Source organism: Acerihabitans sp. TG2, assembly GCF_035013185.1.
Lineage (GTDB): Bacteria > Pseudomonadota > Gammaproteobacteria > Enterobacterales > Enterobacteriaceae > Acerihabitans.
Window position 1 is genome coordinate 114,804 of sequence record NZ_JAYGJO010000005.1, and the last position, 115,343, is coordinate 230,146.

Annotated in this window: 89 protein-coding genes and 4 pseudogenes (2 of these 93 cut by a window edge); 42 read left to right on the forward strand and 51 right to left on the reverse strand. The window is 49.0% G+C overall.

The genetic code is table 11. The annotated features are described in order from the left end of the window. A protein-coding gene (locus tag SJI19_RS06355) for a nitrate- and nitrite sensing domain-containing protein (RefSeq protein ID WP_323477427.1) crosses the window boundary here: on the forward strand, positions 1 to 1,272 show its 3' portion. 12 nt of this gene lie to the left of the window's left edge; only the last 1,272 of its 1,284 coding nucleotides appear in the window; its start codon lies off the left edge, out of view; its stop codon occupies positions 1,270 to 1,272. A 324-nt stretch (positions 1,273 to 1,596) separates the two neighbouring features. Continuing rightward, positions 1,597 to 4,515, forward strand: a pseudogene (nirB, locus tag SJI19_RS06360) (nitrite reductase large subunit NirB); the annotation flags it as partial. Positions 4,516 to 4,568: 53 nt separating this feature from the next. Here the strand turns inward: nirB and narL are convergent. Together narL and narX are read right to left on the reverse strand one after the other, a co-directional pair. Beyond that, on the reverse strand, positions 4,569 to 5,219 hold the full coding sequence (gene narL / locus SJI19_RS06365; protein WP_323477428.1) for a two-component system response regulator NarL: 651 nt from the start codon (positions 5,217 to 5,219) through the stop codon (positions 4,569 to 4,571). 18 nt (positions 5,220 to 5,237) lie between these two features. After that, positions 5,238 to 6,992, reverse strand: coding sequence for a nitrate/nitrite two-component system sensor histidine kinase NarX (gene narX, locus SJI19_RS06370; protein WP_323477538.1), 1,755 nt, complete (start codon positions 6,990 to 6,992; stop codon positions 5,238 to 5,240). 406 nt (positions 6,993 to 7,398) lie between these two features. Here narX and SJI19_RS06375 point away from each other — a divergent pair, with 406 nt between their 5' ends. The 5 genes from SJI19_RS06375 to narI all read left to right on the forward strand — a co-directional run bounded on the left by SJI19_RS06375 (position 7,399) and on the right by narI (position 15,650). Then, positions 7,399 to 8,817 (forward strand): NarK family nitrate/nitrite MFS transporter, encoded by a 1,419-nt coding sequence (locus tag SJI19_RS06375; protein ID WP_323477429.1) that lies wholly within the window; start codon positions 7,399 to 7,401, stop codon positions 8,815 to 8,817. 72 nt (positions 8,818 to 8,889) lie between these two features. Beyond that, positions 8,890 to 12,669 carry a nitrate reductase subunit alpha gene (locus SJI19_RS06380; RefSeq protein WP_323477430.1) on the forward strand — a complete coding sequence of 1,260 codons (3,780 nt, stop codon included), beginning with the start codon at positions 8,890 to 8,892 and terminating at the stop codon, positions 12,667 to 12,669. Then, positions 12,666 to 14,210, forward strand: a complete 1,545-nt coding sequence (gene narH / locus SJI19_RS06385; RefSeq protein WP_323477431.1) for a nitrate reductase subunit beta — start codon at positions 12,666 to 12,668, stop codon at positions 14,208 to 14,210. Before SJI19_RS06380 ends, narH begins: the two co-directional genes overlap by 4 nt. Continuing rightward, entirely contained in the window at positions 14,203 to 14,970 is a 768-nt protein-coding gene (gene narJ, locus SJI19_RS06390) for a nitrate reductase molybdenum cofactor assembly chaperone (protein ID WP_323477432.1), read from the forward strand. Before narH ends, narJ begins: the two co-directional genes overlap by 8 nt. 2 nt (positions 14,971 to 14,972) lie before the next feature. After that, on the forward strand, positions 14,973 to 15,650 hold the full coding sequence (narI, locus tag SJI19_RS06395) for a respiratory nitrate reductase subunit gamma (RefSeq protein ID WP_323477433.1): 678 nt from the start codon (positions 14,973 to 14,975) through the stop codon (positions 15,648 to 15,650). Positions 15,651 to 15,748: 98 nt separating this feature from the next. Here the strand turns inward: narI and SJI19_RS06400 are convergent, their stop codons facing one another. The 15 genes and pseudogenes from SJI19_RS06400 to SJI19_RS06470 all read right to left on the reverse strand — a co-directional run bounded on the left by SJI19_RS06400 (position 15,749) and on the right by SJI19_RS06470 (position 35,560). Then, positions 15,749 to 16,717, reverse strand: a complete 969-nt coding sequence (locus SJI19_RS06400) for a hypothetical protein (RefSeq protein WP_416347514.1) — start codon at positions 16,715 to 16,717, stop codon at positions 15,749 to 15,751. A gap of 231 nt (positions 16,718 to 16,948) precedes the next feature. Further along, positions 16,949 to 17,536 carry a hypothetical protein gene (locus SJI19_RS06405; protein WP_323477434.1) on the reverse strand — a complete coding sequence of 196 codons (588 nt, stop codon included), beginning with the start codon at positions 17,534 to 17,536 and terminating at the stop codon, positions 16,949 to 16,951. 489 nt (positions 17,537 to 18,025) lie between these two features. Next, positions 18,026 to 18,493, reverse strand: a pseudogene (locus SJI19_RS06410) (DUF3304 domain-containing protein); the annotation flags it as partial. Between the two features lie 20 nt (positions 18,494 to 18,513). Continuing rightward, entirely contained in the window at positions 18,514 to 19,026 is a 513-nt protein-coding gene (locus SJI19_RS06415; RefSeq protein ID WP_323477435.1) for a hypothetical protein, read from the reverse strand. A gap of 64 nt (positions 19,027 to 19,090) precedes the next feature. Beyond that, entirely contained in the window at positions 19,091 to 20,197 is a 1,107-nt protein-coding gene (locus tag SJI19_RS06420) for an Imm72 family immunity protein (RefSeq protein WP_323477436.1), read from the reverse strand. Then, positions 20,187 to 21,749 (reverse strand): hypothetical protein, encoded by a 1,563-nt coding sequence (locus SJI19_RS06425; RefSeq protein ID WP_323477437.1) that lies wholly within the window; start codon positions 21,747 to 21,749, stop codon positions 20,187 to 20,189. The genes SJI19_RS06420 and SJI19_RS06425 overlap by 11 nt, the downstream gene beginning before the upstream one ends. Continuing rightward, entirely contained in the window at positions 21,746 to 24,298 is a 2,553-nt protein-coding gene (locus SJI19_RS06430; protein WP_323477438.1) for a type VI secretion system tip protein VgrG, read from the reverse strand. Before SJI19_RS06430 ends, SJI19_RS06425 begins: the two co-directional genes overlap by 4 nt. Positions 24,299 to 24,302: 4 nt before the next feature. After that, the gene (tssJ, locus tag SJI19_RS06435; protein WP_323477439.1) at positions 24,303 to 24,827 is read right to left on the reverse strand and encodes a type VI secretion system lipoprotein TssJ; all 525 of its coding nucleotides are present in this window, start codon (positions 24,825 to 24,827) and stop codon (positions 24,303 to 24,305) included. Between the two features lie 37 nt (positions 24,828 to 24,864). Then, on the reverse strand, positions 24,865 to 25,947 hold the full coding sequence (tssG, locus tag SJI19_RS06440) for a type VI secretion system baseplate subunit TssG (RefSeq protein ID WP_323477440.1): 1,083 nt from the start codon (positions 25,945 to 25,947) through the stop codon (positions 24,865 to 24,867). Beyond that, on the reverse strand, positions 25,911 to 27,680 hold the full coding sequence (tssF, locus tag SJI19_RS06445) for a type VI secretion system baseplate subunit TssF (RefSeq protein ID WP_323477441.1): 1,770 nt from the start codon (positions 27,678 to 27,680) through the stop codon (positions 25,911 to 25,913). Before tssF ends, tssG begins: the two co-directional genes overlap by 37 nt. 75 nt (positions 27,681 to 27,755) lie before the next feature. After that, positions 27,756 to 31,139, reverse strand: a complete 3,384-nt coding sequence (locus SJI19_RS06450) for an ImcF-related family protein (RefSeq protein ID WP_323477442.1) — start codon at positions 31,137 to 31,139, stop codon at positions 27,756 to 27,758. Between the two features lie 7 nt (positions 31,140 to 31,146). Continuing rightward, positions 31,147 to 32,325: a hypothetical protein gene (locus tag SJI19_RS06455; protein WP_323477443.1), complete on the reverse strand. Its 1,179-nt coding sequence runs from the start codon at positions 32,323 to 32,325 to the stop codon at positions 31,147 to 31,149. After that, entirely contained in the window at positions 32,309 to 32,704 is a 396-nt protein-coding gene (locus tag SJI19_RS06460; protein WP_323477444.1) for a hypothetical protein, read from the reverse strand. The genes SJI19_RS06455 and SJI19_RS06460 overlap by 17 nt, the downstream gene beginning before the upstream one ends. Before the next feature lie 1,236 nt (positions 32,705 to 33,940). Continuing rightward, complete coding sequence (locus SJI19_RS06465; RefSeq protein ID WP_323477445.1) at positions 33,941 to 34,432, reverse strand: hypothetical protein; 492 nt, start codon at positions 34,430 to 34,432, stop codon at positions 33,941 to 33,943. Positions 34,433 to 35,086: 654 nt separating this feature from the next. After that, positions 35,087 to 35,560 (reverse strand): lysozyme inhibitor LprI family protein, encoded by a 474-nt coding sequence (locus SJI19_RS06470; RefSeq protein WP_323477446.1) that lies wholly within the window; start codon positions 35,558 to 35,560, stop codon positions 35,087 to 35,089. Between the two features lie 123 nt (positions 35,561 to 35,683). Here SJI19_RS06470 and SJI19_RS06475 point away from each other — a divergent pair, with 123 nt between their 5' ends. After that, positions 35,684 to 36,109 carry a hypothetical protein gene (locus tag SJI19_RS06475; RefSeq protein WP_323477447.1) on the forward strand — a complete coding sequence of 142 codons (426 nt, stop codon included), beginning with the start codon at positions 35,684 to 35,686 and terminating at the stop codon, positions 36,107 to 36,109. A gap of 94 nt (positions 36,110 to 36,203) precedes the next feature. Here SJI19_RS06475 and SJI19_RS06480 read toward each other — a convergent pair whose 3' ends face one another. The 15 genes from SJI19_RS06480 to SJI19_RS06545 all read right to left on the reverse strand — a co-directional run bounded on the left by SJI19_RS06480 (position 36,204) and on the right by SJI19_RS06545 (position 55,452). Beyond that, positions 36,204 to 36,557 (reverse strand): hypothetical protein, encoded by a 354-nt coding sequence (locus SJI19_RS06480; RefSeq protein ID WP_323477448.1) that lies wholly within the window; start codon positions 36,555 to 36,557, stop codon positions 36,204 to 36,206. Positions 36,558 to 36,757: 200 nt separating this feature from the next. Next, on the reverse strand, positions 36,758 to 36,958 hold the full coding sequence (locus tag SJI19_RS24785) for a hypothetical protein (protein WP_416347518.1): 201 nt from the start codon (positions 36,956 to 36,958) through the stop codon (positions 36,758 to 36,760). 228 nt (positions 36,959 to 37,186) lie between these two features. Next, entirely contained in the window at positions 37,187 to 37,909 is a 723-nt protein-coding gene (locus tag SJI19_RS06485; protein WP_323477449.1) for a hypothetical protein, read from the reverse strand. A gap of 35 nt (positions 37,910 to 37,944) precedes the next feature. Continuing rightward, a complete protein-coding gene (locus SJI19_RS06490) occupies positions 37,945 to 39,198 on the reverse strand; it encodes a glycoside hydrolase family 19 protein (RefSeq protein ID WP_323477450.1) in 1,254 nt (417 codons plus the stop codon). Between the two features lie 264 nt (positions 39,199 to 39,462). Next, complete coding sequence (locus SJI19_RS06495) at positions 39,463 to 40,407, reverse strand: hypothetical protein (RefSeq protein ID WP_323477451.1); 945 nt, start codon at positions 40,405 to 40,407, stop codon at positions 39,463 to 39,465. Between the two features lies 1 nt (position 40,408). Continuing rightward, a complete protein-coding gene (locus tag SJI19_RS06500; RefSeq protein WP_323477452.1) occupies positions 40,409 to 42,718 on the reverse strand; it encodes a hypothetical protein in 2,310 nt (769 codons plus the stop codon). A gap of 11 nt (positions 42,719 to 42,729) precedes the next feature. After that, positions 42,730 to 45,087: a type VI secretion system tip protein VgrG gene (locus SJI19_RS06505; protein ID WP_323477453.1), complete on the reverse strand. Its 2,358-nt coding sequence runs from the start codon at positions 45,085 to 45,087 to the stop codon at positions 42,730 to 42,732. Next, positions 45,080 to 47,746: a type VI secretion system ATPase TssH gene (gene tssH / locus SJI19_RS06510; protein ID WP_323477454.1), complete on the reverse strand. Its 2,667-nt coding sequence runs from the start codon at positions 47,744 to 47,746 to the stop codon at positions 45,080 to 45,082. Before tssH ends, SJI19_RS06505 begins: the two co-directional genes overlap by 8 nt. A 169-nt stretch (positions 47,747 to 47,915) precedes the next feature. Next, complete coding sequence (locus tag SJI19_RS06515) at positions 47,916 to 48,407, reverse strand: Hcp family type VI secretion system effector (RefSeq protein WP_323477455.1); 492 nt, start codon at positions 48,405 to 48,407, stop codon at positions 47,916 to 47,918. A 32-nt stretch (positions 48,408 to 48,439) separates the two neighbouring features. Further along, positions 48,440 to 50,200 carry an OmpA family protein gene (locus SJI19_RS06520; protein WP_323477456.1) on the reverse strand — a complete coding sequence of 587 codons (1,761 nt, stop codon included), beginning with the start codon at positions 50,198 to 50,200 and terminating at the stop codon, positions 48,440 to 48,442. Beyond that, positions 50,200 to 50,889: a type VI secretion system protein TssL, short form gene (gene tssL, locus SJI19_RS06525; RefSeq protein ID WP_323477457.1), complete on the reverse strand. Its 690-nt coding sequence runs from the start codon at positions 50,887 to 50,889 to the stop codon at positions 50,200 to 50,202. The genes SJI19_RS06520 and tssL overlap by 1 nt, the downstream gene beginning before the upstream one ends. Further along, entirely contained in the window at positions 50,886 to 52,235 is a 1,350-nt protein-coding gene (gene tssK / locus SJI19_RS06530) for a type VI secretion system baseplate subunit TssK (RefSeq protein ID WP_323477458.1), read from the reverse strand. Before tssK ends, tssL begins: the two co-directional genes overlap by 4 nt. 11 nt (positions 52,236 to 52,246) lie before the next feature. Continuing rightward, positions 52,247 to 53,794, reverse strand: coding sequence for a type VI secretion system contractile sheath large subunit (tssC, locus tag SJI19_RS06535; RefSeq protein WP_323477459.1), 1,548 nt, complete (start codon positions 53,792 to 53,794; stop codon positions 52,247 to 52,249). A gap of 30 nt (positions 53,795 to 53,824) precedes the next feature. After that, positions 53,825 to 54,322, reverse strand: a complete 498-nt coding sequence (tssB, locus tag SJI19_RS06540) for a type VI secretion system contractile sheath small subunit (RefSeq protein WP_323477460.1) — start codon at positions 54,320 to 54,322, stop codon at positions 53,825 to 53,827. 944 nt (positions 54,323 to 55,266) lie between these two features. Continuing rightward, complete coding sequence (locus tag SJI19_RS06545; RefSeq protein ID WP_323477461.1) at positions 55,267 to 55,452, reverse strand: hypothetical protein; 186 nt, start codon at positions 55,450 to 55,452, stop codon at positions 55,267 to 55,269. A 201-nt stretch (positions 55,453 to 55,653) separates the two neighbouring features. On the opposite strand from SJI19_RS06545, the gene SJI19_RS06550 reads away from it, so the two are divergent. Beyond that, positions 55,654 to 57,309 (forward strand): methyl-accepting chemotaxis protein, encoded by a 1,656-nt coding sequence (locus SJI19_RS06550; RefSeq protein WP_323477462.1) that lies wholly within the window; start codon positions 55,654 to 55,656, stop codon positions 57,307 to 57,309. Between the two features lie 74 nt (positions 57,310 to 57,383). Here SJI19_RS06550 and SJI19_RS24790 read toward each other — a convergent pair. Next, positions 57,384 to 57,665: pseudogene (locus SJI19_RS24790) on the reverse strand (DinB family protein); the annotation flags it as partial. Positions 57,666 to 57,821: 156 nt separating this feature from the next. After that, positions 57,822 to 59,897, reverse strand: coding sequence for an alpha-amylase (locus tag SJI19_RS06555; RefSeq protein ID WP_323477463.1), 2,076 nt, complete (start codon positions 59,895 to 59,897; stop codon positions 57,822 to 57,824). Between the two features lie 359 nt (positions 59,898 to 60,256). On the opposite strand from SJI19_RS06555, the gene SJI19_RS06560 reads away from it, so the two are divergent. From SJI19_RS06560 to SJI19_RS06625, 14 genes are all read left to right on the forward strand, one after another. Beyond that, positions 60,257 to 61,375, forward strand: a complete 1,119-nt coding sequence (locus SJI19_RS06560) for a 1-propanol dehydrogenase PduQ (RefSeq protein ID WP_323477464.1) — start codon at positions 60,257 to 60,259, stop codon at positions 61,373 to 61,375. A 144-nt stretch (positions 61,376 to 61,519) separates the two neighbouring features. After that, positions 61,520 to 62,191: a phosphate propanoyltransferase gene (pduL, locus tag SJI19_RS06565; RefSeq protein ID WP_323477465.1), complete on the forward strand. Its 672-nt coding sequence runs from the start codon at positions 61,520 to 61,522 to the stop codon at positions 62,189 to 62,191. Between the two features lie 10 nt (positions 62,192 to 62,201). Next, entirely contained in the window at positions 62,202 to 63,020 is an 819-nt protein-coding gene (gene eutJ / locus SJI19_RS06570) for an ethanolamine utilization protein EutJ (protein WP_323477466.1), read from the forward strand. A 13-nt stretch (positions 63,021 to 63,033) separates the two neighbouring features. Beyond that, positions 63,034 to 63,822, forward strand: a complete 789-nt coding sequence (locus SJI19_RS06575; protein WP_323477467.1) for a hypothetical protein — start codon at positions 63,034 to 63,036, stop codon at positions 63,820 to 63,822. Positions 63,823 to 63,831: 9 nt separating this feature from the next. Continuing rightward, entirely contained in the window at positions 63,832 to 64,104 is a 273-nt protein-coding gene (locus SJI19_RS06580) for a EutN/CcmL family microcompartment protein (RefSeq protein WP_323477468.1), read from the forward strand. Positions 64,105 to 64,145: 41 nt separating this feature from the next. Then, positions 64,146 to 64,655, forward strand: a complete 510-nt coding sequence (locus tag SJI19_RS06585) for a GlcG/HbpS family heme-binding protein (protein ID WP_323477469.1) — start codon at positions 64,146 to 64,148, stop codon at positions 64,653 to 64,655. 44 nt (positions 64,656 to 64,699) lie between these two features. Next, complete coding sequence (gene tdcD, locus SJI19_RS06590) at positions 64,700 to 65,899, forward strand: propionate kinase (protein ID WP_323477470.1); 1,200 nt, start codon at positions 64,700 to 64,702, stop codon at positions 65,897 to 65,899. A 321-nt stretch (positions 65,900 to 66,220) separates the two neighbouring features. After that, a complete protein-coding gene (grpH, locus tag SJI19_RS06595; protein WP_323477471.1) occupies positions 66,221 to 66,502 on the forward strand; it encodes a propanediol utilization system shell hexameric protein GrpH in 282 nt (93 codons plus the stop codon). Between the two features lie 24 nt (positions 66,503 to 66,526). Next, positions 66,527 to 67,309, forward strand: coding sequence for a propanediol utilization microcompartment protein PduB (gene pduB, locus SJI19_RS06600; protein WP_323477472.1), 783 nt, complete (start codon positions 66,527 to 66,529; stop codon positions 67,307 to 67,309). Between the two features lie 51 nt (positions 67,310 to 67,360). Then, positions 67,361 to 68,956 (forward strand): aldehyde dehydrogenase family protein, encoded by a 1,596-nt coding sequence (locus SJI19_RS06605; RefSeq protein ID WP_323477473.1) that lies wholly within the window; start codon positions 67,361 to 67,363, stop codon positions 68,954 to 68,956. A gap of 24 nt (positions 68,957 to 68,980) precedes the next feature. After that, positions 68,981 to 69,280 (forward strand): BMC domain-containing protein, encoded by a 300-nt coding sequence (locus SJI19_RS06610; RefSeq protein WP_323477474.1) that lies wholly within the window; start codon positions 68,981 to 68,983, stop codon positions 69,278 to 69,280. Between the two features lie 131 nt (positions 69,281 to 69,411). Further along, positions 69,412 to 71,961 (forward strand): glycyl radical diol dehydratase GrpM, encoded by a 2,550-nt coding sequence (grpM, locus tag SJI19_RS06615; protein WP_323477475.1) that lies wholly within the window; start codon positions 69,412 to 69,414, stop codon positions 71,959 to 71,961. A gap of 170 nt (positions 71,962 to 72,131) precedes the next feature. Beyond that, the gene (locus SJI19_RS06620) at positions 72,132 to 73,049 is read left to right on the forward strand and encodes a glycyl-radical enzyme activating protein (protein ID WP_323477476.1); all 918 of its coding nucleotides are present in this window, start codon (positions 72,132 to 72,134) and stop codon (positions 73,047 to 73,049) included. A gap of 166 nt (positions 73,050 to 73,215) precedes the next feature. Continuing rightward, positions 73,216 to 74,052: an MIP/aquaporin family protein gene (locus tag SJI19_RS06625; RefSeq protein WP_323477477.1), complete on the forward strand. Its 837-nt coding sequence runs from the start codon at positions 73,216 to 73,218 to the stop codon at positions 74,050 to 74,052. A gap of 344 nt (positions 74,053 to 74,396) precedes the next feature. On the opposite strand, the gene SJI19_RS06630 is transcribed toward SJI19_RS06625, so the two are convergent. The 5 genes from SJI19_RS06630 to SJI19_RS06650 all read right to left on the reverse strand — a co-directional run bounded on the left by SJI19_RS06630 (position 74,397) and on the right by SJI19_RS06650 (position 79,713). Next, entirely contained in the window at positions 74,397 to 75,155 is a 759-nt protein-coding gene (locus SJI19_RS06630) for a BMC domain-containing protein (RefSeq protein WP_323477478.1), read from the reverse strand. Positions 75,156 to 75,236: 81 nt separating this feature from the next. Beyond that, the gene (gene metK / locus SJI19_RS06635; protein WP_416347519.1) at positions 75,237 to 76,334 is read right to left on the reverse strand and encodes a methionine adenosyltransferase; all 1,098 of its coding nucleotides are present in this window, start codon (positions 76,332 to 76,334) and stop codon (positions 75,237 to 75,239) included. Positions 76,335 to 76,534: 200 nt separating this feature from the next. Further along, positions 76,535 to 77,581: a response regulator transcription factor gene (locus tag SJI19_RS06640; protein ID WP_323477480.1), complete on the reverse strand. Its 1,047-nt coding sequence runs from the start codon at positions 77,579 to 77,581 to the stop codon at positions 76,535 to 76,537. Positions 77,582 to 77,584: 3 nt separating this feature from the next. Continuing rightward, positions 77,585 to 78,829 carry a PocR ligand-binding domain-containing protein gene (locus SJI19_RS06645; protein WP_323477481.1) on the reverse strand — a complete coding sequence of 415 codons (1,245 nt, stop codon included), beginning with the start codon at positions 78,827 to 78,829 and terminating at the stop codon, positions 77,585 to 77,587. A 524-nt stretch (positions 78,830 to 79,353) separates the two neighbouring features. After that, positions 79,354 to 79,713, reverse strand: coding sequence for a DUF305 domain-containing protein (locus tag SJI19_RS06650; RefSeq protein ID WP_323477482.1), 360 nt, complete (start codon positions 79,711 to 79,713; stop codon positions 79,354 to 79,356). Positions 79,714 to 80,162: 449 nt separating this feature from the next. Here SJI19_RS06650 and SJI19_RS06655 point away from each other — a divergent pair, with 449 nt between their 5' ends. Further along, positions 80,163 to 80,984: an alpha/beta hydrolase gene (locus SJI19_RS06655; protein ID WP_323477540.1), complete on the forward strand. Its 822-nt coding sequence runs from the start codon at positions 80,163 to 80,165 to the stop codon at positions 80,982 to 80,984. Between the two features lie 143 nt (positions 80,985 to 81,127). On the opposite strand, the gene SJI19_RS06660 is transcribed toward SJI19_RS06655, so the two are convergent. After that, positions 81,128 to 81,253, reverse strand: a complete 126-nt coding sequence (locus SJI19_RS06660) for a hypothetical protein (protein WP_323477483.1) — start codon at positions 81,251 to 81,253, stop codon at positions 81,128 to 81,130. Between the two features lie 283 nt (positions 81,254 to 81,536). On the opposite strand from SJI19_RS06660, the gene SJI19_RS06665 reads away from it, so the two are divergent. Beyond that, positions 81,537 to 82,634 carry an MBL fold metallo-hydrolase gene (locus tag SJI19_RS06665; protein ID WP_416347520.1) on the forward strand — a complete coding sequence of 366 codons (1,098 nt, stop codon included), beginning with the start codon at positions 81,537 to 81,539 and terminating at the stop codon, positions 82,632 to 82,634. Here SJI19_RS06665 and SJI19_RS06670 read toward each other — a convergent pair. Next, positions 82,603 to 82,872, reverse strand: a complete 270-nt coding sequence (locus tag SJI19_RS06670; protein WP_323477485.1) for a hypothetical protein — start codon at positions 82,870 to 82,872, stop codon at positions 82,603 to 82,605. The genes SJI19_RS06665 and SJI19_RS06670 overlap by 32 nt on opposite strands. Before the next feature lie 42 nt (positions 82,873 to 82,914). Between SJI19_RS06670 and SJI19_RS06675 the strand changes: the two genes are divergently transcribed. The 7 genes from SJI19_RS06675 (at position 82,915) to SJI19_RS06705 (ending at position 90,402) form a co-directional block, all read left to right on the forward strand. Then, positions 82,915 to 83,478 (forward strand): PTS transporter subunit EIIC, encoded by a 564-nt coding sequence (locus SJI19_RS06675; protein WP_323477541.1) that lies wholly within the window; start codon positions 82,915 to 82,917, stop codon positions 83,476 to 83,478. 475 nt (positions 83,479 to 83,953) lie between these two features. Continuing rightward, positions 83,954 to 85,276: a 6-phospho-beta-glucosidase gene (locus SJI19_RS06680; protein WP_323477486.1), complete on the forward strand. Its 1,323-nt coding sequence runs from the start codon at positions 83,954 to 83,956 to the stop codon at positions 85,274 to 85,276. A 334-nt stretch (positions 85,277 to 85,610) separates the two neighbouring features. Next, a complete protein-coding gene (gene celB, locus SJI19_RS06685; RefSeq protein WP_323477487.1) occupies positions 85,611 to 86,954 on the forward strand; it encodes a PTS cellobiose transporter subunit IIC in 1,344 nt (447 codons plus the stop codon). Between the two features lie 26 nt (positions 86,955 to 86,980). Further along, positions 86,981 to 87,286: a PTS sugar transporter subunit IIB gene (locus SJI19_RS06690; RefSeq protein WP_323477488.1), complete on the forward strand. Its 306-nt coding sequence runs from the start codon at positions 86,981 to 86,983 to the stop codon at positions 87,284 to 87,286. A 220-nt stretch (positions 87,287 to 87,506) separates the two neighbouring features. After that, a complete protein-coding gene (locus tag SJI19_RS06695) occupies positions 87,507 to 88,679 on the forward strand; it encodes a mandelate racemase/muconate lactonizing enzyme family protein (RefSeq protein WP_323477489.1) in 1,173 nt (390 codons plus the stop codon). Positions 88,680 to 88,832: 153 nt separating this feature from the next. Continuing rightward, entirely contained in the window at positions 88,833 to 89,153 is a 321-nt protein-coding gene (locus SJI19_RS06700) for a PTS lactose/cellobiose transporter subunit IIA (RefSeq protein WP_323477542.1), read from the forward strand. A 319-nt stretch (positions 89,154 to 89,472) separates the two neighbouring features. Next, on the forward strand, positions 89,473 to 90,402 hold the full coding sequence (locus SJI19_RS06705) for a LysR substrate-binding domain-containing protein (RefSeq protein ID WP_323477490.1): 930 nt from the start codon (positions 89,473 to 89,475) through the stop codon (positions 90,400 to 90,402). Positions 90,403 to 90,569: 167 nt separating this feature from the next. Here the strand turns inward: SJI19_RS06705 and SJI19_RS06710 are convergent, their stop codons facing one another. The 3 genes from SJI19_RS06710 to SJI19_RS06720 are packed head-to-tail and all read right to left on the reverse strand — an operon-like array spanning position 90,570 to position 96,340. Beyond that, positions 90,570 to 92,006, reverse strand: coding sequence for an efflux transporter outer membrane subunit (locus SJI19_RS06710; protein WP_323477491.1), 1,437 nt, complete (start codon positions 92,004 to 92,006; stop codon positions 90,570 to 90,572). After that, the gene (locus SJI19_RS06715; protein WP_323477492.1) at positions 91,993 to 95,163 is read right to left on the reverse strand and encodes an efflux RND transporter permease subunit; all 3,171 of its coding nucleotides are present in this window, start codon (positions 95,161 to 95,163) and stop codon (positions 91,993 to 91,995) included. Before SJI19_RS06715 ends, SJI19_RS06710 begins: the two co-directional genes overlap by 14 nt. A gap of 1 nt (position 95,164) precedes the next feature. Next, positions 95,165 to 96,340: an efflux RND transporter periplasmic adaptor subunit gene (locus tag SJI19_RS06720; protein ID WP_323477493.1), complete on the reverse strand. Its 1,176-nt coding sequence runs from the start codon at positions 96,338 to 96,340 to the stop codon at positions 95,165 to 95,167. A 101-nt stretch (positions 96,341 to 96,441) separates the two neighbouring features. Here SJI19_RS06720 and SJI19_RS06725 point away from each other — a divergent pair, with 101 nt between their 5' ends. Beyond that, positions 96,442 to 97,053, forward strand: a complete 612-nt coding sequence (locus tag SJI19_RS06725) for a helix-turn-helix domain-containing protein (protein WP_323477494.1) — start codon at positions 96,442 to 96,444, stop codon at positions 97,051 to 97,053. 245 nt (positions 97,054 to 97,298) lie between these two features. Here SJI19_RS06725 and SJI19_RS06730 read toward each other — a convergent pair whose 3' ends face one another. Next, positions 97,299 to 98,051: a MipA/OmpV family protein gene (locus SJI19_RS06730; RefSeq protein WP_323477495.1), complete on the reverse strand. Its 753-nt coding sequence runs from the start codon at positions 98,049 to 98,051 to the stop codon at positions 97,299 to 97,301. A gap of 588 nt (positions 98,052 to 98,639) precedes the next feature. Here SJI19_RS06730 and SJI19_RS06735 point away from each other — a divergent pair. Beyond that, entirely contained in the window at positions 98,640 to 99,251 is a 612-nt protein-coding gene (locus SJI19_RS06735; protein WP_323477496.1) for a TetR/AcrR family transcriptional regulator, read from the forward strand. Positions 99,252 to 99,918: 667 nt separating this feature from the next. Then, positions 99,919 to 100,398, forward strand: coding sequence for a hypothetical protein (locus SJI19_RS06740; RefSeq protein WP_323477543.1), 480 nt, complete (start codon positions 99,919 to 99,921; stop codon positions 100,396 to 100,398). Between the two features lie 532 nt (positions 100,399 to 100,930). On the opposite strand, the gene SJI19_RS06745 is transcribed toward SJI19_RS06740, so the two are convergent. Beyond that, the gene (locus tag SJI19_RS06745) at positions 100,931 to 102,481 is read right to left on the reverse strand and encodes a methyl-accepting chemotaxis protein (protein ID WP_323477497.1); all 1,551 of its coding nucleotides are present in this window, start codon (positions 102,479 to 102,481) and stop codon (positions 100,931 to 100,933) included. Positions 102,482 to 103,129: 648 nt separating this feature from the next. Between SJI19_RS06745 and SJI19_RS06750 the strand changes: the two genes are divergently transcribed. Next, a complete protein-coding gene (locus tag SJI19_RS06750; protein WP_323477498.1) occupies positions 103,130 to 104,032 on the forward strand; it encodes a hypothetical protein in 903 nt (300 codons plus the stop codon). Here the strand turns inward: SJI19_RS06750 and SJI19_RS06755 are convergent. Beyond that, positions 104,001 to 104,897 (reverse strand): AraC family transcriptional regulator, encoded by an 897-nt coding sequence (locus tag SJI19_RS06755; RefSeq protein ID WP_323477499.1) that lies wholly within the window; start codon positions 104,895 to 104,897, stop codon positions 104,001 to 104,003. The two genes, SJI19_RS06750 and SJI19_RS06755, sit on opposite strands and share 32 nt — an antisense overlap. 125 nt (positions 104,898 to 105,022) lie before the next feature. On the opposite strand from SJI19_RS06755, the gene SJI19_RS06760 reads away from it, so the two are divergent. Both SJI19_RS06760 and SJI19_RS06765 read left to right on the forward strand, forming a co-directional pair. Further along, entirely contained in the window at positions 105,023 to 105,919 is an 897-nt protein-coding gene (locus SJI19_RS06760) for an SDR family oxidoreductase (protein ID WP_323477500.1), read from the forward strand. 175 nt (positions 105,920 to 106,094) lie between these two features. Next, the gene (locus SJI19_RS06765; RefSeq protein ID WP_323477501.1) at positions 106,095 to 107,333 is read left to right on the forward strand and encodes a DUF1835 domain-containing protein; all 1,239 of its coding nucleotides are present in this window, start codon (positions 106,095 to 106,097) and stop codon (positions 107,331 to 107,333) included. Between the two features lie 256 nt (positions 107,334 to 107,589). On the opposite strand, the gene SJI19_RS06770 is transcribed toward SJI19_RS06765, so the two are convergent. Further along, the gene (locus SJI19_RS06770; protein WP_323477502.1) at positions 107,590 to 108,234 is read right to left on the reverse strand and encodes a TetR/AcrR family transcriptional regulator; all 645 of its coding nucleotides are present in this window, start codon (positions 108,232 to 108,234) and stop codon (positions 107,590 to 107,592) included. 56 nt (positions 108,235 to 108,290) lie between these two features. On the opposite strand from SJI19_RS06770, the gene SJI19_RS06775 reads away from it, so the two are divergent. Then, a complete protein-coding gene (locus SJI19_RS06775) occupies positions 108,291 to 109,037 on the forward strand; it encodes an SDR family oxidoreductase (RefSeq protein WP_323477503.1) in 747 nt (248 codons plus the stop codon). Positions 109,038 to 109,141: 104 nt separating this feature from the next. Here SJI19_RS06775 and SJI19_RS06780 read toward each other — a convergent pair. Both SJI19_RS06780 and SJI19_RS06785 read right to left on the reverse strand, forming a co-directional pair. Beyond that, positions 109,142 to 109,363, reverse strand: a pseudogene (locus SJI19_RS06780) (DDE-type integrase/transposase/recombinase); the annotation flags it as partial. Positions 109,364 to 109,435: 72 nt separating this feature from the next. Beyond that, positions 109,436 to 110,896: a diguanylate cyclase gene (locus SJI19_RS06785; RefSeq protein WP_416347515.1), complete on the reverse strand. Its 1,461-nt coding sequence runs from the start codon at positions 110,894 to 110,896 to the stop codon at positions 109,436 to 109,438. 714 nt (positions 110,897 to 111,610) lie between these two features. Between SJI19_RS06785 and SJI19_RS06790 the strand changes: the two genes are divergently transcribed. Next, entirely contained in the window at positions 111,611 to 111,874 is a 264-nt protein-coding gene (locus tag SJI19_RS06790) for a hypothetical protein (RefSeq protein WP_323477505.1), read from the forward strand. A 142-nt stretch (positions 111,875 to 112,016) separates the two neighbouring features. On the opposite strand, the gene SJI19_RS06795 is transcribed toward SJI19_RS06790, so the two are convergent. Continuing rightward, a complete protein-coding gene (locus SJI19_RS06795) occupies positions 112,017 to 112,712 on the reverse strand; it encodes a phosphoribosyltransferase (protein WP_323477506.1) in 696 nt (231 codons plus the stop codon). A 210-nt stretch (positions 112,713 to 112,922) separates the two neighbouring features. On the opposite strand from SJI19_RS06795, the gene SJI19_RS06800 reads away from it, so the two are divergent. Together SJI19_RS06800 and SJI19_RS06805 are read left to right on the forward strand one after the other, a co-directional pair. Next, positions 112,923 to 113,336 (forward strand): hypothetical protein, encoded by a 414-nt coding sequence (locus tag SJI19_RS06800; RefSeq protein ID WP_323477507.1) that lies wholly within the window; start codon positions 112,923 to 112,925, stop codon positions 113,334 to 113,336. A 283-nt stretch (positions 113,337 to 113,619) separates the two neighbouring features. Then, positions 113,620 to 115,343, forward strand: partial view of a TonB-dependent siderophore receptor gene (locus tag SJI19_RS06805; protein ID WP_323477508.1) — the 5' portion only. The gene runs 355 nt beyond the window's last position; only the first 1,724 of its 2,079 coding nucleotides appear in the window; the start codon lies at positions 113,620 to 113,622; its stop codon lies off the right edge, out of view.

A 115,343-nucleotide genomic window follows, 5' to 3' on the forward strand; every position in this document is an offset into this window, starting at 1 on the left:
TCCTCTACAGCCATTCATTTTCTTCTCGCCTCGCGCCAGTGCGAACTCAATAATCTGCATTACCTGCTGAAAAGCGGCGAGCTGGTAGGCAAAATAAGTCAGTTGGTACATATGTTGCAATGTGAGCGCGGCGCGTCCAATCTCTATCTCTGCTCAACGGGAAACCGTTTTGCTGATGAGTTGACCCGGCGGGTGAACGCAGTGGATATCGCCCAACGTCCGGTGATGGACGCTCTGATACAGCTTGAGAAAACGGCTGCCGCCTTGCCGCAGTCCTCGCGGCTGTTCAGCCGGATGGCCAGCACCGTCTACGCCCTGAGTGTATTGTCACCGCTGCGCCGGAAAATCCACGAGCGTTCTCTGCCACAACCGGGGATGACGGCTTTTTTCAACGATATTATCCGTCATTTGTTGGCGCTGGTGTCTGAATTGACGGATACCGCCGCTGAACCGACGATAACACGCGCGCTGATAGCCATGCTCAGTTTTATGCAAGGCAAAGAATTTGCCGGTCAGGAGCGGGCGTTGGGCTCGGCCGCTTTTGCTGCGGGGTATTTTGACGATGGCATGCGCCGGCAAATGGTGGAACTCATCGACAGCCAGGAACGCTGTTTTGAGCGGTTTCTTGACTTCACTGATGAGATGAGCCGCAGACGCTGGTCAGATCAGGCTGCTGATAGCGAGTTCGAACGCTTCAGGCGCATCGCGTGCACCCGCACCGTGGCGAGTATCTCAGCGCAAGAGGAAGGACAGCGCTGGTTTACCTTGGCGAGTCGGCGTCTTGACGGAATGAAACAGGTTGAGGAAGGGCTGGAGCAATTGTTGCTGGCGCGGTGTCAGGAATGCATTGACGCGGCCGAACTGGCCGGAAATGACCAGCAGGCGGATATCGAAACATTCATGAGCCGCCAAGATGAACAACCGCCAGACTATGCGGTATTTGTCACCGGCAATGGAAGCTGTTTGCCAGCGAATGGTTGGTTGCACGGAGATGGGCTGCCCCCGCAGTTGGGGCGTTCATTGCTGGTGCTGATCCAGCAGCAAGATCGTCGTCTGCAGTCCATGGATCAGGAGCTTGCCGTCCTGCGGGTTACCCTGAATGAGCGCAGGCAAATTGAACGGGCGAAAGGTTTATTGATGCAACACAGGGGATTGAGTGAGCAAGAGGCTTATACTACTCTACGAGGGATGGCGATGAGCCAGAATAAAAAACTCATCGACATTGCCACTGCGATGCTGACTATCGCTGATATATTGCCGAGTCATCCCTGAGTGACGGGTGTTGCAAATTAATCTGGATTGTTTCAACGCATTGGTGGCGTGAGGCGGGGTTGATACGCATAACAACCTGGTAAAAAGGCATTCGTGATGAGCGGTGTGATTTCTTCACCGGCGAATCGGCCGTATTACTGTTAGATAAAACGTTATATACATTCTGTTCCGTGGGCCAATGAGGGTCGGTGGGACACAAACGGACAAAGGCGTCCATAGGTATACGATTATTCGTATATTTGTGGGCGCTTTTTGTTTTTCAGGGGGCTGCAGCCCGGTTATTTTCTCGGCGATAGCCTGTGGCCACCCGTCGCAAAGGATGATGTCATGAAAAAACCGGTATTAATTGTTATTGGCCACGGCATGGTGGGTCATCATTTTCTGGAAAGGCTGGTGGAGCATGGCCTACATCAGCAATATCGCATTGTGGTCTTCGGCGAGGAGCGGTATCCGGCCTATGATCGAGTGCACTTGTCGGAGTATTTTGCCGGACGTAGCGCCGAATCCTTGTCGTTGGTGACGCCTGGTTTTTTTGTGGACAATGGCATTGAGCTACGCAGTGCAAGCACTATTATCGGTATCGATCGCGCGCGCCATTGCGTGGTTGATAGCCAGGGTAAAGACCTTTCCTACGACAAGTTGGTTATCGCCACCGGTTCTTATGCTTTTGTCCCACCCATCACCGGCAGCGAGCGCGAAGGTTGTCTGGTTTACCGTACACTGGATGATTTGGATGCCATTGCCGCGAGGGCGCGTCGTTCGGAAATTGGCGTGGTCATCGGTGGCGGTTTGCTGGGACTGGAGGCTGCCAATGCTCTCAGACAACTGGGATTGGAAACCCATGTGGTGGAATTTGCGCCGCGCCTGATGGCGGTGCAACTGGATGAAGGCGGCGCTGAGATGCTGCGGCGCAAAATTGAAGCGCTGGGGGTCCTTGTGCATACCGGCAAGGATACCCGGGAAATCACGGTGGGTAATCATGGCCGCTTGCGGCTTTGCTTTGCCGGGGGCGATACGTTGGATACCGATCTGGTATTATTTTCCGCCGGTATCCGGCCACGGGATCAACTCGCCAGGGAGTGCGGCCTGAAAATCGGTGTCCGGGGTGGCATTGTCATTGATGGCCAGACCCTTAGCTCCGATCCGGATATTTTCGCCATTGGCGAATGTGCTGCATGGCAGGGGCGTAACTTCGGCCTGGTAGCGCCGGGATACCAGATGGCGCGAATCACCGCTGCAGTATTGGCAAAACAGGACGCGGTTTTTCTCGGTGCAGATATGAGCACCAAGCTGAAACTGCTGGGGGTGGACATGGCTTCGGTGGGGGATTCCCTTGCCCGCACGCCGGGCAGCCAATCTTACCAGTGGACCGATGGTCCGGCAGATGTATACAAAAAGATAGTTGTCTCCGCCGACGGTAAACATTTGTTGGGGGCAGTACTGGTAGGCGACAGCAGTGAGTACCTTACCCTGCTGCAAATGACCCTCAATCACATGGCATTGCCGCCCCATCCGGAAAGCCTGATACTGCCGGCTGGCGATGGCGATGGCGCCAAAGCGCTTGGCGTAGCGGGACTGCCTAACCAGGCGCAGATTTGTTCCTGCCATGATGTCAGCAAGGGCGATATCTGCACAGCGGTAAAGGACGGTTGCTTGGATATCGGTGCCATAAAGGCTCGCACCAAGGCTGGCACCGGCTGCGGCGGATGTGTTCCGCTGGTGAAGCAGATCATTGAATATCAGCTGACGCAACTGGGCGTAGAAGTGAAAAAAGACGTCTGCGAACACTTTGCTTATTCACGACAAGAGCTGTATCACCTGATCCGGGTCAATGATATCCGTTCATTTGACGAACTTATTAGTCGTTTTGGCCGGGGCCTTGGTTGTGAAATCTGCAAGCCGCTGGCAGGGTCGATTCTGGCGTCGTGCTGGAACGACTATTTATTGCAACCTCAGCATCTGCCGTTACAGGATACCAACGATCGTTTTTTTGCTAATATTCAGAAAGACGGCACCTATTCGGTGATACCGCGCATACCGGCGGGCGAGATCACTCCGCTGGGGCTTATCGCCATCGGCCAGGTAGCGCAGCGTTATAACCTGTACACCAAAATAACCGGTGGAGAACGGATAGCCATGTTCGGGGCCCGCCAGGAACAACTGCCCGCCATTTGGCGCGAACTTGTGGATGCCGGTTTTGAAACCGGCCATGCTTACGGTAAATCTCTGCGCACGGTGAAATCATGTGTAGGATCCACCTGGTGCCGGTTTGGTGTACAGGACTCCACCGCGTTGGCAATCCAGTTGGAGAACCGTTACAAAGGGCTGCGCTCGCCGCACAAATTTAAAATGGGAGTCTCTGGCTGTACCCGTGAGTGTGCTGAAGCGCAGGGCAAGGATATCGGTGTCATCGCAACAAATAGCGGCTGGAATCTCTATGTTTGCGGCAATGGCGGCATGAAACCCCGCCATGCTGATCTCTTTGCCAGTGATCTGGACAATGAGACCCTGATACGTACCATTGATCGTGTGTTGATGTTTTATATCCGCACCGCCGACCGGTTGCAACGTACCAGCACCTGGCTGGACAACATGGACGGCGGGGTTGACTATCTCCGGCAAGTGATCCTGCAGGACAGTTTGCATATTGTCGACGAACTGGACCGGGAAATGCGCTGGGTGGTCGACACCTACCAGTGCGAATGGCGTACCACGCTAGAAAGCCCGGATCGGTTGCCGCTGTTTCGTGCCTACCTGAACAGCGACAACCCCGACGAAACGGTGGTGATGGTGCAGGAACGCGGGCAGATCCGCCCGGCTCGTGGCGGGGAAAAAACCACCGCGTCGTTGACGCCGGAGACGGTCGATGGGGAAGCATGGTTGCGGATGGGGGCATTGGCGGATATCCCGGCTAATGCGGGCATCCCCGCACGGGTAGGACAGCGGCAGATTGCGCTGTTTTATTTGCCTGGAAACGGGCAACAGGTCTATGTGCTCGACAATCTAGAGCCAGGAAGCGGTGCCAATGTGCTGTCACGCGGCATTATTGGCGATGTCGCCGGGGAACCGGTGGTCATTTCTCCGCTCTATAAAAAACGTTTTCGTTTGCGTGACGGTGTTTGCCCCGATGATTGCAGCCTGCGGGTCAATGTCTGGCCGGTGAAAGTGGAGCAGGGGAAGGTGTGGGTGGCCCAGCGGCCAATGGCACCGGTGGAATTGCCTCATAAGGCGATCGCTGGTTGATATACCAGGCTGACAATGTGCGGTTCCGGTCGGGACGTAAACACTCGGCCGTGTTACAGCGTCCGGTTTTGCAAGGTCCAGACTGCGGCTTCGACGCGGGATTTCAGCTTCATTTTTTTCAGCAAATGTTTGACGTGGACTTTTACCGTGCTTTCGGTGATATCCAGCTTGCGGGCGATAAGTTTATTGGATAGCCCATGGGCCAGTAATTTCAAAATATCCCGCTCGCGCGGGGTCAGGGTCTGGATATCCCGTTCGGCGCCGGGGCGATTTTCCCGCAGTCCCGCCGCCAGCACCGGCATCAGCGCTGCACTGAGCACCATCTTGCCTGCCGCCGCCTGCCGGAGGGATCCCAGTAGATCCTCCGGTTCCATATCTTTCAGCAGGTAACCGTCTGCACCGTGTTTAATGGCCGTGATCACATCATCCTCGTGGTCGGACACCGTGAATACCACGATCCGGCCGGAAAGCTCAATGTGGCGCATCTCATCGAGCGTATCCAGACCGCTCATCCCTGGCATATTAAGATCCAGCAGAATCAAATCGGGATCCCATTCTTTCGCCAGCCTGACGCCTTGTTCGCCATTGGTGGCTTCCGCAACAACCCGCAGGTTACCGTCCAGGCTGATTAACTGCCTGACCCCGCTGCGCAGCATCGGATGATCGTCTATCAGTAAAATGGTTGCGGTGTCTTCATCGCTCATGACAGGTCCCTTTTTGCCTTATTGTATCGCCAGCGGTTTCGGGTAGACCACTACCCGCACTTTGGTACCGCCGGCAGGAAGGCGAATTATCCGGCATTGCCCGGGCAACCCGACGGCGCGATCTCGCATAATAACCAAGCCGTAATGATGGGGGCGTTCCTGCTCGTCCGGCAGGCCACGGCCGTTGTCGCAAATGCTCAGCACAATCTCACCGCCTTCATTGTCCGCCGTAACACTGACCTGGGTAGCCTGTGCGTGTTTAAGCACGTTATTCAGCGCTTCGCGGCAAATATGAATCAAGTGTATCACCTGGTGCGGCGTGAATGTGCCGGCGGGCAGTTGATAATCGAAATCGATGCGAAATCCCAGCTTAACGGAAAACTCATCCACCGCCACTTTTAGTGCTGCCCGCAAGCCCGGCTCGGTCATACTCAGGCGGAACGTCGTCAGCAATTCACGTAGCTGGCAGTAAGCGGTATTCATTTCCTCTCGCATCTGTTGCATCAACAGTTTATTTTTGGGCGCCGTATCCTGGCTTTGCATCTGCAGGCAGCTTATTTGCAATTTTAAACATGACAAAGACTGGGCAATACTGTCGTGTAATTCGGCGGCGATGGCGGTACGTTCCGCCATTAACAGAATTTGTTGCTGATGCTCAGATTGTCGCTCCAGCGCCAGCGTACTGGTGATCTGCTCAATCAACGTGGACATGAGACGTTGCTGAGGATTATTCAACGGTTGCCGTACCGGATATCGCGCCAGCACCAGGCCGTAATTACCCAGTTTATCCTGCAGGCTCCAACTCAGAAGCTGCAGTTCCTCGTCCTCTTCCGGCCTTGCGGGATAGACATTCTCCGCCGTATTATCCAGTTGTTCCTCACCATTACTTTCGTACAATCTGATCTGGATTTCGCGCAACGGTGTTAGGGTTTGCAATTCATCGAGCACCGGCAACAGCCGTTGGTTCAACGGCTGGTTGTTATGCAACTGCCAGCTGGTGCGATAGAGATAATCCAGCACCCGGTTTTTTTGCTGTAAATCGGCGGTCTTTTCCGTCACTCGCCGCTCAAGTTCAGCATACATTTGTGATAAGGAGTGTGACATGCTGTTCAATGTCAGGCCGAGCAGGTCCATTTCATGGTGACTCTGGCTTGCGCAGCCCGCCGGCAGCGGATAACGTCGGCTGAAATCGCCAGCGGCCACAGCGTTGGCCTGAAGCAGCAGCAGCCGCCAGGGCTGCAGTAAGCGCCGGCGTAAATAAAGAATTGTTCCCATCAACAGCAGCAGGGATAAACCGATCTCCACTTTTTGTATCAACGCCACCAACATCAGCCGGTGTTCAGTTTTCCGATCGATGGCGGATACCAGCGCATCTAGCTGACGGACAAACTCCGCCACATCGACGGTGGCATCCTGGGGATGGCGGGCCTGCAACAAGTGTGGTTTCAAGTGGGTCAACCAATAATCGTGCAGTGCCAGATATTGACCGGTCAGGTGTTCTCGCCGAACCGATTGTTGCAGGTCGTTGCCCAATTGATCCTGTTCCAACTCTGTCAGGAGCGGGAAACTGTCCTTATCCAGGGGAACCCGCGACAATAACCGGTAACTCTGCATGCGCAAGGAACCCGCCTTGTTAATAGCATGAGCGTTGCCCTGCATGCTGTGGGCCATCCATAGGGAGAGGCTCATGCCGCCGATACCCAGTAAGCTCAGGGTTAGCATTAATAGCGCCATCTGGTGAACAATGGAAAGCGGCACGGAAATCTGTCTCATCATAAGTGGACATACCTGTGTTGCGAAAAGGATGTAACAAGACCGACTTGTCGAGAACATCAGCCGGGAACGAGCTCACGACGCATTGGCCTTATGGCTTTTTACCCGGACAGGTTGCCAATAGACACTCATTGTTCCCCCGCAGCGTGAATTACCCTATACCCCTTATGGAGTACTCCCTAATAGCCAGCGGCAAATAATGAATAACACTCTTTTTTCAATAAATTGCCAGCCTATTGAATCCCATTCTTTTTTTCTGTAAAACCTTCTACTTACTAAGGGTATGACCCTCTTTTCGGCCATTTCAGCGTCCAGCGTCAGCTTGATTTGTATCAATTTCTGGCGGGCAAAGGTTGTTAGGGTAGCGGCAACAACAATACTCTTCTGACCCCGAGCGAGGCTTGTGATGATCCCCCTGACCCAACCCATTAGCGAACTCCGTGGCGCTGTCATAAAAGAATGGCATCCGGAGCAACCTGAATTTTGGCGTACCCACGGACAGCCTATCGCGCGCCGCAATCTGTGGATTTCCATATATTGTCTGTTGCTGTCGTTTTGTGTCTGGATGCTGTTTAGCGCCGTGGCAGTCAACCTGAATAAGGTCGGTTTCAACTTTACCACCAACCAACTCTTTTTACTTACCGCGCTGCCGGCGGTGTCGGGGGCCATTCTACGGGTGCCTTATTCTTTTATGGTGCCGTTGTTGGGCGGCCGGCGCTGGACGGCCATCAGTACCCTGTTCATGGTCATTCCCTGCCTGTGGTTGGGGGTGGCGGTACAGGATCCGCACACGTCGTTTGGCGTGTTTGTCACCATCTCCCTGCTGTGCGGGTTCGCCGGCGCCAACTTCGCTTCCAGCATGGCCAACATCAGTTTTTTCTTTCCGAAAGCTATGCAGGGCAGTGCGTTGGGACTGAATGGCGGTATGGGCAATCTTGGGGTAAGCGTCATGCAACTGGTGGCTCCTCTGGCGATCTCCTGGTCGATGTTCTCCCTGTTTGGTGGTAGCGGTCATCTCCAGGGAGATGGCAGCCGGATATGGTTGGAGAACGCCGCTTGGGTGTGGGTTCCATTATTGATTGTCGCGACGCTGGCGGCCTGGTTCGGCATGAACGATCTGGCCACTGCCAAGGCATCGCTGGGCAGGCAGTTAACCGTGCTTAAACGTGGGCATATGTGGATCCTAAGCCTGCTCTATCTGGCCACCTTCGGTTCATTTATTGGCTTTTCGGCCGGGTTCGCCATGCTGGCGAAAACCCAGTTTCCCACGATGCAAATCCTGCATTACGCTTTTTTCGGCCCGTTTATCGGCGCGTTGGCGCGTTCGGTCGGTGGTGCGTTGTCGGACCGGCTCGGTGGTATCCGGGTGACACTGGTGAATTTCGTACTGATGGTGGTATTTGTGGCCCTGCTGTTTCTGACATTGCCCGACCAGGGTCAGGGTGGCTCCGTTGTTGGGTTTCTCGGCGTGTTTCTGATGTTGTTCCTCACCGCCGGGCTGGGCAGCGGTTCCACCTTCCAAATGATTACGGTGATTTTACGCAAGATGTCCGTGACGCGAGTATTGGCTAGCGGCGGCAGCGAGGAAAAAGCACAGCGGGAAGCCGCCACCGAATCTGCCGCCGCATTGGGGTTTATTTCGGCCATCGGGGCAGCGGGGGGTTTTTTTATTCCTCAGGCGTTCGGCATGTCGTTGTCGTTGACCGGTTCGCCGGCGGGGGCGATGAAGCTCTTCCTGGTGTTTTACGTGGTTTGCGTACTGATCACCTGGTTGGTCTACGGTCGTAATATCAATAACGGCTTGGCAACAAAAAAACCGCGCTAGGCATCAATAACTGTTGACCGTTGACTAGGCAAAATAATGTTTTTTTAAAATGACCTACCTGGAGATATTCGGATGAGCAAATTTCTTGACAGGTTCCGCTACTTCAGCCAGTTGGATAAACCTTTTGCCGACGGACACGGCCAGACGCTGAATACCAATCGTGATTGGGAAGACAGCTATCGCAGCCGCTGGCAACACGATAAAATCGTGCGCTCCACTCATGGCGTGAACTGTACCGGCTCCTGCAGCTGGAAAATTTACGTGAAAAACGGTCTGGTGACCTGGGAAACCCAACAAACCGATTATCCGCGTACCCGCCCCGATATGCCTAACCATGAGCCGCGAGGCTGCCCACGCGGCGCCAGTTATTCCTGGTATCTTTACAGCGCCAACCGGCTGAAATATCCCCAGATACGTAAATTGCTGCTGGTTTTATGGCGTGAGGCCCGTGCGACCCATGCCGATCCGGTGGACGCCTGGGCCGCCGTTATGGCTAACCCTGACGCCACCCGCAGCTACAAACAAGCGCGCGGGCGCGGCGGTTTTGTCCGTACCACCTGGGCGGAAGCCAACGAGCTGATCGCTGCTGCCAATGTCTATACCGCCAAGACCTTCGGTCCGGATCGGATCATCGGTTTTTCTCCCATACCGGCCATGTCAATGGTGTCCTACGCGGCTGGCACCCGCTATCTGTCGTTAATCGGCGGCGTCTGCTTGAGTTTTTATGACTGGTATTGTGATTTACCGCCCGCCTCGCCGATGACCTGGGGCGAACAAACCGATGTACCGGAGGCGGCGGACTGGTATAACTCTTCCTATATCATCGCCTGGGGCTCCAACGTGCCCCAGACCCGGACGCCGGACGCCCATTTTTTCACCGAAGTGCGCTACAAAGGCACCAAAACCGTCGCGGTGACCCCCGATTACTCTGAAGTGGCCAAACTGTGCGACCTGTGGTTGCATCCCAAACAGGGCACTGACAGCGCATTAGCGCTGGCGCTGGGTCATGTGATCCTGCAAGAGTTCCATATCAATCGCAAAAGCGAGTATTTCCTGGATTACGTCCGTCGTTATACCGATATGCCGATGCTGGTGATCCTGGAGCCGCGGGACGGATATTATGCGGCGGGACGCCTGCTGCGGGCTGCCGATCTGGTGGCGAATTTGGGGCAAAGTAATAATCCGCAATGGAAAACCGTGGCCGTGGATTCAGAAAGTGGCGAATTGACGGTGCCCTTGGGTTCCATCGGTTTTCGCTGGGGCGAGCAGGGCAAATGGAACCTGCAGCAGCGCGACGGCGACAATGGGCAAGAGATCAGTTTACAACTGAGTTTGATAGCAAGACACGACCAGGTTGTTGAGGTGGGTTTCCCCTATTTCGGCGGCATTGAACGGGACCAGTTTAATGCCGTGCCGCTGGACAATATCCTGCGCCACAAGTTGCCGGTGAAATCCCTGATACTGGCGGACGGCAGTGAGGTGCTGGTCACCAGTGTTTATGATCTGACGCTGGCCAACTACGGCATCGAGCGTGGCTTGGCGGATGATAACTGCGCCGGGGATTACGATCAAATCAAAGCCTATAGCCCGGCCTGGGCGGAAAAAATCAGTGGCGTTTCCCGCCAGAATATCATCCGGGTGGCGCATGAGTTCGGTGATAATGCTGATAAAACCCACGGCCGATCGATGATCATCCTCGGTGCCGGTATTAACCACTGGTATCACATGGACATGAGCTATCGGGGTCTGATCAATATGCTGGTGTTCTGCGGTTGTATTGGTCAAAGCGGCGGCGGTTGGGCGCACTACGTGGGTCAGGAAAAACTGCGGCCGCAAACCGGCTGGCTACCGTTGGCTTTCGGCCTGGATTGGCAGCGTCCGCCCCGGCACATGAACAGCACCTCGTTTTTTTATAATCATTCAAGCCAATGGCGTTATGAAACGCTGTCTCCGCAAGAATTGCTGTCGCCGCTGGCGGATAAATCCCGTTTTACCGGCAGCCTGATCGATTTTAACGTTCGCGCCGAGCGTATGGGCTGGCTGCCTTCCGCGCCGCAACTCAACACCAATCCGCTGTTTATTGCCCGAGCGGCGCAAGTCGCGGGCCTGACGCCGCAGGCGTACACCGCTAAGGCATTGCAGGAGGGGTCACTGCGGTTTGCCGCCGAACAGCCGGACGACCCGCAAAATTTCCCCCGCAATCTGTTTGTCTGGCGCTCCAACTTGCTCGGTTCGTCCGGCAAAGGCCATGAGTATATGCTGAAGTATCTGCTGGGCACCGAGCACGGTATCCAGGGTCTGGACTTGGGTCGCCAGGGGGGAGTGATGCCGGAGGAGGTGGAATGGCGGGACCAAGGAGGAGAAGGCAAGCTCGATTTGGTGGTAACGCTGGATTTCCGCATGTCCAGCACCTGCCTGTATTCCGACATTGTGCTACCCACTGCCACCTGGTATGAAAAAGACGATCTTAATACCTCCGATATGCATCCTTTTATTCACCCCTTTTCGGCAGCGGTAGATCCGGCCTGGGAATCCAAAAGTGATTGGGAAATCTACAAAGGCATCGCTCACGCGTTTTCACAGGTTTGCCAAGGGCATCTGGGGGTAGAAACTGATATGGTCACCTTGCCGATCCAGCACGATTCCTCCGCCGAACTGGGGCAGCCCTTTGGTGTGGAAGACTGGAAAAAAGGTGAATGCCCGTTGATCCCGGGTAAAACCGCGCCGCATTTCATGACGGTGGAACGGGATTATCCCAATACCTATGAACGTTTCACCTCCCTTGGCCCGTTACTGGACAAACTCGGCAACGGCGGTAAAGGCATCAATTGGAATACCCAGACCGAGGTGGATTTTCTTAAAAAACTCAATCGCACTAAACTCGACGGCACCGCTGCCGGGCGACCTAATATAAACAGTGCGATTGACGCCGCCGAAGTGATCCTTTCCCTTGCGCCGGAAACCAATGGTCAGGTGGCGGTAAAAGCCTGGGAGGCGTTGGGCGTGATGACAGGCCTCGACCACCGGCATTTGGCGCTCAATAAAGAAGACGAAAAAATCCGTTTTCGCGATTTGCAGGCGCAGCCGCGCAAAATCATCTCCAGCCCCATCTGGTCCGGCCTAGAAGATGAGCATGTGTCCTACACTGCCGGTTATACCAATGTGCATGAACTGATCCCCTGGCGCACCCTGTCGGGCCGGCAACAGCTTTATCAGGATCACGAGTGGATGCGGGCTTTTGGCGAAAGCCTGCTGGTTTACCGTCCCCCCATTGATACCAGGGCCGCGTTGCCGTTGCTAAATCTGAAACCCAATGGCAACCCGGAGAAGGTGCTTAACTTTTTAACACCACACCAGAAATGGGGCATCCACTCCACTTATAGCGATAACCTGCTGATGCTGACCTTATCCCGGGGCGGGCCGATCCTCTGGATAAGCGAGGACGACGCGCGGGAACTGGGTATTGCCGATAACGACTGGGTGGAGGCCTTTAATGCCAATGGAGCCCTTAGCGCCCGGGCCGTGGTGAGCCAGCGCATCCCTGCTGGCATGATCATGATGTATCACGCACAGGAACGGATCATGAATCTTCCCGGTTCGGAGATCACCGGGCAGCGCGGGGGAATACACAACTCTGTCACCAGGGTTTGTCCGAAACCGACCCATATGATCGGTGGTTATGCGCAGCTCGCCTATGGATTCAACTATTACGGTACAGTCGGATCCAATCGCGATGAATTTGTCGTGATCCGCAGGATGGACCGCATCGACTGGCTGGATGACGAGAATGCTGACGACGCCCAGGGCAATGTGGCAGCAGGAACTTCGCGTTATACGGAGAAGGTAAAATGAAGATTCGCTCTCAAGTTGGCATGGTGCTCAATCTCGATAAATGTATCGGCTGCCATACCTGCTCGGTCACCTGTAAAAATGTCTGGACCAGTCGCGAAGGCATGGAGTATGCCTGGTTCAACAACGTCGAGAGCAAGCCGGGGATCGGTTACCCCAATGCTTGGGAAGATCAGGACAAATGGCAAGGGGGCTGGATCCGCACCATCAAAGGCCGGCTCCAGCCGCGCATGGGCAGCCGGGTCGGCTTATTGTCGAAGATTTTCGCTAATCCTCATATGCCGGAAATCGATGATTATTACGAGCCGTTCGATTACGACTATCAAAACCTGCATAACGCACCCTTGGGTAAACAACAGCCGGTGGCCCGACCCCGCTCAGCGCTGACTGGTCGCCGGATGAAAAAAATCGTTGGCAGCGCGAATTGGGAAGATATTCTGGGGGGCGAATTCGAGCAACGCGCCCGGGACAAGAACTTCGACCACATGCAAAAAGCCATGTTCGGCGAGTATGAAAACACGTTTATGATGTACCTGCCCCGGTTGTGCGAGCACTGTCTTAATCCCGCCTGCGTCGCCACCTGCCCGAGCGGCGCTATCTATAAACGTGACGAAGACGGCATCGTGCTTATCGATCAGGACAAATGCCGCGGCTGGCGCATGTGTCTGACAGGGTGTCCTTACAAAAAGATTTATTTCAACTGGAAAAGTGGCAAGTCGGAAAAATGTATTTTCTGCTACCCGCGTATCGAGGCGGGACAGCCCACCGTCTGCTCCGAAACTTGTGTCGGACGCATCCGTTACCTAGGCGTATTACTGTATGACGCTGACCGTATTGAACAGGCCGCATCGGTGACGGATGAACAAAATCTCTATCAGAGCCAACTGGATATTTTCCTCGATCCCCACGATCCCAAGGTCATTGCTCAGGCATTGCTGGATGGTGTGCCCCAGAGCGTTATTGACGCGGCTCAACAATCCCCGGTGTATAAACTGGCGGTAGACTGGAAATTGGCACTGCCACTGCATCCGGAATACCGTACGTTGCCGATGGTGTGGTATGTCCCTCCGCTATCACCCATCCAGTCCGCAGCCGACAGCGGTCAATTACCGCAGCATGGCGTATTGCCTGATGTAGACAGTCTGCGGATCCCGGTGCAATACCTGGCTAATCTGCTTACCGCTGGCGACACCGCGCCGGTGCTGCTGGCCCTGAAACGTTTGCTGGCCATGCGTCACTACAAACGTGCCGAAACGGTGGAAGGCGTGACAGATCTCAGTGCACTAGATGAGGTGGGACTCACTGAGGCGCAGGCGCGGGAAATGTACCGTTACCTGGCCATCGCCAACTATGAGGATCGTTTTGTGGTGCCCTCGAGTCATCGTGAACTGGCACGGGACGCTTTCCCGGAAAGTCACAGTTGCGGTTTCAGCTTTGGTGACGGTTGTCGCGGCAGTGATAGCCGTTTCAACCTGTTCGATACCAAGCGTATTGACGCCATCGATATCACGAGCAAAACGGCTGAGGGGGGAGCTCATGATTAGCTTGAAAATCATCGGTATTTTACTGGATTATCCTCGACAGGATGTATGGGATCACCGCGATGAACTGGTTTCGGCGGCGCAGTGTGCCGAAGAACTGATGCCCACCCAATGTGCATTGCTAGTGGGTTTTATTCAGGGTTATTGCACCGGGTCTTTGCTGGATGCCCAGGAGACCTACTGCGGGTTTTTTGATCGCGGCCGCGCCATGTCACTGTTGTTATTTGAGCATGTGCACGGGGAGTCCCGTGATCGCGGCCAGGCGATGGTGGATTTACTTGCGCAGTACCGGGCTGCCGGTCTGCAGTTGGACAGTTGCGAACTGCCTGATTTTCTGCCGCTGTATCTGGAATACCTTTCCTTATGCCCGCCGGATGACGCACAGGAAGGTCTGCGGGATATCGCGCCGATCCTGGCGTTGCTGGGGGCCCGACTGCGGCTGCGCGAAACCCGTTTTTCCGACCTGTTTGACCTGTTGCTGAACCTGTGCGAGAGCGAGCTGTGCAGTACCACGCTGCAACAGCAGGTCACCGGCGAGGCGCGGGATGATACCCCGGCAGCGCTGGATGCAGTTTGGGAAGAGGAGCAAGTGACTTTCCTCGGCGGGAAGGGGTGCGCCACGGCGGAACAAACGCGTCATCAGCGCCGGTTTGCGGGTGCGGTGGTGCCGCAATATCTCGATATCGGGCAAGCGGCGGTACGACAAGCTCCCGTAAGGGATCCCGCCGGTACACTCCCCTGCGCCGATAGTAAAGGACAATAATCATGCAATTTCTCAATGCGTTCTTTTTTGATATCTATCCCTATATCGCCGGTGTGGTTTTCCTGATCGGCAGTTGGTTACGTTATGATTATGGGCAATACAGTTGGCGAGTCGGCTCCAGCCAGATATTGGACAAAAAGGGTTTTAGGTTGGCCTCTAATCTGTTCCATATCGGCATACTGGGTATCTTTTTCGGCCACTTGTTTGGCCTGCTGACGCCCCATTGGGTCTACGAGCCATTTTTGTCGGTCGCGCTGAAACAAAAACTCGCGATGGGGGCCGGTGGGGTGTGCGGCTTGCTGACCTTGGTGGGCGGTGCACTGCTGTTAAAACGACGGTTACTCAATCCGCGGGTGCGGGCAAACTCCAGCGTCGGGGATCTTATGATCATCAGCCTGCTGGTGATACAGGTATGCCTCGGCCTACTGACCATTCCATTTTCCGCTCGGCATATGGACGGCAGCGAGATGATGAAACTGGTGGGTTGGGCGCAGGCGGTGGTGACCTTCCATTCCAATGCCTCGACGCATCTTGCGGGCGTGTCGATTATTTACCGTCTGCACCTGGTGCTTGGCATGACGTTGTTCATTGTGTTCCCCTTTTGCCGGCTGGTGCATATTTGGAGCGCTCCGGTGGAGTATTTGGCCCGACGCTATCAGTTAGTAAGAAACCGGCGATAAACCGCTTCGTCGGTCATGGGGTAGCGCAATGTTTCAATGATCATGATTCACTCCTGTGGTGGTGGGCATGTGGTCCGGGGACGCCAAGTGATTTAACCTTAGTCAGAGGGGGTTTCCATTGGCCGTATCACAAGGAAATCCTGCGAAATACGGGCGCCCCGATCGACGGTTTGCACGTCGTGAACAAACCAGGCAAACAGTTCGGGTGGTGCATGATCATCAGGACAGGGCAGGGGTAATCCCTGATAAGCCGTATGGGCATATTCCAGAAATATTTTTGCCCGGCGTAACGCTGGCTTATACACCTGAGGCACAATGTCGCGGCGTGTGTCCCTCGAATGCATTTCCATGCAGTTTCGCATGCCTACCGCGGCGCTATGAACATCATCCAGCCAGCCCCAGTTTTTTTGCAACAGATGGAGCTCATGCTGAAATTCACGCAGGGTCTGCTGCTCTTGCTGTGTCATGCCCAATCCCGCTGACACGCCGGATAAAAGCAACACCTGGCTACTCTGTTTTTGATATTTCATACATTCACTGCAGTACTGATAATATTGTTTTCCCAACCATTCGATGTAACTATCGAGATGATAATTTAACGCGGTAACGCTGAGCTTTTTATAAGGCACTGCCTGCTGATAAATCGTGGTCCAGTGCGCGACCGACTTCTTTTTGACGCTGTCCTGCATAAGGAAGTAACTGGCAACATTAATATCTGTCTTATTAAGCGTCCGAAAATCCATAAAAGGGACACCCGCCATGGTTGCGACACGGTACATTCGGTGTAGCGCCACTTTGGATAGCTCGGCACTTGGTTTTTGTTCATCCGGTTTTAACCCGCCGCCCACATCCTCAGAACAACCGGGCAGCAACTCTTCCTGATGTTTTTCATTCTTCCCGCCCAGACGGTAAATACTCCGCCAGACCCGATTTTCATGGGCTGCCACCAGATGCAGCGCATTTTTCACCGCCTTGGGTAAAGCCGAGTGTTGATCAATGGATTTATCGCCCAGCAGAGGACTGATCATGCTGCCCAGCTTACCGAACATCGCGACAAACCAATCCACACCATTGTTGCAGGTGGCTGGAGTATGACGGGAACAGTCAAATAGGCCGGTAAAAATAATATCAACGGGGATACCTTGATAGGTATATTTATCACCCTGCTTCTGACAAATATCGCCGAGTAATAAATCGATAAATTTACGCGCCAGAGTCGCACCAAGATCATAACCAAATAATGAAATTGAAATCAGTTTGATGGGAACCTGGCTCTGATCTTTTGCTTCGTTAAAAGCTTATTTAAACGTGGTTTTGGCCGAGATAATGCGGGTATCAACACCGGTGACTAACATATCCGCCATGATGGGGTGGTCACGTAGCCAATGGGTTGCTTCGATAAAGGTTTTTTTGACTGCATTTTTTGCCATGTCGTCCGCCAGTTTTTTCCATTCGGCGGGTTTAATCAGTTTTTTCCCGGAATCTTTTACTATTTCCCACCAGTTGCCACCGTTTTTTAGATAGGTTTTGCCTGCGTCTTTGGCAATGTCACCAGGGTGGTTTTTTAAATCATCCAATGCGCTACTCTGTGCACCATCCATTATGGTATAGAGTTTTGCAGTCAGGTCTTCATTAAAGGGTGTGCCGAGTCCTGAGAAATAAAATTTAGAGTAACTATTTAAGGACGAATTTTGTTTCTCATCGGAATATGCTCTGAATAAGCGTGCCACATTACTGAGTCGTTGCTCAGGCGCATCCTGTTCAATATTGCGATGAACCCCATCAAAAAATAAACCAACATGCCAGGTTCGTGAACAGTTTCCCATTCCTGCATCTTCTGCTTGTTTAGATCGGTTTTTGGCCGCAGTAACACTTTCACTATCCATGGTTATTACTCCTGTGAGTTCGTTTGTTTGTTGTATCCGGACGTTCGGCAATGGTTGGATGAATTAAACCGTTCCCCCATAACAAACGAACATTTTTTTCCTATAGAAAATAGACCTAACGAGGGGGACTCTCATTCCAGCGCATTATTCGACCTCGTGTTGCGTGAGGATCTGTTCCAGCGAGGTTTTTCCCTGGGCCACCTGTTGCAGTGATACCTGCAGTTGTGCAGATTCCAGTATTGTTTTGCCCCCTTCGAGGTAATAAAACGCATACATTTTTTTGTCATCTCCCGTGGTCATGCCCGCCGCCCTGGCTTGGTTGAGCGCATTAATCACCCGCTCACGCTGAACCTCGGGAGGCAGATGTTGGCTGGCGGGCATCTTCCGCCACTCGGTTAATACGCAGCTGGCTTCATAGTTATCTGCGTTTTGCCGCCAGATTTCCCCCTCGAGCCTGATGGCGCGCTCTCTGGCGTTTTCTGTCGTTTTGGGATGAATAAACCCGGTTCCCCACCACAAACGCACGTTATCCCCCGGCAGAAAATAGACATGGAGATAGTTTTCTCCCCATTTTCGTTCGGGCATGGGCATGTCAACTCGACGCGTTTCAAGGCGCAGTCCTGCATCGTATTGAGCTTGAGTGATACTTAATGTCCAGATAACTTTCGCCGTCTTGCCACTGATGCTACCGCAACAGGTTGCTTTACCCCCACCATGGGCAAAGGCATTGGCTCCTGCCACACCATTAACGCTAAATCCGAGAATAGGGCGATCAATGTCACTGTGAATAATCAAGGTCACCGGCCCGGTCGGTGGGCCCCAGATGGCTGCCCAGACTAACCATGCGCACCACACCACCACCGGCAGCAGTAACCCGGCCCAAATCCATCGGCTCCAGCGGGCATAACCGCGATTTATCGCCCGATCCACACTGTCCAGTCGGTCAAAAAAATCCATTTTTCCTCCATTATCGAGTGTTATTCGGCGGTGTAATGCGTGAGGATCTGTTCCAGCGAGGTTGTTCCCTGGGCCACCTGTTGCAGTGATGCCTGCAGTTGTGCAGATTCCAGTATTGTTTTGCCCCCTTCGAGGTAATAAAACGCATACATTTTTTTATCATCTCCCGTGGTCATGCCCGCAGCCCGGGCCTTTTTTAGTGCTTTAATCACCTGGTCACGCTGAGCACATGGAGGAAAATGCTGGCTTGAAGACATTTTCTGCCACTGGGCTAATACACAGCCGATCTCCGGTTTGTCCGCAATCTGTTGCCAGGTTTTCTCATCGAGCCTGATGGCGTGATCTCTGGCGTTTTCTGCGCTTGAAGGCGTAATGGTGACGTGCTGCCACGTTTCCCCTGACGGTGCCCACCATTGCACGATGTCCTGAAACAGAAAAAAATGCCATTCCTGTTCATGGCATTGTACCAATGCGCAAATCACATTACGGGAATAGAAACGGATCAGGGCGGTGGTCTGATCCGGGCGGATCATCGTGCAGGCTATTGCGCCATTACATTCCAAACGAACCGCGTGATCCGTTTGATCGGTGAATAGATTAATGATCTTGCTCTGTTAGATAAACATTGCCCTCATCGTCCCGGTGCAACAGGCTCCAGGTTGCCGGGATGACTATTTCTGGGGCGAACATATCACTCTGGTATTGGGTGGCTTTTGGCATCAATGCCCCGGCTTTAACCTCGGCAAATTGCTGCTGCCCTCCGGCCAGCGTGGCCCAGCGCCCGGTGTGAGGACACGCTTCGCCGCTGTGGCGGGTAATACGTTTACCCGGGTTCTCCGCCAAAAAATAGTCTGATTCGTCGGGGATAATACCGTCGCAATAGCGGTTATCTTGCCAGACCAGTCGCCAGTGGACATCACGATAGTCAAATCCAGCCCGCGACAGGATGTCGACATAAGCCTGACGCGGCGCATTCATTCCGCGAATAAAATAATTAAAGGCCCCCAGACAGGTAAACCCGCGTATTTCGGTTGGCACCACCAGAAATTTACGGTGATAGTGTATTTTTACCGGCTCCCAGATACCGTCACACGGCACCGGGTCATCGGTTTTAATGATGATGTCGTGACGTTCAGGCACCGGTGGTAGGTTTTTGGGAAATACCGGATAAGGTTCAATGTGGAATTCCCAACGATACTTTTCAGGATCCAGTAAATAGGCCGCATCATAAAAATTACCGACATTATCATGCGGGGGATAAAGCAGGTTATCGCCCCGATAGGCTTCCGCAATACGTAGATTATTCAGCGTTTGAATCGCAGGTGGATAGGCCTCTACCTGAGACCAACGTTCATGACATCGCGGGTAAAAAAACGAACGCACTAAACCAACCGGTCGAGCAAGTTGATGAAATTCCCCGGTCATACGTTGCCACACTTGTCGGTTACCCATCGCCAGTTCTGGCAAGCCTTGATCATAGAGACGCAAGGCATCGTAAATCCAGATAATAGCTTTCGGATGAAACCCATCACATTGATCCTCTGGCCAGGTCTTAAGCGCCGCTTCATATTGCTCGGCAAACAAGGCCCAGGCATCACGCTTGCGCTGCCATAGGCGGTAACTGCTCAGCCGTTGCAATAACCAGAGCAGTTTGCGTCTTACCTGCTCGTCGGTCATGGGGTAGCACAAGGGTTCAATGATCATAATTTACTCCCGGTGGTGGTCTGGTGGTCTGGTGGTCTGTTCGTGCCGCGTTAACCACACTTCTGCTCATCACCTTGCTGCGCAGTTCATCATCATGCAGTTTACGGGTGGTGGTGGCGTACGGCGGTTCGATACCCTGTGGTTTGGTGTAGCCATGCACGCCATTAACGTTCTGCCAGTGGGTTGGGTAAAACTCGGCTATTACGCCATTACATTCCAAACGCGCCGGGTGACCGGTGGTTTTCACCTGGTCGCCAATACGATTCAGTTCTTTTGTTAGCCTCTGATCGAGATTAATAATCACTTGCTCACCGCCGCCTTGCAGATACTGGGCGGGTATTTCATTTCCAAACTGCTCCGCAATCTTGCCATGCCAGGCATGGGTGCCCGGCATTCGGGTCGCCAGATCCTCGGGCAGATGAAGCACCACCAGAAATCCGTTGCCGTTCCATTCGTCCAGTACTGCTGACAACTGTCGCCATTCTTCTTCATTGCCGGGAATTTTTTGAAAACCCCAGAAACCACCGGCAGCATTGGAGCCTGCAGGCGCTAACTCTGTTGGATTGCCAAAGGCGCGAAAAATCGTGGTGCCTGCCATTTCCCGGGCGTTTTTGGCGGTGATCTCTCCACTAAAGGAGGCGATATTGACATATACTGATTTATCCCCAAATGCGGGGCTTTCACCTGGGTTTCTGGCGAACAAATCAGGGTGTCCTGTTTTGGTATATTTGCGCCGCAGGATGTTCTCATGAATTTCTTCAGCATGAATACTGGGGAACCGCGTGCCCTGTTTCACCGCCTCCCGTAACGGACCTTCTATAAGAAACCCTTCGGACTCCCGCCGCAGCGCTAGCCGCCCCGCACCGGTGGCTAGGGTATGAATTTCGCCCTGGTAAACCAGCGCCTGAAGCACCCGCAGTTTTGCATCCAGTTCTTTCACTGCCTTGGGGATCATTTTGGTGGCCAAGGATTGCAGGGTGGCAAACCCATCTCGCACCATAATCAACCCGTATTGCCATTTTTCCGGCAATATCTGGCCAACCCTGGCTTTCAGAATGTGATTAATGGCGAGAATAACCGTATGGCAAAATTCATGCATTTTCTTTATTAGTTGAGCTTGGTACTTTACAATTTTAATTTCTTTCAGCCACTTAACTGCATTTCCTTCACCGACACGGTTTAGAACAGCGATCACATCACCAAGCACTTCGGCATTTTTTGTGGCTTTTTCCGTGACGTGCAAGGCCAGTCGTCCGACCCCTTTTATCAGCCCGCCGATCACCGGGATCAACGCAAACAGCAAGATCACCAGAAACACCCATTCGGTGGTGCTTTCCCGTTTTTTGGGGTCTTTTGCCAGCCCGATGGACACGGCCAGTAAATCGCGCACCGCAGTGACATCACCGACCAGCGGGACCATGCCGATGACGGCATCAACAATGATTTGACCGATGCTTTGCTTCTCATTAAATGATCCCTGAAGCGTGCCCCAGATCCATTGTCCAGTTTCCAGACTGGTTTGTTTAAACCAGGCAAACCCGGGGGTACTCATGCCACACCTCCGCTGTGTTGGGCTATCAGTGCATCAATAGCGGTTTCATCCGCTGATGCCCCGGTAAACTTTTGATTATCTGACATGTCTTTGCGTTGGTAACGCCGGGCATCCGCGCCAAGCTGAACCTGTATGTTGCCTGCCGGAACATGCTCCAGATACAGATAACCCTCGCCGTCGAGATTGCCGGTTCGCACTGATCCGTCGGCCAGGGTCGCGGTAAAGGCTGCCCCGACAACCGGCGTGTTGTCGTGATACAGATATTGCATTATTGCATCAGTCGCTTTGTGCACCGGGTCAGCCAGCCAGGGCATATCAGGGTGCTGCGATGCCGCAGCCGTGGTGGTGGTCCGTGCCACCTTGCGCAGATACTGGCCCAGGGTGCCATATTCGATCTTGCCCGCGTCTAGGGTCAGGTAGCTGCCGCCGCCAATCAGGGTGATGCGTTTTTTGCCGACCAACAGCAGGTCATCTTCGCTGCTGATGGTGAGTTTCTGCTCGGCAAACAGCCGCATATTACCGTTTTGCGCCTGCATCTCTATCGGGCCTTCACCTGATTTCAGGCTCAACGGTCCGGTGCGCGCAAACAGCCCCAGGGTTTCGCCGCTCAGCGCCGTCATCTTGCCCATCACCCCGACGCTGATATCGCCACCGGCATTGATGGCCACATTTTTACTGGCGGCGAGCTGCAGATGTTCGCCACTGGTAAACGCCATGCCCTGCGGGGCGGAGAAATGGATCATCTCGTTTAACGACGTTAGCCGCTGGGCATACAGGGTGAGCTGGCGGTCGATGTCCGCCTGTAGCGCCTCGGCCTGTACGGCGGCGGCTTCCAGTTGCCGAAGCTGCTGCTGGAGACGCGCGATGTTTTCCAGGGCGGCATCGCTGTCCAGCACCTTGCCGGTGGCCTGGTGCTGCGCATCGGCGCTGATAAACAACCCCTTGGCGGCGCGCAGGGCGCCGTGTTCGTCGGTTCGAAGTTCGGCACCGGTGCCGCGCAATTTGCCCGCCGCGTCCACCAGATGCCCGGTGTTCAGCTGGGTTTTGCCAAATTCCGTGGCGAGTGTGATGTGCTCTTGCTGGCGTTGATCCTCCATGCACAGCGTGGAATTGGCCGGTGTCCTGAGGAGGTTGCGGGTGTGATTATCACGGTTAACCGGGTCCGGGTGTTCGGTGTCGTGCAGCGCGTAGGCGATATACGGCAGGTCGATGTCGCCCTTGCTGAAGGCTATCGCCACCTCCGTGCCGTCAATCAACGGGGTGTGCCAGCCGCCGTGTGCTCCGGTATACGGTTTTGCCATGCGTAACCACAGGTAAGCATAACCGGGTTCGGTGTCGTTGCGGTCAACGTCCAGTTTGACCCGGTAACGGCCGGTGGTATCGAGCCAAGCATAACGGTCGTTTTTTTCACGGCTCTCGACCCTGGCCGGGAGCGTGCCGTGGATCTGCGGGCGCGGGATCGCTGGCGGACGAAAGCCGTAGCGTTCAGTGTAGGGCTGGCCCCACACCGAGACATGCAGCCGCGAATCGCGGGCGGCGATGAAACTGGTGAGGGTGATGAGCAGACCGGGTTTCAGTGCCTGGATCACCTTTCCCTGCGGCTCCAGCACCATGCCCGGTCGCAGACTGCAGGTGTTACTGAACAGATGAGCCCGGGCGGATTGATTGAGTTCACGTTCGTGATGCAGTCGGGCATAAAATGCGCCGCTTTCGGTTTCCGGCTCCGGGTCCGTATCATCACCGGCGCGCTGATACGGCGGTGCATTATGCTCATGTTCACCGATGGTGACCGCATCGTGGCGAACGCTGACGCTGGCATCGAGTGGCGTGCCGGCGCTGGGGTAGTGATAATCACGGGTACTGACACGTCCGGTGACCGCCTGGTGCCAGGTGCGCACCCCCCAGACCGACGGCTCGGCACCGTCGTCCAGGCCACAAGGTTCGCAGTAGGGAAGACGCACATCGAACTGGTAATAAAGCGCGCTGTCGGCAAATATCAACGTTTCCTGCTCGGTTGCGGCCTGTATTTCAGAGCGAAACCAGATGCCGACCTCAGACAACAGCCGTTGAATAAACTGCAAATCCGTTTCCCGCCATTGCGTGATCACCTCACGCGGGGGGTAGGTGCGTTCGAGGCGAAACTCAAAGTCAGGGCCCTCCAGCCCGTGGGCACGGAGCACCAGCTCCACCACTTCAGGCACCGATTGGTTTTGGTAAACCGCGCAGCCCTGGCTGCGAGACAGCAGCGCCAGGCGCGATTCCAGGGTGACGCAGTAGTGTGACTGGTCGGCGGAGGTGGCAAGCCACTGCAGCCCGGTGATAATACCTGGTACCGTTTTGCCACTGCGCATCCGCAGGCTGGCATACTTGAGCAGAACCTGCTCAACGGGAATGTCGGCCTGGTCGGTGGTGAACTCGATGTGCCAGCAAAAAGGCGAACTTAACGCCTCGCGACCGTTAAATCGCAGAACGTCCGCAGTGACTGTACTGTTACTGATGTCCAGCACATAACGGCATTGAGAGTCAAAAAACGCGAATCCATTTGCCATCAGCTCACTCCTTTAGCGGCAGCAGTATAAATCCACTATTGCCCAGTTCGACGGTGCGCGGTGTATTCGGGTCAAGGTCTTTACGGCTGAGCACCACACGCCAGGTGTTCTGTTGCATATCCGGCCGGTTAAAAAATCCCACTACCGCCACAAACTGTGTGTTTTCATCCATCGGCACGTCCAGCATGACGCTGCCTTGCGGCATCACCAGCACGGATTTAACTGCCAAAATGTCGCCTTTGAGTGCCATATCGGCGTTGCGCAGCAGGGTCTGGTAGTCGGTGGCGTCCAGCTGTTTACGGTCTTTGAGCTGATAGACCCGCACCATGGTCGCCAGTGGTGTCTGTACACCATCGGTATTTATCGCCGTGCGTGGGGAAAAATCCAGATGCAGTGTTTTTATCTGCTGGTAAAACAGGGCGGTGGTGAAATTAACCGTGCCATCCTTGACCGTCTGGGTCAGACCGCAGCCTGCAAGCAGGATGCAGAGGGTAAGCACAAGCACCCGAGCACCGGTTACTGTTGCCATTGCAAAATTCCTTTATGGGTTGATGAGGAAAGTGGGGTTATGCAAAACGGTAGTCACCCTCGGCTGCCGGCGCTAAGGGGGCACAATCCAGGCCCTGGTAGCAGCCCAGGCTGATGGTCAACAATTGCCGGTTATTGCTGAGTTTTCCGTTCTTCAGGCCGAGCAGCGCGGTGCGTCCGAGCTGAATACGCCGGCCTGCGCCGAGACGGGGCTCCGGCAGCAGTCGCACGGGTACACTAAGACGCAAGCGCACATCACTGCGATAGCCCAGGTAGACCCGCATCAGTGCCAGCAGATCAGTATGTAACAGCCCGCCCGGGAGCCAGCCCTTGGCCTCCGTCGGATTGGCGGTGAACAGCGTGACCTGCACCCGGCTGTTGGCTTCTTTGCCGGTTTTGCCCAGCGTCGCCCGTTGCGACAGTGTGACCCGGTTCCGGTGTCCCAGACCGCTACGGGCCGCTACCTGGATCTTCACCGGATCATGCGGGGTCACCGTGGCCTGGGTATCGGGTGCCAACAGGCTGACCAGTGCGTGGATCCCTTCGGCATTACGTGTGGGCAAACGCATGGTGCCCAGCAGCGCCAAAAAACGGGAAATCGGTGTAGCGATCTGTTCACTGGTTCCTGGGATCCCGAGCCCCACCAGACCCAGCAGACACTGCGATGTTGCATCGGTGCCACCGGTCTCGAAGGTGGCCGGGTAGGCGTATTTTCGCCAGATGCGGTAATACTGGGTGGTGATCCGGTGGCTGAAGATGTCAAGAAATGCAGCCTGGGCTTCGTATCCCTCCCGGCGCTGGGCAATATCGTCCAGATAGCTGCTGGGCAGCGGAGAGTCCACGCCGTACATCCCGAGAAAGGTGGTGCGCACGGTGGGCGGTAAATCCGGGTGATCTTCGTTGATCTCGACTTTTTTCAGCTCACTGACCGGAAAACCCATGTTGGGCCAGGGACAAAAACGCACCGGATCGTTTCCCGGATGGCTGGTGGCGCCCAATAAGGGGGAATCGGGTGAGGCCTGTTCCAGCAACTGGCAAAACCGGTAAAAGTTCACCCGCCAGATTTCGTGGCTTAATGCTTGTGTCAGCCTGGTACGTGCTGACTGTGGTTCTCGCGCCATCTCAGTCGTTTTCCTGTGGGTTGCAGTACCAGCGTGAGCTGGTTAAAAAGATGAATGTCGGCATAAAGCGCAAAAAAGCGATGCAGCATTTCACCGAACAGATTCACATCGCCTTCATTGGCAAAGTTATCCTGGTTGAGGGTGACCTCAATATCCACGCCCCGCAGCATAAAACCTCGTTCAAAACGGCGGATAAGCGTGTGTTTTACCGCCACGATGGCCTCCAGACGGCGGCGGTTCATCTCATCGCCGGTCCAGTCATACAAAGCCAGGGTGCCTCGCAGCACGTCCGGGTTGTCCATCATGCTGAGGAAGTTTGAGCCCAGGTGGCTCATCACCCGCCAGTGAAAACGGTCATTCGCCGGCGGATAAAGCGGCAGGGTGGGTGCGGATAAATTAAGCACCTTCACCGACACTTTGCCGGCTTTTACCACCCGATCCAGCAGCGTGCTTTCCAGCGCCTTGCGGGGAAGTTGGCCGTTAGTGCCGGTAATGCGCATGGAAAGCGATTCCGATTTTTGTGCCAACTGCTCGATGTCAAAAGAGTGTCCACCGAGAATAAGCCAGGTGTCATACAGACCCGATGCGCCCCGTTTCACCCGGGTATGGTAATAGCGCTCCGGTGCGTCGTGACGCATCATGCCGCCCCGGTGGCGAAAGCTGCTAAAAGGCACGTACGGGTGTTTGCCGTTTTTCACCGCGCCGTGAATGTCGTCTACGCTGTAGATTTCGGTATGACCGTCCTGTAGACGCAGTGGCCGCAGCAGGTATTCATTGTCCAGCGGGTTGAGCGTCAGCGGATCGGCTTCCAGGGTGAAGAGGTTAATGACGGGGGTGCAGTGCAACCGGAAATTGTCAGTCTCGAATGGCAGGTCAGACGACCAGGCTTCGCTGAGCACAATCTCGATGTCAAACCAGGTGCTGTCTGGGGTAAGACCGATGCGGTCCAACCCGTGCAGTTCTACAAACATAAACTTTGGCCGAAAACTGAAATACTCCAGCAGCAACTGATACCCGCTGAAGGTTGATTCGGCTTTGGGCCACAGCCGGTCTTGATCGTCAAACCCCATCGGTTTACACCAGCCGTCAAACGCTCGCCGCTCGGCGCGCATTCCCGCATGACGGGCGTACATGGCATGCACCCGGCGGGTCAATGCCAGATGCAGGGCAGAACTTACCGGGCTGTCGGCGTTGAGGTAGAAGGCGACTTTATCCATGCCGGCTTTGGTCCAGTCCACCTTTTGTGGACACGCAAAACGCAGCCGGATAGCTGAACGCCCGTCAGTTTCGCTATACAGCCGGGCCTCGGCCAGATGCAGGGGTTGCAGCACGGTTTCCCGGGTCGTGCGGTACTGACAGCAGGTTTTATGCGGTCCCACCGGGCGGGACAACACCGAAAACCCTACCGGCAGTGATTCTGCCTGGCGCAGGTTATGCCAGTCGGGGGTTAATTCCACAATCGCCAGGGACGGTATGGTGCGCATGTAATGCGGCCAGAGCAGACTGACCAACCCTTCGGTCAATTCCGGCAAGTCGTCATCAAGTTTTTCGCGCATCCGCCCCATCAGAAAGGCGAACCCCTCAAACAGGCGTTCCACATAGGGATCACGGGCACCCGGTTTATCCAGATTGAGCATGGCGGCCCGGTCCGGATGGGCGCGGGTAAATTCTTTACCGGCCTCGCGCAAATAGCGCATCTCGGCCTCATAATAACGCAGTGTTAAATCATCCATGCATGAGTATCCTGAACATCATTAGAGAGAAAATAACGGTTGCTACCGAGTACCGTAACGGGTTATCTGGGCTATTCACCCGCGGCGGCGGCGGCGGGTGGGTGGTTGTCGGTTCTCTGCCGCCGGGTCAACCTTAAAAATCAACTCGGGCAAGCGGAATCCCTGAAGTTTCAGCAGCGCCAACGGCCCCTCGGCAAGCTCGCTGCGCAGGATGAATTTGAGCGAGTTACCGTCAGGCGTTGTCCACGTCAACTGGGTGCGGCCGCTGTCTAATGCGGTGACCCGTGCCTGATCGAGTAAACGGATCAGGCCCCAGTTCCCCTGGTTATCGGCATACAACCGCATGCCGGTATTGACGCTGCGCCAGCTGAGTTGAACACCCGGGTAGTAGCTATTCCCCGGCCAGGTGAAGCTCTGCCAGCTTTCTATCTGGTTGAAGTAATCCAAATGCTGCTCATCAACCGTCAACTTCATCCTGGCAATATCCCTGGACGGGCGCGCCATTAGCTCAAAATGCACCTTGGCATCACCCTGGGTAAACACGATGTCCGAGAGCCCCGCCAACTGGTTAATCGCGTCGAGGAACTCGGGATTGACGGTCATCCCTTGACTGGCCGCAGGATCAACCACCCAGCGATTGCCCTCCTGATACAGGATGCCGCCGAGGTGGCTTTTCAAGAAGGTGGTAATCCGCCCGGAATCGCTGCGCAGAAACTGCGCCAACAGGGGCAAGGAGGCATCGCTGCCGGTGGTGTTGAACGGATAACGCCCGGTAAAAGCGTTATTCCACTGATCGACAATGGTGCTCTGCCAGCGAGCATTCAGGCTGCCCGCGGCAGGAACCAGTACCTGACGCCATGCCAGATCCAATGGCTGTACAAACAGCGCCTGACCAAAACCGCTCCACTCCTGTCCGAGGCTGGCGGCCATCAGGCGCCCATAGTCACGGGTATCCGTCAGGTCGATGGCTTTGCCCTGAAACACGGTCTGGGCCAGCATCTGTGACATGGCTTGGGGATCGGGGGCGCTGGTGACTTGCTGTAGTTTCAAACGAACCTGTGTTACGCGGGCAAGCCACGACTGGAAGCTCAGGTTACCGTTACGGGCGGTACCGTCTTTACCGTCCATGACACTCAGCAGCGGACCAAATACGCCGTCCAGTGGCCCACGGGGGCCCTGAGCCCGTAGTGCGAAGTGCTGAGCCTGTTTTTCCCGGCCGATCAGTTTTTTGGCTGAATCCACAATCGAATCCGCCAAACCTTCACTTTTCTGACCGGTTTTTCCCTGCCAGGCGAGCGTATTCATCAAGGCAACCAACGGGGATTGGCGTACATCAGCCAGCAGGTTTAGCTGGGCAATCGCTTCCGAAAGTGAGCTTGCCCCATGCCACTGAATGCCGTTGACCATATTCAGCCAGGCATTGCCGAAGTCAGTAAAATAGCGTTCTGTGAGGCGCGCTTTCAGGGCTTCCGGCGACATTTCACTGTCTGGTTGATGGGTTTTGTCGCTCAGGACCCAGTCGATTTCATCGCGGCGGGTTTTCACCACATCAGCAATGGCATTTTGCACCTGGTCTTGCCATGCCTGACGGGTGAACATGCCCGGAACTACGTCATCAGTGCGAAAGAGGGTTGACGCATCGGTATCCCCAATCATCTCTGCCAGCGTTAAGTCCGGCCAGTTACTGGCGATGCGCTTGAGCATCTCCTGATAGAGCCCCGCCTCTGCATTGCGTTGCCCGATCTGCTTGAGCAGGATGTGGCGGACGCTGCTGATAAGTTCGGCGTCGGGGGTTATTTTCCATTCCGGATGCGTCGGCAGGCTCTGGGCATAAAAACCCAGCAGTTTTGGCGCCAGTGACTGCCAAACACCATCCGGTACGCCTTTTCGCGTCGGCCAGGATGTCATCACCTGTTTCGATAGCCAGACGGCGTCGGTTTTATCCGGACGGGCCAGCATCAGGTAACTTTTGAGCAGGGTGTAGGCGCGTTGGGTTCCTTGCGCTCTGGCACGACTGGCCGGCGGCAGTTTCACATAGTCATGCAGTTGGTGTTGCAGATGCGCGGCGGTGGCATCGCGCATCAACTGGGCGTTATTGCGGACATACCGCGGCCAGAGTATGTCCAGGGTAGCTCGATCCTGATTGAGCCCAAACCGGGTAAACCAAGGTGCCCCTTGGTCCGTACGATGTTGCAGGCGAGCAATCGTCTGCTGGAGAATAAGCTGATGACGCAAACGCGCTGATAGCGGTTGTTGTGAATCCCCAGCCAATCGGGCTGCGTCCTGAGTCCGGTAAATGTCCGCCCGGTTAACCGCCAGTGATAGTAGGGTACCGGTCCCCCACAGCACCACCGCGATCAGCAGGAACAAACGTGATGCCTGTAACCCGTCAAAGGCGATTTTTTTAGCGTGGGTACGCTGGCTGTCTTTGGCGACGGCCTGCCACGCAGGGCAGTTTAGCCTGACATGGGCTTCGGTGTTTGTATCTGCCAGCCCAGGGCTAAATATCACACCACGCAGGCGGTAGGGGGCGGTGCCTTGCATCAAGCCGTTAAATAACACCATCAGCCGGGGTTTTAGTTCACCGGACAAACGGGAAGACAGCCGCAACAGCCAGTCATGACCGGAGTGGTCCAGTAGCTGCGCTATTCCAGCTTGGCGTAAGCGGGGAACCAGTTCATCAAGAGAAGACATCGCGTCTTGCACCGTTGCGCCGGGTCCAAACAGCGCACCTATTGCCGCTGGCGCTGTTTCTGCCGCTGGGCCGTAGGCCTTATCAATCAACCACAGCCAGACCGGCGCCTGCCAGCCCAGCAATTGGTCGGCTTTCTGGCGGCAGCGTCGCCAGGCATCACACTGCACCGCCAAGGGCAGTGAGTCGGTATTCAGCACGTGCACAATGCCATCGAGTGGACGGCGTGGTCGCACCTGTTTCAGCGCTGACAACCATGCCTGATCCGGTGGCGACTGCGCATCACCGGCACGGATCAGCACGATACCGTCGCCTTCCTGCCACTGATCCCGGGTTAACCCCGGAACGGCGTGGTCGAGGTCAGCGTCTTGGCCCTGTACCAACAGAATACGGACCTTATGTTTCCACCGGCGGCCATAACACCGGCGAAGGTGTTCGGTGAGTAACGTCGCAGCCCACTGTGTGCCGTCTTTATCAGCCGAAAATTCAGGTATTTTTTCGGGGTCGTGCGTTGGCTGATTTTTATGCCAGCGCACCTGCAGACCGGCTTTGCCGGCGCGTTCGAACATCCGTTCCAGCACCCAGCCAATACTCCCGACAACGATCACCAGCCACGCACAACACAAGGCAATCCCTGTGGTATTGTAAGGCCCAAATCCCGTCGCCTCGGCGGTTGCTTGCGGCCAGTGCCAGAACATACCGGCGACCATCAGGATAATGCAGATTAAAAATAGCGCGACAGAACCAATAATGGATGAGAGTTTCATGACTGATTTACACAATCCCTGATGATTTTTCTGACGTCACAGCACATAACTGGTGACAAGAAGGTGCTGATTCCACGACCACGATTTGTGGCTCTTGGTCAACATGGCACTGGCGGGCCGCCAGGATCACGGCCTGCCAAAGGGCCGCCGTGCCGGCATAACCGGCGACAGTATCAATATTGACAGTACGCTGCCCTGTCAGTGCTGGGGCGAAAGTGACACAAGCCTGGACCCATGACGACTCACTGGCTATTTTCCCGCCGGTGAGCCAACCCCGGATGGGCGCGGTTTTGCTTAGGTTCCCCCATAGCATCGCGTGACGTAAGGCGTGGGGGAGATCACCGTGCTGGCTGGGTTGTGGGCGATGGATGCGGATCGCCGGTGAAGACATGTTGGGAAGTTTGCGATTACTCACTAACATGACGGTGATGGCCTCACCACTGTCCTGAGGTGCAACCTCATAAAGTTGTGCACTGACAATCAGTAACGCACCGGGAATCTCATGCTGCCAGTCAAGCCAGCGATCCAGAATGCGCGATCCCGAGAGGGGGTGGATCCGGCGCAGCGGATACGCCATGCCGGCAATCAACCTGTCCGTGATATCGACGATATTCTCACCGCCATCGAATGCCAGATAACAGGGCAACTCTGGCGGAAGCTGGGCTAACAGATGACTCGCCTTGCCACAAATATCATCCAGATAACATGCCAGAATGTCGGCCGGTTTTCCCCTGTCGGGTAAGGCTGAATGTCGTAACACACTGACGCCATCTCGGGCGAGGCTGGGTTCAATCATGGGCACATTTTTGACGGCGGCCCGATGCGTTTTTATCCCCCCGACTTCCAGTGCATTAATCAGATATCCACCGATAAACCAGGCGAAACGCTGCCCCCTGGCTGTCTCTGATGCCATCAGTCGCTCGCGTTCTTTATTCCATGAGACGCTACCGATACGCTCGAGTTGATACGCTATGCGACGTAAGGCAAACGCACTCCCCCAGATCAGCCAGGGTAGACAGGTGGCACTAAACCAGAACCTAACCCCGGTGCGTTCACTCGGCCAGAACCACAGTGTCATGCCCACACCGGTCAGAAACATCACCACACCTGACATGACCCAACGTGCCGTGACGGGGCGGCGGATATCCGGCGCTTTAGCCGGGATGGCATCAAGATTGACTGGCATGATTAGCTGACCACGGCATCGGGCTGCGACCTAATAAGCGTGCCGCGACAACCTCTTTTATGACCGAGGAAGGCAACAGAAATACCCTTGTCTGGATAGCCTTGATAGTCTGGATTGCCTTCAGTAACGGTGGTTGGCCCATGACGGTTAATCGGGCAGGGCAGGTTGTCGCCTTTGCGGACAACACCGATACGCCAAAACACCTGGCATCAACACCTGACTGAACTTCACACTCATGGGGGCATTGATCGCCGATACGAACCATTCCTGGCATAACTGCTCCTGTTATTTCAGTAATCTCATTTCCTGACATAAATTTGTGACCATTGCCTGCGGTGTCAATAACCCACAACCGGCTAACATAAACGACGTCATTCATGGGTCTGCCCATGTGTAGCGTCAACCGCTAAAATAAATAACATTTTTAATAAAATGGAAGATGTTATTTATCGTAATAATGATAAGTGTGCGAATATAAAAAGTATCTCCAGTCAACCGACTATTATGAACAGCCAATGGCCATGCTTTCTAAACAACACCGTAGAAATATAAAATTCATAACTTCACAAATAAGAGTAGTTGAGTTTTTTTATCAAACTTATTGTTAACAATAACATCCGTTTCTGTACTGTAGTTGTTCAAAAAGTGGAGTTTATTTTTACAGCAATGTAGATGATTTTGTTACAGTATTATTTTTAAATGCGTTTTCTTACTTGCCCTACAGTAATAAGTCAGTGCATTTCATGTTTCCATCTATTTTTTGGTTTTTTTCATTAAGATATCGAATACGGCACCATTTTTCTGTCTCATTTTTATATAATAAAGTGATCTTATCTTTTTTAATAAGATAGAATTCCAATTTATTAAACGATGTGTCATAAAAGTAGGCTTTATCGGAGGCAACCGCAAAAGGGGGTGATGGTTGGTTTTTTATGTTGCATATGTTGATTGGGGGAGCGTTATTCAAAATCATTTGATCATTTAATTTATTTAGCGTCTTAAACGCGACGTCAAGAGGAATACCCAGAAAAATAGTCGATAGCGGACAAATTTTTAGTGGTTTTGATGTAACGAAAATAATACCGGTTTTATCAAACTCAAATAAAGCCGCCTTTTTTTAAAATGTCGTATAACTCATTAATTCTGAAGAAAATGGCATCAATGAGGCTGTAAAGCCATTATCATTTTTTTCTAATTGATACTTTACTGTACAGCCAGTTGGTGATGAAGCACCTGTATCAATATTGCCTCCGTATAAGGTCGATGTAAATATTCCACTCGTACTTTTTTCAATCCTAATAAACTCATTTAATTTTTATATATTGAAAATTAGTAATTTACAGGTAATGAAAATAATAGGGAAAATAAACTAATAATAACGTTAACGTTAACTTTCACTTTTTGAACTCGCTAGTGCGTTATTGTTTCACGTGTGAATATTTTTATAATCCTAACTTAAATAATATTTTGTTATTTATAAAGTCGTGGCGTATTCTCCAACTATATGGGTTTATTCTTCCTTTTTATTAGGATTGTAAGATTTTTTAACCATTAAAAAACCACCCCAAGAATATGTTGCCCTTGTTAGAATATTTTGTATTCCAAGGCAGATATTTTAAGTAAACTTGTCTTTTAAGTATTTCTTTATTGATGCAGCATTTTTATACTTAAAGTGTAAATGTTCCCCATTAAAATCTCCATTCTGTCCTTGTAACTCTGGATCGTTAGTGATTGATTTGTTCGGTATCAGTTTATGATTTTTATAGGAATAACCATATGTTTTATACAAATCACCGTTGATTTTTTCAGCACGATGTTTTTGATGCCAAGAGACCAAAATAACTATATTTTTTACTTGATTTAACTTTATGAAAAAAAAAGTGTCAATGTTAGGGACATCACCATTGGTTTCATATGAATCAATTTTATAACTTTTATTATTTCTTTCTAAATACAACCCAACGGGATGGCTGATGTCATTTTCTGTTTTTATATATACCCGGCTATTTTTATCAATATTAAAAGGGCCATGAATGATATTTCCCTGGGTTAATGCAATCGATGGAGTTAATAATAAAGAAACTAAAATCACAATTTTTTTAAACATAAATCAAGTCCTTATAGATACCTAGTCTGGATGAAAATGATCATACAAGATCACCATTTTTAAACACCTCCATATGGTTCATCCATTGCATATCGTCCAACCATGTTTTGGCATAAGCGATACGACGTTGGTGATAATCCTCGAAAAACGCTTTCCAGCGCGGATGGTGGCAACCAGCGCTCAATTCATTATCGTGTTTTACTATCAGGCGAGCAGCGATATCTCTGATCCCCCTTGTCGGGTGATGTATGGCGCTATACAGCTTTCAACTGAAAGGCTGTCGCCACTGCCCGCGGTGATGTGTTTGACCCGGTTTTTATAAAAGATGGCGAGTTGTTGTTTGGCTGATCTCTTAAGTCCAACCCTGAAAAACACAACAAATCGCCAATGACGGTAGCTATTGGTAACGTAAAAATCGTGGGAGACGTAAAGCGGGTGTTACATTGGGACTTGAAGTATTTTGCCCGTAGCGGCTACTCGGTGGGTTCAGTTTTGGTATCGAATTCCCCTGTTACCGACCAGTCCCGAGAGTTTGCTGCTCAATGTTCTTGCTTAAAAAGCCGCCTCTCAGCGGATTTTTAAGTTTCTGGGCAAGAGACTACGCGCAGATTAAAAGGATCTCAAGAAGATCCTTTCTACCAACTTCATATTTCATTACTGCTCTGAATGAAGAAACTGATTTCTATCTTTGCATCCAGTATCCGAGAACCGTTTACCCATAAACTCACAATGATATTTAACGTAGTCATTCCATTTAGTCTGTGACATAGGTTGAACCACACCGCTATTAGCCTCTTTCGTAATTATTGCTTTTAGCTCACGGTTTCTCTCGTATGTTTGCTGATACATACAAGCATTTTGGTTTATTTTATACTCAGCACCATCATCAGGAGTATATGAGCAAATTTCATCTCTGGCTTTAAGCCATAGCTTCTGGGAGCGATTGACTTCAGTTTTTATTTCAGGGAATGATGTAACAATTTTGTTATACACATAATTAAGAATCATATCCTCCGATTTATAGTTATCATGAGAACATTTTTCCAACGCGGCAGTATTTTCACTTATGCAATTTTCATAAGCAAAAGTAGAAAAACCAATTAAAGATAATAGTATTATTTTTTTCATTGAGACAACCCTTCCTCAAATAATTTAGCTTCATCTTCTCTTCGAGTTATTAACCCATCAAGTCCCTTATCAATCCAAAGCCTCTTCATTGACCGGAACTGATTAGGGATATCACTCAACACATTGATTGCTATATTTTTTTCTTCACTCACAGCAACAGTTGCAGCTAAGGAAATTTTGGTATTTAAATGCGATACTGTAAGAAATAAAACAATAAAGATATCCAGAATCGGCGATAGAATATTCTATTCGTACGGAAAAGATCAGAATAAGGATGTCGAAATAGAAAAAGATCTATACAGGTCTGATATTCCAGGTATGTTCTCGGATGGTATCATTATGGCTAATAAATCGGGGCCATACATATATAATACTATTAGTTTCGATAAAGACGAGCATGAGTACATCGTCACTGCACTAAGTGAAATTAATGTAGCATCAGAAAAAATATTCTCTGGGATTTACGTACAAAAAAACGGCATCCAGAGAGAAAAAACAAAATGCCAAGAAGGAACGATAAAAAAAAACTTTGAGTCACTGTACAAATAAAATATCGGACTTTTAAATAATATAAACTCAATATTTTTTATAAACTCCAGTAAAAATACTCGCACTACTGAATATGGGGCAAGCCCCGTAAATATTATTTTTTAGGACCAATTCCGGTTCCTGTCGGCAATAATATTTGTGACTTGAGCCACCCCTCTACTGTTTCACCATTTTTTTTAAAGTACATCACCGAAGAAAAACCATTAAATTCGGCATAGACATTAACTAAATCTCCTTTTATTAAAAATATTTTTTTATTTATGCACTTCTCATCAGGGGCATCGTAAAAATACAACCGTCCGCTACCAGATACAATATACCCTGATTGCTCGCCATCAACATACGATTGGCTAGACTCAGATTTAGCATTTATTTCATCACATTCTTCTTTTGCATAAAGAGAAATAGACAAAAAGAATAAAATAAATAATAATAACAATCTAGTCATAACAATCCCTGTTTTTTCATGATACTAATGAGTTTATCTGCATAAGTGCAAATAGTCAGGGTTCGACACATTGTGAATAACTTGCAAATACTCTTCCTCTAATTCCTCCAACCACCACCGTCAAAACGCTACGCGCGATGCCCGGCACATGGCGCAAGCAGAAAAAAGGATCACAAGAATATCCATTCATTGATGTTATTTTAACCCTCTATCGAACTGACAAAGTTATTCAAAAATACTTTTATTGAAATAATTTCATCTAATATACATTGGTTCTCTAGAAGAATACCATTTTGTCCTCCGGATTTAATCCACAATGAACACTTATTAATAATCTCTTTCTTCTGATCTTCTATATAGGAATTAAGATCTATAATTTTTCCATCCTCGGTTGAAGTTATACCTTTATTTTTTGAAAAATCTCATTTATAATTTTATCTTGCTTAATTAACTCGGAATTAATATAATTTGTAGCCACTGGATGGTTTGAAATATCTGAAATGCACTTGCTGTATGTGCCACTGTATTTATTATCACCATTCGATGCTGAATAAAACGGTACAAATATAAAAATAACAATGACAATTTTTTTATTATTAATAATACTCATCGCCATTAAATCTCACCAATTACTGAAAAGAAAAATCATCGGATTTGATCCACGAAATAATATTTTTCCCAGAGGCTGTCTTGTATCTTATTTTGTAAAAGTCGCCATTATTTGACATGTCAATTAGCGTGAAAACATCACCCTTTATTAAATAAGATTTCAGCCTCGTATCAATGCTATCTGTTTTAAATAATCTCGTTTTGTCGACTGTCACTTGCCCAACTAAATTGTTCCTTTCGGAAAAGTCATCACCCGTTGTCATTAAGACACTGTCGGTTATTTTGCCATTGGCAAAATAAGTTCTTTTAACTTGATTACAACCAATACATGAGTCTCTGAATAGTAATTCCCATTTACCATTTGAGTTTACTTTATAAACGTCATCATTCCATTTTCCAGAGTCACGCCAAGAACTGACGATTTTATCATCATGGATTGAGATATTGCAGATTTGTTCTTTTAACCCTATTGTTGGATTAGGGTTTATTGAACGTCCTTTTATTTCAAATAAAACTGAGCACTTATTAATTTCGTGTCCAGTTGTTGCAGCTAAATATTTTATTCCTTGATAGTTAATTATTGATAAATTTTCATATTCTTGATTAACTATTTTTAGTATTTCTGCGGGAATTATATACCCCTCAAGAATTATCGGACTACTAGAAAATTCATGGCTATATGTGTTTGCTATAATTAAAAAATATATGGCAATCAATAGGTATAATTTTTTAATTAATGTCATTGTAAACTCCAAACTTTTTTGATGGCATCGAAGTATTACTGTCTTTCCGCTAATCCATTGTTACCGCCATTCACTGTTTTAGTTATTAAGCGGACATTATTTTTGTCATTATCGATCAATACATTTATATCTCCATTAGCATTAAATTTCTTGAAGATTCCACCATTATATCTCCAAAACCAAGCGGATGCTTTAATGGTGTTTTCCATGCTTGCTGCGACATGGTCTGGTTCCGTAACAAACCTTGCTCCAGAATACTGGGAAAACAGTCTATAATTTTTCTTCCATGTTAACTGAATAAGTCCCCTTCCCCTATATTTTGGGCTGTCACCAACCACTGTATTTTCATATTTTAATGCGTCGGAATGTCGTCCAGGATCATAGTTTTCCCCAGAGCCGAATTCTATAGTTGTATCAAGGTGGGCTGATTCATGCAAACACTGAGACAGAAAATGTGCTTTATGATAAGGACCAACGATTCCATATTTAATCATTATCTCTTTAAGCATATAAACAAATTTTTTCTTATCAAATTCAAATACATTTTGGTAGTTTTCTTGGAATTTTTTTGCAAATAGTTTTCCCCCATTTTTTCCAGTAAACCATGGGTTTTTGTGACCTAACAATGCCTCAATCATTTCAACAGTGATTTCGTATTGGTCACAGTCTTTTAACGCTGAGCAGAAAACCACCGGATGAAAATGCCATACTGGATCACCATTTTTAAACGACTCCACCTGGTTCATCCATTGCATATCGTCCAGCCATTTTTTGGCATAAGCGATACGCAGTTGGTCATAATCCTCGAAAAACGCTTTCCAGCGCGGATGGTGGCTACCAGCGCTCCATTCATTGTCGTGTTTTACTATCAGGTGGGCAGCGATATCTCTGATCCCCATCGTCGGGTGATGTATGGCGCTATACAGCTGTTCGACTGAAATGCTATCGCCACGTCCCGCAGTGATGTGTTTGACCAGGTTTTTATAAAAGGTGGCGAGCTGTTGTTGCCCTATGCCCCGGTCTGGGATCACGTTGGCTGCGAACGTGTTAAATGCGCCTTGCACCCAGTTTTCCCGCAAGGACTCTGATATATCCAGTGGCGCGCATTGATCCAGCGCAGTGAATCCCAATTCTTTCAGGTCGTACTGATGCAGTTCCTTTACATCACCTCGTGCCATCCATCTATAGAGGCTGATTTCGAACCAGGTTGCACCGTTTTGGTCTTTAATCGAGTGGCATTCCTCGCGCGGCAGGATGATGCCGCCATCCTTTTCGGCCCGGTGCGACATTAACGTAAAGGTGCTATTTTCCCCGTCTCCGATTTTTTGATACAGTGGTTTATCTGGGGGTACCTGATGTATTGTTGTCCGCTGGTCACCTGGCCCGGATTATTCAGAAAATGTGGCATTCGCGGGTCGGTGCTGAGAACCTCAATATGCACATGATGGCAGTTATCATTTCATCTGGATAATTACTTGTTAATTATCAGTCTTACTCTAATGCTAATTATTTTATCTACAGTATTATTTTTAAATGCACTTTTCTTACTTGCTTTACAATAATAAATCAGTGCATTTCATTTTTCCATCCATTTTTTGGTTTTTTTCATTAAAATATCGAATACGGCACCATTTTTCTGTTTCATTTTTATATAATAAAGTGATCTTATCTTTTTTAATAAGATAGGATTTCAACTTATTAAACGAGTCGTCATAAAAATAGGCTTTATCTGAGATGACCTGAAAAGGAGGGAATGGTTGGTTTTTTATGTTGTATATTTTTATTGGGGTGGCGTTATTCAAAAATATTTCGTCATTTAGTTTATTTAGCTTCTTAAACTCTACTTCAAGAGGTTGTTTATTGAGTATCACAACCCACGTTTTTTCATCATAACTTTCACACCTACCAGTTTTATCTTTACACGATAGTATTATATGTTTTCCATCCAAAAAATCGTGTTTAGTTTTATACGTTTGATATATGTAGTGATCGTGACTTCTATATAGCATGATGGGCAGTTTTTTATTTTTTCCATTGATAAAATCTAATGTGTCAAGTTCATTGTTGTTGTCTATTCTACTTATTACAACTTCATCAAATTTTATGTCCGTTAAATCAACGCCTGGGTCGATTATCTTGTTAAGTCCACAGCGGCCCTCATTATAATAAACTCCATTTTTATTGCTTTTAAGCTCAGCATACATGCAATTAACAAAAAAATTATTATTTTTATAATTCAATATAGAGTAGGTGGTGTATGAATCAAGAGAATTGTTTTGGTGAACAATTGCTGGGCTTCCACCAAAAAAGTCAAAATAATACCATGAATTACCTTCATTCCTTTCGTTATAAGATAACGTTGCTTTTCCTTCTGCGGAGACAACAGTGATTTGTTTTTTTTCTTTATCATAAGAGTATGTTTTATCACCACCGGCATGGCAATTACTATGTATAGCTAACATTGACGAAATAAGTATCAATTGATTAAATTTTTTCATATTAGAATGCCTTGGTTATAGTTGACGTTTCCTCAAGAATCGCTTGAAGCTTAGTTGCATAAGATGCAATCAGCGCGGAATTATCTTTACCGTTTATAATGTAACGTGCTGTAGTATAATCAACCTTTGATTCATTGATGTAATCCTTCAAAGATTTTCCGGTAAAAATCCCATTTTCCATTCCCCATACCATAATGGGTACGGAATGTGTCAAATCACCAGCTAACTCGGGTTTCTCGACAAAATTAATACCAAATTTATCGCTGGCCTTTTTATAATTATTTTTCCATGTAAGGTGAACACAACCACGGCCTCTATATTTAAATCCATCCCCTTGAGCCGTATTGCCATAATTTATGGCGTTTTTTCTTTTTTTAGGTGTGTCAGCCAAAATAGGGTCGTACATATTAAAATAGTTTTTATCGCCTATTTCTGGTTTTTCACTAAAAAATTCACTAGACGTATAATGATAAGTTTCATGCCTTGCAGTAGCTAGCATATAAGCAATTTTATATAAATTCGGTTTAAACTCGGTAGACCTATAGTAAAAATCGTTGAGATTGTTCAGCAACTTTTTAATATTATTTTTACAGTTTTGCGATAATTTACGGGTGCCAGGGGCAAAGTTTGTATGTTCTTGCTCATATTTTTTTAGGAAGGCATCAATATTAATGACCTCATCTGATGTATTTATTGCCCCCAAAAACATAACCGGATGAAAATGCCATACCGGATCACCATTTTTAAACGACTCCACCTGGTTCATCCATTGCATATCGTCCAGCCATTTTTTGGCATAAGCGATACGAAGTGGGTCATAATCCTCGAAAAACGCTTTCCAGCGCGGATGGTGGCTACCAGCGCTCCATTCATTGTCGTGTTTTACTATCAGGTGGGCAGCGATATCTCTGATCCCCATTGTCGGGTGATGTATGGCGCTATACAGCTGTTCGACTGAAATGCTATCGCCACGTCCCGCAGTGATGTGTTTGACCAGGTTTTTATAAAAGGTGGCGAGCTGTTGTTGCCCTATGCCCCGGTCCGGGATCACGTTGGCTGCGAACGTGTTAAATGCGCCTTGCACCCAGTTTTCCCGCAAGGACTCTGATATATCCAGTGACGGGCTCTGATTCAGCGCAGTGAATCCCAATTCTTTCAGGTCGTACTGATGCAGTTCCTTTACATCACCTTGTGCCATCCAGCTATAGGGGCTGATTTCGAACCAGGTTGCACCGTTTTGGTCTTTAAACGGGTGGCATTTCTCGCGCGGCAGGATGATGCCGCCATCCTTTTCGACCCGGTGCGACATTAACGTAAAGGTGCTATTTTTCCCGTCTCCGATTTTTTGATACAGTGGTTTATCTGGGGGTACCCGAATGTATTGTTGTCCGCAGGCCACCTGGCCCGGATTATTCAGAAAATGTGGCATTCGCGGGTCGGTGCTGAGAACCTCAATATGCACATAGTGGCAGCTATCCACTTTGCTTTTGCCCGCAGGCGCAATATCTTCACCCAGGAAACCAATGGCATCACCGGCCTCGATCTCCAGCTTGGCTGATGGTTTGACTAGCGAATTATAGATCCCCTGAGCCTCGGCCCGTTGCATCCATACCGGGAGTTGTGCGTACTGTTCTCCATCTGGCTCCATAAACTCCGGCATTATGGTCACCCAGAACGGTTCTCCCGTTTCCTCGCCGTGGGCATTCAGGGTTTTCGCCAGTCCAAAAGTCTGCGGTTTACCGTGATTAAGGAACATCGCCGTTCGCAAAATGATGATCCGCGTGCCTTTACTCAGTTGCCCTTTTCCCGGCGAAATGGTCGGCACCGGGTCGGCGCAGTGGCTGCTTTCAAACGCGCCGGCAGGGTGCTTAAGCAGACCGGTTTTGGCCTTCATGTATTTTCTTTTTACAAAGTCAGACAATGGTGCGAGCCCCAGGTACAGCGTATAAAACTCTAGCCAGCTGTTGTTTTTTTGCGGGTCTGGCTGGCAGAGCGATTTCACCAGTATCATTGTGCTGGAATAGCGCAGGGTCTTGCCGTTGTAATTTGCGGTCAGGTAATCGTTGTTCAGGCGCCAGGCCACCACCTCGCCGTTAACCATGCACTGCAGGGGCACCGCAGTTGCTGCAGAGTCTGGCGCCAGTACCGAACCGGGAGCGGATAGGTTACTGAGGTGAATACCACCGTGCCATAAATAGTTAGTGCCTGCTAACCAGCTGCCGTGGGGTTCACGACCTATCAGCGCCATCACCTCGTCTAGTGTGCGGTACTCGCGTCCATCGCGTTTACGTATTGGGAAACAGATTTTCATGTCAGCTGTCCTTAGCGTGAAATATTGCCATTCGTTACAGGGGGTAGGGTTTCAACGGAGGTCGTGGCGGCGACCGGTTCTTTGGTATCCAGCGACCCACCACTCATCGGCACCTGATAGCACGGGACTTTGATGATAAAATCTCCCACCGAGCCATGCTCAATCCCAGCCGCACTGAGTTTCAGGTACGAACCGCCGCCATTGAGCGTCAGGGTTTTTGGCGTGCTGATGATAATCTCATCTTCGCGGCTGGTGATGGTGAGCTGTTGTTTGGCCAACAGTGCCAGGGTGTTGTGTTGTGCCAGGATCTCTACATCGCCCTGATTGGCCACCAGTTTTGCACCCGCTTTTTGTACAAACAGGCCCAGCGCCCGTTCTACCGTCACCGAGAGCGTTTTCATCGCGCCCAGACTGAGGTGCTGGCCGGCGTTAACCATGGTGTTGCCCACGCTGGTCAGTTGCAGATGTTCGCCAGAGGTGGCGGCGATGCCCAGCGGGGCGCTGGCCAGCACCACGGCTGATTGCAAATCGGACAGGCGGTTGTTTACCAGGTTTATCTGGGCCTGAAGGTCGCACGCCAGTGCCCCAGCCTGTTTGGCCGCCGAATGTAGCGCCTGCATCTGGCTGTTGGCCTGGTTAATCTGGTTAATGGCGGGGGTCATTTCCAGCACCGGCCCCTGGGCTTTTAGCTGTTTATCCGCTGTCAGGAACAGGCCCTTGGCTGCACGTACCGCACCGAATTCGTCCGTTCGCAGTTCAAAACCCGCACCACGTGGTTCACGTTGTGCATTGACCAGGTGGCCCAGATTCAGTTGGCTCTTGCCGAATTCCGTGGCGAGCTTGATATGCTCTTCCTGTCGCTTATCCTCCATGCGCAGTTTGTTATTTGCCGGGGTACGCCAGATATTGCGGGTGTGGTTATCGCGGGTGACGGGGTCGGCATGTTCACTGTCGTGCTGGGCATAGGCAATATAGGGCCGGTCCGGGTCACCGCTGTCAAACGCGATGGAAACTTCCGTACCGTCAAGCAACGGCGCATGCCAGCCATAGGTATCCCCGGCATACGGCTTGGCCATTCGTAACCACAGGTAGGCATATCCCGGTTCGGTATTGTTACGATCGAGGTCCAGTTTCACCCGATAGCGCCCCTGGTCGTCAAGCCAGGCGTAGGTATCGTCTTTCTCTTCACTTTGCACCCGGGCGGGCAGGGTGCCGGCGATCAGCGGGCGGTTTAGGCGTGCCGGGCGATAGCAGATGCTTTCACTGTAAGGGATGCCGTCAAATTCGAGCTGGAAACTGCTGCTACGTGAACCGCGGCTGCGTACCGTGGTGATAACGATGCCGTCTTTCAGGTCATGTGGTAAGGAATCCGGGGTTTCCAGTACCTGGCCGGGGGACAGCAGCGGGCTGGTCGAGCGTCCACTGGCCGTCAGTTGGCGGTTCAGAAGGTATTCGTGATGAATTCGGGCATAAAATGCCCCGGTTTCGGGCTGTTGAGCCTCGCCTGCGTTGTGAAACGGCTGCGCATAGTGGTAGACCTCGCCGGTGGTGAGGTTTTCCCGGCTGTTGATGCTTTCGGTGCTGTCCTGCGGCGTCAAAGCCTGACGATAGTGATAATCACGGGTGGTTACGCGCTCGCTCACCACATGGTAAGCGGTTCGGATATCCCAGACACTGTCCTGACCGCTGTCGCTCATTCCCGCCGGGTTATGTAACGGCAGTGTTACGCCGAACTGGTAGTGTGCCTGGGTGTCCTGGAATATCACCAAGTCCTGGCCAAGGCGGTCGTCCATGGCAAAACGCCAGAAAATACCGACTTCGGCCAACAGTCGCTGGACAAATTCAAGATCGGTTTCCCGCCACTGGGTAATGAGTTCTCGCGCCGGGTAGGCCTGGGACAGACGAAATTCAAAGTCCGGGCCTTCAAAGTCGTGCTTGCGCAGTACCTGCTCCACCACCTCTGTCACCGACTGGTTAAGGTAAATCTGGTTATTTTTGGTGTGTTGTAAGCGGGCGATGCGCGGTACCAGGGTCAATGCATAGCGGGTTTCTTCCGCTGAGGTGGCGAGGTGGCGAAAAGACTGTACCACACCATAAATACTACGCACCGGCAGCGCCGGCGCGCCGGTAAACACCGGCGTTTGCATGGTGAAGGATGCCGGTTTTAATAACAATATGTCGCAGGCGATGTCCGCAGTGGCACAGGTGACGCAGATAGTATAATACCAAGGATGGCTCAACGACTCTGTCGCCTGGAAACTCAGCACATCCAGAAAGTGCGGACAATCGTGCACCTCCAGGTGATAACGGGACTGCCCAAGAGACGCTATTCGCTGCCCGGCCGGGTTATTCGCGACCGAGTCATTCATGGTTGCTCTCCTGGGTGGTTTCATCAAAAACCAGCGTGATACCTTGCTCATCATCCCAGCCCAGCGTCAGCGCGGTGGTTGGTTGTTGCGCACTCATCCGACGTAATAGTTGCTGGCTCAGTACCGGCAAAATCTGCTGGTTGAGCAGACTGTCGATGTTGCGTGCGCCAGTGTCGGGCAACAGGCAGGCAGCGACGAGCATGTCGTACAGGCGGTCTTCGAGGGTGCATTGCAGGCCGTAATGTTGTTTCAGGCGTGTGGCGACCTTAGCCAGTTTCATTGCAACGATGGTGCGCAGCGCGGCGGCGTCCAGCGGGCGGTAGATCAGCGTCTGAAAACGGGCCAGCAGTGCGGGCTGGAAGTGGTCGCGCAGCATAGGGCGCAGCAGTTCGTGCATCTCGCGGTTGGACGCGTGCGGCTGTTCATGCAGTAATTGCAGCAGATGATCGCTGCCCAGGTTGGCGGTCATCAGGATGACGGTGTGACGAAAATCAATTTCACGCCCTTCGCCGTCACGCATGATGCCGCGGTCAAACACCTGATAAAACAGGTTGACCACGTCGGGGTGGGCTTTCTCAACTTCATCGAGCAATACCACGCTGTACGGCCGTTGGCGCACGGCTTCGGTCAGAATACCGCCCTGACCGTAACCGACGTAACCCGGCGGCGAGCCTTTGAGCTGAGAAACGGTATGCGCTTCCTGATATTCGGACATGTTGATGGTGATGAGCGATTTCTCGCCGCCGAACAGGGTATCGGCCAGCGACAGTGCGGTCTCGGTTTTACCCACGCCGCTCGGGCCGACCAGCAGGAATACCCCCAGCGGGCGGTTTTCGTCGGTGAGTCCGGTTTTGGCGGCCCGCAGGCGTTGTGCCATGTCGCGTAGCGCGGTGTCCTGCCCGACAATGCGGCTCGCGAGGTGGTTTTCCAGCAACAACAGGTCAGTCTGTTCGTCTTTTAGCAGACTGCTCAGCGGCACGCCGGTCCAGTCGGCGATAACGCTAGCCACCGTGCGTGCATCCACATCCAGCGACAGCAGCGGCGCGTTACCCTGAACGTGACTTAATTCTGCCTGCAATTCGGCCAGACGTGCCGGGTCGGCGAGTTCCTGACGGGCAGCGATGATCCCCTCGGTCAGCTGTTTTTCTGCGGTATATTGCTGTTCAAGTTTTTGCTGGCAGAGGGTGAGTGCCGCGCGACGGGTGTTGATCGCAGGCAAACGACCGGCACTGACGTTGGTTAACAACCGCTGATCTTGCTCGATGGCCTGTTGCTCCATGGCCAGCGCGGCGAGTTCAGCATGAATATCCATCAACGCTGGCGGTAGGGTGTCGATGCTCATGCGCACCCGCGCACCGGCGGTATCAAGCAGATCGACGGCTTTGTCCGGCAGTTGGCGGCCGGTGAGGAAGCGGCGGGAGAGGGTAACGGCGGCGGTGATCGCCGCATCCACAATGTGTACACCGTGGTGCTGGGCGTAGCGGCCTTTTAAACCACGTAACATCAGGCTGGCGTTGGCATCATCCGGCTCGTCGACTTTGACCATTTGGAAGCGGCGCTCAAGTGCGGCATCACGCTCGAAATACTGTTTGTACTCAGACCAGGTGGTGGCGGCAATGGTGCGCAGTTCGCCGCGTGCCAGCGCCGGTTTGAGCAGGTTGGCGGCATCTGCGCCACCGGCCTGATTGCCTGCGCCGATGAGGGTGTGGGCTTCATCAATAAACAGCAGCACCGGCGTCGGCGACTGCTGAACCGCGTCGATGACGTTTTTCAGCCGTTGTTCGAACTCGCCTTTGACCCCGGCACCGGCCTGCAACAGACCGAGATCGAGCGTGCGCAGGCTGACGCTTTTTAGGCTGTCGGGTACGTTACCTTCAGCGATACGCAGCGCCAGACCTTCCACCAGCGCGGTTTTACCGACACCCGGTTCGCCGACCAGGATCGGGTTGTTTTTACGGCGGCGCGACAGGATGTCGATCATCTGGCGGATCTCCGTGTCGCGGCCAAAGATCGGATCAATCTGTCCGGCTTTGGTTTTGGCGGTGATATCCAGCGTGAATTTATCCAGCGCGGCCTGTAAGGCTTCGCGTAACCCCTGACCTGAAAGGCTGTCCGCGTTGGTGGTTGGCGTGGTGTCATCGAGCGGGCACACCGGCATGCTCAGACGGGCTTGTTGTTGCCGTTCAGGACATTCATCGGATTGTGCATCCAGCAGCGGTTTGAGACGGCAGATCTGCGTGGTGCTCAGGCTGAACAGCGGCCAGGCACCTTCGCAGTGCAACAGGTGCGGCTGAGTTATCAGCGCCTCTAGCAGATGCACGCTGCGGATAGTTTGGTTATCGTCTTGCAATGACGCGGCAAACCAGGCCGCTTTGATCAGTGCCTGTAACGCATCAGCCAATTGCGGGCGGTTCTGCACCGAGCGAGGCAGGGCGTCGAGATGCGACAACAGGCTTTGCCACAGGCTGTCCATGTCCCATTCGTAGCGACGGGCCAATACGGTGATATCGCCTTCGCCCAGCTCGAGTAATTTCAGCAACCAGTGTTCAAGGGTGACCTCACTATGGGCTCGGGTTTGGCACAGCGTGGCAGCCGCGGCCAACGCCTTGGCGCAATACGGGTTTAAGCGACGTAGTAATACGGCTGATTGATGTTCCATGCTGCTGTGCTCCTTGTTATAGGTACGCTACCGCCCCTAGCCTTTCCTTTGCAGGAAACCAGGCCCATAAGGTCGATGTTCACATTGTTTTGCTGTTGGCGAAACGGCCGAAACCCGCCGTTTTGCCAACGACAAAAACAGCAGACGGCGAACCGTCTGCTGTGGGGTGTTAGGCGGTGGTCCGTTCGCTCCAGGAATCAGAATGAACGATGTTGCCGTCTTTGTAGGTCCAGGTGATTTTTTCGTAACGCAGCTCAACGGATTCGAGGTGGTTATGTTTCTCGAACGCGGCGTCTTTGACGTCGTGCATTTTCTGGGTGACTTTCACCAACTTCACGTTCTCAAGCTTGGTATTGAAATATTCCACTTCCTGACCGGCGTCGTTGATGCGATACCATTTAAACTCAGCGGATTTCAGGGTCTGACCGGTGGTCACCGCCTTGTACAGGTACGGGCTGGACGCATCGATTTCCTTAGTGAACAGGAACGGGGTATGGATCCGTGTCCCGGTCAGCTTGCCGGTATTGTTATCGGTTGGGATGTACAGCTTGTGCTCCTGTGCCACCACTTCGATGCTGCCTTCACGATCTTTAACGTCTACGGCACCTTTGATGTCCGCACCGCCGTCGTCTTTCAGCCACAAATAAACAGGAATTGCCACGGGTAAATCTCCATTTCTAGGTTAATCACGCATCAATCATTTGATGCGTATTGGGGTATCGGTACTTGGCAGGCATCAACCTGCGGTACCAGACTAATATCGACACGGCGGTTAGCCGCACGGCCTTTTGCCGTGTCGTTGGTCGCGATGGGGCGCGTTGCACCGTAGCCCTGAACCGCGAAGCAGGTGGGTGAAACGTCGCTGGTGGCGAGCATCCAGTCACGTAGTGCTTCGGCGCGTTTGAGTGACAGCACCTGGTTAGCGCGGGCATCACCGGTAATGTCGGTATGTCCGGCGACCACAATCAGCCAGCCGGGCTTGGCGTTGATGCCGATAAGCGCGTTGACCAGCATTTTGGTGTTGCCCGGTTTGAGCTGGTGCTTGCCCGTGTCAAACAGCGACAGCGCGTCGAGACGTACGGTGTTAGGCGTGTGTTTTTCCACCCGTGTTGGCGCATGCGGTGGTGGAATGTAGGTATCCATCGCCTGTTGCAGCGCCAGCCACAGATGCTGTCCCGGATATAATCCCAGACTGTATTTCAGAGGCTCACCCTGGCGCTGCCAGCGTTCGAGCAATAGCGCATCTTGTTGCAGGACAGCCAGTGACTGGGCTTTGGGCGCATAGTGGCTCATGGGGATGGCATGCCAGCGTTGTAAATCACGCCCTATCTGCTCGATAAGATTGCGGTTATTGGCAATAGAGAACCCTATTGCACTCAAGGCACAACACATCAGCAGACACACCATGCGACGAGAGGCTTGTCCACCCTGTACCGGCAACGCATAAGGCGACAGCAGTGCCAGCAACGCTTGAGGAAACTCATCGGCCGCTGCCGCACGCTCTAGTCTTGGCGGAAACTGAAGACAGGTGCGGCGATGCAACCCGTGCGCCCAAAACGAACGGTTTTCCTTTGCCGGGTAACCGGTGCGCAGTGCAATCGCAAACGGGTATAGCGCCGGGTAAAACCGATCGGCGCGCGCCAGCTCATCGAGCAGGATCTCACGGATAAAGGTGAACGCCTGACTCAAGACGGGCAGCAGTGTGATGTGGTGACCGGCGGTTTGCCATTGCCGCAGGGGTATGGGGTCGTCATTGACCGGACAAACGACGGCCTGTTCGCCACGAACAATAATCCACGGTATCTCAGGGCCGGAAAACTGACAGTTGAGAACCACCGGGAATCGCCAACCGGTCAGCAAATGCAGTTGTCTGATCTGTTGGCTCAGTGCTTTGAGCGTCGCCCGCAGAACCGCCTCATTTTGATGCTGATCCACCACACAAACGTACATGATGGACAGTTGCCCCAGTTGACGGGGCTGTTGCGCCTGGATATCGCGCACCACATCGCAAAGCGCGCTGACATCACCGACGCGCAGCCAGCAACCTTGCGCGGTTTTTCTGAGCTGTTTTTCGGACTGTTTTTCGGACTGTTGTTCAGCGTGTTGTTCAGCGTGTTGTGCTGAGTGTTGTGCCGAGTGTTGTGCGGACTGTCGTTCGGGTGGTTGTTCAAACGATTGCTCGGCAAATAACGCATCCAGCCCCTCACCACACACCAGCACCACCGGACCCTGCGTTGCCAATAACGGCAAGTCTGCGGTGTCACCCCGACCTGCGGTGTCAGGATGTCGGCAACCGCGCCGCCACAGTTGCCAGCAGGCCAGCATGACAATCACCAGTGTGAACAGCCCTTTGGCCCACATCGGGAGCGGAAAGAAGTACCACAGCAACCCTAACCACGCTGCGGTACCGATAATGGTGTAAAACACCCTGGATACAATGGCTGCGTTAGGCATTAATGGGGTAACTCCGGCAGCTGAGCCGACAGTAATAGCTGCAACCAGTGATACCCTCCCCACCAGACGGCCCCGGTGAACATGACCGCAAAGGCTGTCCACAACCATACCGAGCGTAACAGACTGTAACGGCGCCGACCGGTGCGGTGAATGATCAGGGATAAACCGGCATCAGGCGGGCAAACCCGCGCGTTGAGGGCTTTTAACGTCTCATCTCGCTGGGTCTGGTTCATTGCTTTCACGCTGTACAAACCCTGAAAGCCTAATGAGAGCACCCGGTGATAACACGTCAACACGGCCGCGACAGGCGCAGGCTGACGCAGTACTTCTGCAATCCGATCCCAGATCGCTTCACCGGCCTGCAGAGAACCGAAAAAACGCGCCTGAAGCGGTACCGCGCGCCAGGCCCGCTGGCCATCGTCGGTATTGCCGTCCTCGCCCTCGTTGGCTAGCGTGGTTTTACGGCTCATCACGGTTTCATCAAGCAGGGCGCACTGGGCATAAGAAATGTGCTTTATGCTATCGTCGTCATAACCCGCTTTTTCCAGTGCGGCGCGCACGTTTTCAACCTGTTGTTGGCACTGATGATAGAGCGCCTTACCATCGGACGTACTGGCACCGTGGCGCAGCATGGTGACCGTCAGCCAGGTTTCCGCCATCAATTGGTCAATGTCGATGTCTTCTCTCATGAGCGCAACACCGCAAATAACTCAAGTTCCAGTGTCCCCAGAAGTGAAGGAACGTAGAACATACACACCCCCTGATCCAACATGTCGCGGGCCGCCGCACTTTCCATATCCAACGCAAAGTACTGGTTCTCTAAACGCACCGGTAGTGCGGCAGGGACTCGGTCCACGGCAATAAGCGTGATGCCTTTTAGCGCGACGCTGTAGATTTCATTCACGTCATCGGGTGAACCCGCCTTGCACAGCGTTGGGAATCGCTCGGCAATCTGCCAGGCAGGAATATCAGAGCGCACCGAGAGGTACAGATCGGCTTCCTCACGCAAACGCACATCGTGCAGGGAGGCCTTCCAGGTTTGTTCATCAGGGCGTGACATTTCCAGTGCAATCACCCGTGATGGCAGGCTGGCTTCCAATAAGCCGGTAATAAGATCAAACAGTGGCACAAAGGTATTCGCCGGCTGCGCATGGTCATAGCCGGGAATGGCATCAAGATCGCTGTCAAGCGAGAAGGTCAGCATGCTGCCCGCCAGACGTGCCAGCTCGACCCATACCTGTTCAGGATGGCGGGCAGGAAAACGCTCGAATTCCGTCAACACCCGGGCGTGGGAGTTGAGGGCATTAAGCAGCCAGAACAGGGAAACATCCGCCACGGCGAAGTCGGCCAGCCGTTCGTTACTCTCGCGGCGCATTGACATCAGGCGCTGACGGCGGGAGCGCAGCTGGCGGTTCAGCAAGACCAGGCGTTCATGCAGTACCGGGCTGGCGGAAAATAACGCCATCGGCGGAATAAATGCCGGATCCTGGCGCCATCCACCCTGTCCGTCACGCACCAACCGGGCCACTGCGCAGGTCTTCCACGATTCGTTTTTTTCATGCTGAAAACGTATCGCCAGATTGAAGTAAGCCACGGCCATCGATTCGTCTTCGTGGCCAAAGTCATCAGCAACGGTGACCCATTGCTCACGGTAGCGTAATGGGCGTTCAGACACTGCGTTTTCCTGCTGAACATTGACGATGCCCGATTGCATCAACGGCAGTGCGAGCACTACCGTCACGGCATCCTGACCGACGAGGAGCCCCGGTTCCAGTTCGCGTGGTTCCGGCGGCAAATCGCTGTTGAGTGTGTCAACCAATGTGCCGTCAGCCAGCCAGAGCCGAAGGTGCCGAACCTGTATCTGTCCGCAAGACAGTAAACCGTCGTCAAACTCGACCTTTTCCACCCCCCATGGGAAGGGGGAGCTCAGTGCCGACACCCCTGCGCTCCTGAATGACTCCCACTCTGACTGTTGCTGGAACTGTTGAGGGCATAACAATGCCCCTTCGTTCCACAACGGACGATAAATTTTCATGGTATGACCGCTTATGCCTTAGCCTTTGGCATCTGAGAAACCAATGACAGGTTCACGTCCATCCCTTCCACCTGGAAGTGTGGCACGGCGTAGAGTTTCACGCGGAAGAACCCCGGGTTGTCCTCGATATCTTCCACGGTCACTTTCGCGTCCCGAAGCGGGTGGGAAGCCTGCAGATCGTCGCCTGGATCGGTCATTTTAGTGACCAGCGTGCGAGTCCAGGTGTTGAGCTCCAGCTCCAACAAGCGGCGATCTTTAGTGGTACCGATGTTTTCGCGTTGAATAAGCTTCAGATAATGCGCGATACGCGACAGCAGGAAAATGTATGGCAAGCGCGAGTTAATGCGGCTGTTAGCGGTGGCGTCGGCACTGTCATACAGCGCCGGTTTCTGCGCGGAGTTTGCGGAGAAGAAACAGGAGTAGTCGCGGTTTTTGTAATAAGACAGCGGGATAAAACCCAGATTGGCGAACTCGAACTCGCGGGTTTCAGGGATCATCACCTCAGACGGGATTTTGACCTGATTGCCAGTACCCAGATCGTAGCGGTGGATCGGCAAGTCGGTCACTGCGCCGCCAGCCTGCGGGCCACGAATTTGTACACACCAGCCGTTTTTGATGAAACTTTTCACCATGTTGGCCGCAAACGCGAATGCGGCGTTGGTCCACAGATATTTCTCGTGATCCGGGCCTTTCACTTCTTCGACGTAGTTGAAGCTGCGAACCGGTATGGTGTCCGGGCCGTAGGGCAGACGACCGAGCACCCGCGGCATGGTCAGGCCAATGTAGCGGGCATCATCAGAATCCCGGAAAGCTTTCCACTTGATGTATTCCGCACGGTCAAAGTAGTTGCCGATGTCTTTGATCGCCGCGACGTCTTCCATCGAATCTTTCAGGAAGAATGCCGGGCCGACGGCGCCAACGAACGGCATGTGTGCGGCAGCAGAGACTTTAGCGATATTACGCAGTAGCGCAATATCCTGCGGGCTAGCGTCGAATTCGTAGTTGGCGATGACAGAGCCAATTGGCTCGCCGCCCGGCGTGTCATATTCCTGAATGTAGGTATGGCGGTACAGGCCGCTCTGGATGATTTCAGGGCAATCGTCGAAGTCCTGACGCAGGTCATCTTTGGCCACGTCCAGCAGTTCGATTTTGACGTTTTGGCGGAAATCGCTACGGTCTACCAGGAATTTCAAGCCACGCCAGCCGGACTCCACGCGCTGGAATTCCGGATGATGCATCACCACGTCCAACTGACGGCTGATTTGCTCGTCAAGGGTGGCGATATGGCTGTCGAGCAGCGTTTTATCCAGACGCTGCACTTTCTGTCCAGACTGTTTCAGACGTTGCAAAAACACCTGAACGGCAGCGGTAACACGCTCATCAGTGGTCACCTCAGACATCGCCTGATTATCCTGGAAGACGTTGACGTCGCCCAATGATGACACCGGTGTCAGATTGATTTTTTCAAACAGCGAGGCGTAAACGCTTGCTGTGTTGGTGTGTTCCAGCACGGTTGTGCGGCTTTCTTGAGTATTCTCTGTGTTAACAGACATGAGCATAGTCTCTGGTTAATCCGGTTCAGGGGGAGGTTAAGCGTCTTTCGGTGCCAGCGCGGCCAGTTCAGTACGTAGGTCATTGCTCAAATCGTCATCTTTGAGGATGGTTTCGAGTTCTTTGCGAAAGGTCGCGTTGTCTAACAGGTTTGACTTGAGATCACGCAGCAGATTACGCATCGCCAGCATGGCGCGCAGTTGTGGGATCTGACGCACGACCTGCTCAGGCTCGAAATCTTTCATGTGTTTGAAGTTCAGCTTGATGTTTTCTTCGCTCTTATCGCCTGCCAGGGTGTTTTCCACGATCAGGTTTAACGCGGGGTTGAATTCGGCGAGTACGCTATTAAAGTTATTTTTGTTGATGTTCACTTTTTCGCGTTCAGATAACGGGCGATGTTCCTGACCGTTACTGTAATCACCCATTACCATGAGTTTTAATGGTAATTCAACGGTTTTCTGCGCGCCGCCGGTATGTAAGTCAAGTTTGATATTAACGCGCGCTTTCGGGATTTCATTCTGGAAACTATTGGACATTATTAGTTTTCCTGCTTGTATTTAGCGGAGATATATTGCGACAAGCAGAAATAAAAGCATTGCTTCCTGCAAAGCCACAAACGGGGTTTAATTAAGATGAGCGCATTACGGGTAAGAGTAATGAGATTCTTATTGAGACATAATATCCATTAACTAAAATTAAGCAATGCTGAATGTGAATGAAAAATATATACCCCACGTTATTCATATAATGGGAAAGAGTCTTTTTTTTGTCGTTAGGCACATTGAGATAATAAATTGATCCTCGCCGGATAAGCATTGCACTGTAAGTGGGTACTATTCTAGCATGAAGGGTGAAGGGTGAAGGGTGAAGGGTGAAGGGTGAAGGGTGAAGGGTGAAGTTATGCCGCAATAACCAATTGAATTATTGTTAATTTCTTTATTTGTAAGGTAATTTTCCAGATTTTTTATTTAATGATAGTCTTATTATTAGGTTATTTAATTATCCAATATTATATTTGCGAAAATAAATAGCTTTGCACATTGATGCTTCACTTGTCATCATGCGAGATCAGCGACTGGTGGGATGCCATGCTCGCAAGTGGAACACTGTTATGCAAAATTATTTATATCATTGTGACTAATATTACATATCGATATATGCACAAACGGATTGATCGTGATGATTATTTCCTCATTGTTTCTTGAGAAAATAATCGCATTTTTTCTCAGGTAATTAAGCTGTTTTTAACGGACGTATTAAGCGAAATCATGAACCTAATGCGCCAATTTGCATTTTAATTATACCACCTGTCCCAATGTGAGATTTTATCGGATAAATATAAAGCAACATTATCTCCTGTGTAATGCTTCATTTTTGCAATTTACCCCTTAGATATTACGGCGCATTGTCACAACGGATACATAAGGATTTTCCTCGCCATCTTATCCACTGACCAAAGGAACCTATCACCCATTCTGCGTTAGATAAAAACCAACATCCAAGACACATTCTTTCCGATTAAAACCATCGCCATATTCTGATCCCCGCAACGCTCAGAAACCTGTGTGCTTGCTTCGGCGTGTTTCAACCTGGCCATGATCTGACTGTCGCTAAAATGTATTTTTTTCATCCGAATATTGCCGATCCCTGTTTCTAAAAAGCCCACCTAGATATACCCCAGTGTGATGGCGGCATTTGCGCATGACATCAAAAACTAAAGTTTTCTGATTTTATGTCGTTATATTGTGAATTAAGGTGCCAAGAATCAGAAAAACCCGGCAGTGACAGGAAGTTGAGTTGACTGAGTAGAATGCTAAATGACTCTCGTTCCTGAATGTGCTGTTCACGCTATGGAAGGTATTTATTGATGAAGAATATTTCAGTTCGACTTGCGTTGACCGGCGCAATTTCCATTTTTGTGCTGATGATTTTGGCGATTTCCTGCGCAGGTTTATTCACCCTCACTCGCTCAAACGACACCACTGAGTTCGTTCACCAGGCGGATAGCCGGGTGATCCTGATCAATGATGTGTATAAAGATTCTGCACGTACCCGTGCAGGTTTTGCCCTGGTCTATGCCAGCTTATTGAAAAATGGCAAAGTCGATCCCTGGATTTTCAAAAATATCGAGACGACCCACCAGCGCATGCTTGCCAATATCCAACGATTCAAAGACCTTCCCGTCATGCTCAGTAGCGACGAAGACATAAAGACTGAACTGGTGGACTCGGCGAGTGCATTGAGCCAGCTTATCAACCAAGCGCAGCAACTGTTGCAGGTTGGGGATGTGAAAGGCTACTACGATATTAATATAAAGGATATCGACCAAGCGGGGGGACGATTTTCTAAATCGCTGGAGAAGTATCAGAAAAACACCCGTGAAACGGTAAACACGCTGACTGAGCAGCGAAACAGCGAATACCGGCAGTTGATGTGGACCATGGCCATGGTATTGATCATCACCCTTGCGATCACCATTACCGTGTTGTACGTATTGCGAAACACCATACTGCGACCGCTGAACTATGCGATCGAGCAACTCAATGCGGTGGCAAAAGGCGATTTAACCGCCGACATACGGGTATCAAGCAAAAGCGAAATGGGTAAATTGCTCTCTGCTATCAGTGGCATGCAGCAAAGCTTAATGCGTCTTGTCAGGCAAGTTCGCTTTGGCGTTGAAGAGATAAATATTGGTTCTAGGGAAATTGCGGCAGGTAACACCGATCTCTCTTCTCGCACTGAAGCACAGGCATCTTCACTTGAAGAAACCGCCTCCTCGATGGATGAACTCGCCTCCACCGTCAAGCAAAACGCCGACAATGCGCGTCAAACCAGCCAACTTGCCGCCAATGCTTCGCAAATGGCCGAGTCCGGTCGCAAGGTGGTGTCAGACGTCGTCCTGACAATGAATGAGATTTCTTCCAGTTCCAGCAAAATTTCCGAGATTATATCGGTAATCGACGGCATCGCTTTCCAAACCAATATACTGGCGTTAAATGCAGCGGTGGAAGCTGCACGTGCAGGAGAACAAGGGAAAGGTTTCGCCGTGGTAGCCAGCGAAGTCCGCTCGCTGGCTCAACGCACCGCCTCTGCTGCCAAAGAGATAAAATTGCTCATAGAAAACTCCACCGCCAAGGTCAACATAGGTGCCGAACAGGTTGAGCGTGCCGGTGTCACCATGCATGAAATCGTTTCGTCAGTGAAGCACGTCACTGACACCGTGGCGGAAATCTCGGCGGCATCACAGGAGCAGTCTTGCGGAATCGATCAGGTCAATCTGGCGGTGTCGCAGATGGATGCAGCCACGCAGCAGAATGCCTCGCTGGTGGAAGAGTCCTCAGCGGCCAGCGGTTCACTGATGGAACAGGTTCGTCTGCTGCTTGAAACGCTTCAGGTGTTTAAATTGCATGAACCGGCAGAGAGACCAGAGACGGTTAAGCCAAACACGGCAAAAGTATCGCAAAGTCTTGCCAACAAGCCAGCTGAGAAACCCAATGATAATGCTGGCTGGGAAACATTCTGAATAAACGATCCTTGTATCACGACATGTTGGCCAGATTTCCGGGCCGCGAGCCGGTGTGGTTTCTGAGCCAAACTTTGCAGCCAAATTCGGTCGGTCACCAGTAAATGATTTAATGTTCCGTGAATCGACTTGAAAAACGCCCCACAGTCCATGCGATAGTCTTGGTCGCGTAGCGTGCTGGCAGCGCTATATAGGCGTTCATTTGCCCATTGGTTATATTTGGCAAACATATCAAAGTGACTCTTTAACGACATTGACATATTTCCTCCGATATTGCGTTCATCGTTCGATATTGACATCGTTTGGTGAGCATAGGGTGGGCGATATAACACTAACAACCACACAGCAAAATCCATGCTGTTGACTCGATTTTGACGGTGGATATGGCGCAATGTCAATCTTGACGCAATTAAGCAAAGTGAGGCACTTGTGGTCTGGACCACCCCAACCAATGACTCACGCGCATGCACGTTAGTGCACAACGTTTTTATGCCAACGAGGACCAAGGAACATCAGCGCAACACCTGATGCAACAGATTCCCTGCCCAGACTACCATCACTTTATCGTCACCTTTCTGACGGCTAAATGCGTAATACTCCGGTGTATGCCGGGTCGTCTGGATGCCTGCACCCACGGCAACATGTTGTTCCCTGAATTTTCCCAGTTTTTGCCAGTGCGCCAGCAAAGTGTGTTTCGTACCGGTCAGCTCATTCCAGTTCATGTCGGAGCGGGTGCCTTGTAAAGGATCCGAGCCTGTCGGGCCAAACGGGCGTCCGCTTTCATCGCCGTAGTAAATCTGCACCGTACCGGGTGCCAGCAATAACACATCTGCCGCACGTTGTTGCAACGGCAGTGCGCCTTTGGCATCAGCGTCGAAAAACAAGCGTGTATCGTGCGAAGAGAGATAGCTCAGCACGTTGAAATCCTGCATTTTTTGCGCCATTTGCTGATAAGTTGCGTCGATATTGGCAAAACAGCCCAGTGCGGCGGCGGCCTGATCCTGGAAATCAAAGTTGATCATCGCGTCGAAACCATTCTGGTAATAATCGCTTTTCATCACACCGTGACCCCAGGCTTCGCCGGTCATCCAGAACGGTGCATTATCCAGCGCCTGCGAAGGATTCGCTGCCTTCCATTGTTTCAACGCGTCGACAGCGCGTATTTTTAGCAGCGCCAGCGTCGGTTTATCAACGTGCTTGGCGGTATCCACACGGAAACCATCAATGCCGTAATCCCGCACCCACTGACTGAGCCAGGTCACCAGATATTCACGCGGTGTTGCACCGGGGATCGCCTTGGCGGCCGTGTCAGGTTTATGTCGGTAAAAGACCGGCAAACCACTGGCTTGTGTCGATTCGGTTTTGATGTCGGGCAGGAAGGCCAACGACATGGTCAGGTCATCATAACCGGGTGAGTCATAATCGCCGATGTCGGTGCGGATCCATTTTTTACCCCACCACGTGTTCCAGCCGTCGTTGTCTGCGAAATTAATATAATCATTAAAACTGTGCCAGTTCTGACCAGGACCCGGTTTCCAGTCGGTCCAGTGCTTACCAAGGGTTTTTTCGATTTCATCGCCTTTGAGATAGAACGATCCGAAATGGAAAGTCTGCATATCGGCAAGCGTAGCGTAGCCGCTGTGATTGAGCACGACGTCAAACACAATGCGGATCCCTCGCCTGTGCGCCTCACTGACCAGTGTGTGTAACTCCTCTTCGGTGCCCATATTGGCATCGAGTTTTGTCCAATCGAGCGTGTAATAGCCGTGATAAGCATAATGTGGAAAATCACCCTGAGTACCGCCGCCGACCCAGCCGTGGATCTGCTCTAGCGGCGAGCTGATCCACAGCGCGTTGACGCCCAGCTGTTGCAGATAATCCAACTTCTTCGTCAGCCCGACCAGGTCGCCACCGTGGAAAGTACCGATTTCCTGCAACCCATCGCTGTGACGGCCATAACGGTGATCGTTGGCAGGATCACCGTTCTCGAAGCGATCGGTTAACACAAAATACACCGTGGCGTTTTGCCAGTTAAAGGTGGCGGGGATGTTATGATCGGCAGACTCCAGTAACAGTAAACCGCCACTGGCAGGATCGGGCATCATCATGACATGCCCCTTGGTTACCCGGGCGGTCAGGCCGGAATAAAAGTCGCGGACTTTTTCACCCTCAGCAAAGGTCCCGGTGACATCTATCGAAAGCGGTTTGCCATTCCAGCGTGGGCAGGTTTGCGACGCTGCGGCGACGGCTTTTTGCTGCGTTTTCAGGCTTAGCAGCAAGGTCGGCGTTCCGCTGCGGGTGTCGATTCGTACCTGATAATCCCCTGCGCGAAACTGACGCCAGTTAACCGGAGCTTGGTTTTCGCAGGGGCGCAACGACAGCATGACGTTAAGCTTTACCTCGTCAGCCGGTTGCCAGCATTGGTTATCCTGATGAAGTTCCAGTGTGCGCTGGCCTTTGGGCAACGTGGCGCTGCTGGTCAGTATTCCGCTCGACGGCTCGGAAAAATCGGCAAAACCTTGCAGCGACCAGTTGGCCTGTACGGCAGGTGAAACGAACAATAACAACGGCAGTGTCAGGCGTTTCATGGTTCTCCTTACACGGGGCAGGAGCCTCATTATGGCAGGGGTGGATGCAGTGTAATCTGTGATAAAAATTTCGCCTCATCCCTGCGGCATAAATCTGGGGAGGATGGACCAGGGGGAGAACCTGGTGCGTCCTCATGGCGGCGTGTCAGGCGAAGTACCTGTTTAAGCATTAAAACGATGGCGACAGTGATAGAGAACATTCAGGATTTTTTTGACTCCCCAAAAAACAACAAGGCAAAATAATCCTTTATATGCGCAAGCATTCTAGGCCTCATTAACGCTTCCCCATGTTAGGTTAACAACATGCATTTTGATTTCATGTTTACCGTGCTGGTAACTTAATAAAGGTAGTTGCAATAATGGGTAGCTATTTCTTTTCCTGTCCAAAAATTTACTTTGGTGAAGATTCTATTACTTCATTAAGCACACTGAAAAATAAAAAAGTTGGCATTGTCACTGATGACTTTATGGTGACGTCAGGTAAAACACAATATCTGGTCAACTTTATGCCGCAAGCGTCAGTATGCATTTTTGGCGAGGTCAAACCTGATCCTGATGTTGATATTTTGCAAGCCGGCGCTTCACGATTTAAACCGTTTAAACCCGATGTCATTATTGCGTTGGGCGGCGGTTCGTCCCTCGATGCCGCTAAAGGGATCAAGGTGACTCTTGAAGATTACTATCAGGACCATACGATTGAACTGATTGCGATTCCAACCACCAGTGGTTCGGGTTCGGAAGTGACCTCATACGCCATTATTTCCGACCCAAAAAATGGCCGAAAGTACCCCTTAATCGCAGCAGAATTAGTGCCGGATAGCGCGATTCTTGATCCTTATTTGGTGCTGACAGTGCCGCGTCAGGTGGCGGTCGATACTGGCATGGACGTTTTGACCCATGCCATAGAAGCCATTGTTTCTAAAGGTGCTAATGATTTTAGTGATGCGCTGGCGGAAAAAGCCATTGCCCTGACCTGGCAAAATCTGCCTCGGGTCTTTAACGATGAAAAAGATATTCAAGCACGTACCCGTATGCATAACGCATCTTGTATGGCAGGAATGGCCTTTAACTCCGCCGGACTCGGTCTGGTACATGGCATGGCGCATGCCATTGGCGGAATGCTGCATATTCCTCATGGTAAAATCAATGCCATGCTGTTGCCATTGCTCATTGAATTTAATAGTGAGAACGCGGCGGAACACACCATTAACCGATATGCACAATGTGCCAACATTGTGGGAATTAAGCAGGATTGTCCACGTCAGAGTATTAAACAACTGGCGGCAAGTATCCGTAAATTAAATGCGTTTTTTGGTATCCCCTCGACCTTAAAAACGTTAGGTACGGATATTACTGCGCTAGAAAAATTACGCCAGCCGTTGATTAATGCTGTGCTGGCGGATGGCTGTACGGGATCCAATCCGCGTCGGCCAACGGAGCAGGATATTGATAAATTAATAACCCTTATTGCTGGCTAGTCTGGACGAGATTGTTCTTTTATCTTCAACCGGTAAAAAAAATCCTGCTGAAGTACAAAAAACCATTCTCTTTAGCGCCTATCTTGAAACGAAATAGTCAGCGATTGTATCAACGTACAACGTATATATCAGGTCATTTATTTTATGGATCACACCCAACAACAAGCCGCATGGATCACCAGACAAATTCTTGAGGAACTGGCTGCGGGGCAAAATGCACAACCGCTGCAGATCAACACGGCGAGTGAACTCGACATCCCCGTTGGGGTATCGAACCGCCATGTTCACTTGTGCCGGGAAGATATGGATGTGCTATTTGGCTACGGCTCGACGCTGACACGGATGAAAGCGGTGAAGCAGCCCGGTCAATTTGCCGCCGAGGAGACGGTGACGCTACGAGGAAAAAAAGGGGAAATCGCCAACGTGCGCATACTGGGTCCGCTGCGTCGCGCAACACAGATAGAGATTTCTGTGGCCGACAGCTTTTCGCTTGGGGTTAACGTTCCCGTCAGAATGTCTGGCGACACCCAGGGCTCTGCGGGGGTAGAAATCATCGGTCCCAAAGGGCGTGTCGTCAAACCCAACGGCATGATCGTCGCCTGGCGTCACATTCATATCTCACCGCAAGATGCGGAGAAATACCAGTTGCAGGATGGAATGGAAATCGATGTCCATACCGAAGGCCAACGCGCAGGCGTGTTGCGCCATGTGGTGGTCCGCGTGAGTACTGATGCCATATTGGAACTGCACATTGACGTGGAAGAAGCCAATGGACTAGGCCTGCACAACGGCGATCGGGTTTGCCGGGCAATATAGGATATCAATTATGGCTGAAAGTGCCGAATTCCAGCGGCTACGCGAGCTGGCAACGCTTATCCGTACCGGTGAATGCCGGGCGCACACGGGTGTGCTAAAGGTGGGCGTGGATTTAGGTACCGCGAATATCGCCGTAGTGGTGGTGGATGAAAATAATGTTCCCGTGGCCGGCATCACTTGTGCCTCGACCGTGGTTAAGGATGGTGTGGTGGTGGATTACCTGACGGCCAGCCGAGTGCTCACCCGCCTCAAGCTGACGCTGGAAGAGAGACTTGGCCAACCCTTGTCCATGGCAGCCACGGCCATTCCGCCGGGCATTTCTGCCGGCAATATCAAGGTGATTGTCAATGTTGTTGAGGCCGCAGGATTCACCGTGGGTCAGGTGCTTGATGAGCCCGTCGCTGCAGCCAGTGCGCTCAATATTCGCAATGGTGCCGTAGTGGATGTCGGCGGGGGAACGACCGGCATGAGCATTTTACAGGACGGGGAAGTGATTTTTTCCGCCGATGAGCCCACCGGTGGTACGCATATGACGCTAGTGCTTGCCGGCGCGCTCGGCATGTCATATGAGGACGCGGAAGAGATGAAAAAAGATCCCTCCCAGGAATCTGCGGTTTTTGCGCGAGTTCGTCCGGTGGTCGAGAAAATGGCGAGCCTGACGTCTCACTGGCTGGCGTCGCAATCCGTGGAATCGGTTTATTTGGTGGGTGGTGCGAGCAGTTTCACCGAATTTGCCACGGTTTTCAGTAAGGAAACCGGGAAACAGGTTGTTCCCTCCGTGGAGCCGTTACTGGTTACGCCGTTAGGCATTGCAATGAACGCACGTTGACAGAAGGGAAAATATGTACAGCCAGACATTGTCTCAGTTGCTTGATACCTTCATCGCTGAACTCCTCGCGCAGAAAAAATGCGACGTTGACTCGGGGAGCAAAAAGATGCGTGTGGTCATTACCGGTAATGATATTAGCGCGTTGACTGAGACAGTAAACTGTCTGGTTGCGTTAGGTCGAGCCGGGTATCAGTTGTGGGTGACCTTCTCACAGAGTGCCAGCCTTTCGGCGCTGAAAATGTCCTATATCCAGGCGATTGGTCAGCGATGTTCCGGTGTGGTCTTCGATGAACAACCACGACATGATGTTGTTTTTGATGACGATTACGAAAGCCTTTTTTTGCCGGCACTGTCCACGAATAGCATGAGTAAAATTGCGCTTGGTATCAGAGACAATATTGCCAGCGAATGGGTATTTCATGCGTTTAGCCAGCAAAAGCAGATCATTGCCACCCTAAATAGCGAATGCCTGGCCGGGCCAAAAAACGCTGTTTTGCCTCAACCGCTACTATCACGATTGTCATCATACGTTCAGACGCTTGAGCAGTACGGTATCGTCTTTTCAGGTAACAAAATGATGTGCTCTGCGCGGTCTGATGCAACACCCACAGGTGCCCGCCAACTGGCGGTCGACGCAGTGCACAACAAGGTTCCCCACGCCCCCAAACGACTCATTACACTGCGCGACATCCGGCTTCACCCGACAAATGAACATCTTTGCGTCGATAGCAAGACACTGATCACACCTGCCGCCCGTGATGAAATCAGTCACAGGAAAATCACCGTTATTCAGGGCCAGTAAGGAGGGAATATGTACTTGGCAAAAGTCACCGGCGCGTTGGTTTCAACCACCAAACATGCGTCGTTAAACGGTTCAAAATTATTAATTGTCGTCCATCTTGATGAGCATTATATACCGACAGGCCATACCCAAGTGGCGGTGGATATTGTCGGCGCAGGAAACGGCGAAATTGTCATCGTCACCACGGGAAGCTCTGCGCGGATGAGTAATAACAAAGAGCATTCGGTGATTGATGCCGCCGTGGTCGGCATTGTGGATTCTCTGGAGCTTAACAGCAAATAACGCTGCGGCACTGCGGCGTCACATCTTCGGGAGCAATACCTATGTCAATGCCTGTCTATTCTCAGGATCCACCCATTGAACGCTGGATTAATGACGCCATTTCAAAGCAGGCACCGGAACGGTCTATTGCGTTGAGTTTACAGGATGCGGCCCACCTGGCGCTGCTCGCTCAGCAAGAAGCGGATGCCTGCGGCATTCCAGTGGTATTTAGTCTGGTCGATGCCTGTGGGCTCCAGCGCTATTATTTCAGTATGGATAACGCACTTTTGATAAGCCATACCCTGGCTTATCAGAAAGCCTATACCGCCGTGGCGTTAAACATGCCCACACATAAACTTTCTGCCTTGGTGCAGCCAGGCGCTGAACTCTTCGGCTTACAACATGAAGGCGGTATCTGCTGTATCGCTGGGGGTATTCCCTGCTGGTCGATGGGTCGCCTGTTGGGTGCCATTGGCATTAGCGGCGGCACTGCGGAACAGGATCTGATGATTGCCCAACATGTGCTTGAGCGTTTCAATGCTGCATATTATCCACTGACAGCAGCAAGATAATTGTTTTCTTATTTATGGGTTGGTTTTTACTGGCAGGGGTCATCATGTCCTTAACATCACTGGTATTGGTTATTAATTGTGGTTCTTCATCATTGAAGTTTTCGGCTATGCCGCTGACGGAAGAAGCACCAATATTATCTGGACTGGCAGAAAGGTTGGGGCTGGATAATGCCACAATGACATTTAAAGACCGTGCAGGTAATACGTCGACTGTGGCGATCCAAGAGGCTAATCATCATAGCGCGTTGCATGTATTGTTTGAAAAATTATCGGATCAACAGCTGCTTAAATCCGTTTGCGCCATTGGCCACAGAGTTGCTCATGGCGGTAATGAATTTAAGCACTCGGTCCTTCTTTGCGCTGATGTGATTGAAAAAATCAAGGCGCTGTCGACATTGGCACCGCTCCATAACCCAGCAAATATCATTGGCATCGAGGCGGCTATCGCGCTTTTGCCCACGTTGCCGCAGGTGGCTGTGTTTGATACCGCGTTCCATCAAACGCTGCCCCCTGAAGCCTATACCTATGCCATCCCATTTGAATATCAGGAACAATACCAGGTGCGGCGCTACGGATTTCACGGCACTTCTCACCGTTATATCGCATCCGAGGCGGTCTGTGCATTCAACCTCGACCCCGACGATCATGGCATTGTGATTGCGCACCTGGGCAATGGTTCGTCGGTCTGTGCGGTCAAAAATGGGCAAAGTGTTGACACGTCAATGGGCATGACGCCGTTGGAAGGGTTAGTGATGGGAACGCGTTGCGGCGATCTGGATGTTGGCGTGTTGGCCCATATTGCCAGATGCAGTCATCAGTCTATCGAGTCGTTATATAAAATAATGAACAATCAGTCAGGTTTGTTCGGACTTTCCGGTATTTCCAGTGATTGTCGCACGTTGCAGGAAGCGAGAAGCAAAGGCAACCCGCGCGCGATGCTGGCGATTGATGTCATGGTACATCGGCTGGCACGCCATATTGCGGCGCATCTCGCGTCGCTCAAACGGTTTGATGCGTTGATTTTCACCGGTGGCATTGGTGAAAACTCGGCGTTGATTCGTGAGTTAACCGTGAAACATCTGGCTGTTCTTGGTCTGCGGCTCGATCGGGCAATGAATGAACAAATCAGTGGTGGGCGTAGCGGCATTATTTCTCTACCGGATACGCCGATTGTCGCTGTCATTCCTACCAATGAAGAAAAAATGATCGCTCTGGATGCGGCGGTAATTTCAAACGTCATTTAACTGGCTACGTCAATATAGACTTTATTTTTTTTGATCAAAAATGAGAGATGAATAACATATTTCATTAATGACTGTATTGATGTTGCTGTGTTTATTTCATTCGTGAAATAAACACTTCCCCCTTATGAAAGATTTTAACTGTGGGTGGATTTTATTGTCCCGCAACCCAACGGGATAACAAGAAAGTCTCGCTAGCGGGCAAAACATTTTGCCGCAATATCTCTAACATCGTATTACTGAGTATATTACGCACACGGGTATATCGGGTATTTGCGATGCCTTTGTGCACACTGTCTTTCTATCGCAATTATCGAGGTAGTTATGCAACAAGAAGCATTAGGAATGGTTGAAACTAAAGGTCTGGTATCCGCAATTGAAGCTGCAGACACCATGGTGAAATCAGCCAATGTCACACTGGTTGGTTATGAAAAAATCGGCTCCGGGCTGGTGACGGTGATGGTACGTGGCGATGTTGGCGCGGTTAAAGCCGCCACCGACGCCGGCTCCGCCGCCGCCAGTAAAATCGGTGAACTGGTCTCTGTGCACGTTATTCCTCGCCCGCATATTGAAGTGGAAAAAATTCTGCCGAAGGCGCTTGGTTAATCACTACCACTGGGGATACTGACCATGAGAGATAATCTTGTTGAGCAGATTATATCTGAAGTAATGAATAAACAGACTGGGGGCGCGGCAAAGCACTCTGCCGCGTCCTTTGCTGGATGTGGTTTGACTGAATTTGTGGGTACCGCACTGGGCCATACCATTGGTTTGGTGATTGCCAATGTCGATAATCAGCTACATGAGATCATGAATATCGATAAGAAATATCGCTCAATCGGTATTCTTGGTGCGCGTACTGGTGCCGGACCGCATATTTTTGCTGCCGACGAAGCCATTAAAGCCACCAATAGTGAAATCTTGTCGATTGAACTGGCTCGCGACACTGAAGGCGGTGGTGGACATGGTTGCCTAATTATCTTCGGGGCCGAAGATGTTTCCGACGTACGACGTGCCATCGAAGTGGCGCTGTCCGAAATCGAACGCACCATGGGGGATGTTTACGGTTCGCCGGCGGGTCACCTCGAGTTTCAATACACAGCCCGCGCCAGCTATGCATTAAACAAGGCGTTTGGTGCACCGGTGGGTAAATCGTTCGGTTTGACCTGCGCATCGCCTGCGGCCATTGGCATTGTTATTGCTGATGCGGCGGCAAAATCTGCGGTTATTGAGCCCATCGGCTACGCTAGCCCGGCAAAAGGCACCAGTTTCTCCAACGAAGTGATCTTTACCTTCGCAGGGGATTCCGGTGCGGTTCGCCAGGCCGTGATCGCCGCGCGTGAAATCGGTCTGCAATTGCTTGCCACGTTAGACCCGGCGGAAATCAAATCCACCACAACCCCCTATATCTAAACCATTTGGGCGGCAATGCGAGCGAAGCGATGTGAGGTAAGGAACTTAAAGATGAATGATATTGAAATAGCTCAGGCGGTCTCAAACATTCTGAGTAAATACACAACCATCGCGCCAACCGTCGCGATTGACCCAGCGCCTTGCTCCAGCCAGGCTATGGGATTGGATCGTCTGGACGATATCGTGGTTCAGGCGCTGGCACAGCGGGCGTTGGTCTCTCCAGGGACAGCCGAGCCCACAGCAGAGCGCGATCGTCTGGACGATATCGTGGCGAAGGTGCTGGCGCAGCGCAGCAATGCCTCATGCGGGGCAACGCAGTGTTCGACGGGGGAAGGTGCGTTCGCCACGATGGACGAAGCTATTTCTGCGGCGTTAATCGCGCAGGTCCAGTATCGCCATTGTTCTATGCAGGATCGCACGACTTTCATTAACGGTATTCGTGAGGTTTTTCTTCAGGACGATATTCTGCAAAAAATTTCCCATATGACGGTTGAAGAAACCGGCATGGGAAATTACGAAGATAAGCTGATTAAAAACCGCATTGCCGCCCTGAAAACCCCCGGTCCGGAAGACCTGATCACCAGCGCCTGCAGCGGGGACGGTGGTTTAACATTAACGGAATATTCTGCCTATGGCGTGATAGGTTCAATCACGCCGACCACCAATCCGACTGAAACGATCATCAACAACAGCATTGGCATGCTGGCGGCGGGAAATACAGTTGTATTTAGCCCACACCCGCGCTCAAAAAAAGTGTCTTTATATGTTGTTGCACTGATCAATACCAAACTGAATCAGCTGGGGGCGCCAGCCAATATGGTTGTTACCGTATTTGAACCCTCCATTGAAAATACCAATGTGATGATTCACGATCCACGGATCAATATGTTGGTCGTCACGGGCGGCCCGGCAATTGTGAAAATGGTCATGTCATCCGGTAAAAAAGCCATTGGCGCCGGTGCCGGCAACCCGCCAGCCATTGTAGATGAAACTGCTGATATCGAAAAAGCCGCTCGGGATATTATCAATGGCTGCAGTTTTGATAATAATCTGCCTTGCATTGCAGAAAAAGAGGTCATTGTAGTGAATCAAATTGCAGATTATTTGATTCACTGTATGAAGAAAAGCGGAGCTTATTTGCTGAGCGATAATAATCTTATTAAGCAATTGCAATCGCTGGTGATGAATGAAAAAGGCACTGGACCTAATACGAGATTTGTGGGTAAAGACGCACGCTATATTTTGCAAAAATTAGGTATTTCGGCACCAGAAGATATTAAGGTGATATTAATTGAAACGGAGAAAACGCATCCTTTTGTGATACATGAGTTGATGATGCCGATATTACCTGTGGTGCGAGTCGATAATGTGGATGAGGCCATTGAACTGGCGGTAAAAGTTGAAAACGGCAATCGGCATACTGCCATGATGCATTCGACCAACGTCGAGAAACTCACCAAAATGGCCCGGCAGATCCAGACCACTATTTTTGTTAAAAATGGTCCCTCTTATGCCGGGATCGGGGTCGGCGGTGAGGGGCATACCACCTTTACCATTGCCGGACCCACCGGGGAGGGACTGACTACCGCGCGAGCATTCGCCAGGAACCGCCGCTGTGTGATGGTTGAAGCGCTGAATATTCGTTAATCATGTCTGATGGGTAAGACCAAGATGAAAAAACGCATCATAAACGCACCGACACCGGACATTCTGGCAATGTTAAAACGTCGGATGTCGGGGGAGTCTCGTTCGCGGCTTGACCTGATTAGTATTGATGCCATAGGCCTCATTATGCTGCCGATTCCCGACTTGTATTTCTACGGAGATCTGGCCAATAAAAGTGCTAACGTGGTGGTTTCAGAAATTTTTGGTACTTGCCCTCAGCATATTACAACACTGGCCATTTTTGGTGAGGTCTCTGCGGTAAATGAAGCCATGCGAATTATTGAGGATGACGACCTTAATTTCTGAGCGTTAGCCTATGCAAAAAATATCTTGCTGGTGGGCGATGTCTCTTAAAACGATGGCGTCATGTCAAATATTATCCATAAACACCCTGCACTGCCGCAAGGTTAACAAACTTAATTTTCGGGAGTTATTGTATGTTAGAAAAAGGTTTTACGAATCCGACCGATCGTGTTGTAAGACTCAAAAATATGATTCTGCAAGCGAAGCCGTATGTTGAATCAGAACGCGCAGTGCTGGCTACTGAGGCTTATAAAGAAACGGAAGAATTGCCGGCAATTATGCGTCGGGCAAAAGTGGTCGAGAAAATCTTCAACGAATTACCGATTACCATCCGTACTGATGAACTTATTGTTGGTGCGGTGACGATTAATCCTCGTTCAACCGAAATTTGCCCAGAATTTTCATACGACTGGGTAGAAAACGAATTTGAAACGATGGGGGATCGTGTCGCCGACCCATTCATTATTCCTAAAGAAACAGCGCAACATCTCCATGATGCCTTCAAATACTGGCCGGGTAAGACCACCAGTTCTTTGGCTGCTTCGTATATGTCAGAAAGTACCAAAGACAGTATGGCCAATGGTGTATTTACGGTTGGTAATTATTTCTATGGTGGTGTAGGCCATGTCTGTGCAGATTATGGCAAGGTCATGAAAATCGGTTTCCGCGGCATTATTAATCAAGTTAACAACGCGCTGGAAAATCTTGATCGCCATGAACCAGGCTATATTAAGAAAGAACAATTCTATAATGCGATAATTATAAGCTACAACGCTGCGATCAACTTCGCACATCGCTATGCCGAAGAGGCCTCGCGCCTGGCGCAACAAGAGACCAATCCGACCCGCAGGCGTGAGCTGGAACAAATCGCGCAAAACTGTACCCGGGTACCCGAATGTGGCGCGACCACATTCTGGGAAGCCTGCCAGACATTCTGGTTTATTCAGAGCATGCTGCAAATTGAATCGAGTGGACATTCAATTTCTCCGGGACGCTTCGATCAGTATATGTTCCCTTACTATGCGGCGGATAAATCCATTACCAAAGAGTTTGCTCAGGAACTGGTGGACTGCTGCTGGATCAAACTCAACGACATCAACAAAACACGCGATGAGATCTCCGCCCAGGCGTTCGCGGGTTATGCGGTTTTCCAGAATTTGTGCGTAGGGGGCCAAACGGAAGACGGCCTTGATGCCACTAATGAAATGAGTTTTATGTGCATGGAGGCAACGGCTCATGTTCGCCTGCCGCAACCTTCCTTTTCTATTCGCGTTTGGCAAGGCACACCGGATGCGTTCCTTTTTCGCGCGTGTGAATTAGTGCGGATGGGGTTGGGCGTACCGGCAATGTACAACGACGAAGTGATTATTCCCGCCCTGCAAAATCGCGGTGTCTCTTTGCATGATGCCCGCGACTACTGCATTATCGGCTGTGTTGAACCTCAGGTGCCCCATCGTACCGAAGGCTGGCACGATGCCGCATTCTTTAACGTGGCTAAAGTGCTGGAAATCACGCTTAACAACGGTAAGGTGGGGAATAAACAACTCGGTCCGGTCACCGGCGAATTGACTCAGTACACCGGCATGGATGACTTCTATAGCGCGTTTCAAACCCAAATGGCGTACTTTGTGCACCAATTGGTGGAAGCCTGCAATAGTGTGGATATTGCCCATGGGGAACGTTGTCCGCTGCCGTTTCTCTCCGCATTGGTCGATGATTGTATTGGTCGTGGTAAACCCTTGCAGGATGGCGGCGCTATTTATAACTTCACGGGTCCGCAGGCGTTTGGCATCGCAGACACCGGGGATTCGGTTTATGCACTGCAAAAACAGGTATTTGAAGATCGTAAATTAACCCTTCAGGAGCTGAAAGGGGCACTGGATTCCAACTTTGGTTATCCGGTGGGTGGGGCTGCTCATGGACCGGCGGAAAAATCGTCGTTGGGTGAGAAGGATATTTATGACGTCGTGAAACGGATTATTGACCAGCACGGCACATTGGATGCTACCGCCATCAAAGCTGAGGTATATCGGCAACTCTCCTCTGGTGGGGCGTCTCACTCGCCGGCAGCCAATGGATCGCGTTATGAAGAAATTCGTCATATCCTGGGAAACAGTCCATGCTTCGGCAACGACATTGATGACGTCGATCTCGTGGCCCGTAGATGTGCACTGGTCTATTGCCAGGAAGTGGAAAAATACACCAACCCACGCGGGGGCCAATTCCAGGCAGGCATTTACCCGGTATCCGCAAACGTACTGTTTGGCAAAGATGTGAGTGCGCTTCCCGATGGCAGATTGGCCAAAGCGCCTTTGGCCGATGGTGTTTCACCGCGCCAGGGTAAAGATACCCTTGGGCCAACCGCGGCGGCAAACTCGGTGGCTAAACTTGACCATTTCATTGCATCTAACGGAACACTCTATAACCAGAAATTTTTGCCTTCTGCACTGGCAGGTGAAAAGGGTTTGCGCAACTTTAGCGGTTTGGTGAGAAGCTATTTCGATAAAAAAGGCATGCATGTGCAGTTTAATGTTATCGACCGCGCTATATTGATTGAAGCCCAAAAACATCCTGAAGAGCATCAGGATCTGGTGGTGCGTGTTGCCGGTTATAGCGCGCAGTGGGTGGTATTGGCAAAAGAAGTTCAGGACGATATTATCAGCCGTACAGAACAGCACTTCTGATTATTATTAATCGTCTATGGGCTGTGCCAAAGGGCATGGCCCATGATTAAAAATCATCATGGGATCGTTATTTTGATACCCGCAGAATGACGAATATATATCGTAAATATCTTTCTGATAATCTACTTCCATGATGAAAATTTTCTGGTGCATTTATTACGAGTAATGCTATGAATACTGTCCAGTATGATACAGAAGGCGTGTTATTTAATATTCAGCGCTATTCTTTGCACGATGGTCCTGGTATCCGTACGATTCCTTTTTTTAAAGGCTGCCCGCTGGCCTGTAAATGGTGTAGTAATCCAGAATCACAGCGACCCGAGCCCGAATTAATCTACAAAAAAAATGAGTGTATACACTGTGGCAAATGTGTGGAAATTTGTCCTCAGCACGCGCTGTCGGTTAATAATCCATACTTTATTGACCGTGAACGCTGCATAGGATGTGGTAAATGCATCAGCGTTTGTCCAACCCAGGCGTTGGAGATGAAAGGCAAACGTATGACGGTGCGTGACGTGGTGCGAGAACTGCAAAAGGAGGAAAACCTTTATCGTCGTTCCGGTGGCGGTATTACTCTTTCTGGCGGTGAACCCTTGGCGCAGCCTGAATTCGCGCGTGAATTGTTGAAAGCGTGTAAAGAGAAAGGATGGCATACCGCTATCGAGACCACGGGTTTCACTTCAAAAGAGGTGATTGAAGATGTTTTTCCTTATGTTGATCTTGCACTGACAGATATTAAAGCCATTAACCCCTCAGTGCATAAGAGCAATACGGGCGGTGATAACCGTAAAATCCTCGAGAACTTAATCCGTATTTCATGTATCACTAAGGTTATTGTCCGCATTCCAGTCATCCCTGGTGTGAATGATAATCCTGAAGAGATTCGTAACATAGGTGAGTTTGCTCGTTTGATGTCAAATGTTAATACAATACATCTGTTACCTTATCATTCCTTTGGAGAAAATAAATATCAACTCCTTGGGCGTAAATACCCAATGGGTGATGCCTCGACAATGAGTGATAGTAAGATGAGTACATTAAAAAATGAAATTGAATCGTTAGGGTTCAATTGCCAAATAGGTGGATGAAAATTATCACAAGGCGTAAGTATTTTTGATACTGCACTGCGTTTATGCCTGTATCGAGAAGAATATTTATCGGAGCCATTCTGTAACTGTAATTTTCATTACACATTTTTAAAATTCTTACTTCTGTCCATCATACAGCGGTAAGCAATATGTATAGGAAAACGCTATGACTGACACGCTTAAATCAGTAACAGGGCCATGCATTGCAGAATTTCTCGGCACCGGATTATTTATGTTCTTTGGTACAAGCGTTTTGTGTGCAGCTAAGGTGGCGGGCGCCAGTTTCGGCTTGTGGGAAATATGTGTGGTATGGGGATTGGGGATCGCCCTGGCTGTCTATTTGACGGCGGGAATTTCCGGCGCACACCTTAATCCGGCGGTCACTATCGCCTTATGCATGTTCGCTAATTTTAATGCAAAAAAGGTTGTGCCGTATATTTTGGCCCAAACGGCCGGTGCGTTTTTTGGTGCAGCGCTGACCTATTTGCTCTATCACAATATGTTTGATATCTACGAACAAGCACATCAGATGGTGCGTGGCAGTCAAGCGAGCCTGTATTTAGCCAGTATTTTTTCAACGTATCCCGCGGCGAGTATCAGCGTGGGTTTGGCGGCATTCGTGGAAATCGTTATTACATCAATACTCGTTGGACTGATTATGGCGTTGACCGATGATGGTAATGGTGTGCCTAAAGGTCCGTTGGCACCGTTGCTTATTGGTATCCTGGTCGCTGTCATTGGTGCTGCAACCGCGCCGCTAACGGGATTTGCCATGAACCCTGCTCGCGATTTCGGTCCGAAATTATTTACTTATCTTGCCGGCTGGGGCGATATGGCAATGACGGGCGGCAGGGACATACCCTATTTTATCGTACCGATTGTGGCACCGGTTATCGGCGGTATCCTTGGGGCAGCCATTTATCGTTATTGCATAGATCACCATTTGCCTCGTTCTATTCACCCGTCCGCTACAGACGTGGTTTCTTCGGGTCCGAGCAATTAATCACGCATCGCCGAGATCATCCATCACGGTTTATGTTTGCCGTGGTGGATTTTTGCGTTAAGTATGATTCGTTTGTGCCATTAGCCATAAAAAAACATGCCATTCAATGGATGGCATGAGTTTGATGACAACGTCGTGCTTGCGGGCATGATGGACAAGATCGTAAAGACGCCGTAAATCCGTCCATGGAGGCTCGTGCGCGCCATCCCTGGCGCGCTACGCTTTACTTTTCTTACCCATCATACCCCCCGCTAACGCGTGTGCACGTTTGTCAGCAGTCTGATGCCATTCAATGGGTGGCATGTTTAGCCAGTGACCGGCACCCGTTACGGTGGAACGGCTATTTATTTGCGTCTTTTTTTAGGCGCGACAGCCGGGACGTCGGCTACTATGTCGGTCTGGGCGGCAGGGTGATCTGTAGGCGCTTCAGCTACTGTAGGGGCCTGGTCGGCAGGGTGATCTGCAGGTGTTTCAGCTACCGTAGGGGCCTGGTCGGCAGGGTGATCTGCAGGTGTTTCAGCTACCGTAGGCGCCTGGCCGGCAGGGTGATCTGTAGAGGCTTCAGCTACCTTGGGGACTTGGACTGTGGGTTGAGTTGTAGAGGTGTTAGCTATTGGCTCGGGCTCATTAACAGATTGGGTGTCTGCCTGTATAGCATGATCAGTGCGTTGGGTCATGTTCTCCCTGCTATCCATACATGATGATGGCGCGTTGTTTTCGATAATGGCCACAGGTATCTTTTGGCCAATAGGGTGTTCTGGCGTTGGCGTTGGCGTTGGCGTTGGCGTTGGTGTTTGCTGTTCGGGTACGGTGATTCCTACGGTGTCGGCAGAATAGACTATTCCCTCAATACCTTCCGCCGTGCGGGCAATGACTTTATGTGCATAAACATGCCCGACTCTACTGGCGGCGCTAACGGCGGCGGAGATGGCGGCATTGATTGCGCCCACTTCTCCCTCAAATTTGACCGTAACCATACCTCCGCCTTTTGCTAATTCATAACCCACCAGATTGACGTTGGCGGACTTGAGTGCAGCATCTGCGGCTTCCACTGCCGCAACCAACCCGACGGTTTCAATCAGACCTAAACTTTGCCTGGACATAACCTTCTCCTGTATATTTATTCATCATGTGTAGCGCGATAGTCGGGTTGTGCATGGGTGGGCCTGCTTGCTTGCAAAGCCTTAACGACCAGCGTCTTCACGCAATAACGCCGCTTTATCCGTCATTTCCCAGGGAAAAATCCCCCGACCAAAATGCCCATAGCAGGCCGTTTTACGATAACGAGGCACCAGAAGATCCAGCATCTGAATAATGCCGAAAACACTGAGATCAAAATGGTGATTGATCAGTTGTTGTAGTTTTGCCGACGACATTTTACCGCTACCAAAAGTATTCACTCGCAGCGAGACCGGATGAGAAATGCCGATTGCCCATGCCAGTTGCACCTCGCAGCGTGTCGCTAGCCCCGCGGCGACAATATTCTTCGCCACGTATCGCGCCGCATAGGCAGCCGAACGGTCAACCTTTGACGGATCCTTACCGGAGAATGCACCACCACCATGGCGGGCGGCACCACCATAAGTATCCACCATGATCTTTCTCCCCGTCAGGCCACAATCTCCTGCTGGCCCGCCGATCACAAATTGCCCGGCAGGATTAATGAGAAACTGGGTATCCGGTGTTAGCCAACTGGCAGGGAATACGGGTTTGATAATGTCTTCAATGACCGCTTCTCGTAACATCGCCAGGGAAATTTCAGGACTATGTTGCGTGGAGACAACAATCACATCGGCACACTGAACGTTATTTTCGTGGTAACGCAGCGTCACCTGGCTTTTAGCATCGGGCAATAAGAAAGGCAAACGCCGGGTTTTGCGTAATAAGGACTGACGTTCCATCAGTCGGTGCGCATACATCAACGGTGCAGGCATATATTCCGGCGTTTCACTGCAGGCATAACCGAAGGTGATACCCTGATCACCGGCACCCAGTAACTGGGGGGATGTTCCGCAAATGCCCCGCGCGATATCTTCAGACTGTTTGCCAAGGAGATTAAGCACCCCACACGTCTGCGCATCAAAACCCGTTCGGGAATGGTCGTAACCAATGTCTTTAATTGTGCTGCGAATAATATGCTCAATATCAACAGCAGCTTGTGAGGAAATTTCGCCGGCAACAATAGCAATGCCGGTTTTAAGCATGCATTCACATGCCACTTTTGCCCAAGGGTCCTGTAATAGCACTGCATCCAGAATAGCATCCGCAATCTGGTCAGCCATTTTATCCGGATGCCCTTCAGCAACTGATTCAGAAGTAAACAGATAATCGTCCACATCATCACCGAGTGTCTGGATGGTTTATTACTATTGTAGTGATAAACCTAAATTATGAAGTGAACTATCTTGCTAGCATGGTGGATTTTTTTGTTTTCTTTTCGGCGGTTATAACAAAATTAAAACAGCCGTAGTGAGTTGTGCTGTTAACTGTGTTCTAGTGAACCCATTTTGCGATAATCGGATGGAGCCATTCCGGTTTCTTTCTTGAAAATACGACAAAAATAGTTTGCATCTTGGTAAGACAACTCTAAAGCAATGGTATTTACCTTAAGATCACTAAATTGCAATAGCGATTTTGCAATACTGATTTTTCGATTGGATATGTAATTCGAAAAGCCAATGCCGGTGATTTTTTTAAATGCACGGCTCAGATAACATGGACTGACAAATGATTTTGCAGCAATATCATCGAGTGTCAGATTTTTGAGAATATTTTCTTCAATATGAAATTTAGCGCGATCAACAAAATCCATAGTAACACTGCAATTTTTGGCTGTATGTTCAAACACCCCAACGCTTATGCTGAGCATCGCCAGCATCATACGATAGTAGGAATGTGCCGAAAGGCCATGCATTTTGATATCCTGAATGAGTAAACCGTTTTTTATATGCAAATGAGCACACTTATCGCCTTTGCTAGCAATAGCTTGATTGAATATTTCAAGAAAATCAGTTATTTTTTTGTGTTGGCCAATCTGACGTTCCTGACTTGCATCATCCAGAATGTTAAACATATAGTCATGCCATTGCGGATAATCGCACCTGTCGATTAATGAGAATATTTTTTTCTTCATTTCTCTGGACTGAGTATTATCATCCTCATTGTACTCTAGTGTTTTCTTAATGGTATCCAAAAGAATGCTTTGTTTCACGGGTTTTAAAAGATATTCATCAACCTTTAACGTAATCATATTTCGGGCAAGATCAAAATCATCGTTTGCGGTGGTGACGATGATTTTTGTTTTGGTATTTTTTGTTCTTAGATATTCAATAACCTGACTACCGTTTGGTAAGGGTATATTGATATCCACAAAGATCATATCAATCTTATTAAGTTGATCAATTAGCTGAATGGCTTTTTTACCCGTGGATGCTTCATAGATAATTGAATTATCGACGCAATTAGATATAATTCTACGCAAAGCCTCAGACTCAATATGTTCATCTTCAACAATAACAATATTATACATGATCTATCTCCAGCTTATCGCAGTTTCTAGCATTGGAAATCGTAGTTTGATAGTTGTTCCCATATTGGGTTTATACGGGCTCATGATTTCCAGGCCATAACTATCACCAAATAATAATTGGAGTCTATTTTTTATATTATTTATACCGATTCCTCCTTTTTTCCTATTTTCGTCACCCGACAAAATTTGTTCAATATCCTGCTTGGAAATACCATCACCATTATCTGTGACTTCAATAATAACGTCACGTTCATCGTCAGTTGCTCTGATCAGAAGGTGACTACTGGTTTCGCGTGGCTCAACAACATAGTTGAAAAAATTCTCAACGAGAGGTTGTAATGTGAGAAATGGGCACACTACGTTGAAATATTTTTCTGGAATATCACAATGATAATCAAATCTATCATTCATTCTCATTTTTTGTATTGACATATAGCTATTGACGTAATTCATCTCATTCTGTAATGTAATTAGGCCATTGTGATTTTTCTTCAATAAATAACGCATCATGTCGGAAAAATCATGCACCATTGTTTCCGTGCGTTGCGCATCTTCTAAGAATGCCAGCCGTCCAATAGTGTTTAATACATTAAATAGGAAGTGAGGGTTAATCTGATATGACAGCGCTTTTAATTCTGCTTCGTGTAATGAACGTTCTATTTCAACCCGTTTTCTGAGTTCATCGGTTAACTCAAGATCTTTTTTGTGGAGTTCTCTTTGAATATTATTTGCATGTGCCTGCTCAACTAAATAAGAGGCAACATGCAACAATGTATATGCTGTAGATTCGAATCGATCATAGGGCATACGTTTGGTATTTTGATGTAAATCAATTAGCCAAGGGTTTTCTTCCCATATTTTTTCATTATCAAGTATGTAGGGTATTTCCAGCTCTTTTTCGTTCTCTACCTTGACCTGACCAGAGATAAATGCCCCCAAGTAATGATTGTCAATCATAATGGGTACAGCGAATTCGACAAAACCACAATAGCATCGATAAACCACAGGCTTACTTGCCTGCATCGCTGCACGACCTCCTGCATTATCACTTTCATAACAATGATGTGCGAGCTCTGAATTGAGGCGGGATCGCGCACAAAAGTCTGAGAATCCGCTTGGTTTTGTGACCGGGACACCATCACCATCCACCACGACCAACGCAATCATCATTGACTTACTAAAATTATCCTGCAGTGTCTGAAGTCTTTTGACATCAAGAAATTCATGTAGATAATATTTATTATTCACTTTAGACACCCGCAGATTTAACAAACAAAACCTATATATGGAAATATATACTGTTTATCAAAAAAAAATATTGAAACGGATCACAGCAGCAGAAGTATTGGTGTTAATAGCCTGTTGCTTAAAAAGTCTTAATGTTAACTTTAGGTAAAAATTTGCAAGGTAGACAATAAAATAATTTATTCAAAAATAAGTGTGATTTTCGTAATATAAATTAGTTTATAACTTAATTTGTTATATAAGTATTTAATGTGATTTAATTGATTTATTAATTCAGTAGTGATTGCAATAAATGTTTTTTGGGCGATATGTCTCTGACACTTCAATTTATTCTCGGAGCATAGAATGACCTATTTATGGGCAAAAAAAACAAGTCAGTGGGGGTGTTAACCTGCGTTCAAAAAAGGACAAATTGACCCGAGGTAGGTAGGTGGCCAATGATGATCATCAGCACACCTAGCCTATAGTTTGATTAAAATAAATATATGGAGCCAAACCTGTTGGCAACGCAGTCCTACCGCCGCTTATTATTGTTGCCCGTGTTTTTTCACCCACATTTGCATCTGGTCTATCTCTGGCTGCTGAGCTTTGATGATATCTTTCGCCAGTTTTCTCATTTCGGGATCTTTGCCATATTTTAGCTCCGTTTTTGCCATGTCAATGGCACCTTGATGATGTGCGGTCATGCCTTTCGCAAAGGCGACATCAGGGTTGGATGACATCACTCCGGCCATCATATTGTCATGCATACTCTGCATGCCAGACATATACTCCTGAGTTGCTGGCGACATTGACCCCTGATTGCTCATTTGCGTATTTTGATCGGCAGCCAACGCTACCAGAGGAGACAGCAACGCTGCAGCGAACAACAACATTTTCTTATTCATTCTACTTCCTCTTTTTTTAGGTTTTCTGTTAATCAGTATTAGCGATATTCTCGTTTTCAACAAGTTCAATGGCGTGAGGGGTTAGGTCACCTAACCTATAAGACGTAGTGGTGTCGGCGGCGGTTAAATGAACCGGTGTTTTTCTTCCTACCTAACTGGACAGTGGGCTAAATGGGGGGTTAGCGACCGGGCAAAGCGATTATCTGTTGGTATCATTAACCTTTCGTATAACTGGTTTTTTTCAATTTCCTTAAACATAATCGTTTCAATTCACGCAGCGCTTAACCGCCACGTATTTGGTGCCCGATGGCTACCCGCCTGAACCGGACCGCTCTCGCGTTTTTGAAAGACCATTTGGATGGCGGCTCTTGATCCGTTCTCTGGTGGCGCCAGGTGTTGTCGGCCCGTCAGTCTTTATGTTTATTAAACAAATGACTAAGAGGTTTATTATGAGCACAATCAGAATGAACGACGGTACGCAGATGTATTTCAAAGATTGGGGAAAAGGAAAGCCGGTACTGTTCAGCCACGGCTGGCCGTTGGATGCCGATATGTGGGACAGCCAGCTAAACTTTCTGGCCGAACGTGGTTATCGTGCCATTGCGTTTGACCGTCGCGGGTTTGGCCGTTCAGAACAGCCGTGGACGGGTTATGACTATGACACTTTCGCATCGGACATAAATCAGCTTATTACGCATCTTGACCTACATGATGTCACACTGGTTGGTTTCTCTATGGGGGGAGGTGACGTGACCCGCTACATCAGCCTTTATGGCAGTGAGCGTGTCGCGGGCCTGGTTCTGTTAGGCGCTGTCACACCTATGTTTGGCAAGAGTGAAACAAACCCACATGGCGTGGATTTGTCCGTTTTTGAAGGCATTCGTGACGGATTGCGTAAGGATCGCGCCCAGTTCATCAGCGACTTCAACTCACCTTTTTATGGCATCAATGCCGGTCAGACCGTATCTGAAGGCGTACTAACCCAAACATTAAACATGGCTCTACTGGCATCACTGAAGAGTACTATTGATTGCGTGACAGCTTTTTCGGAAACGGACTTCCGTGCGGATATGCTGAAGATTGATGTGCCCACGCTGGTGATTCATGGCAGTAACGATCAAATAGTCCCCTGTGACGTCACCGGCAAAGTGGCCGCTGAAATGATCAGTAATGCCGAACTGAAGATCTATGACAATGCCCCTCACGGCTTTGCAGTAACGCATCAGGATCCGCTAAACGAGGATCTTTTGGCGTTTTTGCAGGCACACTAAGCCAATGAGTCAGTGCGGGGATCCACCGATTCCTGCACTGGCTCACCCAGCAGATGTCTCCCCCCGATAGCGTTTATCTCACCACTGCGTGTGCGTCAAATCTGGATAAGATCAGTGAGTTAATAAGATCAGTCTCTCTCACGTCAAATCCCCGGTTTATCGTCACTACGCTGGGTAGCAGACTCGACGACCATAGCCTCCACCGCACTGAACACCGCACCATCCAAGCTTAAATAAAAACGTATAAAATACTGTAACCAGATTGTCATGAAATAATTAGATACCTTTTTATGCGTGTTATTATGAATCTAACTCATGTATTACTCTCTACAGACGGTGAGTCAGCGTTCTAATAGGATAAAAATACACGATGAGCAACCGATGTGTAAAATAGGCTTAATAGTATCAACTCGAGGTGATCTTAAGAGGTTACTGGCGACGGTAGAAAAAATTGGCTGTTTCCATCAGGCACGGTGTCCGACAAAAAACTCTCCCTTTTCAAACGGCATAGGTTCCCTAGATATAGTGAAATAATGATTATTATCCTGCGGCATTATTCGGCTAATTTTTTTGATAACAGGTGATATGACTATGTTGATTTCTCCTTTTTTGCCTTCATTTGGCCGCCTTCCTGAAGGCACCCGGCTTGAACGTATTAATGCCTCGCCAAATTATGTCAATGGTGAATTTCGCAATCAACTTCCCACCACCACATTTTCTGATGGGGGAGATCGGGTGTCGGTTCTGTGGGATGTTATGTTTGGGGGGCGGGAAAGAGTCAAACCCACCCATACTTTACCCCAGGTTAAAACAGATATGAAAACACTGGACCCACATCGCGATAGGGTTCTCTGGTTAGGTCATTCATCTTATTACCTACAACTTGCCGGCCAGCGTATTCTTATTGACCCAATTTTTAGTTCGTACGCCGCACCGGTTTCTTTTTTAAATAAAGCGTTTTCCGGTGACTATGTTTTTTCTGCCGAAGACATGCCAGAGATCGATTACCTGATTATTTCTCATGATCATTGGGACCATCTGGATTATCCAACAATGACGGCGTTGCAATCAAAAATTAAGGCTGTCATTTGCCCTCTTGGCGTGGGGGCTCACCTGGAATATTGGGGAATAGCACCGGAAATTATCCGCGAGTTTGACTGGCACGAACATTGGACTGCCGGGCCTGATTTTACGGTTCATGTCCTCCCCTCCCGGCATTTTTCCGGCCGTGGACTAAAACGCAACCAGACGCTCTGGGCCAGTATTATGCTGGAAACCCCCAATCGCCGGATTTATTACAGCGGTGATAGTGGATATGGACCACATTTTGTCCAGATTGGGAATAGATTTGGGCAAATCGATCTGGCCATTATGGAAAACGGACAGTACAACAAACACTGGAATTTAATCCACATGATGCCGGAAGAAACGGTTCAGGCTACGATGGATCTGGGTGCCAAACGATTGCTACCGGCACATTCTGGCAGATTCTCCATGTCTAACCATGCGTGGGACGAGCCTTACAAACGCCTGTCTGCCGCAAGCCGGGGAAAATCATTTTTTCTTGATACGCCCAGGATAGGCGAAAGTGTTGATCTGGACACGCCCGGGCATCTGTTTACACCTTGGTGGGAAGCGCTCGGTCTATAGTTCGGCAATAGGGTTCGCTGGTAATGACGTCGATGCGCTTTAGCTGTGCGAAAACGCGCTCGACCAACGCGTGAATCGCCGCAACATCGGTGACGTCGAGTATGTCTGCCCTGAATGTGTCGGGATAACGTTTGACCCGATCGGCGACCTTGGCGGCATCGCGATCGTTGCCGACGTTGAGGTTAGCCGCCACATGCCCCTTTACCTGTGGGTCGCAACCACCGGGTGATACCAACATGCTGAGTGTAAGTCGCTCGCGGGTAGGGACGTCAATGCCGTTATTGGTGCGGTTCCCTTCATTATCGTTGGATCTTTTTTAGTTGTTATTGCGAATCCCCCATTTTCAAAGCATACCATCAATTTTTGGACTATTTTTGCGTCAAATTATCACGATGAAATTATGGCCCCCTATTATTACACCATGGGAATTATGACATTATGGATTGTCACTGGACTAGGTTATAACTTAGCCAGGAACTACAGGGATATTAATCCGTTTCTTGCCGGTCTTTTATCATTGTCAACATTCCTGATGGTATCAGCCCCAATCACCAACGGAGCATTATCCATGGCAAACATGGGAGGTGGTGGGATTTTCACAGCGATGGTCATCGGTATTGTTATACCAGAAATGATGCATTTCTTAATGAAAAACAAAATTGGATTAAAGTTACCACCACAGGTACCAGATAAAATCCGGCAGTCTTTCGATTTATTAATTCCAATAGCATTTGTTATTTTATTCATATATCCATTAAGTGTGTTTATTTATAAAAAGACGGGAATGCTGATCCCTGAGTTAATAATGGATGTATTCAAACCCAGTTTAAATAAAATCATTTAAGTTAAACAATAAAAAAGCATGCCGTTTCTTTTTTACATATGACGATATTTTTCTATTATATTAAACAATATGCTGTTTGATCATACGGCATAAAATGTAATGTCTTTTTGCGTTTTTAATGTTTATTTAACGACTTTCCATTAAATAATATAAGTCCGTGGTGGGCAATCGTTGTGCTAAAACAATAATATTGTAGACTGACAGAATAGAGGGTCGCTGAAAATATTGTAAATATAGGATAGCGGTATGTTTATTTCACGGTTGATCTATGTCGGTCAACCTGTTATTCCATTTTGCAGGCAGTTATATGTCATCGAACCACACGGCATAAAAAATGGTTAACAATATCAACATTGTTGGCAGTTAATGTGCTACACGCATTAAACAGTTTAATAGATAGAACCGTGTATTTAGTTTGTTTTGTTACATTATCTCCTGTCAAACTGACTTAGTTTATTCAACCGAGGAATATGACATGAAAAAACAATTAAAAATTGCAGTTATCGGAGGTGGTTCAAGCTACACCCCGGAGTTGATTGAAGGGCTGTTAAAGCGCAAGGATGAGTTACCCATTCGCGAACTGTGGCTAGTCGATATCGACGAGGGCCGAGAAAAGGTCAACATTATTGCGGAACTCTCTCGGCGTATGATCAAGAAAGCCGGTCTGAGCATCGATGTACAGGTCACTTTTGACCGCCGCCTGGCGTTGGAAAATGCCGATTTTGTCTGTTCACAGTTCCGGGCCGGGTGTCTTGAAGGTCGTATAAGAGATGAACGTATTGCACTCAAATACGGCATGATTGGCCAAGAAACAAATGGGCTAGGTGGGTTCGCTAACGCATGTCGTACCATCCCCATCGCATTAGACATCTGTAAAGACATGGAAAAGCTCTGTCCAGATGCTTGGTTGCTAAACTTTACGAACCCATCAGGTATCGTTACAGAGGCCATCCTTAAGCATACTAACGTGAAGGCAATTGGTTTGTGTAACGTGCCGGTTATCATGCAAAAAGGCATCGCAAAGCTACTGAACGTCCATGAACAAGACTTTATTATGCAAGTCGCTGGTCTTAATCACTTAATTTGGGCTCGCCAGATTTTACACAAAGGCGAGGACAAACTTAACGAGGTAGTACAAGAAATACTCAATGGAAGAGACTATCTTATCCCCAGCAACATTCCAAAGTTCGCTTGGCCAAGAGAGCTTATCGAGAATATGGGGATGATCCCTTGTGCATACCTTCGTTACTACTATATGAGTCAGGACATTATGCAGCAGGAACTGCATGAGGCTGGCGACGAAGGAACCCGTGGTGAAGTCGTGAAAGCCATGGAAAAACGGTTGTTTACGCTCTACAAAAATCCGGAGTTAGCAGAAAAGCCAAAAGAGCTGGAAAAACGTGGGGGTCAGTATTACTCGGAAGCTGCGTGCGAACTGATGGCTTCTATCTATAATGATAAACGAACCATAATGCATGTGAATACGCGTAACAACTGTACCATCACCGGCCTACCTGCTGATTGTGTGGTAGAAGTCAGTTCTGTGATCACTCAAAACGGTCCACTCCCACTGAACGTTGCGCCATTCCCTTCCGATACGCTACGTTTGATTCAATTGATGAAAGAATTTGAAACACTCACTGTGAGTGCTGCAGTTAATGGTAATCTGAATGATGCTAAGCGCGCGTTAATTCTTAACCCACTCGTTAATACAGGCAGTGTACTCGATGATGCACTGAAAGAAACCATAACAGAGAATCTAGATTTCATGCCGCAGTTTAAGTGGATGGTTGAATAGAGACTTGGAACTTAAATAATAAGTTCACCACCTATTTATGGCTGTTAATCCAATTCTATTGTGATTGGTTGAATACCAATAACGGTATATTTTAATTTATTCTCTATGCGAATCGTCCAGGCTGTTATCGAGATATTACCTCTTTACTTGAAAGAATAAAATAATAAAACTACTTATATATTTTTTAATGAAAATGGGAGGCAGATCATAGAATAGAATCGAGAAAAAAGACAGTATAAAGCATATGGAATTAAATAAAAAATAAAATATCGAAGGATATCACTATTTCTGTTTTATAAAAGATAAACGTCTTCCATAACTACGGTGTAACATTATGAATAAATTAACGGAATTTTTGGACAAGTATTTTGTTCCATATGCTGCAATAGTTGCAAATCAAAGACATCTACAAGCTATAAGAGATGGATTGGTGATGTCAATGTCATTAATTATAGTGGGTTCTATATTCTTAATCATTGCCAATCTGCCAGTCCCTGGTTATGCAGATTTTATGGCTTCAGTTTTTGGTAGTGGATGGAAGCAAGTTTTATCTTATCCGGTTTATGCAACCTTTGGCTTACTGGCTCTTTTTGTCAGTATAGGTGTTGCCTATAGATTGGCTGAGAAATATTCACTCGATGCCGTGGCAGCAGCCACTGCTTCGGTAGCATCATTTATGATAGTGTCTCCTTATCAAATACCCATTTTTGTGAAAGAGCTAAACAAAACAATAGATGTTTCTGGTATAAATCTCAATTATATGGGTGCAAAGGGAATGTTTGTTTCTATCCTTATGGCCATTTTATCTGTAGAAATAATGAGATTTTTTGTAAAAAAAGGCTTTGTTATAAAAATGCCTGATAGTGTACCACCGGCCGTATCAAAATCCTTTACCGCATTGATCCCACTGCTGTTTATAATAACATTTTCTTTAGTTTTAAGAGTGGGGTTTGAAAAAACACATTGGGGTGATTTACACAATTTAATACAAACGATAGTCTCAAAACCCTTATTATATGCTGGCGGTTCCTATTGGGGCGCTATGCTAACAACGTTGTTTATTAGCTTACTTTGGGCCGTCGGATTACATGGTTCAACGATAGTTCAAGCTGTGATGATGCCTATTTGGCTTACATTTATGGATCAAAATAGAATTGCTTTTGAAGCGGGAAAAGAATTGCCAAATATTGTCACGTTTGACTTTTTCTATTTCTCTACAAAAATGGGAGGAGCAGGTTCGACGTTGATGTTAGTCCTTTTTATGGCTTTTTTAGCAAAATCGAGACATCTAAAAGAAATTGGCAAATTGTCAATCGTTCCCGGTATATTTAACATAAATGAACCTGTTATATTTGGCGTACCAATGGTATTGAATCCATTGTTATTAATACCTTTCATTATCGCCCCGCTGGTCGCCACAACAACTGCCTATTTTTCTATGGCAACAGGTCTTGTTCCTAAACTCACGGGAGTAACTTTACCTTGGACTACACCTGTTGGGATATATGGGTTTCTCGCGACAAATGGGAGTTTTGCAGCGGTTATATTAACAGCGGTCAATTTATTAATTGTCGCAGTCATTTATTATCCATTTTTCAAAGTATTTGATGCCCAAAAATGTAAAGAAGAAATGCAAACAGAAGAATTAAATGAATTTTGTATAAAAGCAATAAAATAATCATAAAAACATGTGGAGAAAACAAAATGATAAAAATATTACTTTGTTGTGTGGCAGGAATGTCAACAAGCTTATTAGTTACTAAAATAAAGAAAGCGGCTGAAGCTGAAAATATTGAGTGTGAAGTATCTGCAGTCGCCATCGATCAGTTAAAATCAAATATAGAGGGTGTGAACGTTGTTTTGTTAGGCCCGCAAATTAAATACAAACTACCCGAAGTTAAAAAAATATGTGATGAAAAGAATATCCCGTGTGATGTAATAAACATGGTTGATTATGGGTTGATGAACGGAAAGAAAGTATTGGATTTCTGCATGAAAATGGCTAAATAAAATCATAGTAGAACGCGATCTTTACATTTGGGTGGAAATGAGACGCCTGTAAGCAGATTTCATCGTCTTTTATGTAACGTTAGTTTTTGTGCTCGAGATAACCCGATTCTCATCTCGATAGCTTGCTGAAGGCCAACTCATTTCCGCGATATCTGAATGTTGGTGTGGCGTGAATATATGCGATCGACATATTTAATTGATTTCTAAGGTAAAATTAAAGATGAAAATTACTGACATTGAAGTATTTTGTGCCGATTTTGATAAATCGGCACCTAATGAACCCATTTTTATAAAAATAAATACCGATGAGGGGATAAGTGGTTTTGGTGAAGCCGGCGTTGCTTATGGTAATGCGAAACTGGGTGCCATTGGACAAATTCAAGATTTTTCTAAGTTGATTATAGGAGAAGACCCCTTATGTATAGAAAAAATTTGGGATCATCTCTATCGAGATACCTTTTGGGGACAAGGCGGTGGGACCGTAATATTTTCAGCTATCAGTGCAATCGATATTGCGTTGTGGGATATAAAAGGCAAAGCATTAAATGCACCGGTTTATGAATTATTAGGTGGAAAAACACGTAATAAAATCAGGGCATATGCTAGCCAGATTCAATTTGGCTGGGATGCCGATTCAGCACCACTAGGTGGGACTGAGGAAATTGCAGCAGCCGCAAAAAAAGCCGTTGACGAAGGTTATACCGCCATTAAAGTAGATCCAATACAACGAGACCAACAGGGGAGAAAAATTTCCAGAAATGATGGGCTTTTGACATATGATAAATTAAAGTTATGTCGTGAAAGATTATTAGCCATCAGACAGGCTGTTGGGGATGATGTTGATATTATTTTGGAATTACATGCCAAGACTGATGTCAATTCAGCCCTTCAAATAAGTAAATTACTCGATGATTTAAATATTTATTATATGGAAGAAGCCTGTGGGTCACTAAACCCTCAACTGGTTAAATGTTTGAAAGAAAAAATAAATATTCCTTTGGCCGCCGGTGAGCGTATTTATACACGATACGGGTTTAAACCATTTTTAGAAAATAGGCTATTAGATATCATTCAACCAGATGTTGCTACGTGTGGTGGAATATCTGAGTGCAAGAAAATCTGTGATATGGCTAGAATATATGATGTTTTAGTTCAACCCCATATTTGTGGGGGGCCAATTTCTGCGGCAGCCGCAATACAAATAGAAGCAGTCATTCCTAATTTTTGCATTCATGAGCATCATGTGGGTAATTTAAGTCAGTTTACTAGAAATCTAGGTACTTATGATGACCAGCCTGTTGATGGTTATCTTACAGTGCCTAACCGTCCTGGAATAGGCCAGGAAATACCAAAAGAAATCATGAAAAAATGCAATATAATCAAAGTGAAGTAATTTTTAAATTTTTATAACGTCATACCGTTCCGTGCCATTGATGAGGGTTCACGCGGTCATGACCTTGATACCCAGGGTTTGTCACAGCTTGTTAGAAACGTTTTTTTGGTCAATTAGCTTCGGGAGATAAGTATGGAACTTGACACTATCAACATGAATTTTGAAGCAACCATAATGGAACTTATCATCAACGCAGGAGAATCGAAAAGCTGCGCCATGCAGGCTTTGGCCTGTGCTAAAAAAGGCGAATGGGATAAAATCGATAGCCTGTTGGAACAATCGAGTGAGGCCGCCAAACAGGCACACAAAGTGCAGACTGAATTTATCGGCATGGACGAAGGTAGCGGAAAACTGGCCATTAATCTGATCATGGTGCATGCCCAGGACCATATTATGACCGCCATGCTGGCACGCGAGCTGATTGAAGAGTTAATTGACATTCACCACCAACTTCATCAACTCCAGAACAGATAATTTTTTCATCTATTTTATTTATAGGTATTGTTTAACTAAAATGGCCGATTGTGAAGCGGTAAAATCGTGCCGAGGGTATAGTAGTATACCGCCATCGATGACTGTACCCGCTGCCGCGTTCTACGCGCTAAATTGATATATATTTAGTTACCTTACTGAGGCGCGGAATTTCACCAATCGATGGCTGTGGCTTTATAATGGTGGATATCCATACATGAGGTCTGGTGGCATAATGCAGACGCGAAAGCTTGCATTGAGAGTATAAATTCCACATGTGATTCCCGTTGAATATTGGGGGATTCACGAGGTAAACGCGCCAATGGAACACAAACAAAACTTACTTACATACTTGTATACATTTAGTGTGGTGGCTAAGTTTCTTAGCTTTACGTTAGCTGCAGAGGAGTTATGCCTGACACAAGGTGCCGTCAGCTATCGAATTAAAAAATTAGAGCAGGACTTGGGGTTTAAGCTTTTTGTGAGATTGACTCGAAAACTTGAGTTAACTCAAGAAGGCCGCCGTATTTTAACAACATTAACCCATTCACTGGATAGTGTCTTCTCGGAAATAGAAGATATTCGGTTCAATGAGCTACGCGGTGAGTTGTATATTGGCGTTGCACCCACATTCGCACATTTGTGGTTAGTTCCACGTTTACCTGACTTTCAACGGGTACACCCTCACCTTGATGTTAAAATCCGCGTGAAAGCAAGTAAGTTAGATTTTCAAAACCAACCTGTAGATTTGGCAATTTACTATGGTGATGTGAATCGCCATGCTGACTTCTATCATCACCGGCTATTTGATGAATATTTGATACCGGTTTGTACACCTGAGTATGCTGAGCGACTAGAATTTTTTAAGGACGAGTCGCGGTTGCATGAAGCGTGTTTTTTACACTGTACCGAGTCGCTGGAGTTTCTTTCTCCGCTGGCTGAATGGCAGCAGTGGCTAAAAAAGACGGATCGCGATATTCGTATCCTCAAACATAAATATGTTTTTAATCACGAAGAGCTAACGATGGTTGCCGCAAAACATTCAATGGGGATTGCGATGGGGCGTTATCATCTGATTAAGCCCTATTTGGATGGTGGCGAACTGGTCGCACCATTCGAACGTATACCCTCCGGGCTTGGTTATGATCTGATTTGCCCTAAAGGGCATGAGACCCGGTCAAGATTTCAAGCCTTTTCAACTTGGATTGAGAGATGTGTGGTTCAGAACACGTCGGCACGGGATTTGTTGTAAACCCCGTTCCCCACAGGCGACGGCCAAGACACTTATCGAATTCGATATGTTTATGAATGACGAACCCCAATGGCAGGCACCGGCCACACTCAAAAATAATGGTGCTTATAAAATGAATAGCACCATTACTCTTTTATGCCCTGAAAACCATAACCTTGCTGACTCGACTATTGATCGGCCGGTTTGTCCAATGATGTTCCCCCGCCCATCACTTTATATAGCGTGATCAAATTGACCAGGTAGGTTTCTTGAGTAGAAATCAGATTTTGCTGAGCACTATATAATGTCCTTTGCGCATCTAGGGCATTGAGGTACGTATCTACACCATTCCTATAACGCAAATCGGCCAAATGGTAATAGGATTCGGACGCGCTCACATAGGCTTTATGGGCGCTGAGCTGTTCCTGAATGGTACCGCGACGCGCTAATGCATCTGCAACCTCCTGGAACGCTGTTTGAACCGACTTCTCATAGGTGGCGACATAGAGCTCTTTCTGCGCTTTAGAATACTTCAATGCAGCGGTGTTATAGCCACCGGTAAACAGGGGTAAACTGATACTTGGCGAGAATGACCACAGCCCCGAACCATTTTTGAACAGCGAGGAGAGTTGTGAGCTCCCGACGCCGCCACTTGCGGTGAGTGAAATTGACGGGAAAAAATTGGCCCGTGCCGCACCAATACTGGCGTTAGTCGCTTTTAGATTATGCTCGGCTTCGAGTACATCAGGTCGATTCAACAGCACTGTTGACGAAATGTTTGCCGGTATATCCTTCATTATGCCATTGAGATGCTCAATATTTTGCGGCAAAAGTGCCTCTGGTACACTTTGACCAACAGCAAGATCCAGTGCATTTTTATCCTGGGCCACACTCGTGGTGTAGTTGGCAACATCGGCACGCGCAGATTGATATGTCGTTTCCGCAGAAGACACATCCACCATGGAGAGGATCCCATGATTGAAGTTGTTCTGTGTCACCTGAAGCGAATCCCTCGCACTTTCCATGGTTTGCTGTGCCGCGATAAGATTACTCTTATCCGCCGCCAGCGTTATCCAATAATCGACCACATTATAAATCACGGTGAGTTGGGTGCTTCTCGCCCCTTCTTGGGTTCCCAGGTAGGTCTCGAACTGTTCACGGGTCAAACTGCGGTTTTTGCCAAACAGATCCAGTTCAAATGAGCTGACATTGGCATCGGCCTCAGCGGAATTGCTTAGCGTGGTGTTGTTGCCCACCCCGGATAATGACCGCGAGCGGGTATTACTGATTTCTGCATTCACGGTAGGGAACAGGTTGGAACGCTCTTCGCCAAACTGTGCCTGCGCGGATTTCACATCCGCGATGGCCTCACGCAGATCCCGGCTGCTGTCCAGAGCCATCGCCACTACCTGCCGTAACCTGGCGTCAAGAATATAGTCGCGCCATGCCGTATCGGCCATATTCATCGAATGGGCCGTCTGGGGTGCATAAGCCGCGCCCTGGGGCATGCTGGCCGGCACCGGTGCCGTGGGCCGCTGATAGGTTGGATCCAATGAAATACACCCTGCCAATAATCCAGGCAACGATAGAATGAACAAACGTTTAATCACACTATTCTCCAGCATGAGTTGTGTCCTCTGACGTCACCTTTTTAGGCTGTGGCACACCTGGGAATACGCGACGGACTAATACAAAAAACAGGGGAACCAGGAAGACCGCGAAAACAGTCGCCGAGAGTGTTCCGCCGATAATTCCGGTACCAATTGCAATGCGGCTATTCGCGCCGGCGCCGGTGGAAATGGCTAACGGCAATACCCCTGCGGTAAAGGCCAGCGATGTCATCAAAATCGGGCGAAGCCTGAGTCTGGCGGCATTCATTGACGCGTCCAATAACGTTTGCCCTCGACGATAGTTTTCCTCTGCGAACTCCACGATGAGGATCGCGTTTTTTGACGACAAACCAACCACGGTCAATAACGCCACCTGGAAATAGATATCGTTTTCCAAGCCGCGTAAGGTAATGGCAAGTAACGCGCCGACAACGCCAAGCGGCACCACCATTAACACTGAAATAGGCACCGCCCAGCTTTCATATAACGCGGCCAGACACAGGAAAACCACAAGCAGCGATATGGCATACAACGACATTGCCTGCCCACTCGCCAGCTTTTCCTGATAGGACAAATCGGTCCATGAATACGTGCTTCCTGATGGCAATGTTTTGGCTAATGTTTCCATGGTATCCATCGCGGTACCGGAGCTGGTACCTGGAGCACCTTGTCCTTGTATTTCGTAGGATGACAACCCATTGTAACGAGAGAGCGCGTCAGAGCCGTAGACCCAGTGAGTCGACGCAAATGCAGAGAAGGGGGTCATTCTCGCCGAATTACTTGAACTGGCGTCCGAACTGTTGCGGACAAACCATTGACCAATATCTTCGGGCTTACTGCGATATTCGTTGTCACCCTGGATATAGACTTTTTTTACGCGGCCCCGGTCAATAAAATCATTCACATAGGTACCGCCGAACGCGCTGCTCAGTGTACTGTCAACATCGCTGACAGACAGCCCCAGCGATAGTGCTTTTTGATCATCGACGTCGACCTGCAACTGCGGTAAATCCGGCAGCGAGTTAGGGCGAACCGCCATCAGTGCAGAGTTTTGATTCGCTTTGCCTAGCAGCTGATTGCGCATGGTCAGTAAATCACTGCGGCTGGTGCCGGGTTGCGCCTGTAGCTCAAAGGTAAATCCGTTTGACTGCCCAAGGCCGCTGACCGACGGTGGTGTTAACACAAAGATTTGCGCATCGCGAATCTTCGCTAGGTTCTTGGTCGCCCGCAACGCAATGGCATCTGCACCGTTATTCTTACCTTTACGCAGACTCCAGTTTTTCAATGCAATAAATCCCACGCCCGCATTCTGCCCGTTTCCGGCGAAACTAAAGCCGTTTACCAGCATTTTGACACCAACATTGTCTTTTTCCTGAGTGCTAAAGTAATCTTCGATCTGTTGACGAACCTGGGCGGTTCTCTCATCCGATGCTCCTGGCGGTAACGTATATTGCACCATAATGTACCCTTGATCCTCCGTAGGTAAAAAACCGGAAGGTAAGCGCAGATACATCACACAGCACGCGACAATCAATAGGCCAAACAGCACTAAGTAACGAATCGGACCATGAATGACGTTACCGACCTTTGCCGAGTAACGGCGCTGTAAACTCGCATAACCCCGGTTGAACAGACCAAAAAAGCCCGTCTGTTTCTCGTGGTGTTTGGTCGGTTTTAGCAGCGTTGCGCACAGTGCAGGCGTCAGGGTCAATGCGACCAAGACCGAGAGCACCATGGCAGAAACGATGGTGATCGAAAACTGGCGGTAGATCACCCCGGTTGATCCGCTAAAAAATGCCATGGGCAAAAATACCGCCGACAACACCATGGCGATGCCCACCAGCGCGCCGGTAATTTCTTGCATGGATTTGGCCGTTGCCTCTTTTGGCGGCAGATGTTCCTCTCGCATCACGCGCTCGACGTTTTCTACCACCACGATAGCGTCATCGACCAGTAAGCCTATGGATAACACCATGCCAAACATCGTCAACGTATTGATGGAGTAACCACACGCAGAAAGAACGCCGAAGGTGCCGAGAAGGACCACCGGTACCGCAATAGCAGGGATAAGCGTCGCACGAATGTTTTGCAGAAACACAAACATCACAATAACCACGAAAACCACTGCTTCTAACAGCGTTTTGACGACTTCTTCGATGGAAATCTTAATGAACTCGGTGCTATCAAGAGGGTAGGCAACGGTGTAACCCACTGGCATGGATTTCTCGAAGTCGGCTACGCTCTGCTTAACACGCTCAGCGGTAGACAGGGCATTGGCACCTGGCGCCAGTTTGATGGCGATACCGCTGGCCGGATGCCCGTTAGCCAGTACGTTGGAGCTATACGTCTCCTGGCCCATCTCTACCCTTGCGACATCCTTTAAACGAACAATCGCGCCATCACTGTTGCTTTTAAGCACAATGTTTCTAAATTGCTCAGGGGTTTGCAAACGCGAACGGGCTTTGATCGTTGCCACCAGTTGCTGCCCTTCCTGGGATGGCTGGGCGCCTATCTGTCCGGCTGAAACTTGCGCATTTTGATTTTTCAATGCGGTCTCAACATCGGATGGCATCAGAAAATACGAGGCCAATTTGGCCGGGTCCAGCCAAATTCTCATGGCGTATTGCGCGCCGAACACCTGGACATCACCGACGCCATTAATACGCGAGAGGCTATCCTGCATGTTGCTGACCAGATAATCGCTCACGTCGGCTGAGGTGGACTTATCCGTTTTATCATAGAGACTCATCACCAGAAGAAAATCATTTTGGCTCTTTTTGACCGTCACACCTTGTGCGGTAACCTCACTCGGCAGACTGTTTTGTGCCTGTTGTACTTTGTTCTGTACTTGCACTTGAGCAATGTCTGGATCCGTTCCTTGCTTGAACGTCACCTTAATGCTGACTTGTCCGGTTGAGGCTGTGCTGGTCGATGAAAAGTAAAGCAGGCCATCCAGTCCGGTGAGCTGTTGCTCAATCACCTGCGTCACGCTGTTTTCCAGTGTTTCTGCTGAGGCCCCAGTATAGGTTGCGCTGATAGAAATTTGCGGCGGTGCAACGTCAGGATATTGCGCAATGGGTAAGTTGTTGATTGACATTACACCACACATTGAAATGACAATGGCGATGACCCAGGCAAAAATAGGACGAGTGATAAAAAATTGAGCAAGCATATTATTTTTTCACTCCAGGAGGCGTATCCGCAGCCGAACTCTCATTTTTCTCATCAAGAACGACGGCCTTTACTTGCATGCCTGGCTGAATTTTTGAGGTGCCTTCCACAATAAGTTTATCCCCCTCATTAAGCCCTTTACTGATCAGCCAGTCGCTTCCAATCACACGCTCGGTCGTGACGACACGCTGCTCAACTTTATTATCCTTGTCGACGACGTAGGCGATAGCATTGCCTTTTACATCACGCGATATCCCTTTCTGCGATGCTAAAACACCGTGTGTGTCAACACCATCATCCACCGTTGCCCGCACATACATGCCCGGTAAAAGTGTGTTTTCAGGATTAGGGACTACCGCACGTAAGGTCACCGAGCCTGTGGACTCATCAACGGAAACTTCAGTCAGTTCGAGTCTCCCCTGTGGGGCATAAGTCGTCCCATCTTCTAGTGTGATCGTGACCGGAATATCGCCTTTCAGCTGGGTATTCTTACGCTGTTTCCTGAGTTTTAATAACTCTGTGCTGGATTGCGTCAGATCAACATAAATCGGATCCAGCGTCCTGATAGTGGCCAACGCATCCGTTTGGCTGGCCGTGACCAACGCGCCTGGGGTAACGGAGGAGATGCCGATACGGCCCGAGATAGGCGCCCGGACCTTGGTGTAATTTAGATTGATTTGTGCGCTTTCAAGTGCAGCTTTGTATTGGGCGACAGACGCAACATCTTGCAGGTAGGTTGCTTTTGCATCGTCGGCATCCTGTTTTGATACACCTTTTTCTTTGACCAGTTCGGCATACCGATCGGCTTTGAGTTTGCTGGACACTACCGTTGCCTGGGCATTTTTTAGCTGCGCGAGCGCCTGGTCATAACTGGCCTGGTAAGTCGCAGGATCTATTTGATATAGAACTTGCCCGGCTTTGACCTCTGCCCCCTCGGTGAATAGGCGTTGCTTGATAATCCCATCGACCTGAGGGCGGACATCGGATGTCATGGTGCTGGTCACCCGACCGGTTAACTCACTGGTTAATGTCACGGGTTGCGTATGAATCAACTTTACCGCCACCTCGAGTGGTGTATTTGATCCCGTAGCAGGAGGATCCGAATCCCACTTGCATCCAGTCACACTCGCGGTAAGTAACAGTACACTTAAAAGGGGGCAGATGATTTTTTTTGTCATGGAATGAACGCTCAATCTCAAAATTTGACGTATTATGGATGTATAAAAATTATGTTAGCAAGACCATTTTCACTAAAATTACACTAGGGAAACGTAATGTTATGAATACATCAGAAAAGGCCAAAGATGAGAAAGTTAACCTGCGAAGGTTACAAATTTTAGTTGCCGCCAGAAAATGCATTATTCAGCATGGCTTCCATGCAACAACAATGTCTCAAATATCTGATTTATCTGGGCTTAGCGTTGGTGTTATTTATCGTTATTTTTCTAATAAAGAAGAACTGATAAATGAAATTGTAAAAGAAATTGTCAATAAACGCTTGAAAATGATTACAGCCTTGAACATTGATCTTATAGAAATGTCCGACATGTTGACCGATAGACTTGGCATGCAAAGGCTGGATAGCGACTTTGTAACAGATAACATTCTGATGTTTGAGGTGCTGGCCGAAGTCCGTAGAAATGAACATGTTGCGGCTATCTTTAAGGACGCTGATGTAAGAATGTCCGATGTATTATTATCCAAATTTATGGCTTTTCAGCCAAAGAAAAATCTCGATATTGTTAAGGCTCAGGTCGAGATAATGATGGAGCTGTTTTATGGGAGTGATATTCGCAGTTTTGTTAAAAGAGAAATGAATGACGAAAGATTACGAGAACTTCATGATGATGTTTTGTCCTCTTTATTTAAAGTAAAAATAAAAAGAAAATAATCAACCAGTTAAGAATAAATGTCATCAAAGCAAATAACATCCCGCCTGGCGCCATTCACACCAGACGGAATGTCAATTCTCGCCGATGGCCCAGTAGGGCTGGCGGGGGGGAATTATTACCCCACCAGTCCAAGGGGTATGGACGATTTCTTGATTGCCTTGGCTGTCGTTCATGTATTCGTACGGAAATCACGCCCTGTCAGTCAAACTCCACATCAAATACGAAATAATATTCAATATGTTACTTAGAATGAGTAATTTATACCTATGCCTAATGAACTAACACCTGATTTATCAACCATAGGACTGTTTTTCACTTGACTGGAGAGGACACTATAACGTGCACTGATAGAGGCTTTCCAGTCAGTTGCAAAGGGGTAATCCAGTGACATTTGTACGTAAGGAGATATGCTGTCATTGGGATCATAGGCGTTCAATCCACTACGCAACGATTCGCTCTGACTGATACCATAGTAATATTCATTTTGCTTTTTACTGCTCCATAACACACCTACACCAGGAGTGAACTCAAATTTATTCCATTCGAAACGATAGCTATAACCTACGTCACTGGTCATTCCATTGCTATCACCCGACGTGTCTCTCATGACATCGGCATGGATAACCCCCCAAATATCGCGATGGATATATGACATACCCGCCATGATGGTTGATTTACGTTTGTTGAGTTTTTTTAACTGGCTATCATCGGTATCACCGGATTTAAACCCCATAGGTGAATATTCACCTATAACATTAAATTCATTATGATCATCCTTGTATAGGTGAATGCCAGCACCTAAACCATGGATGAAAAAATACTGAGAGTCGTAATTAATGAAAGGTAGAGGGGAGGCTTTAGTATTTGCACCCTTGTAAGGACTGGTTTTAATGCCGACTGCAGCCCCAAGCGATAAATCATCAGCTGCAGCATTTTGTATCAACCCCAGCGACAAGAGCACGGCGAGAGGAGTATAATTTTTATCAAATTTAGTCATTTTTTAATCCAAAATTTTATTGGAACTATTTGTAACTTATCGCCAAGAATGTAATCATGCCACTCTGCATAAGCCACATTTATCGACGACCCCGTTGGGGGACATGAGGTGCCTTGGCGCATTCTCCGCAGCGAGTCTCTGATAAGTATGAATCAATGAAATACATTCTGAAAATAGGCTAAGTAGCGTTATAACAATCGGTCGTTTAAGTACATAAATTTTATATAAAATCATTCCACTTTAACTTTTTCTTCCTCTGAAAAAGAGGCAAGTTGATGATGCCACCAATCTGCAGACGCACTTTTGATGTACTTGTGACTTGCCTATTTAACACACGTGTTAACAAATGGATCGGGCATGAATAACTTGCATACTCACCTCCGGCGTCGTGTTCTTTATTCTGAGAGGTGAAACAGTGCTCAAGTCACATCTCATTACAAATTTTATAAAAAAATTACATCAGTTATCTTTAAATTAAATAAATCAAACATTGAGTGAACGCTCACTCATATATCTAGTATAGTATTGATATAAAAATGTTGAGTTGGCAAGATCCTTTTCACAAAACATACAATAGGAGTGATCACGATGTTAAGCGATGTGGAAACAGCAAAAAAGAACAAAATAAATCTGCGTAAGTCGCAAATTTTCACAGCGACAAGATTGTGTGTTATAAAACAGGGCTTTCATGCTGCATCAATGTCACAAATATCTGATTTATCTGGATTAAGTGTTGGTTTGATTTATAGATATTTTACAAATAAAGAAGAGCTTATAAATGAAGTGGTTAAAAAAATTGTCGACAAACGCTTAAAAATACTCACATCTCTTGATGTGAATCTTATTGAAATTTCGGACATTCTAACGACGCAGTACGCAATGCAGAAAATTGATAACGATTTCATAACAGACAACATCCTTATGTCGGAAGTTATGGCTGAAGCAGGTAAAAACCCCAAGGTTGCTGCTATTTATATAGAAGCCGATACAAGAATGTTTGATGCTTTACTTGCTAAATTTTGTAAATTCCAACCAGAAAAAGATATTGAAACTGTAAAAGCGCAAGTAGAAGTCATGATGACATTATTTTGTGGAAATGATGTACGTTCGTTTTTTAAAAGAAAAGCCAATGAAGAAAAGCTAAGAGACCTCCATGACAAAGTATTATCTTCATTATTTAACACTGATATTGCACGGTAGAGTAGAAAACGAACAGGTTGTTAATCAACAGGTTGAGGTTGATGCCCGTGCTCCATGCGGTGTCTGGAATAAAGTCATCCACCGCGCCTGAGTTCGTCGGCGTCAATCCTGAGCCACCGCCTCAACGACGCCTGAAATATCCGTGCCTGGAATGATCGGCAATGGCATCTGTGGCCGCCATTGCGGGGGACGGGTGCGGTATCCCTCGCGCAGGTACCCGTCGGGGGGATTAACGCCTATCGACGCGAGACGCGTTATTTCAGGTTTTACGCCGTGAGAAATTCGATGTATTGAGCATGAGGGCCACCGAACTTTTAGCAGAAAATGACGCTAAAAACGCCGTTGGCGTACCTGTTATTTAAGGACAATCCGACCTTTCTTATCTGATTAACAAATGGCAAGTGGTGGGATATGTCACCGCAGCCGGCAAGTCGTTAACCGACGGTTGACAGCAGGTTTATACCGGATCGTCTCAGGCAAAATCTGATTTATGTCATAAAGTTTTTTTTTATACAAATGTAAACTACTTTTTAGAGAATTTATTATAGAATTGTTTCTCGCACCTGGATATATTTCAGGTTACTTTCAGGTGGAAACTACAGTTTTTATAATCAAAGAGATTATTGAAATGTTTAAAAACTTAAGCAAAGCTTTATGTTTTTTTATAATGACATTCACCGCCGGAACTGATGCTAGCGAGATAAATTTATACTCCATTAATACCGGTTCGTTTGTGTATCACCTGACAGGTAACTACGGGCAATATAACGAATTTTTTGATAATAGATTCTTTTCTGTGGAGCGGAAGTTCTCTGAAGATTCTAAATACAGCGCATTACTGGGTACGATGCGCAACAGCTTTGGTGACCGCTGTATAGCCATGGGGCTGAGACGGGACTGGATATCTGGTGATTCAGACTGGGTTTTAAAAGGGGTATATGGTTATACAGGTGAATTCTTTTTTGATGCGTTAAGTCACTGCGGTGATCATGGCTCATATCACGATTTTAAGAAAATAACCGGAATAGGATTTTCACCCTATATATATCATGCAATTCAATACAATTTTACAAGTTACTTCAGTATTGAAAGTGGGATAATTATTCCTTCTGTGTTTGTCGTGAGCGTGCAATGGAGCTTTAGATAAATTTTCACCGTTATCCTAAAGCAACTTTTTTCGCTCATGTATTCACTTAATTGATAGCGGTAACTGTTAATTTCGTTAACAGTTGCCGTCATGAAAAAAGTGCGTTTCACTGAAAATCAGATCTTGCGGATCCTGAAAAACGTTGAAGGTGATCGGCATGTGAAAGATGTTCCTCTGTGTCCCCATCACCCATTAGTATTTTTATGGGGTGGGGCATCTATCCTGACACTAGGGGGGAGAACGCATAATTAGAAACTTTCGTTCGCCGTACATCACTTACTAGATTGATGCTGATGAACGACGTCGGATGGAAAAATCAGTGCAACAAACACGTGATAAATCTTACGCGTAACGCCTTATCGTCATACTTGTGCTCGCCCATGGAGATCATCTTACCAATGTTGCCCGATCTCTTTGTGCCACACGTTCTTCGATAAGACGCTGAGCCAACCTACTGCCGCGCGAAAAGTATCACCTTACTCGTTGATAATGGCATTATTTTATTCACCTTGAATAAATAGAATAGAACTGATTATGCCAGTTTGAATATCGACACCACTTGCTGCAGTTTCTGCGCCTGATCGTTTAATGACGATGAGGCGGCTGCGCTTTGCTCAACCAGTGACGCATTCTGCTGAGTGACCTGATCCATTTGTGTCACGGCGATATTCACCTGATTAATGCCTTCACTCTGTTCAATTGAGGCATTTGATATTTCCGTGATCAAATCCGACACATTAACGATAGAGGTCAGCATCTCCTGCATGGATTCACCGACCAGCGTCACACTATTGCTGCCCGTGGCGATCCTCTCGGTCGACACGGTGATCAGCATTTTTATCTCTTTTGCCGCGCTGGCACTGCTTTTCGCCAGTTGACCCACTTCTGCGGCAACGACCGCAAATCCGCGCCCTTGCTCACCCGCTCGGGCGGCTTCAACGGCCGCATTAAGCGCTAGAATATTGGTCTGAAAAGCAATTTTTTCTATGGTGGAAATGATGTCACCCATTTTATCCACCTGCTCATTGATCCCCTGCATACTGGAGACTGTGTTATCCACGGTTTGCTTGTTTTTCAACGACAGTGTGCGTGAACCGGTCGCCAGGTCGCGCGCCTGTCTGGCGTTTTCAGCATTGAGTTTCACCGTTGAGGTAAGCTGTTCCATGCTGGCTGCCGTTTCCTGTAGCGATGAGGCCTGTTCCTCGGTGCGGCGTGCTAAGTCACTGTTACCTTGTGATATCTCCTGAGAGGCCAGTTGCATCTGATCTGCCCCTAGGCGTACCTCACCGACAATTTCCGCCAGACGCTGTTGCATCTTTGCCATCGTCGAGAGCAGGCTATTAGTGTCACCGTCACGCAGTGTGATGTCGGTATGTAAATTCCCTTCGGCAATCTGCTCAATCACGTGTTTGGCATATTCCGGGTCGCCGCCCAGGCTTCGCTGTGTCGCGCGCATGGTGAGCAGCATAACCACTGAAACCGCCAGACCAACCAGCAGGATGACTAAGAAATAATTCAGCAGGTTTTTGTAGAACGCGGTCTGCACGTCATCCAGGAATACACCGGAACAGATATACCAGTTCCAGGTAGGATAGTGACTGACGTAGCTGACCTTATCGGCACTGAGGCCGGTATCTGGCAGGTGACTGGTATAATGGACAAAGCCGCCGCCAGCGTTACCTGCCTTTAAAAATTCCCGATAATAGAAGCTGCCATTGGAGTCGGTACGATCCTTAACGCTATGGTTTTCTAATTTGCTCAACGATGGATTACCGATCATGAGTAGCGTCAGATCCTGGTTAAAAATGAACATATAACCATCTTTGCCATATTTCATTGCCTTGAGTTTCGCCAGCGCTTCTTCCTGCGCTTGTGCCTGGGGCATCAACCCGTTATTGGCTTTGATCGCATAGTCATCAACGATAGACTGGGCCGCCTCAACCATATTTTTAACACCACGTTGTCTGTCTTTAAGCATCATGTCCCGGCTTTCCAATACAGACCATATGCCCAGTACCAATAAACCGACCAGTGCCATTGCCAGCGCGATGCGTAATCTACCCATAAAGCCGATGTTTCGCATGCCAATCCTTTAAGTCCTTTCATTTTATCGTGGCGTTACTAACGGCACGATAAAGCAAAAGCTTAACAGCTAACTGCATCTAAATATTTCACCGCCTGCTGAGCGGACCTGTGCAGAACAGAGATTTCCAGCGTTATTGCTGATTTGTGGGGGATATGACCATACACTGTCTAAAAAAGATCATCATGGGTGATGTTATTCGCCCATAAAGGGGCGTGTTATCATGACAAAATCCTTACAAATCGTGAGCATATAGGGCGGGAATACTGGGCGTTGTAGACTATGGACTTTCACAGTTGACCCCATCTCCACATTATCCAGGTACATTTCCACGACGCAATGATTAAACTTTGTGATAATTATGCCGTTAATATCGTGATATGACCCATTTCATCTAACCGTCATTAAATTTGAAACAGGTTGATGGGTGGTTCGTCCGGCACTATTTAACCATTCAATGCGTTGCCTTTTATCAAGGTGCCTGTCTTGGCGTCCGACATATTATTACCGGCAATTCTGATGATAACGTTCAGCCTTCTTGGCAAAAAGCGTGATATGGAATTATCGCGATTGAGTGAGCGTATCTGTTCATCAGCCCGATGATGCCGCCATCGCAGATTTGCTTTAAACAGGGGAGAGGATGTAAACATGGAAATTAACTCGGCTTCGACGGCCTATGTTCAGACGCAAAATCTGTCGAGCACCGCCCAAATATCAGTTCAATCACAACCTTCACAGACGAATGATGTGCAGGACAAGCAGTTGTCGGCGGTAGACTCGGTGAACTTCAGTGGCAAAGGGCTTATGCTATCTCGTCTGTTTGGTGATACGAGTGCGAATCCTCCCGTTTTGACGCAACTGACAAGTACCACCATGGGCGTGTCCTCTGTTAACTTCCTCACCAATGATGATCGTGACATGCTGTCAGAATTGTATGCCCAGGCCCAACAGCAGGGTACAGACTTGCAGTATGTTGACGATCTGGCTCATGATCTGGGTGATTACCGTATGTTTGGCAATATGGAGGGGAATGTCAATAACGGAGGAATGTACGATATGAGCGGGCATGCGCAGACTCTCCGCTTTACCGATACAGACGCCACGACTGCCACAGGTATTCTGACTGGGGACGGTATCGCGAATACAGCGGTAGACTCCGGATTTCTGCGCTATGAGTTGGATCCCGGTTTTTCGTTCGGGCATCGGGCAAATTTTGGATTTCTGCAAGAGGTAGTGAACAAATTTGGCCAGGGAGCTGTCGATGCCGGTCAGTCCTTTGATAATAAATTCTCCGCTTACGCAACCCAGGGAAACAACAATTTCATCGTCGAAACGTCCAGCGAGGTAGTCCTGCCTACCGAAGAACCGGATTTTCGTTCAGTTGATGGTGTGTTCTCCATTACACAAAGCGGATCTAAAAATGGATTTCAGATGCTTAATGGCAAGGTGATTCAACTTTTCGGTGCGAAGATCCCCCATTTTCTGAATGCTGAGCAACCTGACAAGATGAGTCTGTTGCTTACTGATGCTGCCTTGGTGAACAACCGATAACGCGTTTAAATGCTTTGCCGAAGGCGCTTTCAGACTCATAACCCAATGACGTCGCGATACGAGCAATAGAGTCATTCGCGTTTTTTAGCCGGTCGCAGGCGAGCAACATTCGCCAATGCGTCAGATACTCAATCGGTGCCGCGCCAACCTTTGCTTTAAAGTGCTTCGCAAACGATGAACGCGACATGCCTACCTTCATGGCAAGCTTGCGTAATGTCCAGTCATGCCCCGGGTCTTCATGCATACAGGCCAAAGCCATACTGAGCTGTTTATCCGCAAGGGAAAAAAGCCAGCCAACACTGGTACTGGCGCTATCATTGACGTGCAACCGCAACGCCTGGATCAGCATCATGTAAGCCAATTGCTGCACGATCAACGCGCTGCCAGGTTGTGGGAGACGTACTTCTTCGGCCATGCGTTCAAGCGACCAGCGCATGGTCGTTTTATCTGACTCATTCTGAATATGCACAATTGGCGGCAGCGGACCTAACAACATATCTGCGTGGTGACCGGTAAGCAAAAAATGACCGCCGACCAGAAAACAACCTTCTTCCCCGCCACCGGTGGTGGGGTTTGTCAGCGATCGTGCGGCGCGAAGTACCGCAAAATTGACCGGTTGTACCGTCAAATCAGTCGCCAGACTAAAAGGTGGACCCGGCGGTAACAGGTAACAATCGCCGGCAGTCAGCAGTATCGGATCGGCCACGCCTTCTACCGATAACCAGCATTGTCCGGACACCACGGCATAACACTTGATGCCATCATGTTGCGGCCATTGGATCGCCAGCTCGCGATTTAGGGCAATACCGCCAGAGACATAGCTCCGGGGCTTAAGCAAAGACAACAACTCTGAGAGGGGATCCATAAAACCTCGGGACGATGAGACGATAAATAGCGACTTTACAGCATAGATCGTGCCGCCAGCAGAATCTACAGTAAGTATCACTGGACTGCGATTGCGGCCCTTCATCCACGAAAAGGTGAATTATCATGCGTATTTTTCTGACCGGTGCGACCGGTTTTATGGGTACAACCATCGCTCGTGAACTGATCACCGCGGGTCATCAGGTTCTTGGGCTAACACGAAGCGAGTTGGGTGCACATGCGCTTGCTGCCGCAGGCGTCGAGGCACATCACGGTGATATTGACGATCTTGATAGTCTGCGACGCGGTGCGAAGTTTGTTGACGGGGTGATCCATACCGCATTCAACCACGACTTTTCAACCTTCGTGGCGAACTGTGAAAGAGACCGACAGGCAATCGAAGCGATGGGGGCGGTACTGGAAGGATCCCAGCGTCCATTGATCATTACCTCCGCTGTAGGCATGGGTTCGATGGGGAACAACGCACTGGCGAGCGAAGATCATTTCAATCCTGATCATCCGAACCCGCGTAAAGCGTCGGAGCTCGGGGGCCTTGCTGTCGCACAGCGTGGAGTCAACGTTTGCGTGATTCGCCTTTCGCAAGTTCATGATACTGTGAAGCAGGGATTAATCAGCCCATTGATTGAGTTGGCGCAACACAAAGGTGTTTCCGCCTATGTCGGTGACGGTCAGAACCGTTGGTCAGCGGTGCATATCAGCGATGCGGCACGCCTTTATGTATTGGCCCTGGAGAAAAACAGTGCAGGCAGTCGGTACCACGCTGTCGCGCAAGAGGGTATCTCGATGCGAACCATCGCCGACACGATTGGCCGTATCCTCAACGTGCCGGTCATGCGCATTGAGGCCAAAGATGCGCCCGCTCACTTTGGTTGGATAAGCGCATTTGTCGATCATGACATGTCCGCATCCAGCGCATTAACGCAACAGCGGCTGGCATGGCACCCAACGGGGCCGGGGCTGATTGCCGATCTCGATCACATGCGCGTTCAGACAGCGCCGTAATGCCGGGGCACGCTTTCTGCGGTCTGATTGTTTTCAACATTATCAGGCGTTATACTCATGGCTGGCGTTATCTACGCCTCCATCCGCGGAAAGGGCTGCGCCCAAGATCATGCTCTTAACTCGTATTTTACGACTCCATACCTGAATGCGGACAAGGTCATGATAAGGAGCTCGTATGTCTGCATCACCTATCGGTAATGGCCGCATTAATCTTGAGCAACAGCGCAAACGCGCTCGGGAGCTTCTTCGGCGCTTAAAAAATGGCGCAGAGCCAGCAAAACTCGCCTTTCTCCATAGTCTCAACGCATCGTCTTCGGTGAAACTTTCCGATGCTCAATGGCTGATAGCTAAAGATCTGGGGTTTAGCAGTTGGCCAAAATTAAAAGCGCATATTGACGCTATTGATTTTATTGCACGAAATCCCCGTTTTGCGGCAGACGATGAAGTCAATACCGTTCACTGGCGATGTGGTAATGACATCGAACACAGTCTACGTCTCGCTGGTTTTAAAGGGATCTTTCACACGCTGACCGATCCGTTATGCATGGGGCCGGTTCAGGGTCTTGCTCATGCAACATACCGTACACAAAGAATCGAGTTTATCAGGCACGCTTTTGGTATGGATCTGGGTGAGGTCACGCGACGTTTTGACCAAGAGTATGAACATCTGGCAAAAGTAGCGGAACTTGCGCACGGTGTGCTGTGGTGCGAGGCTGACGCCTATGACCAGCTGTTTCTGATCCGGGTTTTGGCAAGCCTTGAGCATTTACCACAAAAACTGGAATTGATAGAAATAGGCCAGATACCTGGTGTGGCGCGTTTTATCGGGATTGGCCAGCTTTCACCCGACGTACTGGCGTGGTTGTGGCCACAGCGCAGGTTAATCGGCAGGGAGGCGCACCAACTTGCAAGGCAGGCGTGGTCGGCATATTGTTGCGGATCGCCCCTTCAGATGGCGGAGCTTGCTCATCAGGCCCACGCGTGTTTGCCTTTTCTTGCGCCGGCGCTGCGACGACAATTGCAGGAATTACCCCATATAAAAAATGGCTTATCGTTAACCGAGCGCCTGTCCTTGCAGTATATCAATGAAGCCGGTCCGGTAGCATTCGCCAGCGTATATGCAGAACTCATGGAGCGGCGAGAGCCATTGCCTTATTTAGGTGACATCATGTTTTATGCTGTTATTAAGCCACTGATTGATGCTGATGAACCACTGGTTGCGGAATCGGACCCAAATATTGAATGGCCCAGGCGCCTATTAACGTTGACCCGGTTGGGCCTTGAAGTAATACAGGATCGGGCATACTGGCCGGATTATGCATCACAGAAGAAATGGATCGGCGGGGTCTGTATTTCACCCCGCCAGCCTCATTGGGCAATCGGTGATGATTTACACCCTGTCTGGCGGGAATAATGTTCTACTTGATGCTGAAAATATTTCAATTGTGCAGTGGTTAATTTTTCACTAGCATCCGTTCTTTGGAAGAAAGAAAATGTGGTCTTATTGAATAAATCGAAATGCAGTCTTTTTGATGGGTGCGGGTGAAGCATGGTCATCTGTAATGGAATGATTTTTCGTTAACCTAAGCTAAGTCATTAAACGATTTTCTAATCAAACCCTGATTATTCAACAACGCCATATACCCTTAACTCTTTACAAAGAAAGAGTATTATATTGGTTGGTCCGGTCGTGTCGACCCACGAAGGTAGGTGCAGAACATTATTATTAGCTGTTCTTGCAACTGACTATTCAGAAGTTCCGGACTGTTCCGGTTAAAAAAAGTTCGTACCGTACCAAAAAGTACATTCATCAGCGTCACGTTGAGCGAAGAAAGATTATGGAATTTAGCATCCGACGCCGTAGCAAACATCGTTTCACTGGCCACCTCAATACGCCGACACATGATTTCCACAATCTTACTCACATCGATATCTGCAGCTGCGCGATAAAGTGCGCAAGTTAGGTCGTATCGTTCTGTTTTTATTTTGATGTATTCACTAATGATGCCCTCAGCCATGCTGGCATAAGGCGCGCCATGTAACGTAAGGCATAGTTCTTCAATCCGCTCGGCGAGTCGATCTAAATAGCGGTCGTTTAATGCAAAGAACAGCGCCTGCTTGTTAGGAAAATATTGGTAGAGTGAACCCACCGATACGCCCGCCCGCTCGGCGACGAGTGTGGTCGTCACTTGTGACGTTCCTGTGCAGAGTAAAACCTGAATCGTGGCTTCAAGAATAACGTCGACGGTGGCTGATGATCGCCTCTGACGCGGCGTTCTGCGCGGATTCTGGTTGGGTATAGAGACAAGAGTCATACGCGAATTCATTTGGTGAAGGATTATCCATATTATTAATCAAACCACATTCACCGATGAAGCCCAAGGAGTTTATGATGACTGTTTCAATTGCGCTGGTTACAGGCAGCAACAAAGGTATCGGTTATGAAATCGCTAAGCAGCTGGCACAGGCTGGGACGAGGGTATTGCTTGGCGCTCGTGATGCCGTGCGCGGTAAAGTAGCGGCAGACGCATTGAGTAATGAAGGACTGGATGTTTCATTTATTCAGATTGATGTTTGCGACGAAGATAATATCGCTGCGGCGGTGCAATTTATCGAAAACGCACATGGCCGCCTGGATATTCTTGTCAATAACGCTGGCATTGCAGATGACCGCGATGGCGTGCCGGGAAGCACCTCGCTGGATGCGGTACGTCGTGAACTGGAAACCAATTTTATCGGTCCCCTCGCGGTAATTCAGGCGATGCTGCCCTTGTTAAGACAGTCCTCAGCTGGACGGATTGTAAACATCTCCAGCAGTCTGGGTTCACTCACGCTGAATAACGATCCTGAATGGCCGTTTTATAATGTGAAACTCATCGGCTATAACGCGTCGAAAGCGGCACTTAACATGCTGACCATTCAGCTCAACGCAGAACTAAAAGACACGGCAATAACCGCTGTATCCGTCTGCCCCGGATTGGTTAATACCGATTTAAGCGGACATCAAGGCGACCGATATCCTTCTCAAGCCGCTGCTTTTCCGGTCCGTATCGCTTTGCAAACGGCGTCCGACAACCTGACGGTTTTTCAAAATGAGGCTGGGGTCCTGCCCTTGTAACATGATACGACAAGGCGGGTGGCTAATCCGTCTTGTCCAGACTCCGGCTGGTGGGTTCTGTCGCATTAGTGGCACAGGTCAGCAAAAGTTGCATTGTCTGTTTTTCAGGTAGCCAGCAGGTAAAACGGTTCTGCCGGGTACAGTCCGTCCCCGTCCGGATGCTGATATTGCCCCTTGCGTATCATGTGGATCCGCTCAATGTCCGCCAATATCGTCTGCGTCCGCTGAAACGATTTGAATCCCAGCACTTGCCTTATCCTGCGTTTGATATTCCGGTGGTTCTGCTCCACAAGGTTATTCAGGTACTTATTCTGTCTGACTGTGATATTTCCACTGGCCCCTGATTCTGATATACGTTTCGCCCATTAGCCACATTCACTCGGCGCAGATCCTACCCTTTATTCATCCTCCTTAACGACTCGATTCCGCCCTTGCTGCTTGGCTCGATATAACGCAATATCCGCCCGATTGACTAAGGATTTTAATCCTTCTTTGCCTTGGAGTTCCGCCACACCGCAGCTTATGGTGACCGGTATGGTTTTGCTTCCCGAGATCAACGGCGACTGTTCAATCAATTTGGACAGGGTTTGCATGCGCGCCTGGGCCTGCTCGTTGTTGCACCCCGGCATCAAAATCACAAATTCATCTCCGCCCCAGCGGCATAGTCCGTCAGAGTATCGCAGGGATGTTTGTATCAACCGGGCAACGTGCTGAATGGCCAGATCGCCAATACTATGGCCAAGAAAATCGTTAATAGGTTTGAAATGATCGATATCGATTATTGCCAGGGTAGCCGATTTGCCTTGGTGCAACGCGTTCGAGCGCAGGCGAAGGAACTGGAGTTCAAATGCCTGGCGGTTCATGATGCCGGTGAGATTATCCGTGGTCGCCATTTGCTCCAGCCGGCGATGATACTTGCCGATCGTCAGCCACAGTAAAAATAAAAATAATATGCTGACCACCACCCCGATGCCCAGGTTTTTCAGCAGGGTGATGAACAGCACCCGTTCCTGGGGATGATGATTTTGTTCCACCATCAAATACCAATCGAACTCCGGTAACAAACGGGTATTGAGTAGCACTTCACGGTCATGTGCCCAATATTGATAGCGTCCACCGGGAACGGTGAGGATGGCGGTGGTTAAGGGACCTAGTCCGGGTTGTTGCCGTATATTCGCCGCGCGTTGGAAGGATTGTCCATGCAGAACCACCTGTCCGCTTTTATCCACAAAATAGATAGTCCGGTTATAGCGCCGTTCATATTTTTCAATCAGTAACTTAACCTTTTCAACTGAAATACCGATACCGGTAACGCCGATAAAGTTTCCCTGATAGTCGTGAACCTTATGGTTAACGAATACATCTAGATGGGTGTGATCTTCTGGATCCAGGCGAACATCGATTAAATAGGATTGGTCCGCTGGCAGACTTTTAACCTGGTAGAACCAACGATCCTGCTGGGTATTCTTGGATACCGTCTCAAGTATCCGTTTAGGGTCATAGTACTGGCCGGTTTTATCGGAGACGAAAAATGAAAAGATAGTACCAAAACGATTGTCTATCTCATTGAGATAACGGATCATCGCATTCGGATCCTTTTCGTGATCCAACACCCAATCGCGCACGAAGGTATCGTGGGCCATCAGCGATGATATAAAGATGGGTTTCAACAGGTCTTGCTGAATTTCTGAATAAACATTATCACTGGTGAGGGGCAGGGTGTTCTCTTCGATTTCTTTGTTAAGGGATTGCCGCGCCACTTCGTAACTGCTCCAACTGATCAGCAGAAAAGTACTAATTAACATTATGGTAAATAAAACAAGGGTCCGTATCTTCGTCAACCAGTGAGGGCTGTTCATACAGTTCCTCTGAAATGTTGTGTCGTGGTGAAAAAGGTGAATGCGTTCTAGCATAGCGGATACCGGCAAAACAATCCTGCGCAATCCCGCGATATGATGTCATGCTCGCCCGTTTTTTTATCACCAGGCCGGTATTTTTTACGCGGATTATTGCGGGCTATTACAGAATTTTGGGGGTGCTGGCACAAAAACTGAATAAGAAAATACAACCTATCCACCGATAAAGCCAAAAGACATGCCGCGATCGAAGCCTCAAAGACTGAGGATAAACGGCGTGATAATATTATCCAAAAATACACCTATCTTGTCTGCCATTTATTGAATGTGTCCAATTGTTTTATCTCTGTTTTAGACGATGAAATACAATATATAAAACCAGTTCATAATTTTCCCATCAATGAAATAAAGCTAAATAATGTTTTTTTTCTGCATACGATTCGCACGAGTAAAACGCTCATTTGTGATGATACGACTCAAGATGATGACTTTAAACACACCAGATTGGTGATAAAAACGCTTTTTGTCCGTTTTTACGTATTACAACCACTTGGCATCTTGAAGACTGGTCTGTTTATGCCGTTAGGTCAGTTTCTCTCGCTTCCTTAAAGGACAGCTAACCGACTATGAAACCAGAACCACCTGATGAGTTCAACGCCCGGATATGGCCTGAGTAAGCGATAAGGCTTGCCATGAATTCAGTAAAGGGATATCGCGTTGGACGACCCCATTCCGCTTCATCTGATTGGCAGCCTGACCGTGGATGAGCGTCTCATGACCTCGTCGCGTTTTGAGCCCGATGCCGATCTGCTCTGCGGGTACAGTCAGACGCTGGCGCGGTTGTTGTCGCAACGGACATTATCGCTGGAGATGGAGCCCATTCTTGCCGGTTTCTCAAAAAAGCCGAAAGGAGAGCTTGCGCTCTCCTTTCAACATTACTTTCGACAGCCTATAAAGACTGAAGGATTAGCCGCTGCCTAATCAACTGGATACTTGTTCTTTACGAACCGACCCCAGCCAAGGTGCCTACGCGGGTCTCATCTGGATTTAAAGAGCGGGGAGACTCAAACACACTCTATAAGATATTTATACACGCTTACCCATTTCTGATCAAGCATAGCAGCTATCTTCCGGCAGAACTAAACAGACAGGCGGCATGTACCGTTGCCCCCGGATAATGCTGCTGAACAATACATGCAGCCGTATTTAGTGTGGTGCCGGAAGCCAAAAGGTCGTCCACAAGGAGGATACGCTGAGGATGAAAATTCAGTTGCGGAACGACATTCCATGCCAAAGGCGGTATAGCTTCGCGTAATGCTGGAGAGATACCTTTAAGGGAGAAATCTCCTGCCAGACCAACCTCTCTGGACTGTAATTTCACCTGGTAAGCTAACGATTTTGCTTCTTCCACACTGACGTCAGCTCTGTCAACAAGCCGAAATGCCTCATCGACCGTGATCTTTCGAAAAGCCGTGAAGATATGAGGAGCGCTAAATCGCCGAGCAAACCGCTTTCCAACTACTTTGCTTATCTGATGGGCGGAAGGCATAGATATAACAAGCTGATAGCCCTGTGGTTCAAGCTGCGAAATTTTCTCGGCTATTCTAGCAAAGCTTTTACTTAGCCTAACTATGCTCGTTATGTCCGCCGTAAGACCTTCTTTTGCTTTAAGCGCATAAATCAAAGGGCAGTTGTCACCTACTTGACGCTGCTGACGGTTACGCTGCATCTTACGAGATAAGCGCAGACGCCTGAAAACCGAATAGATCCGGAGATCGCCGATATTTTCAATCGTCGGATTACCCTCAGCGTTCGTCATCAGCCAGTCCTGGCAAGAGTGATCCACAATGACTTGATGTCCCTGAATGACTAATCCCACTGTTAAACACCTAAATGTAAACGGTCCGGCAGTATAACAGTATGAGGAAGTCCTAATGAACTCATAAAAAGTCCGTTATGCCGCTTTTCCCTTCAGTTATAGTTCCATTTTTGAGCTTTAAAAACACTAATGGGGTGATGGGGACACTCGATGAAACGTATTTCACTGGAGCGTAAAACCGTTGCACCTGCAAAATCAGGCGCTGGGATTGACCTCCTGAAATCCTTCACTGACGACACATGGCGCGGTCTGCGCTTTTTTGTTTACTCACTGGAGGCTGCCTATAGCGACTATCCCCACTCAAACTCATGCGTTACTGCCCATTCCTTTCCATTCCTTTCGATTCAACCACCGATTTCACCGTTCTGGCAGGCCATTGTGAAAACCTGGCTGGCGCGGTTGTTGTTGCAACGGACATTATCGCTGGAGATGGAGCCCATTCTTGCCGGATTAGTGTTCGACGTGGTGGTGTATTTCGCCGAGAAACTACGGGCGCCGCACTGGGTACGTACTGCTGAGGGGGTAAAATGTATAGAGGAAGTCGATGGGGTTCAAGAATCCTGAATACCTTAAAAGCCAAGAAACCAGCCCTCGGGCTGGTTTCTCAAAGATTGGCGTAAAGACTCTCAGGTTCACATGTAAACATTCAATAATCTGCCGCTACCCCTTGTTTTAGCAGGGTTGTTTCATTGAACAATTGAATCTACAGGGACTTTATTCACTTTAAATGTAACAATAAGTATGAGAATATTAATGATACTAATTATCATTTCTATTGGGGTTATTGATGAATTTCCGTCCTGTATGCGCAAGGGTTATACCCTCGGTTAAACCTGTAATTCTCCTGATGACATCTGCTATCGTGGTAAGTGCACTTGCGCATGCTGAAACCGCAGATGAGATCATCACGGTGACAGCTGTCGCCCCGGAAGACAGCACAGACTACCTTCAGGGGTATGTCGCGACCAAAAACCTTAGCGCGACAAAAACCGATACACCGATCATCCGTACGCCGCAGTCCGTTTCAGTCGTGACGGCAGATGAAATGAAAGCTCGGCAGACCGACACCTTTGCCGATGCGTTTAAATATACGCCCGGTTTTATAGCACAACCAAACGGGTTTAGCCGCCTAGCCGATGACTATACTATCCGTGGTTTTAACGTTGGCTCCGGCACGGGCGGCATATTAAAAGACGGCATGAAAATGCAGGCCAGCGTCTATGATGGTGGTCTCGATCCTTATGCATTTGAGCGTCTGGAAATGATAAAAGGCGCTGCCTCGGTGTTATATGGGCAGTTGTCACCCGGTGGCTTAATTAATGCGGTAACCAAACGACCCACCTCTATGCCATGGCATGAACTTAATCTGGAATACGGTAGTTTTGACCGTAAACAGATCTCTGGCGATTTTTCAGGCCCAATCGATGACGAGGGAAAATATTCTTATCGCTTAACCGGTCTACTGCGCGACAGTGATACTCAGACGGACTATATCAACGATGATAAGCAGTATCTGGCACCGGCATTTACCTGGCGACCCAATGATGACACCAGTCTGACGTTGCTGGCGAGTTATCAAAAAATCAAAACCAAATTTGCCACTCCTCTGGATTACAACATGACGACCTATAGCAAAACGCCCGGGACAAAAATTCAGCGAGACCAATTTGTCGGGGAACCGGACTTTGATCAATTTAACACTGAGATGAAGAGCGTTAGTTATCTGTTCACTCACCAGTTTTCAGATACGATGAAAATGAGTCACGCATTACGTTATATGGACGCAGAGGGCGATTTTGATTATATGAACGCCTATGCCATTCGCGGTAACACGCTGACACGTTACTACAGTAAGCGCCACGAGCACTCAACGGGCCTGACCACTGACAGCAATCTGACGTGGACGTTGGGCTCGGGTAACTGGGAACATCAGGTCATGGTGGGGACTGATTATTATCATAAGACCTATGACTCTGCACGTTATATCGGGTTGGGTTCGTCTCTCGATCTGACACAGATTCAGTACGGGAATATTCCTGTGGTTAGCGCTTCTGACAGCGGATCGCGGCTGACCAGCGATCAATTAGGGGTTTACCTACAAGATCAAATCACCTGGGACAATAAGTGGGTGCTGTTGCTCAGTGGTCGTAATGACTGGTCGCAAAGCAGAACAACTCAACATGCCAATCAGATAAAAACGATCCAGAGCGACCATAAACCGACGGGACGTATTGGCGCAGTGTATCTGGCAGACCATGGCTTGGCGCCATTTGTCAGCTATAGCCAGTCATTTAACCCCTCATCAGGGATTGACCGGGAAGGCAACAGTTTCAAACCGACAGAAGGTGAACAATACGAAGCGGGCATTCGTTTTCAGCCGCCGCAAAGCAAAACGATGTTAAGCGTGGCTGTTTACCAGCTCACACAAACTAACGCGCTTACCACGGATCCTGTTGACAGCAGCTATAACGTGCAGACTGGAGAGGTGCGTTCCCGTGGCCTGGAGTTTGAAGTAAAAAGTGAAGTGACCTCGAATCTTAATGTCATTACCTCGTACGCTTATACCGATGC

Coding starts and splice junctions, on each gene's coding strand:
- SJI19_RS06485 (WP_323477449.1), bottom strand. CDS start 37,909: ATGACATTAATTAAAAAATTATACCTATTGATTGCCATATATTTTTTA.
- metK (WP_416347519.1), bottom strand. CDS start 76,334: ATGGCTGACCAGATTGCGGATGCTATTCTGGATGCAGTGCTATTACAG.
- SJI19_RS06520 (WP_323477456.1), bottom strand. CDS start 50,200: ATGCCTAACGCAGCCATTGTATCCAGGGTGTTTTACACCATTATCGGT.
- tssC (WP_323477459.1), bottom strand. CDS start 53,794: ATGCTCATGTCTGTTAACACAGAGAATACTCAAGAAAGCCGCACAACC.
- pduL (WP_323477465.1), top strand. CDS start 61,520: ATGGATCACACCCAACAACAAGCCGCATGGATCACCAGACAAATTCTT.
- eutJ (WP_323477466.1), top strand. CDS start 62,202: ATGGCTGAAAGTGCCGAATTCCAGCGGCTACGCGAGCTGGCAACGCTT.
- SJI19_RS06450 (WP_323477442.1), bottom strand. CDS start 31,139: ATGAAACTCTCATCCATTATTGGTTCTGTCGCGCTATTTTTAATCTGC.
- SJI19_RS06375 (WP_323477429.1), top strand. CDS start 7,399: ATGATCCCCCTGACCCAACCCATTAGCGAACTCCGTGGCGCTGTCATA.
- SJI19_RS06505 (WP_323477453.1), bottom strand. CDS start 45,087: ATGAATGACTCGGTCGCGAATAACCCGGCCGGGCAGCGAATAGCGTCT.
- tssB (WP_323477460.1), bottom strand. CDS start 54,322: ATGTCCAATAGTTTCCAGAATGAAATCCCGAAAGCGCGCGTTAATATC.
- grpM (WP_323477475.1), top strand. CDS start 69,412: ATGTTAGAAAAAGGTTTTACGAATCCGACCGATCGTGTTGTAAGACTC.
- tssL (WP_323477457.1), bottom strand. CDS start 50,889: ATGAGAGAAGACATCGACATTGACCAATTGATGGCGGAAACCTGGCTG.
- SJI19_RS06735 (WP_323477496.1), top strand. CDS start 98,640: ATGTTAAGCGATGTGGAAACAGCAAAAAAGAACAAAATAAATCTGCGT.
- SJI19_RS06555 (WP_323477463.1), bottom strand. CDS start 59,897: ATGAAACGCCTGACACTGCCGTTGTTATTGTTCGTTTCACCTGCCGTA.
- SJI19_RS06560 (WP_323477464.1), top strand. CDS start 60,257: ATGGGTAGCTATTTCTTTTCCTGTCCAAAAATTTACTTTGGTGAAGAT.
- SJI19_RS06465 (WP_323477445.1), bottom strand. CDS start 34,432: ATGTTTAAAAAAATTGTGATTTTAGTTTCTTTATTATTAACTCCATCG.
- SJI19_RS06500 (WP_323477452.1), bottom strand. CDS start 42,718: ATGAAAATCTGTTTCCCAATACGTAAACGCGATGGACGCGAGTACCGC.
- SJI19_RS06690 (WP_323477488.1), top strand. CDS start 86,981: ATGATAAAAATATTACTTTGTTGTGTGGCAGGAATGTCAACAAGCTTA.
- SJI19_RS06800 (WP_323477507.1), top strand. CDS start 112,923: ATGAAACGTATTTCACTGGAGCGTAAAACCGTTGCACCTGCAAAATCA.
- SJI19_RS06550 (WP_323477462.1), top strand. CDS start 55,654: ATGAAGAATATTTCAGTTCGACTTGCGTTGACCGGCGCAATTTCCATT.
- SJI19_RS06490 (WP_323477450.1), bottom strand. CDS start 39,198: ATGTCGCACCGGGCCGAAAAGGATGGCGGCATCATCCTGCCGCGCGAG.
- narI (WP_323477433.1), top strand. CDS start 14,973: ATGCAATTTCTCAATGCGTTCTTTTTTGATATCTATCCCTATATCGCC.
- SJI19_RS06455 (WP_323477443.1), bottom strand. CDS start 32,325: ATGCCAGTCAATCTTGATGCCATCCCGGCTAAAGCGCCGGATATCCGC.
- SJI19_RS06430 (WP_323477438.1), bottom strand. CDS start 24,298: ATGGCAAATGGATTCGCGTTTTTTGACTCTCAATGCCGTTATGTGCTG.
- SJI19_RS06480 (WP_323477448.1), bottom strand. CDS start 36,557: ATGACTAGATTGTTATTATTATTTATTTTATTCTTTTTGTCTATTTCT.
- SJI19_RS06680 (WP_323477486.1), top strand. CDS start 83,954: ATGAAAAAACAATTAAAAATTGCAGTTATCGGAGGTGGTTCAAGCTAC.
- SJI19_RS06460 (WP_323477444.1), bottom strand. CDS start 32,704: ATGAATGACGTCGTTTATGTTAGCCGGTTGTGGGTTATTGACACCGCA.
- celB (WP_323477487.1), top strand. CDS start 85,611: ATGAATAAATTAACGGAATTTTTGGACAAGTATTTTGTTCCATATGCT.
- tssJ (WP_323477439.1), bottom strand. CDS start 24,827: ATGGCAACAGTAACCGGTGCTCGGGTGCTTGTGCTTACCCTCTGCATC.
- narX (WP_323477538.1), bottom strand. CDS start 6,992: ATGAGACAGATTTCCGTGCCGCTTTCCATTGTTCACCAGATGGCGCTA.
- tssK (WP_323477458.1), bottom strand. CDS start 52,235: ATGAAAATTTATCGTCCGTTGTGGAACGAAGGGGCATTGTTATGCCCT.
- narL (WP_323477428.1), bottom strand. CDS start 5,219: ATGAGCGATGAAGACACCGCAACCATTTTACTGATAGACGATCATCCG.
- SJI19_RS06625 (WP_323477477.1), top strand. CDS start 73,216: ATGACTGACACGCTTAAATCAGTAACAGGGCCATGCATTGCAGAATTT.
- SJI19_RS06765 (WP_323477501.1), top strand. CDS start 106,095: ATGTCTGCATCACCTATCGGTAATGGCCGCATTAATCTTGAGCAACAG.
- SJI19_RS06715 (WP_323477492.1), bottom strand. CDS start 95,163: ATGCTTGCTCAATTTTTTATCACTCGTCCTATTTTTGCCTGGGTCATC.
- SJI19_RS06785 (WP_416347515.1), bottom strand. CDS start 110,896: ATGAACAGCCCTCACTGGTTGACGAAGATACGGACCCTTGTTTTATTT.
- SJI19_RS06405 (WP_323477434.1), bottom strand. CDS start 17,536: ATGGATAGTGAAAGTGTTACTGCGGCCAAAAACCGATCTAAACAAGCA.
- tssH (WP_323477454.1), bottom strand. CDS start 47,746: ATGGAACATCAATCAGCCGTATTACTACGTCGCTTAAACCCGTATTGC.
- SJI19_RS06755 (WP_323477499.1), bottom strand. CDS start 104,897: ATGGATCCCCTCTCAGAGTTGTTGTCTTTGCTTAAGCCCCGGAGCTAT.
- SJI19_RS06750 (WP_323477498.1), top strand. CDS start 103,130: ATGGAAATTAACTCGGCTTCGACGGCCTATGTTCAGACGCAAAATCTG.
- SJI19_RS06775 (WP_323477503.1), top strand. CDS start 108,291: ATGAAGCCCAAGGAGTTTATGATGACTGTTTCAATTGCGCTGGTTACA.
- SJI19_RS06745 (WP_323477497.1), bottom strand. CDS start 102,481: ATGCGAAACATCGGCTTTATGGGTAGATTACGCATCGCGCTGGCAATG.
- SJI19_RS06705 (WP_323477490.1), top strand. CDS start 89,473: ATGGAACACAAACAAAACTTACTTACATACTTGTATACATTTAGTGTG.
- grpH (WP_323477471.1), top strand. CDS start 66,221: ATGCAACAAGAAGCATTAGGAATGGTTGAAACTAAAGGTCTGGTATCC.
- SJI19_RS06660 (WP_323477483.1), bottom strand. CDS start 81,253: ATGACAATCTGGTTACAGTATTTTATACGTTTTTATTTAAGCTTGGAT.
- SJI19_RS06495 (WP_323477451.1), bottom strand. CDS start 40,407: ATGAAAAAATTTAATCAATTGATACTTATTTCGTCAATGTTAGCTATA.
- SJI19_RS06670 (WP_323477485.1), bottom strand. CDS start 82,872: ATGTTGGTATCACCCGGTGGTTGCGACCCACAGGTAAAGGGGCATGTG.
- SJI19_RS06795 (WP_323477506.1), bottom strand. CDS start 112,712: ATGACGAACGCTGAGGGTAATCCGACGATTGAAAATATCGGCGATCTC.
- SJI19_RS06640 (WP_323477480.1), bottom strand. CDS start 77,581: ATGTATAATATTGTTATTGTTGAAGATGAACATATTGAGTCTGAGGCT.
- SJI19_RS06620 (WP_323477476.1), top strand. CDS start 72,132: ATGAATACTGTCCAGTATGATACAGAAGGCGTGTTATTTAATATTCAG.
- SJI19_RS06580 (WP_323477468.1), top strand. CDS start 63,832: ATGTACTTGGCAAAAGTCACCGGCGCGTTGGTTTCAACCACCAAACAT.
- SJI19_RS06610 (WP_323477474.1), top strand. CDS start 68,981: ATGAAAAAACGCATCATAAACGCACCGACACCGGACATTCTGGCAATG.
- SJI19_RS06420 (WP_323477436.1), bottom strand. CDS start 20,197: ATGATCATTGAACCCTTGTGCTACCCCATGACCGACGAGCAGGTAAGA.
- SJI19_RS06730 (WP_323477495.1), bottom strand. CDS start 98,051: ATGACTAAATTTGATAAAAATTATACTCCTCTCGCCGTGCTCTTGTCG.
- pduB (WP_323477472.1), top strand. CDS start 66,527: ATGAGAGATAATCTTGTTGAGCAGATTATATCTGAAGTAATGAATAAA.
- SJI19_RS06425 (WP_323477437.1), bottom strand. CDS start 21,749: ATGAGTACCCCCGGGTTTGCCTGGTTTAAACAAACCAGTCTGGAAACT.
- narH (WP_323477431.1), top strand. CDS start 12,666: ATGAAGATTCGCTCTCAAGTTGGCATGGTGCTCAATCTCGATAAATGT.
- tssF (WP_323477441.1), bottom strand. CDS start 27,680: ATGGATGATTTAACACTGCGTTATTATGAGGCCGAGATGCGCTATTTG.
- SJI19_RS06655 (WP_323477540.1), top strand. CDS start 80,163: ATGAGCACAATCAGAATGAACGACGGTACGCAGATGTATTTCAAAGAT.
- SJI19_RS06630 (WP_323477478.1), bottom strand. CDS start 75,155: ATGTCCAGGCAAAGTTTAGGTCTGATTGAAACCGTCGGGTTGGTTGCG.
- SJI19_RS06700 (WP_323477542.1), top strand. CDS start 88,833: ATGAATTTTGAAGCAACCATAATGGAACTTATCATCAACGCAGGAGAA.
- SJI19_RS06760 (WP_323477500.1), top strand. CDS start 105,023: ATGCGTATTTTTCTGACCGGTGCGACCGGTTTTATGGGTACAACCATC.
- SJI19_RS06470 (WP_323477446.1), bottom strand. CDS start 35,560: ATGAAAAAAATAATACTATTATCTTTAATTGGTTTTTCTACTTTTGCT.
- tssG (WP_323477440.1), bottom strand. CDS start 25,947: ATGGCGCGAGAACCACAGTCAGCACGTACCAGGCTGACACAAGCATTA.
- narJ (WP_323477432.1), top strand. CDS start 14,203: ATGATTAGCTTGAAAATCATCGGTATTTTACTGGATTATCCTCGACAG.
- SJI19_RS06415 (WP_323477435.1), bottom strand. CDS start 19,026: ATGATCCGCCCGGATCAGACCACCGCCCTGATCCGTTTCTATTCCCGT.
- SJI19_RS06770 (WP_323477502.1), bottom strand. CDS start 108,234: ATGACTCTTGTCTCTATACCCAACCAGAATCCGCGCAGAACGCCGCGT.
- SJI19_RS06650 (WP_323477482.1), bottom strand. CDS start 79,713: ATGAATAAGAAAATGTTGTTGTTCGCTGCAGCGTTGCTGTCTCCTCTG.
- SJI19_RS06695 (WP_323477489.1), top strand. CDS start 87,507: ATGAAAATTACTGACATTGAAGTATTTTGTGCCGATTTTGATAAATCG.
- SJI19_RS06720 (WP_323477493.1), bottom strand. CDS start 96,340: ATGACAAAAAAAATCATCTGCCCCCTTTTAAGTGTACTGTTACTTACC.
- SJI19_RS06725 (WP_323477494.1), top strand. CDS start 96,442: ATGAATACATCAGAAAAGGCCAAAGATGAGAAAGTTAACCTGCGAAGG.
- SJI19_RS06605 (WP_323477473.1), top strand. CDS start 67,361: ATGAATGATATTGAAATAGCTCAGGCGGTCTCAAACATTCTGAGTAAA.
- SJI19_RS06380 (WP_323477430.1), top strand. CDS start 8,890: ATGAGCAAATTTCTTGACAGGTTCCGCTACTTCAGCCAGTTGGATAAA.
- SJI19_RS06740 (WP_323477543.1), top strand. CDS start 99,919: ATGACATTCACCGCCGGAACTGATGCTAGCGAGATAAATTTATACTCC.
- SJI19_RS06575 (WP_323477467.1), top strand. CDS start 63,034: ATGTACAGCCAGACATTGTCTCAGTTGCTTGATACCTTCATCGCTGAA.
- SJI19_RS06585 (WP_323477469.1), top strand. CDS start 64,146: ATGTCAATGCCTGTCTATTCTCAGGATCCACCCATTGAACGCTGGATT.
- tdcD (WP_323477470.1), top strand. CDS start 64,700: ATGTCCTTAACATCACTGGTATTGGTTATTAATTGTGGTTCTTCATCA.
- SJI19_RS06710 (WP_323477491.1), bottom strand. CDS start 92,006: ATGCTGGAGAATAGTGTGATTAAACGTTTGTTCATTCTATCGTTGCCT.